This is a genomic window from Tepidisphaeraceae bacterium (genome assembly GCA_035998445.1).
Classification (GTDB): Bacteria; Planctomycetota; Phycisphaerae; order Tepidisphaerales; family Tepidisphaeraceae; genus DASYHQ01.
On sequence record DASYHQ010000005.1, the window covers coordinates 57,672 to 172,368 of the forward strand.

Genomic DNA, 114,697 nt, shown 5'->3' on the forward strand with positions numbered 1-114,697 from the left:
ACGACCAGGGCGCTTGCTGCACCGCGACCGGTTTGCTCAGGCCATTAACCTGCGCCGCGCGATTCTGCGCGCAACCGGCCATCCACAGCATCACGCTAAGCAGCAACGCGATGGCGCGCAACGGTCGAGTTGCGTTTCTGCGCGTCGCGCCTACGCTTGAACTTATGGCCACTGCACGCCTTGACGTCATCAGCATCGGCACCTTGAGCCGCAACCGGCTGTGGAATGAAACGGAAGCCGTCCGCACCGCCCACGCGACCACGACCCTGATCCGCAGTGGGAAGCGCACGATCTTAGTCGATCCCGGCCTGCCCGGCGCGGCGTTGGCGGCGCGATTGTACGAACGCACCGGCCTGAAGCCGTCGGCGATCGATACCGTCTTCCTGACCAACTTCCGCGGCGCCCACCGCGCGGGTCTGGACATCTTCGATAAGGCCAAGCTGATGATCCACGAACTGGAACAGTCCGCCGCCCGCCAGCATCTTCAGAACCTGATTAACGATGCCCCGGAGGAGGATGAAGATCGCAAGTACTTCATCGCCGAGTTGCGGCTCCTGGAGCGCCTGCAGCCCGCGCCGGACAAGCTGGCCGACAACGTCGATTTATTCCCCCTGTTCGGCTACACGCCGGGCACCACCGGCCTGCTCGTCACCACCCCCGCCACCAGCACCCTGATCGCCGGCGACGCCGTGGCGACGCTGGACCACTTCCTAGCCGGGCAGGTACTGCCCGACGCGGCCGACATCAAGGCAGCCCAGGAAGTGCTGGGCGAGGTTTATGAGATCGCCGACCTCGTTGTGCCGGGGCATGACAATTTGTTCGTGAACCCGCGCATGCAGGGGATGTGAAGTCGCGATTGCGGCTTGAGCAACGCCCGAAAGCCAGCCTGTTCAAAGTGGTGGTCGGCGGTGAGGGCGTCGGTGATCTTTAGCCGTTCCATCACCAAGAACGACGTGCAGTCCGTCAGCGACCAGTCCTTGTCTTGTCGCCGAAAGAACAAGTGCGTGGCCGCTTCGAACAGTTCCGCATCCGCAGCGATCACACGTGCCTTCCGGTTCACCGTCAACGTTTCCATCAGCCGGCGAAAAACGATCCGGTTTCGCGCCTGAGCTAAACCGTCGGCCACTTCAAGCAAGACATAATGGGTGGTCACGATCTCGACGTCGATCCGATCAGTCAGACGAGCGGCTCGCTCGTGGAACGGGTCGGCAGGATTGAGCAAAGCGAAGTAATAGAACGCGTCGGCAAAGATCATCGGGTCGCCCGTTTGGGTTGCCCGTGAAGGTAGTGGTCATGGTTGACCGACATGTCGGGCGGCAGCCCGGTCGCGGTGCCTGCCAAGCGCAGCAGGGCCTTACCGATCGGCTCGTCTGCCGTCGGCATGCTTACGACGTCGACCATCACGTCCGTCCCCTCAGGAATCGAGGGATCACCGTCGAGAACGATCTGCCCGTTAACGACTCGGCCACGATACACCATGACTCTCTCCTGGTTACCTACACTATACCAAGGTCCTTCGTCGTAAACAGGCTCTCAAAGACGTATCCCGCCCCTTCGATGTTCTCCCGCGCCCCTTCTAGTCGGTCGATGACGCCGACGATTCGGTCGATCTTCGCCCCGGCGGCTTCCAGGGTTTTGGCGGCTTCCAGGACCTGGCCGCCGGTCGTCATGATGTCCTCGACGATCACTACGAGGTCGCCAGCTTCCAAGACGCCTTCGATCTGCTTGGCGCTGCCGTAGTCCTTCTTGGCGTTGCGGACGATGACGAACGGCTTGCCCGACTCCACCGACGCCGCCGCCGCCAGCGCGACGGCGCCCAGTTCCGGGCCGGCGATGCGCGTCACCTGCGGGCCGATCCTGGCGGCGAACAGTTTGCCCAGTTCGCGCAGCACGTCCGGCTGGGTTTCGAAGCGGTACTTGTCGAGGTAGTAGTTGCTCTTTCGCCCGCTGCGGAGTGTGAACTCGCCACGGAGGAGGGCGACGTCGGAAATGCGCTGGGCCAGTTGTGCGTGGGTCATAGGGCCGCGACTATTGCCGGGCGGGGGAAAATCGTCAAATCCGACAGACGTTCAACACGGGCCTCATCGATTCGAAAAATGCCTCGCGTTTCTACTGCGACCAGCGCCGATCTAACCTATTATTCTTTCGTCGGGACAGATCTGAACAAGGAGACCATGAGAGGCAAACACCCATGATGAGCAAGTTTTACAACAATGTGAAGACGGCCCTGCTGCTGGGCATGCTGTCGGCGTTGATCCTGATGATCGGGTCGATCTGGGGAACGACCGGCGTGGTGATCGCGCTGATGTTCGCGATTATCATGAATATCGTCGGCTACTTCTTCAGCGCCAAGATCGCGCTGGCCTCGATGCAGGCGCAGGAGGTCGGGCCGGAACATGAGCTGTATCGATTAGTCGAGCCCATGGCGAAGAAGGCCGGCATGCCGATGCCGAAGGTGTACGTGGCCCCCACCTTGGCGCCCAACGCGTTTGCGACGGGTCGCAACCCGAAGAATGCGGCTGTGTGCGCGACGCAGGGCCTCCTGCAGATGCTGGACCGCAACGAGGTGGCGGGTGTGATGGCGCACGAGCTGGCGCACGTGAAGCACCGCGACATCCTGATCCAGTCGGTCGCGGCCACCATCGGCGCAGCCATCAGTTCGCTCGGCTACATGTTCATGTTCGGTGGGATGAACTCGTCGGACGACGAGGACGGTGGCATCCATCCGCTGGCGGGCCTGCTGGTGCTGTTGGTTGGTCCGCTCGCTGCCGGTCTGATTCAGGCCGCCATCAGCCGTAGCCGTGAGTTCAACGCCGACAAGGAGGGTGGCGAGCTCTGCGGTAGTCCGCTGTACCTGGCGACGGCGCTGGAGAAGATCCACTTTGGCGCCCAGCGGGTGCCGATGGACGTGAACCCGTCGTTCAACTCGATGTTCATCGCTGAGCCGCGCAACATGATGCAGTCGATGGCCAGCCTGTTCGCGACCCATCCCCCGCTCGAACAGCGGTTGATGAACCTGATTGGTCGCGAGTCGACCGGAATGTTCCGGTAATCGCGGCCAAATCCTTTGACGATTCCGCGGGCCCGAGGATAATCCTTCGGGCCCGCTTTAACGCCGGCCGTCCCTGGCCGATAAACCTACTTTACCGATTGGACGACGTTTCACGGATGAAACAGATCACCACGACCATTTTCTGTGCGGTTCTGTCGATCTCAACCGTTGTCTTCGCCGACATCGATTCCGATGTGAACGCCGTTCTGGCCGACAAGCTGCTGGCCAAGTCGACCGTTGGGGTAGAGATAGTGGCGCTCGGCGACAGCCCGGCCGACTCGCGCGTGCTGCTGCGGCGTGGCGCGGCGACGCCGCTCATTCCCGCCAGCAACCTCAAGCTCATTACGACCGCCGCCGCGGTGGAGAAGTTCGGGGCCGGCTTCCGGTTCGAAACGCGCTTCGTGAAGCACGGCCAGAACGTGATTGTGGTCGGCGATGGTGACCCCACCCTCGGCGATACCGACCTCATCAAAAAGTTCGGCCAAGGCAGCACCAGCGTCTTCACCGCTTGGGCGGCCGCGCTGAAAGATAGCGGCACGATTAGCGTGCAGGACGTGATCGTCGACGACAGCATCTTTGACGGGCAGTTCGTCCATCCCAACTGGCCCGAAGACCAGCGGCACCTGCGTTACGTCGCGGGCGTGGCGGGGTTGAACCTGAACGCCAACTGCCTGGACTTCTACCTGTCGGGCACGTCGCCCGGCGCGCGGGTGAATTACCGCATCGACCCGCCGACGCAGTACGTGCAGGTGGAGAACAACTGCATCACGCGCTCCGGCGACAGCGCGGTCAGCCTGCTGCTGGACCCGGAGACGAAGCGCCTGCTGCTGCGCGGCTACAGCCCCGGATCGACGGTCGCGGTGTCGGTGACGGTCGACGACCCGTCGCTCTACGCCGCCACGGTGTTGAAGGAACAGTTGGCGCAAGCCGGCATCACCGTCAACGGCACCGTGCGGCGAGAACATGGCGCCCGCGCCGCGCTGGCGGCCGGTTCGCCGGACTATACGGTGGTGTCGCGCTACGTGACGTCAATCGAGTACGTACTGGACCGGGCGAACAAGGACAGCGTCAACCTGTATGCCGAGGCACTCTGCAAGCGCCTCGGATTCGCCGACACCAACGCCCCCGGCTCGTGGGTGAACGGCCCGGCGGCGATGGGGAAGTTCCTGTCCAGCGTCGGCGTGCCACCTGACCAGTACACGTTCGACGATGGCTGTGGGCTATCAAAGCAGAACGCGATCAGCGCCGGCGCGATCTCGGCCGTCCTGCAGCACATGTACTTCAGCCCGAACCGCCAAGCCTTCCTGAGCAGCCTGTCAGTCGCTGGCGTCGACGGCACGCTCGACAGCCGATTCCGCGGCAGCGACCTGCGCAACCGCGTCTTCGCCAAGAGCGGCTTCGTGAACGGCGTCAGCACGCTCAGCGGCTACTTCATGGGCAAGGACGACCGCTGGTACGCGTTCTCGATCCTGATGAACGGCATCCCGAACAAGAGCAACTCGTCGATCAAGCCCCTGCAGGAACGCATCGTCAAAGCCGCCGACGACCTGACGCGGTGAGCGTGGCGTCCACACTTCTCTTCTGTAGGACAGGCATTCCTGCCTGTGTCTCTTCTGTCTGTTCTTCTCTTGGTGGGCCGGACATTCTTGTCTGCCCCGCGGCGGAGCCGCGATCAAACGCGGGGAGCCACGAAGGCGCGAAGGCACAAAGGTGGACACGAAGAACATCCGAAGAGCGTTGCGCCAGAGCGACCTTAATCGCGCAGCGCGAACGTAGAGATGGATAGCGTGTTCTTTGACAACCAAATAGCCGACGCGCGTGCGATCAACACCCAGCATGTCGACCACCCGATGGTGCACAATGGTGCAAAATGGTGCACGAAATCGCGTTTCGCATTACCCAAACCGCCGCCACGGCCGCGGTTTGCAGAACCACCTTCGCGACTTCCTCGTGCCTTCGCGCCTTCGCGTCTCTTCAATTTAAGCGAAAGCGCAATCGAGACAGAGAGGAATGTCCGTCCCACCGAAGACTGAGGACAGAAGAGAGAATACGGGGGAGAGACAGGCAGGAATGCCTGTCCTACAGAAGCACGCAGGGCACCTAGTTACTTCTCCGGCTCGGCCACGATCTCGTCTAGCGCGCGGTCAACTTCCTTTGGCTCTAGCACGCCGAGCTCTTCCAAGGCCAGCAGGGCAGCCTTCTGCTCGGCCATCTTCTTGTTGGGGCCCCAGGCGGAGGTGAACCGGCGGGTGTCGATGACGACGCCGACTTCGAAGCACTTGCTGTGGTCGGGGCCCTTCTCGTCCAGCAACTCGTACATCGGCGAGCCGCCTAGCATTTTCTGGGCGTGCTGCTGAAGCAGGGCCTTGTAGTTCTGCTGGTGGCTGTTGGAGGCGATCTCCTCCATCTTGGCGGTCATCGTGCGCAGGACGTAGGCCTTCACGACCTCGAACCCACCATCGAGGTACACCGCCGCCACGATCGACTCGTACACCGCCGCCGCCAGTGAACTGGGCATGGCCTCGCGGCTGCTGATGCCCTTGCCGATGATCAGCAGATCGGTCAGGCCCGTCTCATTGCTGACCTCGGCACAGGTCCGCCGGCTGACGACGGCGCTCTTCACCTTGGTCAGCTCGCCTTCGAGGTACTCGGGAAAGCGCAGGTAGAGCGCCTCGCAGATGATGAGGTCGAGCACCGCATCGCCGAGGAACTCCATCCGCTCGTTGCTGTTCAGGCGGTTGTCGGCGATGGACGCGTGGGTCAGGGCCTCCTTCAGCATATTGGGATTTTTGAAGGTATAGCCGAGGACCTGCTCAGCCTTTTCGCGGGTTTCGTTGGTCACGTACTACTCTCTGAAGGTAAACCGGGGTGCAACTATTGAAGAAACCTATTACCTGCCCGAAAAACTGTCAATAAAAAAGGGGTTTTGACGCGACGGGCACCCGTTGGGCTCGTGACGAATCTGCGCGGGAACGTCGCGCGCTGCTGACGACGCGTGCCGCTAAAGCGGCAAGCCCTGGAGCGCGGGTTGCGATGGGCTGGGGGCGTTCGTACCATCCAGCCCGCACGCATGGTTTCGTAAGAATCGAGTTTGCCTGATGCACCTTTCGACTTATCCCGCCTTGTCACTGCTCGTCGGCTCGCTCGTCATTCATGGCGCAACCGCTCCGCTGATGGCCGAGAGCGCCTTCGATCCCGCGCAGCACATGCGCGTCGACGAGGTGCGCCCTGGCATGAAAGGCTACGGCCTGAGCGTGTTCAGCGGGCACAAGATCGAGCGGTTCGAGCTGAACGTCATCGCGGTGCAGAAGAACTTCAACCCGAAGGAGGACGTGATCCTCATCCGCTGTCTCGGCGAGCGCCTGGAGCACAGCGGCGTCGTCGCGGGCATGAGCGGGTCGCCGATCTTCCTGACCGACGAGAACGGCGTCGACCGCATGGTCGGCGCGCTCGCCTACGGCTGGCAGCTCTCCAAAGACCCGATCGCCGGCGTGCAGCCGATCGAGTACATGCTGGAACTGCCCACGCAGCCAACCACGGCGCCGGCGGCGTCGCGAGCGAAGACCGCGAGCGGCCCGCTGCGGTGGTCGGTCGATGAAGTCATCATGCTGCCCGGCATGCAGCGGGCGCCGGTCGGCTATCCACTGCAATCGTGGAACGATTTCCGTCCCAACACCAGATTGCTGCCCGCTGTGGGCCAGTCGCGAATGGCGCCGATGGCGACGCCGCTGATGGTCGGTGGCGCTTCGGCCGGGCTGCTCGACCAGGTCGCGCCCCTGCTAAGCGCCTACGGCCTGGTGCCGTTGCAGGCCGGTGGCGCGGGCACCGCGGCGACCGCACCCGCGGACGGCGCCGCCGTCAAGATCGAACGCGGCAGCTCGCTCGCGGTGCCGCTGGCGGTAGGCGACATCGACCTCACCGCGCTCGGCACCTGCACCGAAGTCCTCGGCGAACGCGTCTACGGCTTTGGTCACCCGTTCAACAACGAAGGGCAGGTCGCCCTGCCCATGGCCAGCGGTTACGTGACGACGATCATCCCGTCGCTCGCGACCAGCTTTAAACTTGGCGGCATGACCGCGGTGGTCGGCACGCTGTCGGCCGACCAGTCGGTGGGCATTGCCGGTCAGTTGGGACCAGCCCCGAAGATGATTCCGGTCGACGTGCAGGTGAAGTACGCCGACGGCTCGACCGACCGCGCGTTCCACTTCGACATCGCCGCCCACCCACGGTTCACGCCGATCCTGGGCACGATCGTGGTGTCGTCGTCGCTCAGCGGGCAGAAGCTGCTGCCGCAGTATCACACGCTGGAGATGGACTTCGACGTTCAGTTCGAGAACGGCCAGACGGTGCACGTGGCCAACACCGCCGTCAACAGCACGCCCGCCGACCTGTTCTTCGAGCTGGGCACGCCAATGATCGCCGCCAGCGAGAACCCGTTTCAGCGCGTGCTGGTGAGCAAGATCACCGGCACGCTGACGGTAACGCCCGAGGCGCGCGACGCGCAGCTGCTGAACGTGAACGTGCCGCGCACGAAATACCTGCCCGGCGAAACGATCAAGGCGTACGTCACCTACCGCCCGTTCCGCGGGGCCGAGTCGATCATGCCGATCGAGATGCCGATTCCCGCCGACCTGCCGGATGGCGAATACTCGCTGACCGTGTCGGACTGGCAGACTTACCTGGACGAGGAGCGCACGAACGAACCGTTCCGCTTCACGACGGAGAACGTCGATCAGGTCTTCACGGTGTTGAAGGAGTTGGCCGACGTTCGCCGGAATGCGCTCTACGTGCGCCTTCAGCGACAGGCCGACGGTGTGGCGGTCGGCCGGACGGCGATGCCGAACTTGCCGTCGTCGCGCCGCCAGGTCTTCATGGATGCCGGCCGCAGCAACACGACGGCGTTCGTCAGCTCCAGCGTGAAGGTGGTGCCGGCCGACTACGTCTTCAGCGGCCAAGCGCAGTTCACCATCGAGGTCGACCGCGACGCCCGATCCGACCGCGCGACAAAACCGGCCAGCGACAAAGGCAAATCACCGGCCAAGGCGAGCACGATGCCGTCGGCGGGATTAGAAGGATGAACCGCGGGGACGCGGAGACAGAAGAGTAGGAGAAGAGCGAGGGAAGAAGATTAGGGCGCGAAGAGCGACTTCATACTGAGGTACGCCGAAGGATCTCTTTGCGGCGTAATACGGTGGAGATCCTTCGGGGTACCTCAGGATGACGATTCTCCGTTACATGAGTATGTTTCAAACCATTCTTCTCCCTCTATCTCCGCGCCCTCCGCGTCTCCGCGGTTAACCTATTCTGAGTTCACGACGAAACCCGAGGTCTTAATGCTCCGTCATGCCAGCCTGATCCTCCTGTCCATCGCCACGCTCGCCAATGGCGCCGGGCCAAAACGATGGACGCAAACCAGCGAGGCCGATTTCCGCAGCGGCACGTTCGACAATGTCGTCGCGACCAATCTCGGCGACCTGAAGCTCTCGCGCGCGACGAAGACGTTGCTGGAGCAGGACCCGCGCGTCAGCACGGTCTACGCGCTGGCGCAGCTGCCCGACGGCACGATCTACGCCGGCACCGGGCCGCAAGGAGTGCTGCTGCGCATCAGTGAAGACAAGGTCGACACCGCCGCGACGATCGAGGGCAGCATTGGCATCTTCTCGCTGGCGGTGGATGGTGAAGGTCGGCTGCTGCTGGGCACCGGTGGTGAAGCCGGGAAGGTGTTGCGCATCAACAAGGCGGGTGAAGCGCCGATCGAGGTGTTCGCGTCGCCATTGGTGAAGTACGTGTGGGCGATACAGGTCGGCGCCGACGGCACGATCTACGCTGCCACGGGGCCAAACGGGCAGCTGATCGCGATCGCGCCGGATGGCACGTCGCGCGTGCTGTTCGACAGCATCGAGAGCAACCTGCTCAGCCTCGCATACGACGGCAAGCAGACCCTGTTCGCCGGCAGCGATCCGAACGGCGTCGTGTACCGCATCGACGCGGCCAGCGGGAAGGCGTTCGTGCTGTACGACGCCAACGAGACCGAGATCAGCGCCTTGGCGCTCGACGCCGCCGGCACCCTGTACGCCGGCACGGCCCAGCCGGTTGAAGGCGCGACCGATTCAGAAGCGATCGCCGAGCAGACCGGCCGCCCCGAGGAAACGACGAGCGGCCCACCGATCGTCGCCGCCCCTGCCGGTGATCCGGCCCCGCCCGATCCCAATCCCGGCCGCCCGGAACCGGAACCGCGTCAGGACGCGCCCGACGATGCCCCCGCGGCCCCCGAAAAAGCCGAGGGCGAGGCCGACAAGGCCGCCGACGCGGACGTGGAGACCGACGCGATGAGCGAGATCGTCGGCAACACCGAACCGGCGGCCGAAGGGAACGCGATCTACCGCATCGATTCATCCGGCTTTGTCACGGAAATCTTCCGCCGATCGGCGATGGTCATGTCGCTGCTGGAAGACGACGGCACGCTGCTCGTCGGCACGGGGAGCGAGGGGTTCGTCTACCAGATTCGCCCGACGGCCGAAGAAAGCGTGGTGATCGCCAAGCTGGATCCAAAGCAGGTGATGGCAATGTTGCGCGCCAAAGACGGCCGCGTCTTCCTGGGCCTGGCCAACGCCGGTGGCATCGCCGCGATGAGCCCCGGCTTCGCCAACAGCGGCACGTACACCAGCGAGGTGTTCGACGCGTCACAGGTGAGCCAGTTCGGCGCCATCCAGATGCACGGCAACGTGCCGGCGAACGCGAAGGTGACCCTTGCGACGCGATCCGGCAATCTTCAGGACGCCAACAGCCCGCACGGTTGGTCCGATTGGTCGGCCGAGCAACCTGCCAACGCGTTCGTGAACGCTGCCACCCCGCCGGGCCGATTCTTGCAGTACCGCCTGACCTTCACCAGCACCGACGGCCAATCGACGCCGGCGGTCACCGATGTACAGGCGACGTACCAGGTGCCCAACCTGCCGCCGGCGATCAAGTCGATCACGGTTGAAACCGCCGTCGAGGAAGAAGCCGCCACCGACGACACGAAGGCCGAGCCCGCTCCGACGCGCATGCGAACGGTGGCGTGGGAAGCGACCGACGCTAACGACGACGCGATCGCCTACACCCTGGCCTACCGAACCACCGGCACCGAGCCATGGATCGTGCTGAAAGAGGACCTGAAGGAAGCCACCTTTCAATGGGACACGAAGCGTGTGGCCGACGGACGCTATGAACTCCGGGTGACCGCGACCGACGCCACCGCCAACCCCGCGGGCACCGGCAGACAGTCATCGCGGGTGAGCGACCCCGTGCTGGTCGACAACACCGCCCCCCTATTCGACGCCGCAAACGCAGCCATGGACGGGCAAAGCGTGAAGGTCGACCTGAAGGTGACGGACAAGACCGGCACGATCGCATCAATCGAATATGCGGTCGATTCGTCGCAGGACTGGCAAGCGGTGGCCGCTTCGGATAGTATCTACGATTCGCCTTCAGAGGCCGCGACGTTTTCCGTCGCGTCGCTGTCGGCGGGCCCCCACCAGATCGCGGTGCGGGCAACCGACAGTAACGGCAATCAGGGCATCGCCCACCTCCAGGTGACGATCCCCGAAAAACAGTGAGCAGCGGCCGTCGAAGAAGGCGGCGCAAGTGAAGGATCAGCCATGCATTACCCGCACCGAATCAGCAAAGTGAAGCGCGCCCGCAAGCTCGGTTTCCGCGCCCGCATGAAGACCGCCAAGGGCCGTCAGATGATCAACCGCAAGCGCCGCGTTGGTCGCGCCGTCCAGGTCGTCTAACGCCGGCCCGTCGCGGGCGCGGTTCGACCACGCGAGCGTCGGAGGCTGGCCGCTGAAGCGGCCGGTCCGGGCGTGGCGTTATCCGCATCAAGAGTGCCGCATCATGTCCTCAGAGCCAGAAGACCTCGTGGTCCGACAGCACGAGGATATCACCGTCGTGCGCATTAAGCTCGAGAACCTTTCGGGCATTATGGAGATCGACCGCATCTCCCGCGACCTCGTCCGCATGGTGGACGACGGCGGCGTCACAAAGCTCATCCTCGACTTGAAGTACACGCGGTTCTTCTCGTCGTCCGCCCTGGGCATGCTGATCCTGCTGGCCCAAAAGCTAAACGCCAAGGGCGGCAAGCTGGTCATCTCCCACCCGGAACACATCCTGCCGCTGCTGAAGGTCACGCGCATGGGCAACCTGTTCCAGATCGCGGACGATCCGAAAGCGGCCAGCAAGCTATTTTAGAACGTGGATGCACGCCGCTTCGTTTAGCCGCGGGCTTGCCCGCGATAGCTGGACAGCAAAATTCATCGCGGGCAAGCCCGCGGCTAAACGCGCGATGGTTGACGCGCGGGCGCTCTAGTGACCCCCACCATGCCCCGCATCGTGGTGCACCTCGGTCGCGGGCACAATCGTCGCCTGTTCCAGTTCGGCCTTCAGCCGTTCGACGTCGCTGCCCGTCCCCAGGTGGGCCAGAAGTTCACCGCGACCGGTCTCAAACATCCGCCGGGATACCATCGGATGCTTGTCGAACGCGTCGGTGATGGACCAGGAGCGCGTGTCGACGTAGGTGTCGTGGAAGTTCAGTCGTTCCTTCGTGATGAGCGTCACCTTCATCGGCGATCCCTCAGCCTCCGGCGACCGCACCACGTGCACCGCGGCGGCGGCGAGGGCCCAGCCGGCCAGCCAGGTGACGAACACGAAGAACTTGAACAGCTTGCGTACGGTCTTCATCGTTTCACATCACGGTTGGCGTCGTCGGCGGAGGGCTCGGACAACTCATCCTCAAGGTCGATCGTGCCCAGATCGAGGTTTTCGGTCGGGCCATCCTCGTCGGTGTCGCCGGTCAGGTCGACCTGAAGGTCAGAGTGCTCGTTGAGGTCGAGCGCGTCCGTGTCATCGACGGTGTGGGCGGCCTGCTCGGTCGGCTCGGGCGGCACAGTTGGTTCGGACAGCTCCGCCTCGATGTCGAACTCGGTTTCATCGGCGGGCAGTGCGATGTCGTCGATCACGGGCTCGTCGGCAGTGACTGCGCTCGCCGCAGCGCCGGCGGCGCCAGTCGCGGCGACGGGGCCGGCGGTGCTCGTCAGGCCCGTCGGCATCTCCGGCACCACGCGCATCGCCGGTTTCACGCGTCGGTTCGCCCCACCGGCCGGTAGGACGCTGTTGTAGAACCCGACCGCGAACAATCCCTGCTGCTGCTGATAGGGGAAGTTGATCAACTCGCAAAACTCGGCGATCAGCTTCTGCGCCGCAGGGTCCGTACGCTCGGCCGCCTGGACTGCCATGTGGTGCTTCTTGTCGCGGAAGCGGATCATCTGCACGTACCGCCCGGACGGTTCACCCGCGCCCCAATTCGACCCCGCCTGCTCGAACACCTCAAAGTCCTCGCACCCGAACCGTGCCAACGTCTGGCGGAAACGGCTCAGCAGGCGCGCGTGTTCCGAGCGCTTGTCTTTGGGCACAACGTAGCTGTTGGTCTGAAGGAGCATCATGATGGTCCGGCCAGCGAGCCGGAGCGTGTATTCTGCCAGACCGATTTAACGTCCGCAATCGCTAACCATCTATTTTAGGCGACCTTCCGAACTTCGGCACGCCCGATAATTCCACCCGTGCGCGCGCACCTAACCAACCGCGCAACGTACTAAACATGCCCCTGTCACCCATGCCCTAAAGCCCGCTATCAAAAAATACTTAGATTTGTTTGACAACTTCTGAACGCCACGCTTTAATACCTTACTAATACCTAACAGCGGTGACGCATTGTAGCCGGGTCGATGCGTTTGCCAGACAAACTAAGCCGGCAGATCAACGGAGTGATGTCATGCTTCGAGCCCGTAAACCAGAGGCGGTCGCCAAGCGACTCAAGCTGTTCATGTACGGTCCGGCCGGTGTCGGTAAGACGACGGCTGCGATCCAGTTCCCCAACTCGTACATCATCGACTGCGAGCGCGGCACCGAGAACTACGACAAGCTGATCACCGCCAGTGGGTCGGCCGTCTTCCAGACGACCGACATGCTGGAGGTCATCTCCGAAGTGAAGTCGCTGCTGACGGAAAAGCACGACTACCGCACGCTCGTGATCGACCCGATCACCACCGTCTACAACGACCTGTTGGAAAAGTGCGAGGCCAAGGTCGGCAGCGACTTCGGTCGCCATTACGGTGAGGCCAACAAGCTGATGAAGCGGCTGGCGAACCTGGTGATGGCTCTGGACATGAACGTCGTCGTCACCGCGCACGCTAAGAAGGAGTACGGCGACAACCTGCGCGTGCTCGGTCATACGTTCGACGGTTGGCGCCAACTGGACTACTGGTTCGACCTCGTCGTCGAACTGGGCAAGAAGGGTCGCGGCAAGGAGACCAAGCGCGTCGCGAAGGTCGCCAAAACGCGGATCGAGTCGTTCCCGGACGAGGACGTGTTCGAGTGGAACTACGACGCGATCAAGAAGCGCTACGACATCTCGATGCTCGAGAAGCCGGCCGAGGCGCTGCAACTGGCCGCGCCCGAGGACGTGCGCGAGATCAAGGAACTGCTGAACGTCGTGCGCCTGCCTGAGGGCACGACCGACAAGTGGCTGGCCAAGGCCGGCGTCGACGTGTGGGAAGACATGCCCGCAGAGACGCTCGCCAAGTGCATCGAGTACGTCAAGAACCGCCTGCCCAACCACGCGGCAGCGTAAGTAATGTAACAGCCTGCGTGGCGGACTCGCTTAAGCGATTTCGCCACGCAGGCCACTGAACCAATCAAATTCAATCTGGACGCGTCTCCTATTCCTCAATGCCGACGGTCTTCAACGTGATCTCCGTCGTGCCAACACTACCCGATAACGCGTCTACAGGAGGTGTATCATGGCAGGTTTCAATCGAGTGACGTTGATCGGCAACCTCACGCGTGACCCGCAGTCCAAGGCGCTCCCCAGCGGCATCACGCTGTGCGAGTTCGGCTTGGCGATCAACCGGAAATTCAAGTCGGCGGTGGGTGAGGAAAAGGACGACGTCTGCTACGTCGATTGCTCCGCGTTCGGCAAGCAGGCCGACGTGCTGCAGGAGTATTGCCGCAAGGGCAAGCAGTTGTTTATCGAAGGGCGGTTGAAGTACGACACCTGGGATGACAAGTCGGGCGGCAAGCGCAGCAAGCTGACCGTCGTCGTCGAGAACTTCCAGTTCCTCGGCGGCCGAGATGATGCGTCGCACGGCGCCGATCACGACGCCGGCGGCTCCATCGACCGCTCCACCGACCAAACCCGCGGCCCGGGTGAGCGACGTCAGTGGAAGCCGACCCAAAACCGCCTCTTCGGCCCCGGCACCCGCGAACGCAAACGCGGCCAGAACGCCGAGTCACCCGTCTCCAACGATGAGCAGTTCGCCGAGTCGGACATCCCGTTCTAACAGGTGATCCGCATCATCGCTAACGTTCCCTCGGGGACGCCCGCCATCAGGCGGGCGTCCTCTTTGCATTTCGCGCCCGCCCTGCTCGCGATGCCTTGGAGCGCTTGTTCGATCCCGCGGTCGTCACTGGCGCGAGCCGCTTCTGAACCGCCCTCCACTCATTATCAAGAATGCAGACGAAAGCCCGAATGGGCTTCGTCTCGAACGCGTCTGCGCGGCGCACCTCGTACATGGGGCGGGCGGCTGCGAAGCCGGACAGTTCGACCACGCGAAGTTCCCGCGCCCGTACCTCAAGGTCCACGCTCATGCGACCCATGATCGTGACCCCCATACCGGCGGCCACCGCACGCTTGATCGCAGCGCTGCTCTCCAGCGCAAGCGTCGGCTCGACGTGCACGCCGTGCTCCTGAAGTTGTCTGTGGATATGCCCCACGCTGCCCCGCTCGCCGCGACGCACGATCAACCCTTGTCGGCAGAACTCGACCACGCCAACCGACTTTCGGCTGCCGGCCGATGCGCGCAAATGGGTGACGCCGACGAGTCGATCGCTACCGAACGACGCCAGTTGCAACATCGGGTCCGTCGTGGTGGCGTCCGTGAAGCCGACGTCGAGGTCGGACGACTTCAACCGATCGAACAATCCCTGTGCCCGTTCCACCTCGAAAGTCACCCGAATCTGTGCAAACCGCCTGCGGAAACGCAACAGCACCGCTGGCACCAGAGTGGTGGCCATGGTTGGGGTGGCGCCGATGCGAAGCGTTCCGCGGTTGAGGCTATCGATGTCGGTGACGCATTCCTCCGCCTCGCGAACGAGGTCGAAGATCTTTGTCGTCCGCTCGAACAGCACGCGCCCTGATCGCGTGAGTTCTACGCCGCGCGGGCGACGTTCGAACAGGCGGATGCGCAGCCCCCGCTCGAGCCTTCCAATCGACCGCGTGACCGCTGGCTGGGTGACGTACAGTCGCTCGGCGGCTCGGGTCAGGCTCCCCGTTTCAGCAACTGCGTGAAAGGACTCCAGTAGACTGAGCTGCAGTGACATAACAAAAAGTTATCACAAGTGCTCGAAGTATGCATTGGTAGACGTCGGCTCGACTTGCGACAACGGCAGAACCAAACAAGGAGTCAGGAATGGCCTACGTGATTGCCCTGCCGTGCATAGGAGTGAAGGATACCGCCTGCGTTGCGGTCTGCCCGGTCGACGTGATTCATCCGCGACGGGACAAGCAGGCATTCCGCGAGGTGGAGCAGCTATTCATCGACCCGGGTCCCTGCATCCACTGCGGTATGTGCGTCGACGAATGCCCGGTCAACGCGATCTTCGCGGACTCGGATGTACCCGCTGAGTGGTCCGAATTCATCGATCGGAACGCGGCATACTTCAGAACCTGAGCGATTCCCCGGATGAAATGACCGCCTGCGGTTGCGCGGCCAGTCGCTGCCCGCGCAACCGCAGGCGAATCTGAAATCAGCCCCGCAGCGCCTGCAGTTCCGCCAACCGTTTGCCGGTCGGCGCCTTTTTCGTCTTCATCATTTCAACAAAGGCGTCGAACAGGTACGACGCATCGTGCGGCCCCGGGCTGGCTTCGGGGTGGTATTGGACGCTGAAGACGGGCAGGTCCTTGTGGCGGAAGCCTTCAACGGTACCGTCGTTCAGGTTCATGTGGGTGACGACGCCGCCGTTCTTTTCGAGTGAGGCTTGGTCGACGGCGAAGCCGTGGTTTTGGCTGGTGATTTCGACGCGGCCGGTGTCGAGGTTCTTTACCGGTTGGTTGCCACCGCGGTGGCCGAACTTCAACTTGTAGGTCTCGGCGCCAATCGCCCGGCCGAGCAGTTGGTGGCCCAGGCAGATGCCGAACGTGGGGACCGATTCCTTGATCACGCCCTTCAACGGGTTGACCGCATAATCGAGCACGGCCGGGTCGCCTGGGCCGTTGCTGACGAAGACGCCGTCCGGGTTGTGCTTCATCACGTCGGCGGCCGACGTTTCGGGCGGCAGCACGGTCACCTTGATGCCGCGCTCGCTGAAGTGGCGAAGGATGTTGCTCTTGGCGCCGCAGTCGAGCGCCACCACGTGCAGGCCGTCGCCTCGCTCGACCTTGCCCTGCGACCAGACGCCCTGGTCCTCGTCCCAGTCGTACGCCTTCTCGGGCTTCACGGCCTGCACCCAGTCGGCGCCGGCCATCTTGGCAGCGCTGCGGGCCTTGGCGACAAGCTCGGCGTCATCCAGGATCGTCGTCGACAGGATGCCACGCATCGCCCCATTCACGCGCAACCGCCGGGTGAGGGCGCGGGTGTCGATGCCCTGAATGCCGATGATGTTGTTTTCCTTCAGGTACTCGTCGAGCGACAAGCTCGCGCGGTAGTTTGAATAAACCGGCGCCAGTTCCTTGACGATAAACCCCGCGACGTGCGGCCGTTTGCTTTCGACGTCCTCGCGGTTGATGCCGTAGTTGCCGATGAGCGGGTAGGTCATCGTGACGATCTGCCCCTTGTAGGACGGGTCGGTCAGGATCTCCTGATAGCCGGTCATGGACGTGTTGAAGACGACCTCACCCTCGGTCGTGCCGTCGGCGCCGAACGCCCGGCCGGTGAATACGGTGCCATCTTCCAAGGCCAACTTCGCGATGCGGTCGGTGGTCATAGGTGGGATTATAGCGCGCATCGGACGCCGTTGAAATGACCGCAACGTGCCGCGGCGGGCGGATGGCGGCGTCTATAGCAGCGAAACGGGATCGACATCCACCGCGACCCGTTCGGCCTTGGCAAACTGGCCCTTCGTCCGCAGTTCCGCGAGCACCCTCTGCAGGCTGTCGGCCCGCGGGCTGGAGAGGACGATCTGGTTGCGAAAGTAGCCGGCGATCCGCCCGATGGCGCAGGGCATGGGGCCCTTCACCGTCACCGCATTTCCCATGGCGGCCACGGCGGCGTTCAGCTCGGCGGCGATAGCCTCGCACAAATCGGCAAGGCGGGTGGAATCCTGATCGCGAATAACGATGCGCACCATCCGGGAAAACGGTGGCAGACCCACTTCTCGCCGGCTCGACAACTCCGTCTTGGCGAACGCGACGTAGTTCTGCGCCATCGCGGCGTTGATCGTCGGGTCTTCCGGCATGAACGTCTGCAACACCACGCGCCCGGGCTTATCCCCCCGTCCGGCCCGGCCGGCGACCTGCGTGATCAGCTGAAACGTGCGCTCGGCGGCGCGGAAGTCGGGCAGCGACAGCGCCGTATCACCATTGATCACGCCGACGAGCGTGACGTTCGGATAATCCAATCCCTTGGCGATCATCTGCGTGCCCAGTAGCACCTGCACCTCGCCCCGGGCGAAGCGCGACAGCAGGGCCTCGTAGTCCTTCAGGCCGTGCATGGAATCGGAATCGACGCGCGCGAAGTTCAGCTCGGGGAACTTGCGCGCGATCTCCTCTTCCACGCGCTGGGTGCCCAAGCCGAACAGCGTCAGCTTCTTGCCGCAAACCGGGCAGACCACCGGCAGCGGGTTGACCGCCAGGCAGTAGTGGCAATGCAGTTGCCCCGTGTGCACTGCGGCCTCGGCGCGCGAGGTGTTGGCGTGCGCGCCGGCGCTGCGGTGGTACGTCATCGTCGAGTCGCAGTACTTGCACTGGATGGGGTTCGTGCAGGACGAGCAGTAGACGAAGTTCGAATACCCCCTGCGGTTCAGCAGCAGAATCGCCTGCTGGCCAGCAGCGACCGTGGTGCGCAGCAGGTGTTCCATGCGCGCACCGATGAGGTGAACGCCCCGCCGCATGCGGGCCTCCTGCTTCATGTCGATGATCTCGACGTGCGGTAGGGCCAAGCCGCGCACGCGGTTGGCGAGCGTAAGCAGGTGATAGGGCTTGTCGCCCGCTGGCTTGTGTGCCACCGGCAGCTTGCTGCCCGTGTCTTCTTCTTTGCTGTCGGTTGCGGAAGAAATCGAAGACACGGGCGGGCGAGCCGCCGGTGGCACACCGAGTTTCGTTGAATCGGCGGCGGCCAGCACGCGCTGGTATGTCTCCAGCGACGGCGTCGCGCTGCCGAGAATCACCGGCACGCCTTCCAACTGCCCGCGCTTCGTCGCGACGTCGCGGCCGTGGTAGCGCGGGGCCTGGTCCTGCTTGTACGACGGCTCGTGTTCCTCGTCGACCACGATGATGCCCAGGTTCGGTGTGGGCGCGAAGACGGCCGACCGCGCCCCCACCACCACGCTGGCGCGACCAGTGGCGATCTGCTGCCAGAACCGGTGCCGCTGCGACTGCGACAGCCCGCTGTGCAGCACCGCGACGGCAGGAAAACGTGCGGTAAATCGGCGGACGGTTTGCGGTGTGAGCGCGATCTCCGGCACCAGCACGATCGCCTGCTTCCCTTGCCGCACCGCGGCGTCGATGCAACGCAGGTAGACCTCGGTCTTGCCGCTGCCCGTTACGCCCATCAACAGGTTTACCGAGAACCCGCCGTTCGTTACGCGGGGCAGCATTTCGTCCAGCACGCGCTGCTGCTGCTCGTTCGGCGATACGATTCCTGCATCGCCGGACACCACCGATGCCTCGACCGCAAACCCTGGCAGATCGACCTCAGACGTGATCGTGATCAGCCCCATCTTGCTCAGCTTGCGCACGGTGGCGACCGTGGTTCCGGCCTCGGATGCAAGCTGTACGATCTCGATCGCCTGTCCCGGTTCCACCTGCAGCAGCCGTGCGAGCACTGCCCGGCGCTTCTTCATCTTCAGCGTTTCCAGCGTCTGCTGCAGTTGATCGCGCTCGACCGCCGGCCGAACCATCTGGCGATAGCCAAGCCCGATGCGCTTCTTCACCGCGGCCGGGATGACGCTTTCGAGCACGGTGCCGAGCGGGGTGATGTAGTAACGGCTCATCCAGCGCGCCAGCCGCATGAGCGGCGGCGCGACCAGCACGCGGTCGTCCTCGATCGCCAGCATCGGCTTCACGCGCGGGTAATCGGTCGTCGCCGAGATCCCGATCACGTACCCCGCCGTCGGTCGGTTCTTCCGCCCCAGCGGCACCTTCACGCGCTGCCCGACCTTCAAATCGGGCACCAGTTGCGGCGGTATGCCGTAGTCGAGCATCCGATCGATGCCCCGCTCCAGCGCCACGCTCGCGTACGGCCCCGGATGCGTCGGTGTCCGGTCGACGACCTTCTTCTTCGGCTCGGCCGGCACTTCGAGGTTGGGGAACAACGACTGCATCATTAACGACTTCGGCACGATGACGGAGGAAAGACGAATGCGAACCGCGGAGGCGCGGAGAAAGAGGGAGAGGATGGAGAGCGATCCGTTGCTATTGCTCCGTTCCTGCTCGCTCCGTTTACTCATCCATTTCGAAACACCGCCACCACTCGTCATCCTGAGGTACTCCGAAGGATCTCTTTCTTCCCGACCTAAATACGGGGGAGATCCTTCGGAGTACCTCAGGATGACGAAACTTCGAGTAGAAGGCACATCCGCTTCTCCCTCTGTCACCCTCCATCTCCGCGTCCTCCGCGTCTCCGCGGTTCAGTTTTCCCTCCGGACGCCACCGACGTTTAGATTGCCCGACCGGTATGGTATCGTCTTACGAGGCCAATCGACTCGATCGATTGATCACCGTTTCATGTTAGCATTTAGTTCGGATATCGAGCAAGGTAATTCCGCATGCTGTTAGTCGCCCTTCGGACACGGTTTATGATCGCGCTGGCGGCCGGTTTCTGCGCGGCGATCTGCCTGTTGGCTTCGCGCGCGTTTGGCGTGCCGCCGGTGGAAGGTTTGGACATCAGCCTGCTGAACGGCGGGCAACCGATCTTGTCGATCCTTGTGATCGCCGTGACGTTCATCGGTGGCGCGACGCTGGTGTCGCTGGCCGTCGGTCGCTGGAGCCACGAGGCGGGCCTGTTCGCCGCCGCCGTCGGGCTGGCGGTGTTCGCGGTGCGCGGCGGGTCGATCAGCACGACGCTGCGGTACTCGTCAGGCGCAGGCGTGTACATGCTGCTGGCGATCGAACTCGTGCTGATGTACGCGATGGTCGTCGCTGCGATCTGGCTCAGCCATCGATGGAGCAAAGCGGCGCCGCTCGCGCAGACCGAGGCGAACGATGAACAGCCCAGCCGAACGCATCACCTGTTCGCCGTCGGTGTGCAGGCGGTGACGATGGCGATCATCATGCTGGCTGTGGGGCAGAGCGAGTCGAAGAAGCAGGCGATGGCGACGGTCATGCTGGCGGCTTACGCAGGCTCCATCGCGGCCCACTACACCTTCCCGATTCTGCGTGGCCACTGGCTCGCCTTCGGGCCGTTGCTCGTTGGTATCGTTGGATACTTTCTCGAAGGTTCAAAGCCGACGCTGTTGCCCATCGGGCTGGTGGATCAACCGATGGCGATCGCGCTGCCGATCGAACTGGTGTCCGCCGGCATCATCGGTGGCATCCTCGGTCACTGGATGAGCCAGAAATGGGCCGACGAAGCCGCGGGTCAGACGCTGCCACCACTACCGGCGAAGATCACTACCGCACCCTGATTCGCCTGTTTGCCGCGGGGCAACCTCAACCCTACGATAATGCTATGAGCACCGCTGTTGCCCCGTCGTTGTCCGCACTGCCCGATGCCAGTGGTCACTTTGGCGACTACGGCGGCACGTATGTGCCGGAAACGCTCGTCATGGCACTGCAGGAACTGGAAGCCGAGTACAACCGTGCGCTGCAGGACCCGACGTTCCACCGCGATCTGTCGCACTACCTGAACGAGTTCGTCGGCCGGCCCAGCCGGCTGTACTTCGCCAAGCGGCTCACCGAAAAACTCGGTGGCGCCAAGATCTACCTGAAACGCGAAGACCTGAACCACACCGGCGCCCACAAGATCAACAACACGATCGGCCAAGGCCTGCTCTGCCTGCGCATGGGCAAGAAGCGCGTGATCGCTGAGACCGGCGCCGGCCAGCACGGTGTAGCCACCGCGACGGCGGCGGCGCTGTTCGGGCTGTCGTGCGACATCTACATGGGCGCTGAAGACATCCGCCGGCAGAACCTCAACGTCTTCCGAATGAAGCTGATGGGCGCCAACGTCGTTGAGGTGAACAGCGGCAGCCGCACGCTGAAGGACGCCTGCAATGAAGCGATGCGCGACTGGATGGGCAGCGTGACCGGCACGCACTACATTCTCGGCAGCGTCGCGGGCCCGCACCCGTTCCCGAAGATCGTACGCGATTTTCAAGCCGTCATCGGTAAGGAGACGCGCGAGCAGATCCTGCAGATCGAAGGCCGCCTGCCCGATGCGATCGTGGCGTGCGTGGGCGGTGGCAGCAACGCCGCCGGCATCTTCCATCCGTTCGCCGACGACAAATCGGTGAAGCTAATCGGCGTTGAAGCTGGTGGCCTCGGCTGCGCCACCGGCCAGCATGCCGCCACGCTAACCAGTGGGTCGCCCGGTGTGCTGCACGGCACGCTCAGCTACGTCCTGCAAGACGAGGACGGCCAGACCGCCGACGTCCACAGCTGCAGCGCCGGCTTGGACTACCCCGGCGTCGGCCCCGAACACGCCTACTGGAAAGACAGCGGCCGGGCGACGTACGTCTGCGAGACCGACAACGATGCGCTCGACGGCTTCCAGTTGCTAGCCCGCACGGAAGGCATTCTGGCTGCGCTGGAAACCAGCCACGCCATCTCCCACGCCGCGAAGATCGCGCCGACGATGGGGAAGGATGAGATTCTGGTGATCAACCTGTCGGGTCGTGGGGATAAGGACTGCCAGGAAATCGCCCGCCTGCTGGCGGCGCGCGAAGCAAAGTAGACTTCCGGTCCCTCTCCCGCTAGCGCCGGGAGAGGCTGGGTGAGGGTGCTTTCGAACGACGGTGTCCCCGCCATGATGGGTGAGCATCTTCTTATTGCGCCCCATGTCATCCCGATGGGAGCCGAAGGCGACCTGAGGGATCTCGAGCGACGGACGAGTCTCGGCCGTGGGAGATCCCTCAGGTCGGCAAGCCTCCCATCGGGATGACAATCGTCGGGGCCTCACGAGTTTCTCCTCGCGCGTTGGAGCCTTCCCGAATTCCCAAACAATCCTCACCCGCTGGCGGCGTCTTTCGCGTGCCATTATCATCGCCCGCCTGATCATGAAAACTGTCTCCCCTCGCATCGCTGAGACCTTCGCCACCCTGCGTAAGCAGAACCGCATCGCCCTCATGCCGTTCGTCCCGGCGGGTTACCCTGACCTCGAAACCACCGCGGCCGTGCTGCCCGCACTGGAAGCAGGCGGGGCGAATTTGATCGAGGTCGGCTTCCCGTTCTCCGATCCCATCGCCGACGGCCCCACCATTCAGGCGGCGTTCACGGCGGCGCTGCGGAACAAGCTGAAGGTCGCCGACGTGCTGCGCACCATCGCGGGCGTGCGGGACCAGGTGACCGTGCCGATCATCGCGATGATCAGCTACAGCATCGTCTTCAAGTACGGCTTGGACCGCTTCCTCACCGACGCCAAGTCCGCGGGGTTTGACGGTCTGATCGTGCCTGACCTGCCACCGCCTGAAGCCCAACGCATCTGCGACAAGATCTGGGCGGCCGGGTTGGACACTGTTCTCCTCGTCGCCCCCACCTCCGACCCCGCCCGGCGGCAGCAAATTGCTGACTTGTCGAGCGGGTTCGTCTACTATCTGTCCGTGTCCGGCATCACCGGTGAAAGGGCCACGCTACCCCCAGAATTAGCTGCGGGAGTGGCTGAAATGCGGAAAATTAGCCCCAATCCGGTGTGCGTTGGATTTGGGATCTCTAACTCAAGCCACGTCAAGCAATTACACGCCGTGGCGGATGGCGCAATCGTGGGCAGCGCGTTAGTCAAAAAGATGACCGAACGGCTATCGGACGGACCGGCCGCAATTGCTGAGGCCGCAAGGGGTTACTGCAGGCAGCTTTTGGCGTAGAGCGGCAGCGCCAGGTTAGTCGTGCCAAACATAGTTAGAAAAATCGCTTCCCCTGCTAACCGGAACCTGCAGTAGGGTGTCTAGCTTATGGAACAGGTAGCCAAGCATTTTGTGCCGGCCGAAGAGAATATGCCGGCGGTCGTGGGCCGCATTGGTCCCGACGATCCGCGTCCGACGCAGGTCGATCGCAGCAGTGAAGGTCCGACCGACGCCGCGCTCGTCGCCCGCGTTCTGAGCGGTGATCGCCCGGCGTTCGACGTGTTGATCGCTCGGTATCAACGGCAAGCCGTCGCGGTGTCGTATCGGTTGCTGGGTAATGGCCAGGACGCCTTGGACGTAACGCAGGACGCGTTCTTCAAGGCGTTCAACAGCCTGCCGACGCTGCAGAACCCGCAGGCGTTCGGTGGCTGGCTGATGCGGATCGTGTCGAACCTGTCGCTGAACTATCGTCGGGGTCGAAAGACGCGCACGAAGGCGCAATTGCCCTTGGACGACATGCTGACCGGTGAGGGCGCGACCGAGAGCACCAGCGACTGGGCCGCCAACACCGCCGACCCCGCCCGCACGCTTGCCAGCCGGGAAATGGGCGCGAAGTTGAACGAAGCGATGGCGGCGTTGCCGGAGAAACAGCGGGCGGCGCTCGTGATGTTCACGATCGAGCAGATGCCGCAGAAGGACGTCGCCGAGGCGCTCAAGTGCAGCGTGGAAGCGGTGAAGTGGCACGTGTTCCAGGGTCGTAAGAAACTGAAGGAACTGCTCAAGGATCACCTTTGATGCAGCGCCGAACGGAGAAGTGACGCAGTGGCCATCAGCAGCGATCTGGAAATCCTCATCAGCCGCTACGCCGAGGGCGACGATACGCTTACCCCCGCCGAGCGGCAGCGTGTCGAGCAGGCGCTGGACACCGACGCCGAAGCCAACGAACTGCTGGCCGGTGAACATCGCCTGACGGACCTGCTGCGCGCCGCACCGCTGCCCGACGTCAATTACGAACTGCTGGCCGCCCGCATCAGCGCAAATATCCCGCAGGCCGCGGTCCAGACCGAATCGCGGCCGGTGACGGCGTCGCGGTCGTTCTGGTCGGGCTCGAAGCTGGCGTTGGCGGCGTCGGTGTTGATCGCTGCGGGCGTCGCGATCCCGATGTTGAACAATGACGTTGAACGGGGCAACAACGCGCCGGTTCCGATCTCAACCGGTGGCGCTGAATCGAGTATGACCGCCGTCGCCCCGGTGACGATCCGAGCCGTCAACGGTGGCACGACGAGCGTCGCCGTTACGCCCGCGGACGCGCCAAACGTCGTCATCGGTCCTTCCCCCGCGGTCGCCGGTCGACCCGCGAGCGATCGCTACACCGAGGCCCCCGCAGGCAATCGCCCGGCAAAGGTCGTCATCAGCGGTGAGAATTCCCAGCCCACCAACGACAACCCCTTGGCCCCCCGGTAGCCCGGCGGACTCGCGCTCGTCTGTAGGACAGGCATTTCTGCCTGGCTCTCCCGCCGTATCCCTGGCCTCGGCTCCTCTGCTGGTACGAACTCTTCACGAATGTTTCTCCCGCCTTGTCTTCGGCCCCATGGCTTCTGGGTAAGGCAACGCGAAGAAGTGGAATTGAACCACAGAGAACACAGAGGACACCGAGAAGAGACAAAGAGAGTTTGGAGATAGGATCTGGCGTGGACACTTGGAACGCTCGTTGGGAACCCGCCATTCGCCGCTGGAGGAAGCTATAACGCTTAAACCGCTCCCACGCCGCAATCCATAACCTTCGCGTCGGTTCTCTGTCTTCCCTCTGTGCTCTCTGTGTCCTCTGTGGTTCAATGTCTTGACCAACTTCCAACAAGGCTCCACATGCTCCGCCATCTGATGCTCGTCATGTTCCTGCTCACCACCTCGATCGCTCAAGCCCAGAACAGCCCGACGAGCGCTTTGATCAACGAGGCGCTCGACCAACCCGTGAACCTGCAGTTGAATACGACGTTGCCGCAGGCGCTGAACGCAATCACCGACCAAACCGGCGTGCGCATCGAGGTCGAGCGGGCCGTGTGGGAACTGCTGCCGTGGGGCCAGCAGACGAACGTGTCGGCCAACATCAACAACATCACCCTACGGGCGGGCTTGGACAGCATCTGCCAGAAGCTCGGCTTGACGGCCGTGCTGACCGAGCGAACCGTCGAGTTGCGCCCCCTGCCGGCACTGGCGCGATTGGGCCGCCGGGCGACGCAGCAGGAATTGCAGATCCTCGACCTGCTCGCCCGTACGCCACTGCCCGAGATCGCCGGCGAGCCACGCGTCCGCAGCCTGCTGGCAGCGATCGACGAGCGGTTGGAATCGACGCGCAGCGGCTTCGCCACCGAGAACCGCGTTGGCATGGAATTGAACGACCGCCCGCTGTCGTTGCGCCGGGGGCTGTCGCTCTACGACGCGCTGGAGGCGATGAACGCCCAGACCGAGGCCACCTGGCACCCGGCCGGAAAGACGGTGGTCGTCCTGACCAAGGAAGATCAGATCCGCACGCAGCTCAGCAAGCGCGTCACCCGCAACTACGCCGACGTGCCGATCGGCCAAACGCTGACTGAGCTATCGCAATTGGCCGGCGTTGACTTTACGGTCGAACCGGGCGCGTTCCAGCGCATCGCGCCGGAATTTCGCACGGTGAAGTTGCTGCTGGACAACGCCAGCATCGAACAAGCCTTGGAACACATCAGTGGGTTCACCGGCTTGGGCTACGTCATCAACGCACGCGGCGTCTACCTCTGGGCCGCCGCCACCGGCACGCCCACCACGACGGGCCGCGATCCGGTCATCGCGCTGATCGAGGTCACCCCCGGTGTGCAGGTGCTGGTGCCGCAGTCGCAGGTACCGCCTGAGGCCCGCGAGCGCCTGCGCACACTGACACTGCAGAAGATCGAGGAACTCTCGCGCGAGCCCGCAACCACTCGTCCGACGACGGCGCCGTAGAAGACGCATCATCCTCCCAGTAAGCCTCTTCTGTAGGACAGGCATTTCTGCCTGTCTCTGCCCCGTATCCGCTCTGTAGACTTTCTCCCTTCTGTGGCGCAGTTGAAAACCAAATACAGACGTGGGAAGATCGGGGGAACAGACAGGTAGGAATGTCTGTCGTACAGAAGGTCCGACAAGCGGTTAAGGCCTGAACGCGTTCGACGCCTAATTCTTCTTGCCCAGCCGTGCCACCAACCGCCAGACGAAGTGCGGCGAGAGCGCGCGCGTCTGCGTCTTGTTGAACGCATCCACAATCTCATCGAACCGCGAGCTGTACGGCAACCGGTCGCGCCGGCCTAAGTCATCACCAAGCATCTGACGCAGCCGCTTCTGATCTTCCGGCGAGATGTCAGGCGGAATAGACTTCGACTCACCCAGCTTCGGCAGCTTGCCGGCCTTTCGCTGGTTCAGCAGGTGCCGCCAGGTTTCGGCACGCGTCGGCTTCGGATCGGCATAGCTGGCGACGTACCCGCGGTACAGCTTCTCGAACTGCGGCGTGTAGGGCAGATCGTCGGCGGTCCGGCCAATCTCCGTGTATAGCGTCACCAGCGTCTCTCGCTTCGGCGCCTGCGTCGCCTCCACGCCGCCGAACAGCCCACCACCGGCGGCCTTGGCATCTTCGATCGGCGCCGACGCGCCGGCCACCGGGCTATCGGCGGTGCGGTCGAGCAACAGCAGCACCGTGCCAAACGGGTCCTTCGCGGTCGCGCGATAGCCGCGCGACACCTGCACAGGCGGGCTGCTGAACGTCAGCTTCAGCTTCGCCCGATCTCGGTACATCGCCCGCACGTCGTCCACGCGGAAGTAGATCGCCTCGCCCGGCAGATCCGGGTCGGCGTGCAGCACCAGTTCGGCCGAGTCGTCACCCAGCGAAAAACTCGCGATCGACCTTTCCTGCTTCGCCAGTTTCATGCCCAAAACGTCACGGTAATACCGCACCGCCGACTCTAGGCCGGGCACGCGAAGGAGGATGCGGTCGACACGTTGAAGCATGGGAGGCGGAAGTGCTGAATGGCGAACGGTGATTACTGAATACGGCTTACGTTTAAGTCTTCAATCGCAAATCGGCAATCGCAAATCCTCATGCCTTCGCGACGCCTACTGGCTCGTCGCCGCTCAGTTCCGAGGCTTCAGTGACGGTCGGGGCTCGATATCCGCCGCGCAGGACGAACACGCCTGCCAGCAGGTTCCAGAAGACCTGCACGAAGCGTAGCGACATCGTCAGGATCAATGCGTCGGCAACGGTCGCCGATTGGCCGCGCATCAGCAGGTAGGCGAAGAACTCCATCACGCCCGCGCCCTGCGGCGACACCGGCAGCGCGCCCGCCAGCGTGACGACCGGCACCACCACCCAATAGTACCCCGGCTTGATCGGAAGGCCGAACGCCTCGCCCGCGGCCATGGCGGAGATGACGGTAATCGCATGCACCGGCAGGCTCATCGCCAGCACGCCCACCAGCAGGCCCGGCCGGCGGCCATACAACTGCACAACCTCGCGCACGCCCGCCAAATGCCGCTGCATCGGCAAGTGCCGCACGAGGTAGCTCAACCCCAACGCGCGGCGCAACAGCGGCACGTAGTACACGGCCAGCCCGAGGATGACCACCGTGATGATCGCCGCCGACCCGCCAGCCACCTGCAGGCACTTGCGCGTCACCGGATCGTTCCAGTCGCCGGACGACAGCGCCTTGACGCCCGCCACCGTGCCGCCCATCAGCACCAGCGCCAGCAAACCGACCACGCGATCCACCACCACCGACAGCACCGCCCGCGTGCGATGCACCGTGTGCTTTGCAGCGTAGTAGGCCTTCAACAGGTCGCCACCGGTCGAGCCGGGCATAAACGTGTTGTAGAACGCCCCGACCATGTTGATCTGGAACGCACGGGCCGCGCCGATCGGAATCTCAAGCGCGCCCAGCAACAGCTTCCAGCGAAACGATGTGATGAGGTAGTTCAGCGGGAAGATCGCGATCGCCAGCCACAGGATCGAGTGGTCGGCGTGCTTCACGACGTTGATCAGCCCCACGTCGATGAGCGGATACGAGAGCAGATCGTGACTGTAGCTGCCCACGACGCGCGACGGGCTGACCGTCCACACCTCCCCTTCCACCTTGCCGAGGAAGCGCGTCAACAGCGATCGCGGTTCGCTCACCAGAAGTGGCCATTTCGAAACGGCGACCGACCGGTCGGCCGGCACCTTCAGGCCCAGCACGTCGACCGTTCGTCGGCCGGCGCTATCGGTGATGATCTCTAAGCGATCGTACTGGCTGCGAGCAACCAGCTGGTCGCGTGGCACGACCGCAGGCATTCCGGCCGGCGCGTCGTCGGCCAACTTAAAAGTCTGGTCGTGCTCTGTGGCCGGTTCAAGCAGGTGCACCGCCACCGGGCGACCGGTCTGCGGGTCTTGAACGCGCACCTGGTCGTACAGCGAGATGTTCCGAACGACGAACCACACGCCCAGGACGGCCACGCCCCACCGCAGAACGAACTTCAGCCACTTTTTGACCGCTGGTTGCATGTTTCGGATCGGATTGTGCGAGGCCAGCCCACCGGACGCAAGGGTTGCCGCTAGCCGATAAACCCGCGCGCCTTCAGCAGGTCGAGGATCTTCGTAACGCATTCCTCAACCGGCATCTCGTGCGTTGGCAGCACCAGGTCGGCATCGGTGGGTGGCTCGTACGTCGCGCTGACGCCGGGGAACTGCGTGAGTTTGCCCTCGTCGGCCATCCTGTAGGCACCGCTGGTGTCGCGGGCCCGGCAAGCTTCCACGGGCGCTGACAGGTAGACCGAGATGAACCGATCCGGCCCGACCACTTCCTTCGCCTTGGCACGCACGGCATCGTGCGGGGCCACGAAAGCTGCGATGCAGAGCAGGCCACTGTCGTTGAGGATCTTTGCGACCTCGGACGACCGCCGAAGGTTCTCGGAACGATCGTCAGCCGTATGCCCGAGATCGCGGCTCAGCCCCTGTCGCATGTCCGGCCCGTACAACACGGTGACGAGGTGACCGGCATCGAACAGCGCCTTCTCCAGCGCGTAAGCCAGGCTGGCCTTGCCCGCAGATGGCAGGCCATAAATGAGGACGGTTGCGCCCTTCTGCTTCAGCCGCGATTCACGATCAGCGGTGCCGACCTGGCTAGAGCGCGTCTTCAATTGCCCGGCGACGGGCGTCTGGCCCCATAAGTCACCGCCGCGCGATTCGCTGCGCTCCAGGATCATGCCCGCGCCAACGGTGCCGTTGGTCAGGCGGTCGATGATGATAAAGCTGCCAGTGCCGGCGTTGATCTTGTACGCGTCGTACGCGATCGGCTGGCTAAGGCTCAGCAACACGTGCCCCACCTCGTTCATCGCCAGTTGCGTCGCCGGGCGGCGTTCAAGCGTGTTCACGTCGATCGCGGCCCGCATCTCGGCGATCTCGCCCGTCACCGTGCGCGTCGTCTGCTTAAAGTTGTACGTGCGACCCGGCACGAACGGCTTCTCGCTCATCCAGACCACCGTCGCCTCGATCTGTGCCGAAACGTGCGGCGGCGCAGTGGGATGCACCAACATGTCCCCCCGGCTGACGTCGATCTCATCTTCCAACGTAAGCGTGACCGACTGCGGGCTGAACGCCTCTTCCAACTCCCCATCGTACGTGACGATCGACCTCACCTTGCTGCGCCTGCCCGACGGCAGCGCGACGACCTCGTCCCCCTTGCGCACGATGCCCGACGCCACCATGCCGCTGAACCCGCGGAAGTTCAGGTTCGGCCGCAACACGTGCTGCACCGGGAAGCGCATCTCAGCCAGGTTGCGGTCCGACGCGATGTGCACCGTCTCCAGGTGCTGCAACAGCGACGGCCCGTAGTACCAGGGCATGCGCTCGCTCTTCTCGACGACGTTGTCGCCCGCCAGCGCCGACATCGGGATGAACCGCACGTCGGGGATGCCCAGCTTCACGACGAATCCGGTGTACTCCTCCATGATCTCGTCGAACCGCGATTGCGAGAACCCGACCAAATCCATCTTGTTGATCGCCACGATGACGTGCTTGATGCCCAGCAACGACACGATGAATGAGTGCCGCCGGGTCTGCGACTGCACGCCGTGCCGCGCGTCGATCAGGATGATCGCCAAGTGACACGTGCTGGCCCCCGTCGCCATGTTGCGCGTGTACTGCTCGTGCCCCGGCGTGTCGGCGATAATGAACTTGCGCTTGTCGGTACTGAAGTACCGGTACGCCACGTCGATCGTGATCCCCTGCTCGCGCTCGGCCTTTAAGCCATCCGTCAGCAGCGCAAGGTCGACCTCGCCCGCGCCGGTGGTGCCATGCTTGGCACTATCCCGTCGCACTGCCGCCAGTTGGTCGTCGTAAATGCCCTTCGTGTCGTGCAGCAACCGCCCGATGAGCGTGCTCTTGCCATCATCCACGCTGCCGCACGTCAGAAAGCGCAGCAGTTCCTTCCGCTGATGGCGGGCGAGGTAGGTGTTGATGTCTTCGACGGCTTCAGTCTGAGTCATAATTGCTCGCAATGCCCGAATTAATCAATCTAACCGCGGAGGCGCGGAGGACGTGGAGAGAGAGAAGAAAAATCACTGACATCATTCGCTATCCGGCGCTACCGAACGCCTGATGATTTCATCCTCTGCCATTTGCCTGAACAGCTTCCAACCACGGCGGGCCTTGTTGGGCAGCCCTTGCGTCTCTTCCTGAGCTCGACAACGCACAACCTCGCGCTCCAACTCCTTCAGAGACATTCGTTGAAGCTCCGCGAGACGCTTGGCAGCTGCACGGTCGACGAAGGACATGATCGCTCTGCTCCCTCTGTCTCCGCGTCCTCCGCGTCTTTGCGGTGAAGCCTTCTATTAAAAATACCCCTCGCGCTTCTTCTGCTCCATCGACCCCGCTTCATCGTGGTCGATCAGCCGCCCCTGCCGTTCGCTGCGGCGTTCCAGCAGCGTTTCCTGGATGATGTCCGCAACCGTCGTCGCCGTCGATTCGATAGCGCCAGTCAGCGGATAGTCCCCCAGCGTGCGGAAGCGCACCACCCGCATCACGGGTCGCTCGCCCGGCTCCAGCCGCATGCGGTCGTCATCCACCACGATCCACTGTCCGCCGCGGTCGACGCAGGGGCGTTCCTTCGCGAAGTACAACGGTGGCAGCGGGATCGATTCCGCGCGGATGTACTCCCACACGTCCAGCTCCGTCCAATTGCTCAGCGGAAAGACGCGGATGCTTTCACCCGCACCTAGCCGGCCGTTGTACAAATTCCACAACTCTGGCCGCTGGTTCTTCGGGTCCCACTGCATCGCCCGATCGCGGAACGAGTAGACGCGCTCCTTCGCCCGCGCCTTTTCCTCATCTCTTCTAGCCCCACCAAACGCCGCGTCGTGCTTGCCCTTCTTCAGGGCCTGCACGAGCGCCTGCGTCTGCATGTGCGCGCTATATTGCGGCGTGGCGTAGTCGAACGGGTTCACCCCCGTCGCCAGCGCTTCTTCGTTCGTGTAGACCGACAGCGGCAAATCGCAATCGCGACAATACTGATCCCGAAACTCCAGCAGTTCCCGAAAGTCCCACGTCGTCGCGATGTGCAACAGCGGAAACGGCACGCGCCCGGGATAAAACGCCTTGCGCGCCAGATGCGTCAGACAGGCCGAGTCCTTCCCGCCCGAGTACAGCAACACCGGGTTCTGAAACTCCGCCGCCACCTCGCGAATGATGTGGATGCTCTCGGCCTCAAGCTGCTTCAGGTGCGTTAGCGTATAGCTGGTCATCGCGTGCTCTGCCGTGCCCTTTCCCAAGTATGGGGGAAAAGGGGCAGATTATGGAATAACGCGCGCGGTCGCAAGCGATTCGACCCCAAACCGCGCGGCGACCAAAGAAGCGTGTGAACGCCGAGACGCCGAGAACGCCAAGACCGGAGAGAAGAGGAAGATCAGGAATCTGCTTTGCCTGCGCGCCTCTTGCTTTGGCGTCCGCTGTGGCACCAACAATCCGGTCTGTGATTCAGGGCGATCTCCCCCCGCCTTCTCCACCTTATCAATCGAACGCGAAAGCGAGAAAGCGCGAAGAAAGCCGCGAAGGCGCTGCGAAGCCCCTTCCTCCACTTGGGATCGGGTTATTGGTCATTTGCTTGGCATTGGGGCTTGGTCATTCGATCCCCTCTTCCCCTCAAGCCGCCGGCAAGATCGCCTGCTGCGCGTTGGATGCCACCATCACCCGCCCACCCGAGTTCTCTCCATCCCCAACAATCCCCCGCGTCACGTCGTACTTCGCCCGCCCGATCAACGGCGTCGTAATGATATGCTCCAACCACCGATCCCTCAGCTCCCGCGCCGCTGCCACCATCTGCGGGTCCGCCTTCGCCTTCACCCGCGGCTTCGCCTCGCGCGTGGGCTTTTCCACGCGTACCCTCGAAAGACAGCCGACCTCGGGGGACGAGGGGGTCGTTCCCGAGGTCGGCGTGTTGGGCTGCGATTAGCAGAGGGGCGGGTGCGTTAGGCGTCGATGGGCGTGCTGGAGAAGCGGCCGTCGTCGCCGGAGCCGAGGACGATCGAGACGTCGCGCAGCGTGCGGTTCTGCAGGATGAGGCTGGCGGCGCCGCCGACGACGCCGTTGCTGCGGAGGGCGCCGGAGACGATGTCGATCTCGTACAACTGGGTGATCGGGCTGCCGCCGATCGTCAGCGCCGCGTAGCCGACGTTGAAGCCGTCGGCGCGGGTGAGGACGTCGAGGCCCGAGATCGCGCCGGCCTCCAGCGGGCCGTCGGACGTGCGGAGCTGGCCCTCGGTCGTCAGCGTGCCGGCGTTGGCCGGCACCTGTTCGACGAGCGTGTTGGCATCGGTGTCCAGGTCGTACAGCGCGGTGCCGGTCCTGGGGTCGGCGTCGTTGTTGATGTACGCGGCGGCGGTCACGCGCGGGTTGCGGCCGGCGGCGGAGTCGGTCGGGCCGTACACCAGTGGACCGTCGATGATCGTCAGACCGGTGTCGACGTTGATGCGGTAGTTCTCGTCGCGCCCGTTCACCAGGCGCAGGCGGTCGACGGTGGGATTGAAGTTCACGCCGCTCTCGGAGAAGCGAACGTTGAGATTCTCGCCATCGTCGCGCTGGCCGTTGGCGTTCGTGTCGGTGTACAGCGCGGCGACGACGGTCGCGGCGCCGGTGGACGCGTCGAGCGTGATGATGCGGCTCTCCGAGGTCACCCCGTAGAGCGTGCCGATGCGGTTGACACCGTCGGCGGCGTTGAGATCGCTGGGGCGGTAGTCGATGCCGACGACAAGCTCGCCGGCGCGCAGGCCGGTGATCGCGCTGTCGGAGAAGATGACGCTTGGATTGGCGGCGTCGAAGCGGATCAGGCGGTTGTCGGTCTGCAGGCCAACGGCGAGGGCGCTGGCGGCATCGCGCGGGCCATCAAGGTCGCCCGAGCCGGGCCGAATCGTCAAGGCGCGCAGCGAGCGGGGGTCGGCGGAACCGCCGATGATGCCGTTGCTGCGCATGGCGCCGTTGGTGAGGTCGACCTCGTAGAGGCTGCTGTTGGGGCTGCTGCCGATGGTGATCGAGGCGTAGCCGACGTTGAAGCCATCGGCAAGCGTGAGGACGTCGAAGCCCGACCGGAAGCCCGATTCGACGGGGCCGGCTGCGGTGCGCAGCGCGCCGACCGTCTTCAGCCGACCGGCGTTGGCGGGGTTCTGCTCGACGAGCGTGTTGGCGTCGGTGTCCAGGCCGTACAGCACCGTGCCGGTCGCGGGGTTGGCATCGCTGTTGATGTAGGCCGAGCCCGTCACGCGCGGATTGCGACCGGCGGCGACGTCCATGGGGTCGTACGCCAGCGTGCCATCGATGATCGTCAAACCGGTGTCGACGTTGATGCGGTAGTTCTCGTCGCGCCCGTTCACCAGGCGCAGGCGATCGACGGTGGGGTTGAAGTCCAGGCCGCTCTCGGAGAAGCGGATGTTGAGGTTCTCACCATCGTCGCGCTGGCCGTTGCCGTTGGTATCGGTGAACAGCGTGGAGACGACGGTGGCGGCGCCGGTGGACGGATTCAGCGTGACGACGCGACTCTGGGAGGTGACGCCGTAAATCTGGCCAACACGGTTGACGCCGTCGGACGGGTTTAGGTCGCTTGGCCGGTGGTCGATGCCGAGGAGCGACTCGCCGGCGCGCAGGCCGGTGATCGCACGGTCGGAGAGGATGACGCCGGGGTTGTCCACGTCGAACTGAATTACGCGGTCGTTCGTCTGCAGGCCGACGGCGGCGGCGCTGAGCAGTTGGCGTCCCTCGAGCGATTCAGCAACGACAGCGCTGCGGGCGCCGTTGCGTATTTTCGATGACTTCCGGGCCATAACGTCCTCCTTCAGATTCAGCGGCTCGCGCCCTCAGGCAGAGTCCAACACAAACGCGTCGGACGATCGCTCTACCGTCGCGTAGCGACGAACGCACCGTGGACCGTATACCCTACGCCTCGCTTTGTCGGATAGATGTGAAAACCGAAGGAAAAAGTGAGACGCACGATGTTAGTGCAATGGTCGCGGCCCGTGCGGGGCTTGTCGATCCGGTTGGCGGCGCTACACTTGGGGCATGTTTACAGGCATTGTTGAGAAGACCGCACGCGTGATGGCGATGACGCCTGGGCCGAAGTTTGTACGGCTGGTGATTCCCGACGACTACCACGACGTCGCCCATGGCGAGAGCATCGCGGTCAACGGGGTCTGCCTGACCGTCGCCGAGCTGGCGAAGGGAGAGCTGCACTTCGACGTGATCGCCGAGACGCTGGACAAGACGAACCTGGGGTTGCTCAAGACGGGCGACAGCGTACATGTCGAGCGGTCGCTGCGCGTGGGGGATCGGATCAGCGGGCACTTCGTGCAGGGGCACGTCGACGGGCCGGCGAAGCTGGTGGAGATGACGGACGCGGCCGACGAGACGCGGCTTCGCTTGCAGGTGTCGCCGGCGCTGTCGCCGTTCATCGCGCCCAAGGGATCGGTGACGCTGGATGGCGTAAGCCTGACGGTGGCAGCGGTGGACGGGGAACACTTCGAGGTGGCGCTGATCCCCACGACGGTGCAGATGACGAATTTGCTGCAGCACGATGTGGGTTGGCCGTTCAATTTCGAAGCGGATATTATTGGGAAGACGGTGGTGGCGTATTTGATGAGGACGGCGGGTCGTTAATGACCAATGACCCAACCAGAATGAACAAACACCAATGACCAATGAAGCCGGCGCGAGGCCGTTTGGACATTGGTGATTGGAATTTGATTGGTCATTCGGATTTGGTCATTTGTCATTCGAAATCACCCTCACCTGGCCTCTCCCGGCGTATGCGGGCGAGGGACCGGAGTAGGAAAACGATCGTCCTGATTCATTCGGCAATCGACATTCGAAATTCGGCATTTCCCCATGAGTTCCTACCGTCCCACCATCGCGATCACCATGGGAGAGCCGGCGGGCATTGGGCCTGAGGTGGTGGTGAAGGCGCTGGCCGACCCGGTGCTGCGGCACCGCGCGCGGTACATCATCTACGGGATGAATGAACTGCTGAGCTACGCGGCCGACCTGGCAGAATTCGACGTCTTCTGGTGGCGCGACCAGTTCAACGGGCGGCTGCGCAGTTATCCGCACGATGTCGTCGTAGTCGATTACGACATGTACAGCCTGCTTGGCAGCGCCGTGCGCAGCCCCAGCAAGATGGGCGGCGAGGCGAGCATGCGCTTCTGCGTCGACGCGATCGAGGCGGCCCAGAAGAAGCTGGTGGACGCCGTGGTGACGGCCCCCATTGCCAAGGAAAGCTGGAAGCTGGCGGGGTACGGCTTCCCTGGCCATACGGAACTGTTTGCGACGAAGACGAACGCCCGCCACTACGCGATGATGTTCGCGGGCGGGCCGCTGAAGGTGATTCTGGCGACGGTGCACATCCCGCTCAACAGCCTGTGGGGCCGGCTGAACATTGGCGCGGTCTTCCACCCGATCGAATTGGTGCACAAGACGCTGATCGAGTGGTTCGACATCGAAAAGCCCCGCATCGCGGTGGCGGGCGTGAACCCGCACGCGAGCGAAAACGGGCAGTTTGGGGACGAGGAGGAACGCATCATCTCCCCCGCCATCGCCATGGCCCGCGAGCAGGGAATTGACGCGACGGGCCCCTATTCGCCCGACACGGTCTTCTTAGCGGCGCGTGATGGAAAGTTCGATGCGGTCGTGGCGATGTACCACGACCAGGGATTGATCCCCGTGAAGCTGTTAGCGTTCGACCAGGCGGTGAACCTGACGGTGGGCCTGCCAATCATCCGCACCAGCCCCGATCACGGCACCGCCTTCGACATCGTCGGCCGCAACCGCGCCAACCCCGGCAGCATGCGGGCCGCGATTGAACTGGCGATCGATTTGTCGATCAAACGCCACAACCGCGACGCATTGCAGCGCGAGCACGAACGGCAGCATCCAAGAGAAGAATCGTAAACCGGCCCCCTCTTCTGTAGGACAGGCATTCCTGCCTGTCTCTCCCTGTGGGACGGACATTCTTGTCTGTCTCTCCCCCCGTATTCTCGCTTCTGTGGCACAGGCATTCCTGCCTGTGTCTCTTCTGTCTTTTGTCTTTCGTATTTTGTCTTTCAGTGTGGGGCGGACATTCTTGTCTGCCACGCGGCGCTCGCCGCGATTGCGAAGCGGCAGAGACGCGAAGGCGCGAAGGACACGAAGGACGTTGCGCCGGATCCACCTCAACTGCGCAGCGCGTCCGTAGAGATGGATAGCGTGCTCTTTGACAATCGAATAGCCGACGTGCGTGACATCTGGGATCCCCATTCCCATCACCCGATGGCGCAATATGGTGCACAATGGTGCACGGATTCGTGTTTTGCCTTACCCAAACCGCCGTCCAGATACGGGTTCGCGTTACGTTCTCCGTCTCCTTCGCGTCCGCCTTCGCGACTTCGCGTCTCTTTTGGATTTGTGGAAGCGCAACGCATGCAAAGCAAAGAGAGACAGGAAAGAACGTCCGTCCCATCAGAAGATCAAAAGAAAGAAGAGACACAGGCAAGAATGCCTGTGCCACAGAAGAGAGAATACGGGGGGAGAGACAGGCAGGAATGCCTGTCCTACAGAAGAGGGGCGACGGCTCGGGTTAAGCCTGCGTCTCGACCGGGAAGCCCGCCTGCCGCGCCTTGCGGGCGGCAATGAACGATCGCACGCACAGCACGATGTAGACGAGCAGGACGACCGCCATGATCGCCTGTGCCCGAACGGCACCCGGGCGGGCGGGCTCGGTGCCGCCCATCCAGGCGAACGCCTTGAATAAGCCCGGGGCGGCCCCCAGGAAGCCGAGCAGCGCAATCGTGACGGCGGCGTGCATCACGTGCTTGTTCAGCTGGGGTTTGGCAGCGGCGATGGCACCAAGGATCAGCAGGATGACGCCGACGACGGATGGAATGAACGCCGTCAGGCTTTTGACGTCGCTTAAGGCGTAGCCGCCAGCGCCGAGCAGGATTAGTAGAACGCCGAACGCGATCGTGATTTTCGCCATAATTGTTCTCCGTCAGTTGAAGGCGGAGACAGTCTAGGCGCGGCGGTGACCGGGCACAACCGGCTGAAGGACTGGAAGCGGGTTGTTATTGGAGGGGTGCCACCGGCGGATTGCCCGCCCGTGCCTTTGATCTATCGAGAGGAAAATACGGGCGGGCAAGCCGACGGTGGCGCACAGGTTTCGACGGGGAAATCAGCCGGCCTTGCGATACCGCGCGTTGCGTTGCTGGGCCATCGGCTCGCGCATCAGCTGCACGGAGCGCTCGATGATGGCCTGCGTGTCGCGGTCCAGCAGTCGTTCCAAATCGGGTGAAAGTCCCAGTTCGGTCAGGACGGCTGAGGGGACGATGTCGATCTCCATGTCGGCGCAGTAGACGTGGCTGTACTTCACGAGCTGGTTGGCCACGTGCACGATGCTGACCGCGCGGAACATCTCCGACGGCATCGCCAGCACCGCGCTGTCGCCGGCGGGCATGTGGTGCAGGCGGATGGCCTCGACGAGGTCGCCGGGCAGTTCCCACTTGGCGGCGAGGAAGCCACCGATGAACGCATGATCGGCGCCGAAGAGCCGGCGTTCGCGCGCCAGGAAGCTTTCGTCGCCGTCGTGCTTGTCCCAGATCTGGCCGACGATCTGCGGGAACGTGCTGTTGATCGCGAGCTTGCCGATGTCGTGCAGCAGCCCGATCGTGCCCGCCAGCCACGGGTCGACACCGCCCACGCGCTTGGCGAGGTGTTCGGACGTCTGCGCGACGGCCATGGAGTGGAGCCAGAGTTTTTCCGGGTGATAGCCCTTCGTGCGCTTCGCATCGGCGGATGCAATGCCCATCATCGGCCCAAGCTTCAGCCGGACGACCAGGGCCTTCACGGTGGAGAAGCCCAGGTAAGCAACGGCCTCTTCGAGCGACAGGATCTCCCGCCGAAGCCCGAACGCGGCCGAGTTGACCATGCGGAGGATGCTGGCGACCAAAATCGGTTCGGTGCCAACGATGCTCGCCACGCTGCGGGCGGTCGAGCCCATGCTGTTCAGCTCGCGCAGGATGTTGTGGACGGCACGTGGTAACGGCGGGATCTTTTCGAGGCCCGACACCACCTCGTCCAGCAACTGCGACTTCTGAAGTTCGTTGACGTCGGCGGGACGGATCTTGGCGCCTTCGGGCGGGGCCGCAAAGAGCGCGGGTGTGACGGCCGGACTGGTCAGGTCTGTTCCGACGCGTTCGTCCCACTGCGCGTCCACCTGCGCGAAGGAGTCGTCGGCCGCCTTGCGATTGCTGCGCCAGATGACCGCAACGGTGCCGCTGAGCAGAAGGGTGGCTGCGATAAGTACGATCCAAGCCGCCATGCGCGTCTCTCCGTCTCGGCCCGCGGAAATAGGGAAAGGGCTACCGGTTGTTATCGGATGGAGCGGCGCAAAAAGTTCAGTCTGGGTAAGTTGGGGGATGAGAAAGACCACGCGACCCGCCACTGGCGAGACGGTTTGCCTGCCGTAGGGGCGACGCAAATGTCGCCTATACGTGACCTACCCCTGCCGGCGGCCGTGCAGGTCGTTGGGACCACCGCCCGCGCGGGCGAGCGACGCCCAGTCCGTCAGCTCGACGGCCGCCACGATGTCGGATGGCAACGATGGGTCGATCGTCGCGTCAGGCACCACCGCCAGCAGCGGGGCTTTCGTCCAGCGCTCGATCTGGCGCAGGTTGGTCTCCTCGGCCACGCCCGCGCGGTCTACTGGGTAGCGATTGATGACCACCCCCGCCACCGGCACTCCGGCGCTGCGCAGGGCGACCACGGTGAGAACGCTGTGGTTGATCGTGCCCAGCCCCGGCCGGGCGACGACGACCGCGGGGGCGTTCAGCCAGCGGGCGGCGTCGAGCATGAGGTGCTGCCCATCGATCGGCACCATAATGCCACCGGCCCCTTCGACGATCAGGATGTCGCAGTCGCGCGACATCAGGTCGATCGACCGCTGGACCGCGTCCCAATCCACCGGCTCGCCCGCCCGCTCGGCCGCCACGTTCGGTGACAACGGCTCGGCGTAACGGTTGGGACAGATCACCTCCAACGGATAGGCCACGTCGCCACAGTGGGCGAGGAACTCCGCATCCTCCGACACCAGGCCCTCGCGCCGCTGTACGCAGCCACTGGCGACGGGCTTGAGCGCCCCCACCCGCGCGCCTCGCCGCCGAAACCAGTCGGCGATCGCACCGGCGACTACCGTCTTGCCGACGTCCGTATCAGTGCCGGTGATGAAGAGCGTGGGGATGGTGGGTGGCCGGATCATCATTATTCGCGAGATTCTACGCCTTCACCGTGGCATGGGCGTCTCGCCCATGCTTGTTGTAAGGCCGAGCGATCTCGTTTGTGGGTAAATGCACGGTCAGCGCCGCACAGCACTAAAAAATACTCTGTTCCACTCCGTACGCATGGGCGAGACGCCCATGCCACGGCCGGAGCGGGCGGCCGCTAGAGACTAGAAACCTCTGTCGCGATCGCATCAATGATTCGTTCTAAGTCCCCCACGGGCATCGCCAGTGGTGGCATCATCACGAGCGTGTCGGCAAGCGGCCGAATGATGATCCCGTGCTTGCGGATGGCTTGGCAGACCGCCGCCCCGACGCGCCGCTTGCTGTCGAAGGGTTGCTTCGTCTCGCGGTCGGCAACGAGTTCGATGCCGACCATCAGCCCCTTCTGCCGAAGGTCACCCACGTGCTTCAGCGGGCGAACCTGTTGATCCAACGCGCCCGCGAGCCACGCGGCCTTCTGCCGTACGCTCGCCAGCAAATCGTTTTTCTCGAAAAGGTCGAGTGACGCCAACGCCGCGGCGCAGGCGAGCGGGTTGCCGGTGTACGTGTGACCGTGGAAGAACGTGCGCCCGTCCCACGGTTCACCGAGGAACGCGTCGAAGATCCGCTGGGTCGCGAACGTTGCCGCCAGTGGCAGGTAGCCGCCGGTGATTCCCTTGGCGACGCACATTAAATCGGGTGACACGCCTTCATGTTCACACGCGAACATGCGGCCGGTGCGCCCGAATCCCACTGCCACCTCGTCGGCCACCAGCAGCACGTCGTACCTGTCGCACAGCTCTCGCACGCCGCGCAGGAAGCCGGGCGGATGGACGATCATTCCCGCGGCGCCCTGCACAATCGGTTCAATGCAGACCGCGGCCAGCCGTTGGTGGTTCTGCTCGAGGATGCGCTTCAGACACGCCAGGCACTGCGTCTTCACGTCCGAACTTGGCGAACAACCTACGCGGTCGCACGTGTCGTTGTTACAGCCGCACGTGGCGGCAAAACGGTACTCGAAGGGTGTCGGCGCGTAATGCACCTTAAACAGCATCGGAAAGTACGGCCGATGAAACGCCGTCGTCCGGCCGATGCTCATGGCCCCCACCGTATCGCCGTGATACGCCTCGGTGAACCCGACAAACTCGCACTTCTCCGGCCGACCGACGTTGTACCAGTACTGGGCCGCCAGCTTGAACGCGACCTCCGTCGCGGTCGCGCCCGCGTCGCTGTAGAACACCTTCGTCAACCCCCGCGGCACGATCTTCATTAACCGCTCGGCCAACAAAATCGCCGGCTCGCTGGCCAGCCCGAGCATGGTCGTGTGCGCCACCTTGTCCAGCTGCGCCCGCACCGCGGCGTCGATCTCCGGCACTCGGTGGCCGTGTACGTTGCACCACAAGCTACTGACACCGTCGAGATAGCGGTTGCCGTCCGAATCGATCAGGTGCATGCCCTCGGCTTCGGTGATGACGAGCGGTTGGTCCTCCATCCACAGCTTCATATGCGTGAACGGGTGCCAGATGTGCCTGCGGTCCAGGTCGCGCAGCGCTTCGGTTGAAAGATCGGAAGACGTCGTTGTCATGGCGGCCCCACTGTATCGCTAAGCACCGCACGTGGCACGTGCCGCTGCCACACCGCCCCACGATCCGGATGACCGACCTGATCCATAGCCGTAGCAGCCTCAGGAAAAAGTGGAGGCTGTTGTTTGGCGGATAGACGCGCCGAGCGGCTTTCACCACGCTACAATGTGGGCGATGAACCAGTTGGAAGAACTCAGTCCGTTAGAGCGAATGATTCGCCAGCAGCTCATGGATCGCGGCATCCGCGACCCGCGGGTGTTGGACGCAATGCGTGCCGTGCCGCGCGATCAGTTCATGCCGCGTGAGCTGCGCGAGAAGGCTTACGCCGACGGCGCCGCGCCGATCGGTCACGGCCAGACGATCAGCCAGCCGTACATCGTCGCGCTCATGTCGCAGCGGTTGGACGTGCAGGCGAACCACCGCGTGCTTGAGATCGGTACCGGCACCGGTTACCAGACGGCAGTGCTGGCGCAGCTGGCGAAAGAGGTCTACACGATCGAGCGCATCAAGCCGTTGCTCGACGAGGCATTCGAACGGCTGCTGTCGCGCGGCTACAAGAACGTCCACTTCCGCCACGCCGACGGCACGCTCGGCTGGCCGGGCATCGGCACGTTCGACCGCATCCTGATCACCGCCGGCGCGCCCACGTTGCCCGAGAAGATGCTGCGCGACCAGCTCGCCGATGGTGGCCTCGCATTGCTGCCCATCGGCCCGATGGAAAGCCAGATGCTGACCGAGGTCCAACGCTACGGCGACCGCTTGGAAACCGTCGACGTCTGCCCGGTTAGGTTTGTCAAACTGATCGGCACCGAAGGCTGGAGCGAAACAGAAGGTGGGTGAGCACAAGCGCCGCCTGCCTCCCCCCAAATTGTCATCGCAAAGGGAGCCTAAGGCGACCTGAGGGATCTCGATCGACCGGACGGCGCTTGCCTTGGGAGATCCCTGAGGTCGACAAGCCTCCCGTCGGGATGACACTCCGAGTGAGCTTGCAGTTTGCTCTGGAGCATCCGCTTCGGCCATCATACTGTCGGAATGTCTGCCGCCCCCATCACCACCCTTGAAGGTATCGGCCCCAACCGCGCCAAGGCGTTCGCGGAACTGGGCGTGAACACGCTCGATGAGTTGCTGAACTACTTCCCGCGCGACTACCGCTCCGAGTCCGCCGAGCGGCGGATCGCGGATTTGATCGAGGACGAAACCCAACCCGCGCGCGGGGAAGTGGTAGCGGTCGATTATCTCGCCGGGGGTCGCCGCCCGCGGTTCGAAGCGACGCTGGACGACGGCAGTGGCAAGATGGGGATGGTCTTCTTCAACGGCGCCTACTTGCGAAACAAGATCCGCCCGGGCATGCACCTGCGCGTGAAGGGGCGGGTCAAGTTCTTCCGCAACCTGCCGCAGATGAGCAACCCCACGTGGGAGCCCATCGCCACCGATGCTGCGACCATCGAAGAGGCGGCGTTCATTGCCGTCTACCCCGCCAGCAGCAAGCTGACCAGCGACGCGATCGCACGCACCGTCGCGGCCAACATCGATCGGCTCACGCACGACGTGAACGAGTGGTTTGCGCCGGACCTGCTGCGCAAGCGCAACCTCATCGGCCGGCGCGAGGCGTACCGCCTCATTCACACGCCGACCAACGAACGCGAGGCCAAGGCCGCCCGGCGGCGCCTGATGTACGACGAGCTGATGCTGATGCAGCTTGGCCTGGGCCTGGGCAAGCGCCTTCGGGATGGCAGACTGACCGCGCCGGTCATGCGGCTCGACAAGCTGCTCGACGAGCGCATCCGCGGTCGCTTCGGATTCGATCTCACAAACGCCCAGCAGAACGCCGTCTGGGAGATCATGAAGGACCTGCAAAGCGGCCGGCCGATGAACCGCTTGTTGCAGGGTGACGTGGGCAGCGGCAAGACGGTCGTGGCGCTCTACGCGATGCTCGTCGGCGTCGCCAACAAGCTGCAGTCGGCCATTCTGGCGCCCACGGAAGTGCTGGCGGAACAGCACTTCCTCACGCTGCGCCGGGCGATGACGGGGTCGACCGTGAACGTCGGCCTCTACACGTCGCGCACGAAGCGCAACAGCAAATCGCAGATGCTGCGCGATTTGGCCGACGGCAAGGTTCACCTGGCGGTCGGCACGCAGGCGTTGATTCAAGAGGACATCCGGTTTGCCAATCTGGGCCTTGTCGTGGTGGATGAACAACACCGCCTCGGCGTGCGCCAACGGGCGGTGCTGAAAGACAAAGGGCTGTCGCCGCACTACCTGGTGATGACCGCCACGCCCATTCCGCGCACGCTGGCGCTGTCGTACTTCGCCGACTTCGACGTCAGCGTGATCGACGAGCTGCCCCCCGGCCGTGTACCGATCAAGACGCGCTGGGTGACGCCGAAGCAATCGCACGTGGCGTACGATCTGATTCAGCGCGAGGTGGCCGCCGGTCGGCAGGCCTACATCGTGCTGCCGCAGATCGAGGACAGCGGCGCTGACGAGGCGAAGTCCGTCATCAAGGAATTCCAACGGCTCTCCACCGGCCCGCTGGCGGGCCTACGACTGGCGCAATTGCACGGCCAGATGAACGCCGACGAGAAGCACACCGTCATGAGCGCCTTCCGCGACGGCACGATCGACGTGCTGGTGGCGACCACGGTGATCGAGGTCGGCGTGGACGTGCCCAACGCCACCGTCATGCTCATCGACAACACCGAGCGCTTCGGCCTGTCGCAGTTGCATCAGCTGCGCGGCCGGGTCGGGCGCGGCACGCACGCGTCTTTCTGCGTGTTGCTGTCGGAGGCGTCCAGCGAGTCGGCGAAGGAGCGCATCACGGCCATGTGCGACACGTCCGACGGCTTCGAGATCGCCGAGCGCGACTTGCACCTGCGCGGCCCGGGCGAATTCTTCGGCACGCGGCAGCACGGTTTGCCCGAGTTCAAACTGGCCGACATCACCAGCGAGTTGGAACTGCTGCACGTGGCCAAGGACGATGCCCTGGAATTGCTCGCGGATGACCCGAAGCTCTCCACCCGTCCGCACGCCGCGCTGCGCGATGCGCTGGCCGTGCAGTTCGGCGAGACGCTGCGCCTAGCGCAGGTTGGCTAGTCGCCATTGCTTTCAAATCCTGGCGCGTCTATCCGCCCTGCCGTGCCGTCCCTATAATCGCGCGTTATGGAAACGCAGACGCTTCGCCTCGGCCACAGCCCCGATCCCGACGACGCCTTCATGTTCTACGGCTTAGCCAAGGACCTGCTGCCCTCCGGCAAGTGGCGCTTCGAGCATGTGCTGCAGGACATCCAGACGCTGAACCAACGCGCCATGCAGGGCGAGCTGGAGATCACCGCCATCAGCATCCATGCCTACCCGTACGTGGCCCACAAGTACGCCCTGACCAGTTGCGGCAGCAGCATGGGCGACAAGTACGGCCCGATGATCGTCACGCGCCAGCCGATGGGCATCGACGATTTGCGCGGCAAGACGATCGCGATTCCCGGTGAAATGACGACCGCCTTCCTCACGCTACAGTTGCTGCTCGGCAAGGGATCGAAAGGCAAATTGGACGACGCCGGCGCCGCCGCCGGAATGGCCGCCGCGCCCGCGGATCTGCCCAACCGCGCCCACAACCCCGAAGCGTCGCCCGCGTTCTACTACGAGGTCGTCCACTTCGACCAGATCCCCGCCTACGTGCGCGACGGCAAGGCCGACGCCGGCCTGCTCATCCACGAGGGCCAGCTGACGTTCGCCAACGAGGGCCTGCACCTCGTGGTCGACCTTGGCTCCTGGTGGCACGACAAGACCGGCCTCCCCCTGCCCCTCGGCGGCAACTGCATCCGCCGCGATCTGGGCCAGGAGGCCATGCAGGAGGTGACGAACATCCTGAAAAAAAGCATCCAGTACAGCCTCGACCACCGCGCCGAGGCGGTCGAGTACGCCCTGCAGTTCGGGCGCGACTTAAACCGCGAGTTGGCCGACAAGTTCGTCGGCATGTACGTCAACGATTGGACGCTAGACTACGGTCCGCGCGGCCGCGCGGCGATCACGCGCTTGCTGAGTGAAGGGGCCAAGGCGGGCATCGTGCCGGACGTCGGCGAGATCGACTACGTGATGGCCCGATGACGCGCGGTGCGACTCGCACGGTTGGTGGGTGACACCGCCATCACGCGCATAGCTGTGTGCAAGCCTGCGCCGAACGCCAAATGCGCCGCCAACACATAAGCGTGCCGTCTTAACGGTGTCCGCTGCGGGGGATCGCCGAAGCCGATCAGCGGCATGGCGATCTCATCGCCCATCAACCAGACGGCGGTGCCGAAGAGCGTGCCGTGGCCGGACTGTACGAGCGGTCGCATGCGGGTCGTCGACAGCGCGCCGTAGACCATCCCGGCCGCGGCGCCGAAGGCGAAGTGGAACACGGTGCCCAAGGGGCGGCGCGTGTGGGTTGGCAACCGAGAACCCGTGACGATTTGCCCCAATTTGTCGGCGGCCCGCTCGCTTTCGGCGCGTTCGTGATGATGCGAGCGCGGTTCCCCCTGTGGCCACTGCCCTTTGCCCACGCCCGCGTTGGCCAACCGCCTGCGGGCCTCGTGTTTATCGGCCGGCTTCTGCGCCATCGCCAACGCCGCCCGCGACCAGCTGGCCATGAACGCCACCATCACCGCAGTGCCCACTAATCCACCGACCGCGCCCGTGAAGGCCGCCCGGGATGTGCTCGTTTCACCGATGGTAATTCGCTGGATTCGCATCAACATCCAATATTACCGGCCCCCAGTGCGGTCGTCGGCTGTGAAAATCGTCCGCACGGCGGCAATCGTGCCGAGCGCGACCACTGGGATCGACCTTATCGCCGATAAGTTCCGCTTTACCGCCCTGTCCGTCCACTTCACGTCTCCTAAACAGTTGGTTTCGCCCGCGCCGCCGTGTCGGGCCGACATGTACCGACACGACACGGGACCGGAAACGTGTCGATACGACTCTCCCCGACACGCCGGAGAAAGAAATTCGTGTCGATACGCCGTTCCCCGACACGTCAACAAAGAGAAAGAGTGTCGGTACGCCGCTCCCCGACACGACGGCGCCGTGAAAGAGTGTCGGTACGCCGCTCCCCGACACGTCAGCGCGGAGAAAGCGTGTCGATACGCCGCTCCCCGACACGTTTTCTTCGAGATCGTGTTGAATATTATCGGCGGCGACTGAACGTCTTGCTCGCCCGATCGCTTCGTACGGCAGGATTAGCACACGCACGGCGGCGCCGTCCAGATGTTCGTCCTTGGAACCGTGCTACCTCAGAGGGTGTTCATTAATACGGTCGCGTTCGCCTTCACCGTGGCCTGGGCGTCTCGCTTATGCGTGTGTCAGGTCAGCTGATCTGGTTGGTTTTCGAGGCGCGATCGGCGCAACAAGCCCAAACAATCGCTTTCGTTCCAATCCGGCGGCATGGGCGAGACGCCCATGCCACGTCCGCAGCGCACCCATCGGACTTAATAAACACGTTCTCAGGCAGCGAGTCATCCCGAGGGGAGCGGTATCCGCTTGAAGGACCTCAAATGACCGACGACGGTCCTCGACCGTAACGATCCCTCGGGTCGCTGCCGCTCCCGCTCGGGATGACACAGTTGCGCCGAGACGCGACACCTGAAGTTGAACCGCCCTAACGAAAACTTCCATCTCGAGCGGAACGCGCGTCTCCGTAGCGTGGCACGGGTTTTCAACCCGTGTTTCCTTCTTGGGGAACACGGGTTGAAAACCCGTGCCACGAAATGCCACCGCTACGATGTTTTGCAATCCGCTCGAAGCGGAGACAACGCCGATGACGCCGAGACGGCGAAGTCAGGAACGAAGCAACGGGATAGCGGACGGTGGGCGTTTCGTTTCCTGGCGCTTTTGGCGATTCCGTTTGCTCGTCGGACGTTCGTAACACGTTTTAGGTTCGGTCTGAGAAAGTTCTTCGTGTTCTCAGACAGAACCTAGTGAACCACGCGTTCGCCCTTCGGATCGCGGGTCATCAGTTCGGTGAGCGCAGCGATCACGTCCTTGTCTTCGAACAGCACCGAGTAAAGCGTTTCGGTGATCGGCATCTCCACGTTGTACTGCCGCGCGAGCATGCGGACCGACTTGGTCGTGGGCACGCCCTCGGCGACGCTGTCCATCTTCGCCAGCACGTCGGCGAGCTTGCGGCCCTTGCCGATCTGTTCGCCCACGGTGCGGTTGCGGCCCTCGGGGCTTACGCAGGTGGTGATGAGGTCGCCCAGGCCGGCCAGGCCGCCGAAGGTTTCCTCGCGGGCGCCCATGGCCACGCCGAGGCGGGTGATTTCAACCAAGCCGCGCGTCACCAGCGCGGCCTTGGCGTTGTTGCCCGCTGCCAGGCCGTCCAGAATGCCCGCGGCGATCGCGATCACGTTCTTCGTCGCGCCGGCCAATTCCACGCCGACCACGTCGCTGTTGGTGTAGACGCGGAACCACTGCGTCGCGAAGGCATTCTGCACGCGCTGCGCGACGCCGAGATCGTCGCACGCCGCCACCGCGGTGGCCGGCAGGTACTTGGCGATCTCACCGGCGATGTTCGGGCCCGACAGCGCGACCAGCGAACGCTTCGCGGGCGTAGCCGATTCACCCAATGCGTCGGCGATGATCTGCGTGGGGCGCAGCAGCGTTTCGTTCTCGATGCCCTTGGCGACGCTGACGACGGGCATGCCCGCCGGCACGTGTGGCCGCAGGCGGCGCCAGACGCCCCCCATGTACTGCGTGGGGATGGCCGACAGGATCATGGTGGCGCCGTTGAACGCGTCGGCATCGTTGGCGGTCAACCGCACGTTCGCCGGCACGCTCACGCCCGGCAACAGCCGGCGGTTCTCGCGGTCCTGCATGAGGCGCTCGATCGATTCCTCGAACGCCCCCCACATCGTCACCGAGTGCCCGCCCTGCGTAAGCAGGATCGAGCAAACCGTCGCCATCGCGCCATCGCCGAGAATCGTTACGTGTTCCGCCATCGTGGTGCGAGTTTTACAGGAGCGGCGCGCTTCTGTCACATCGGTGAGTCCCGTCGTCGTCGCGTAACGGTGGCGGATCGATTACGTTACCCCCGTGAGCAACGAACGCATCAACGTCGTCGTCGTCGGTTACGGATTTGCCGGCCGATCGTTTCACACGTACCTCGTCGGCCTCGAACCGCGGTTGCGCCTGCATGGCGTCTGCGCGCGCGATGCTGAGAAACGCGCTAAAGCGGCCACCGAGCGAGGTTGCAAGACCTACGAGACCGTTGAGGCGGTGCTGGCAGACCCGCAGGTCGATCTGGTGGTATTAGCGACGCCGCACGACACGCACGCGCCGCTGGCGATCGCGGCGCTACAGGCGGGCAAGCATGTGGTGACGGACAAGGTGATGTGCCTGAACAGCGTCGAGTGCAACGCGATGATTAGCGCTGCCGACCAGGCGGGGAAGCTGCTAACCGTGTTTCACAACCGGCGGTGGGATGGCGATTTCCTGACCGTGCAGAAACTGATGGCCGATGGGCAGATGGGCGACGTTCGCTGGATCGAAATGTCGTGGCAACGTTACGGGGTTTGGGGTGGCTGGCGGGCGACGCTGGAGAAAGGGGGTGGCCGTACGTACGACCTGGGCGCACACATGCTCGATCAGGCGCTGCTGCTGTTCCCTGAGGAAGTCGAATCGGTCTACACGCGCATGCATCGCGACTGGCCCAGCGCACCCACTGAGAGCCACGCCACGATCACCCTCGTTTTCGCGGGCGGGCGCACGATCGTGATCGACGTCGGCAGCATGACCCGCTGGGCCAAGCCGCGATTCCACCTGGTGGGGCCTGACGCGACCTTCATAAAGTACGGTGAGGACCCGCAGGAACCGGCCATGGTCGCCGGCGACATCGACACGGCCCGCGAGCCGGAGGCGAACTTCGGCAAGCTGTATACGGGCCAGACCAAGACCGGCCACGGCGCCACGCCCGTTCCCACGCTGCCCGGTCGATGGCGCAGCTTCTACGAGAACGTCGCCGACGCGCTGGTAGACAACGGCCAACTGACCGTCACGCTGCCGCAGATGCGCCGCCTGATGAACGTAGTCGATGCGGTGTTCGAATCGGCGAGGACCGGCGCGGCGGTGCAGTTGAAGCAGAAATAGGACGCTTCGGCCACGAATAGGCACAAACATTCACGAATGAGAGACAAAGCGACCGGCCTTTTCTTCTATTCGTGACCCTTCGTGGGCGATCCCTATTCTACTTTTTCGCTTCTTCCCCAAACGCCTTGGCGATCTGATCGCTGTACTTCTTGGCCAGATCGAGGTTTTCCTGCGGGATGCCCTGCTTCATCTGATCCAGGATTTCCTTGTTCATCGCCTCCATCGGCGCCAGGTCGGCCAGGGACTGCTCGTGGCGGGCGATCTCGGCCTTGGTGCTTTCGATATCGCGCTCGTGGCGTTCCTTCAGCGCCGCCTGCTCGTCTTCATCTAAAACCAGCGTAGGATCGGCGACCTGCTTCCCAAGCTTCTCGGCCTTCGTGCGAGCCGTGGCGGCGGCCTGCTTGGCCTCGGCCTCACGGTCGCGTGATTCCTTCGCGCGCTCGCGGCTGGTTTCCATCTGCGCCTTCTGCTCGTCGATGTACGACGCGCGATCCTCGGCGGCCACGTCGGCCGGTGGGTTCTTCATTTGCCGCTCGTACGTCGCGGCCTCGGTGTCGTAATCCTTGGCTTCGGCGCTGGCGCGCTCGGCCTGCTCGTCGTACCCCTTCACTTCCTCCTGCGCGTTGTTCTGCTGGTTCTTCAGATCGTCGACCACGCTCTGCCGCTCATCGTCCGCCACGGCACGCCGGCCGGACTTCAGCGCGGCCTCCTGCTCCGCCAACTTCTGTTTCGCCGCAGCAATCCGGTCGGCGATCTGCTGCTTCTGCTTGTTCAGATCTTCCGAGGCCGACGTGAGCATGCCCTGCACGATCCAGCTTTGCGTCGCCTGCTCATGCACCCACGTCCACTCATCCTCGGTCAGGTTGTGCTTGGCCAGGATTTCGTTCCACTTGTCGCCCGTCTGCGAAGCGATCGCCATCGCTCCGAGCCCGGAGGCGTTCTCCAGCCGCTTGCCCGCCGTGGTCCACAGTTCGCGCAGGTCCTGCATTGTGGCGACGTAGCTCTGCATCTGCTTTTCGCTCAGCTTCTTGTCGTCCGGTGGGCTCCACTGGGCAAGCGACACCGATGCCGACAGGAACAACGTCATTGCGACCGTTGCGCTCGCACGCTTCAACTTCGTCTTAAACATCTTGAATCCAACTCCTTAAACCGATTTGTTTCACCGCCGCGATCGGGGTGCGGTAATAAGATACCGAACCGGACTGAAGGTTAGCAAAATGCGTGAGTTTCAAAGTTGCAATGCCGTCCGGGTATAGCCGTGACCTTGCCTGTGTATCGCCCTGCGCCAATAATCTGTCTTGGCAAGGAAGGTTTTCGGTATGTCGTGGATTGAAAACAGGTTCGAAGAAGGCGTGATCGTCACCAGCTTGGATTTCTTTATCAACTGGGGCCGCAAGAACTCGCTGTGGCCGATGACGTTCGGGTTGGCGTGCTGCGCGATTGAAATGATGGCGGTTGGGGCGTCGCGCTTCGACCTGGACCGTTTCGGCGCCGGGGCGTTCCGCGCCACGCCACGGCAGGCGGACCTGATGATCGTCAGCGGCACGGTGAACTACAAGATGGCCAGCCGTGTGCAGCGGCTGTACAACCAGATGGCGGATCCCAAGTATGTCATCGCGATGGGCGCCTGCACGGTGGGTGGTGGGCCGTACTTCAAGTATGGGTACAACGTGGTGAAAGGCGTGGACTTGGTGATCCCGGTGGACGTCTACGTGCCCGGATGCCCGCCGCGCCCCGAAGCGTTGATGGAGGGGATCATGCGGCTTCAGGATAAGATCGCGCGGAAGTCGATCGCGGCCCATCGCGCGCCGCAGGCCGCGCCGGAAGAACGGAACGTGCCGCAAATTCCGGCGCTTGTCAGCACGTAAACATTGCGATGCGGATGGCCGTTGTCGTGGCGGCAAATTGACACGCCTGCCGGTGCGCGTATGCGATCGGTCCGCAATTTCTCTATCGCCAATCGTGCGCGCAGTCGCTACAGGTCCACTGCCGCGTGAGGAACGGGATCGGGAAGCCCAGCAGCAAGATGGATAGCGCGGCCGAGCGGCGCGTCATGAAACGCCGGCGCACGTTCGAAGAACCGCACGCGGGGCATTGCGGGACGTTGGGTGCGTAATCGAGCTGCCCGTCGCCAGCGGCGTCGTCGACTTCATCATCAACATCATCGCGTGCGATCAGCTTCGAGCGCGCGGGCGTCGTCCGTAGAAAGGCGATGGCCTGCTCCGCGTCGCGCGCGTCGACTACAAGGCTGAAACGCTCGAAGAAATCAGCCGCGTCGCCGACGGGTGCGTCGGCTCGCACGTGAACCTGGATGCCGCGTCCTTCCAATGCGGTCGCGGCGAGTTGTGCCTCGCCGCCATCCTGGAACATCGCGATGGGCGTCGGTTGCGGTTCAGAACTGTACGGCAGCACGTCGGCGCCCCCGGCCAGTGGGCCCGGCCGCTCGAGCGCCTGTCGCGCACGGTCCGAATCCGCGGCCGGCACCTGAACCTTGATGCCGCCGACCGCGTTGGCGTACAGCCACTGAGTCGCGACGAGGTTCTCGTCGAGCAGCAAGCAGTCGATCCCCTCCGATTCCAGTTTGATGCGGGCCATCTGCGCGTCGGTGGGTTCCCAGAACGTCGCGACCGTAACCCAATCTCGGTCATCACCGAAATGGTCGTCCTCATCCTCCGTCGGTGGTTCGTCCGGCGGCGATGGCACCGAAGCACGCGCAGGACGGTCAACGGGATCGGCGAAAGCCAGCGGCATCGCTAGATGCTACTGCCAAACGACACAAGGCGGTACCTGCGAATGGCAGGCACCGCCTTGGATCTCTGATCGAAACTGGCCGCGACCGGACGACGAGCGGTTACCGCTCGTCCTGGTAGGCGTAGTAGGTTTTGATGTTTCGGCCGTAGTACCCGCCGCCTTGAGCGCGAACGGCGTTCAGGATCACGCCCAAGTGCTCCGCCTTCAGTTGGCGAAGGGTATCGCGCATTCGCAACAGCAATCCGCGGCTGTTGCTACGGGCCCGTGCGACCGTAACGACACCGTCGACACGCGGGGCGAGCGCGATCGCCTCCGACACGACCATGATCGACCCGCTGTCAAAGATCACGTGGTCGTACTCTTCGAGCGTGCGCTCGATGAAGTCGACGAGCAGCTGGCTTTCGAGCATTTCGGTCGCGTTGCCGGGCTTGCCGCCACTGGTCAGCACCGACAGGTTCGGCACCGCGGTCGGGCGCACGCATTCGTCGAATGCGTTGATGTCCTGCAGAACGTCCGTGAAGCCACGAGCGTTGTCCACCTCGAAGATCTTGTGCAGTGACGGCCGGCGGAAGTCGGCGTCGACGATCAGGATGCGCCGGCCGTTGAGCGCAAGACCCGCGGCCAGGTTGCACGCAACTACGGTCTTGCCGTCGTTGGGGCCAGGGCTCGTGATCAGCAGGCTCCGCGTTGTGTCGAGCGACGCCGCGTACTGCAGCCGCGTTCGCACCTGGCGCAACTGGTCGGCCATCATGCTGGTCGGGGCATCGAAGATGACCAGCGGCAGGCGCGAGCCGGCGGCCTGCGGGTCGTCGTCCTCGTGCGGGATCATGCCCAGGAAGTTCAGCTGACCAATGCGGTGGATGTCGCGCGGCGAGCGGACGGTGGTGTCCGACACCTCACGCAGGAACGCGATGCCCGCCGACAACAGCAGACCGATCGCCACCGCGGCGGCAAGCGTCAGCTTCAGCTTGGGGAACGACGGCAGGTCGGGCGTTTCCGGGGGCTGCGCCCACGTCACCTTGGCGGTGTCCTGCGGGTTGGCGGTGACGCTCATCAGTTCGAGCGTGTCGTCGACTTCCTTCTTCTGGTCGCGCAGGAACTTCTCCTCGTCCTGTGCGTTCAGGTAAACCGACAGCGAATTGTTCAACACGCCCAATTCCTGCTTCATCTTGTCGATCTCGTCCGACAGCGTCTTGGCCGACTGTTGATTGGCGGAAAGCTCAGACTGCAACTGTTCGAACGCGGCAACCATCGACTTGTTCAGCTTCTGAGACCGCAACAATTCCAGCTTATCGCGCAGCGCCGTGATGCTGGCCTGCTGAGCGATCGTGCGGGGGTTGTTGGCCGTAGCGGGGTCGACCGGCTGCATCTCCGCCATGTTTAGCGAGCGCTCTAGATCCTGAAGAACGGGGTCGCGATCGATCTCCAGCTGGATCGACGCCGGCACTTCACCGCGGTCGTTCTGCTGCTTCATCGTGCCGAGCTTCGCCTGCAGCAGTTGGCCCTCCATGTTCAGCTCCAGCAGCTGCTGGACCCGGGCCGACATGTTCATTTCCTTCACGCTCAGACGACCGGGCGCGCCCATGCCCTCGATGTTCAGCTGAATCTGCTTCTCGCGCAGCTCGCGCGACAGTTCGTTCAGCCGGCGGTCGTACTGTGACTTGAGGCTGTTCAGCACGGCGCGGCGCTTGGACGTGTCGTCCTGCGACACACGCTGTTGGTTGCGCAGGTGCTGGTCGATCACGTCGCGCACGATGTCGGACGTGTCCTTCGGCTCCGAGTACGACATCGACACCGCGATCAACTTCGACTCGACGATCGGCGAGATCCGCAGCTCATCGGCGAGGTCGCTCTTGGCCCTCTGCACCTGGCCGTCGTACTGCGCGAACCACTTGGTCTTCTTGATCTGCGCTTCGGGGTTCTGGAAGACCTGGCTCAGCAGCGACTCGTGGCGCAACAGCTGAATCTGGCCCTTCTGCTCGTAGGCGATCGTGTTCAGGTCGATGTTCTGCGCCGTGCTTGTTAGCGGGTTGTTCAGCACCGCCGGCTGCACCTGAATGAGGCCGGTCGACGTGTACTTCTTGTGGTACGTGTCCAGGTAACGGTTGGCGAAGTAGCCTCCGATGACCGAGAGGACCATGATGGGGATCGTGATCCAAAGGTTGGCGCGGAAGATGCGCCAGAGGTCGGCCGGTGTAATCACCGGTGCGGGTGGCTGCATCATGGGGGGCATGCCACCGGGCGTGCCCGGCATCGTAATCGCGTTGGGGTTTGGGCGCGGCATGCGCGAGGGCGTGGTTTGCGGCAACGTCGTCATTCGCTAGCTCCTGGCGGACGCCACGGTGGGCGTCCCGATTTCAATCTACTAATAGGAGTCGGCCGTTCGGCGCGAGCGCCCTTCCCTAAATCGTCGTACCATCCGTACGACCGGTTAAGCAAACGCGGCTTATCGGACGCAGTACCCGAAAGTTTATCAGGTTCGCCCGCTCAATTCGCCCCGGTGGCACCTACCGGGCCGTCTTTCGCACGCATCATTTCCTTGGCCCGGGCCAGCGAGCTCTCGATGCGAGCCTTCAGCGCCGGGTCGACCGATTGCTTCTTGCTTGCGGCGGCCTCGTAGGCCTCTATCGCCAGCGTCAACTGCCGTTCGGCCTCTTCGGGATACGGGGTGCCCATGCGCAGGTAGCCCTCACCCAGATGATAGTGCGCTTCCATGAACGGGGCACGGTTCACGACTTGCCGCAGCAGGTCGATCCCCTCGTCCACCTTACCCGACAACACGAGGATCCAGCCCTGCGTATCGTAGACCATGGGGTCGAACCGCCCCGCCCGGCGCAGCTGTTCGTAAGCACGGCTGCTGTAACCGAGCGCTCGCTCGGGTTGCGGTGGCGTGACCGACTCGGCGAGCAGGCAGGCGATGTTGTTCAACGCCGCCATGTCATCCGGGGTCTTCTGAAGCAGCTTGTCGTAAGCCTCCTGTGCCTTGTTCGGCTCGGTCGGTTGGGCCGACAGGTAGAACGCGCCGGCGAAGCGCAGCAACTGGATCTGCTCTGGATTGGAGGCACCGTCATACTGCGCCATTGCCGACTCGAGCGTCGTGCGGGCATTGGCGTAGTCCTTCTGGTTCAAATACAGCGACGCGGCCAACAGCTTCCAGCGCACGCCTTGATCCAGGCGCGGCTGCAGTTGCTCCATTGCCTCGATGACGCCGATCTGATCGGCCCAGGTGGTGATGACGGCGCTGGCGGCCTCGTCGCTCTTGGCGGCGTCGGCGGAACGCAGCGCGGCGGTGAGGTCGGCGACCGCGCCGGCGCGGTCGTTCAACGCCTTCTTCGCGATGGCCTTGTACTGGTGCGCCCACCACACGTCGGCGGTCGCCAGCACCTTGTCGGCCTCGGCAATCGCGGCCTTCTGGTTGCGACCGCGAATGAGCAGGTTGATGTAAGCGCTCGTCAGGTTCGCGTTGTTTGGCGCCGCGGCGAGCGCTGATTTCATCCGGCTGGCGGCCTTGTCGAAATCGCCTCGGGCGGCATAGGCGTTCGCCTCGGCGTTGAGCCACTCCGGATCGGCCTGCAACGGCGCCAGGGTGCTCGCCTCTCGCAGCAGCCCGTCGACCTCCTGTGTCATGTTGCTGCTGACGTACAGGTCCAGCAACCGAAGGCGCAGCGGCTTGTTCGATGGCGTCAGGTGCACGCCACCGCTCAACACGCGGATCGCCTGGCTCGAATCGTTACGCATGCGGTAAGCGTCCGCCAGCGCCACGCGAACGTCGACGTTCCGCGGGGCGGCATCGCTGACGGCAGACAGATCGTTGATCGCCGCATCTGGGTCGGGGCTGGGCTGCCGCATGCGAACGAGCCCGCGCACGTAGAGCGCCATCTGGTTCTTCGCGTCGCGCTTCAACACGGTCTCAACCTGCTTCAGCGCGTCGTCGTACCGCGATTGGTCCAGGTAGGTGCTGGCGAGCAGCGCCTGCATCTCGACGGAGTCCGGCTCAAGCGTGAGCGAGGCCTTCACGGCCTCCTCGGCCTCCTTGAACCGACCGGCGGCCGAGAGGATGTTGATGAGCTGACGGCGCACCTGTTCGTTCGGGTCGCTCGCCGGCAGCAGTTCGATCGCGCCGTTCACCTTGCCACGATTGGCCAGGAATGCCGCGGCCCGCTGCCGCACTTCGACGGCGTTGTTGCTGCGCTTCAGCGCGACGTTGTGCGCATCCTCGGCCTCGTCCAGCCGGTTGGTGCGCGCGTACAGCTCGGCCAGCATCAGCTGCGGGTCGGCCTTGTCCTTCCACTCTTCACGGGCGGCGAACGCGTTGAGCACCTTCTCGGCGGTAGCGACGTCGTTCATCGACATCGCCACGTCCGCCTTCAGCGCCACCAGCGACCGCTCGGCCGGCCACTTGGCGACTGCCTTGGTCAGTAGCTCGCTGGCCTTGGCCAGGTTGGCCTCGCTCTCCTTCTTCCCATCGACGCGCGACGCATTGAACTGCGCCGCCCGCACGTACGCGCCGGCCAGCGACTGCCAGTTTGCCATCGTCTCCGGGTCGTCCTTCAGGATCTGCTCGCGCGCCGGCAGCACCGTCAATGGATTGCCGTAGTTCTGCTGATGCGCCAGCTCCGCCTCGCGAACGGCAGCATCATTGGGGAAAGTCCGGCGAGCCCGCGCAATGTAGCGCTCGGCTTCGTCGGGCTTGGAGACCTGGTAATAGCAGTCGATCAGGCCCTTGAACGCGTCCAGATTGTTGTTCTGTCGTTCTAGCGCGCGGGTGTATTTGTCGATCGCCTGCGCGTGCTTGCCGGCGGCCTGCTGCGCTTGGCCGTGGCAGATCCAGCTCTGCGCGAAGTTCGGCATCTTCGTCGTCAGTTCGAGCCCGATCGACTCGGCCTCGGCGACCTTGCCCTGCGCCATCGCCAGACGGAAGCGGTAGACGAGCCCGTCGGCCGAGTCGCGATTGGCCTTCACGAGCGTCGGCACTTCCTTGGCGGCCTCGTCGAACTTACGCTGCGAGAGCAGGATCTGGAACTTGATGTCGGCGACGTCGGGGCTGCCCGGCTTTGCCTGCTCGGCCTCAGCGAGGTGTTTGAGGGACTGGTCGAGGTTGCCCTGGCTGCGCTCCAGTTCAGCCAGCTGTAGCGCACGCGTGTAGGGGTCCGTGACCTGATTCGCCCGCTCGGTGGCGCGCTTGATCACCTCTTCGCGCGACTCGCCACTCAGGCGCAACTTCAGCATCTGCAGGACCTGGTTTTCAGGTTCCGTCGCCAAGCCAGCTTCAACCGCGGCGATCGCCTTGTCCTTCTGATCGGTAGCGCCGTAGAGCTGCGCGAGGTTCACCGCGACGTCGACGTCGCCGGGGAAGGCCTTGGCGGCGGCTTCGAGCACGGTGATCGCCTGCGCGCGGTCGCCCAGCGCCAGCGCGGCCTGCGCCTTGGCGCGGTGGTCTTCGCGCGTCGTCTGCGGCATCTTCGCGAACAGCGCCAGCGCCTGGTCGCGCTTGCCCTGGAGCAGGTGGACCTGGAAGCGCATCCGGGCCAGTTCCGGCGCATCGGGCGCCATGCGCTCCAGCACGTCCAGCTGCGCGCTTGCCTCTTCGGCCTGTTGGTCGGCCAGATAGAGCTGGGCGAGTTGCAGGCGGGCAGGCCCGAAGTCCACGATCTGCAGGAACGTCGCCTTGGCCTCACCGGTCTGCTTCAGCGCGCTGTAGGCACGGCCGAGTTGGAAGAGCAGGTCGTAGTCCTTGTTGCCCGAGGCGGGATTCACGAGGCTCAGGGCCCGGTTCAGCGTAGCAACAGCTTCGACGTACTGCCCCTGCAGGACCTGGAACTTGCCCTTCGTGCGTAGCACGCGAAAGTCCTCACCGTTCTTCTCGGCGAGCGCGGCCAGGCTGGCGTCGATCTCGCTCTTCAGGCGGGCGCGCTCCTTGGCGTCGGTCGTCTCGCCGAACGCCATCACGCGCAGGTTCGCCGCGGTGAGGTCCATGTGATTGCGTACCCCGCGCGCCGCCACGCGATCGAAGACCGAGGCGTTGGGGTCGGGTGGCAGCGGCGCGGTCAGCAGCTTGATCGCCTCCTCACGCTTTGCGGGGTCGGCACTAAGCAGTCCAACCAGTGCCAGTTTCGGTTCGTGCTCGTAAGGCACCTGTGCAATCAGCTCACGCAACACCTGTTCAGTGCCAGCCTTGTCATTCTCACGCTGGAGCTGACCGGCCCAGGCCATCCGAGTTTCCGTGTAAAGCGGGTCGGTCGGCTTGAGGTCGTTCTGCGCTTCGGCCAGCAGCGTCTTGGTGAGCGCGCTGTACTTGGTCGACAGTTGCGGGTCAGCCTCGAGCTGGTCGATGACCGCGTAACCCTGCGCCGCGCGCAGCGCCATGGCCGCGTTGTCCTCCTGTCCCTTGATCGACTTGTCCAGGTACGTTGCCAGTGCGTCGAGCTCTTTGCGGGCCGCGGTGGAACGTTCCTCGTCGGAGCGGTTGACGCGCAGCGCATCGCGGGCGCGTTGGCTATAGGCGGCCACCACCCATTGAACGGGATCGGCGTCGGTGGGGTTCTTCTCGGTGGTGGCGATCAGCGCGGCGATCGATACGTCGATATCGGTGCCGTCGATCGGTACGCCGCCCATCCACAAGCGGATCTCGCTCGATTCCTTCGCGACGATTGCGGCGTGATCGTTCGGCTCGATCGCGAGGATCTTCCGCGCCACGTCGGACGTCGCGCGAAGCGCACCAGGGTTCGCCTCGGTGGTGATCTCGGCCTTGTACGAATCCATCAGGCGGCGCAACGCGGGCAGGTATCGGGCGTCGATTTCCAGCGAGGCCTGATAATAGCCACGGCTCTTACCGATCAGCTCGCGCGGGTCGCTCTCCTTCGCTGCCAGCTGCTCGTGTACCTCGCCCAGCAGCACCGGGATCTCAGGGTTCCGCTGCGACAGGTAATATGCCCGGCCCAGCGCGCGCGACGCCTCGTCCCAGTTCTGCTCGGCCATCAGGGTGCGGCCCTGCTGCGTGAACTTCTCGGGGTTGTTGCGCAGCTTCTTCACGACCATGGCGGTCGTGAACGCGCCCACGCTGCCCACCACGACGATGATGGTCAGGATGACAAGGAATCGGGTATTAACTCGGCGTGCCATTTGGTCCTTGTGTCCTTGGTGTTACTAGTTGCTGCTGGCCTGGGCATGCGCCACTTCGACGTTCGCGCTAACGCCGTTGATCGCCGCGGTCTGCTGCTGCCCCTGCTTCATCAGCTCAGGGTAGTTCGGCAGGCGACGCTCGACCTCGGGAAGCGCGACGGTCAGGAAGTCCTTCATGAGCTCGATCGACGCATCGCGGTCGTCCATCGTGGTCATCACTTCGACCTTCGCGAAGTAGGTCTCGCGCTGTGACAGGTTCTGCATGTGAAAGCGCACCCGCATCGGGTGGCTTTCGTAGTTCCCCTGTGTCTGGAAAAAATACGCGACATTACGGCGGAATAGGCGCTTGCCCGACTGATCTTCGAAATCGATGAACCGCACGGGCAGCTTCGCGCCGTTCAGGTAAGGGCTGGGCACGTCCCACAGTTGATCGCTCGGATTGACCGGACGGTAGCCGTCAGCGACGTAGCAGACGTCGGGCACGTGCGGCACGGTGTCAACCAGACCGGTGTAGTAGGTGACGGCGATGTTGATCACCGCTTCGGGGCGCAGGCGCTGAAGCTGGTCCAGCAGGTACCGCCGCTGCATCGCCGACTTGTCCTGAAACGCTGCCAGTTCGGCTTCGGTCACCTTTCGAGTGTCGACATAGTCGCGGAAGACGTATTGCTTGGTCCCAAGGTTCTCTTCGAGGTCATGCGGCAAGGGCGCATCCAGCGACACCATCTGCCAAGGCCCGATACGCGCGGCCAACCCGTCTTGCGGGTCATTCAAATCGGCCTTGAGCGGGATCGCGACCTTCTTGAAGTGCAGCTGAAACATCTGCGTCGCCGCGTTCAGCCCAATGGCGGCCACGCTCATCACGACGACGGCGACGATGAAGTGCGCGCCCCACCGCTTGCCGCCCGGTTGCGTCGGTTCGGCTGACGGGGCGTCGTGGTCTAATTCGGTTGCTTTGTTCATTTGCCCTCCGCCGCACTGGTAACGGTCTGCCGATCCTGCTGCGCCGGTCGCGCCACATTCGCCGCAGATGCGGTGCGGCCAATCGCCTGGGTGCGGGCGCTCACGACCTTCTTGCGGTTCGCATCTTTGTCCGCTTCTTCGATGAAGAGGTTATCCAGCAACCAGCCGACGCCCATGATGAGGAAGAACGCCGGGGCAAGCATCAGCATGCCGACAAACTGGTGGGCGAAGCCTTCGGACATCTCGCGGCTCCACAGATCCAGGAACCCCTGACCCGCGATGCGTACGACGTTGCAAAATACCGCGATCGGCACCGCTGACAGTGTGATCACGATCTTCTGCCACAGCGGGCGTCCGGACAGGAACCCGACCGCAGCCGCGACCGAGACGAACGTCATGAGCGACCGAAGTCCCGCACACGCCTCGGCAACGTTCAACGTGCGAACGGGGTCACCTAGGCCAAACCCACCGATGAAGATCTTCGTCGCACCGTTGTCGTACGCGTTCACCCCCGCCACCTGCAGCGTGAAGACCGCCACCCGCGCCGCGGCCAACTGGAGTGGCCAGGCGATATGGGCATACAGCAGGTTCGACCACGGGATCGCACACGCCAGGAACGCGATCGGGAACCACGCAATCTTCATCACGCCCCAACCGCAGATAAGCGCCACGACACCGAACAGCGTTACGACGATGCCGAAGTCGCTGATGAAGTCGTTCTTGGCGGGCCAGATGCCGTATTCCCAGATCGCCAGTCCCAGGAACAGAAACACGAGCCCGAACCACGACGGCTTCGACCGCGCGGTCAGCAACTGTGTCCGATTCGTGTAAAGGTAATATAAACCGATCAGCGGAACCGCGATCGCGTGTCCCCAGTTGGGCTCCCCAAAGAACGGATTGGTCTTTAGCCACAACCGGCGGAAGTTGGGCCAGAACGCCATCACGAACAAGATCGCGATAATCCCAGTCTTGATCCAGAACGTGGTGTTGAAGCCTTCCTGGCGCGGGACCGCGGCGTCGCGTCTTGGCGACAGTTCGGCCGACGATGATGTTGCAAGTCCGCTCAGAAGCCCTCCTCCAGTCCGAAACAGGTCTGCCCTCGCTAGACAGCCGCAGTGCCCGGTCCATCGACCCGGTTCTACCGCAAACAGCGTGAAGTGCGCGTGCCCTCAACGACAACAGGTGCAGCCTGACCCCGATATAATCATGGGGAAAAGCAGCACCCGTTGCACTAAAAATTGTTACGTTCCGCCCGACCCAATGTTCGAGGGACGGCGCCGATCAGCCGTCGTTTAATTATCCAACGTCTGACGTTCGTCGGCGTAGTTCCGGTCATAGAGGAAGCCAAACCCGTAAGTTACGCGGAACCCACCTCGGATCGCCGCAAGAAACGGGGCCAGAAAATTCGTACCGACCTGAACCACGTCGTTGGGCTTCAGGAAGATGTCCGGTTGAGCGCCTTCCCAGATCTTGGCCAAGTCCACACGGACGAAGATTTCCTTGTCTTTCCCGATCCGGCGGATCAGATCCGTCCGTTGGGGAATGGCCAATTGATCGAGCATGCCGGCCGACACGACCGCCTGCTTAAGGGTGATGTCGCGGCCGGTCAGGCTGTAGACACCAACCCGGTTCACGTGCCCACCCATGTAGTACTCGCCGACCACCGGCTGCGGGACGATGATCATGTCCTGCGGCTTAATGACGATGTTGTACTTCAGCTCGCCGTTGCGCAGCTGCGGAATCGGGATCCGGATAACCCGAGTATCGGACACTCCGGGGGCCTCATTGAATTCAAAAGCCGGTTCCGTCGTGGCAGCGGCGACGGCAGGCTGGGTTGTTTCGGGAAGCTCAGGGGCGGCATCGATATCACCGCCGGGGATGAGGACCGGCTTACCGTCGATCGTGATGTACCGGCCACCGGTTTCCGTTTCGGGCAGCGTCGCGGGTTGGTTGGAGACGCTCTCGTCGGTCGTCTGCAGGTAGACGGCCCGGAGCGCGAGCCGATCGGTGCCGGCGTCGACCTTCGGTTCCAGCGCGTCGGGCGCAGGACCGGTCGCCGGCGCGGGCTGCACGGTCGGTGGCGCCGTCTCGGCGGCGTCGACCGACTTCTGTCGAATGATGTACAGGTACTCAATGGTCGGCGCGGTCGTATCGCGGGCCAGCACCAGTGCGTCCAGCACGCGGAACTCGGACTGGATGATCGCGTACTGCCCGGGCTGCTGCACTGCGCCCAAGATGCTGAACGCCCGGCCGCGTGCCTCGGCGACCGTGACGGACACTTGGGCGTTCGTGATCAGCGCCGCGGCGCGGTAGGCTTCGACCACGGCCGCTTCCAGCTCGGCCTCGGTCATGCCCAGCGCCCGGATCTGCCCGATGTACGGCAGGCTCGCGTTGCCGCTCTCGCTCACCCGCACCGAACGCACCGTATCCACACCGGCGGCCTGCAGGTCGGAGATCGAGATGTTCACCAGGTCGCCGCGGTCCAGGCGGTAGTCGACCCGATTGGCGATCAAGTCTTCTGGTGTCGGGTCGCCTGCGTTCAGGAACTCGTCGTTGGCCTCTTCCACGCCAGTGTCGAGCGAGGTGAGGATCGGCATCGTCAGGGGCGTGCGCTCCATCCGACCGAGCTCTGAAGGGTCGATGAACGACTTCACCTCGCAGCCCACGCCCATGGCGAGCAACGCCGCGGCGGCGGCGGATTGCAGGGAATACTTCGCGACCAGTCCGTTGGATTTCGAAAGACGGGGCAGACGCAAGACGCGCTCCTTTCAACCGGCCGGGACATCCGAAGCCCCGGCCACCCGAACCCCTCGCGCGACGTGCGCCGCCGGGTGATTCGTACTATCTGATTATCACACCTGGACCCATTCGCCCGCCGGCCGCGCCACACGCACCGCGAACCACCCTTGGGAGGGGCCGCGGTACTTTACGATGCCAATCGGGTATTGCAACACGATGCCCGGACCCGAACGGGGGCCGATTACCGCGCGCCAAATGACGTCCTTTCGGTTTATCGGCCCATTCGCCCGATATATCACAGACAAATTCCGACTATGCTCCCACCGTCCAGATTTGACAGGTTTTCGGACCTTGGAATGGACCGTTGACGAGCCGTCAGGAAAGCGCAAGTCCCGTCGAAACTCGAGGAGCGAGCGTTCAGATCGGGTTCGGGTACCGACTTGCGAGGGGTTGGACCAGTTCCAGTTCGTTGCCGTCGGGGTCTTTGAAGAACGCCAACCGCACCGCCGGGTTGATTTCGGGGAAGAGCTTGGGCTCGATGTGGAACGCGATGCCCTTGCCGGTCAGCTCAGCGTAGGCTGCGTCGATGTCCGGAACTTCGAATGCGAAATGGACCCAACCCTGCCGGGCGCGGTCCATCGGCTCCAGACGTTCGATGATCTCGATGGTCGTCGGGCCGGCATCGACGAAGATGATGTTGCGCCCCGAGAACGAGCCCACCTGCTTCAGGCCGAGCGTCTCGATGTAGAATTTGCAGGTCTGTTCGAAATTGGGCGTGCACAGCGCGACGTGATGCGTACCGGTGATCTTCATTGTGATGCGTTGCTCCTTGTGTCCGAGATAGAATCCCCGCTCCGCCACCTGAAATCAACCGCTGGAGTGTAAGGAGGCGCCCAGTAGTTGCCTATCTTGCTTCGCGGCTTCCTTCGCGCCATCGCGTCTTCGCGCTCTTCCCGAGTCCCAAAAACGAAAGTGGCCGACGCGGACAACGCGTCGGCCATCTCGATTTTCGACTGAAGACGAACAGCGGATCAGACTACCAGGCAAAGTGGGCGAACGCCTTGTTGGCGTCGGCCATGCGGTGGGTCTGCTCGCGGGTGTTGATGGCCTTGCCTTCCTTCTTGTAGGCGGCCATCAGCTCGTCGGCGAGGCGGTCGCTCATCGGGCGGCCACCCTGGTCACGGCAGGCACCGATGATCCAGCGGAACGCCAGCGACTGCTGACGACGGCGGTTCACCTGCATGGGCACCTGGTAGTTGGCACCACCGACGCGCTTGCTGCGCACCTCGACGTAGGGCTTCACGTTGTTGATCGCGCCCTCGAAGATCTCGAGCGGCGGGACTTCCTTCATCTTCTTCGTCACCTGTTCCATCGCATCGTAGAAGATCTTCTGCGCGACGGTCTTCTTGCCGTCCCACATGATGCAGTTGATGAACTTGCTGACGAGCTTGCTGTTAAAGCGGGAATCCGGCTTCAGGATTTCCTCGCTCGCGGTGAACTTTTTATAGGCCATTTTAGATCATTTGCGATTTGCGATTTGCGATATGCGATTGAAGAGCAGCGAACGTTCGTCTGCATTTCAATCGCAAATCGCAAATCGCAAATCGGCAATTCCTTAAACTATCGTAACAACCACCAAATACCGACCGCCATCGCGCCGAGGATGAAGATCCCCATGAAGATGACGTTGCCGTAACCGGACTTTACCTCGTTCACATCCCCCGCCAAGAGGATGAACGTAGTAAGCATCTTTCGTACCCCTTACTTGCCGCGCTTCGCGCCGTACTTGCTACGGCTGCGCTTGCGACCGTCGACGCCCAGCGCGTCGAGCGTGCCGCGGACGATATGGTAACGCACACCGGGCAGGTCGCGCACGCGACCGCCGCGAACCAGCACGATGCTGTGTTCCTGCAGGTTGTGCTCTTCACCGGGAATGTACGCGGTGACTTCCTTGCCGTTGGACAACCGAACGCGGGCGATCTTGCGGAGCGCCGAGTTGGGCTTCTTGGGCGTCATGGTCTTCACCTGAAGGCACACGCCACGCTTCTGCGGCGATGCTTCGAGGTCCTTGACCTTATTGTTACGCGGGAGGGCCCGCCGGGGATTCTTGATGAGCTGGTTAATCGTCGGCATTTCGTTCCTTCAACTCGGTCTTGCCATGCATAGCAAGGGTCCGGAAAATCGAGTCGAACAGTATATAGGCGCATCACCTGCATCGCAAGGGGTGTGCTTTGCAGAATCGAGTGACACCAGATCAGGGGCATCCCCTCCTTCACGGGCCAGCCACTGAAGCGGCTAGCATTTTCGCTGCTCACGTCATTTTAAGCTCCTTATCCGACGGCGGCCCGACCCAGTCACGCTTCCCGCATATGAAAACTTCGGATCGTGTTCTGCTGAAAATCCGGGTACGCCGCCACATCGAGTTCCGCCAGATCGAGGCCGTCGAACTCGTCCGCCTCGCGTACCCGCAAGCGCGTTAATCGCTTCAGCAGCGTGAAGACCACCCAACCCACCGCCGCTGCCCAGATTGCGATCACGATGATCGCGAGCCCGGCTAGCCCGACCATCTTCAGCCGCGCGACCGCGTCGCTTGGGTAGAACAGCCCGGTGGCAATCATGCCAATAATGCCACCGACACCGAAGATCGTCACCCCGGCCGGCGGGTCATCCAGGCGATATTGCGTATCGATCGTCACGGCGCAGTGCGGGACCACCAGTCCCGCGATCAGCCCCACCAGCACGTGGTGGAAGCCGGGCGCGGTGCCCAGCACCGTCACCGCCACCGCGGCCCCTAGCACGCCGGTGAGCACGAGGCCGATGTCCGGCCGACCGAACTTTACCTGCGTCGCGACCGTCGCCGCCACCCCACCGGCCGCGACCGCGAACAGTCCCAGGTCAGGCCGCATCGTCCGCACGCTGTAGAACGCCACCAATCCGATCAAAGCCAACACACTACCCACGACGGCCAGCGGCAGGTTGTGGCCAGGGATCAAACTCGTCGAACCGTCGCGATGGTATTTATTCAACCGCGGCCCGATCGCCCAAATCCCCATCGCGGTAAACGCCGCGCCGGCGATGGGGAACGGATCGACGCCCACCAAGCCAAGGTTGGCTAGCCAGCCGTTGGTCATCCATCGCAACGGCAACGGGACCACGACCGCCCCCAGCGCCACCGCCGCCCACATGCTCGGCCAGAACCCGCAGCGCTCGCTCAGGCCACCGGCCAAGAATCCACTTGCCAGGACGACGCTCGCGAGCGCCACCGCCTGCGGCGCGCCGCCAAACATCGCGTGAACGTTGAAGCCGACGTAGTCGTTTGGTCCGATCGCAATCGCAGCGCCCACGAGCCAGAACGCCAGACCGGCGAAGCACAGGTCCAGCAGCGCACGCCCCGCGGTGGCGGCGGCATGCTTTGAGCGCGTTAAGCCGACGGTGTAGGCCAGCAGCCCGAGCCGCGCCAGCAGCGCCATCACCAGCAGTAACGCTGACACGATCGTGCCTATGTTGATTGCGTCTTTATCCACGGCCACCTTTCTACCGCGCAGCCCGGTCGGTCGCGAGATGCGGGACTTTGCTTATACTTCGTAGCATGATCCGCCGCGATGAAACCGACGGTTACCTGCTGATCACACAGAACGACCACGCGAAGCTCTCCGGGCAACTGGCGGCGTGCGTCGGCAACGAACGGTTCGGCGCCTTGATCGACAACGCCGCTGCGGTGCGCGGCATTACGCTTCACGACTGCGGCTGGCCGGTTCACGATGAAGCCCCGACGATCAACCCGAAGGGGCAACCGACCGACGTATTCGAGTCGCCGCACGACGTCGCGCTGCGCGTCTGGACGGAAAGCGCAGCCCGCGCGACCGCCGAAGGTCCGTATCCCGGCCTGCTGGTCAGCCTGCACGTGCTGCATCTGTCGCTACTGGCCGACGCGCGGAAGCAGGACGTTCACGAGCGGTTCGCGGTGAACAAGTTCCAGCACGCCGAGGTCGAACGGCAGGAGACGCTCCGCCAATCGCTCGGCCTGCGCATCGACCGGCCCCTAATGCACGGCCTGGCCGACCCGCACGCCGATCCGTTGGAGGATGCGCTGCGATATCACTTCCGCTGGCTGCAGACGCTCGACCAGATCAGCCTGGCCCTCTGCTGCACCGCCCCACCCATCTCGCGCACGACCGAGTTACATCCACACGCGGGTGACGATGCGGTCAAGCTATCGCTTGAATGCACTGGCGAGCGTGCGCTGCGCATCGATCCGTGGCCGTTCGACAGGCCGTCGATCGACTTGCAGATCACCGGCCGGCTCGTTCCGCGCGTGCATTACGACGATGCCGCGCAACTGCGGACGGCATACGCGACGGCGGCAGAACGGTCGCTGCACATGCGGCTGCACGGTGGGTAGAATCGCCACATGGTCATCCGCCCCGCCACTGCCGCCGACGTCAACTTCGTCAACGACATCGACGCCACGCTGGAGGCCGCGCATTACCTGCACGTCGACCGGGCGGGTGAAGGCCTCGGTCGCAGCTGGCGATTGGAACCGCGCCCGCTGCGCGAGCGGGCGATTCGATCATATCCACTGAGCGAGGACGCCGCGTTCACGCTGAAGCAAGTCGCCAGTGGCGCCGACGACGGCCTGGCGCTGGTGGCCGAGCACAACGAGCAGCTGGTCGCGCTAATGCTGGCCCAGCCGGATGTCGCCCGTCAGACGCTGCGCCTGATCGACCTGCGCGTCGACTACGACTTCCGCCGACAGGGCCTCGCGACGGCGATGTTGTTCTCGGCCATCAGCCACGCACGGGAAACGCAATTGCGTGCCGTGGCGACCGAGACGCTGACCGACAACCAGCCGGCCGCCGCGATGCTGGTCAAGAGCGGTTTCGAACTGGCGGGCATCGACGACCACCGCAACTCGAACCACGACTTAGTCAAGGAAACCGTGACGCTGTTCTGGTACGCCGCCATGGATTGAGCAATCGCGTTGTACAGGATCTCGCCTACGCCAACGCCTCCTCAAGCGCTTCGGGCTGACCTGGCTCGGCCGTCCTGCGGTCGGGCATGCGAAGGTAGATCGACGCCACCCACGAGGACTCTTGTCCATCTCTATTGCGCTCCTGAAGCGGCGAAAGCGAACGCGAAGCTCGCGAATGGGAGACGCGAAGGACCGCGAAGAAGGCGACGGAGCCTGGCGGCGGCGGTCTGGGTAAGGCGATTCGCGAATCCGTGCACCATTTTGCACCATTGTGCAACATCGGGTGAATGAGACTGGGCAGCTCATGTCCACGGCGTCGGCTATTCAGTTGTCAAAGAACACGCTATCCATCTCTACGCCCGCGCTGCGCGAATGACGTGGAAAGGGCGCAACACCCTTTGGATTTCTTCGCGGCTTGCTTCGTGGCTTCGCGCCTTCGCGTTCTCTTCGTTCATCGGGAGAAGCGGAGAAGAGAGACAGACAAGAAGGTCCGTCCCACAGAATGCACAGACAGAATACGGAGGGAGAGCCGGGGGGAGAGACAGGCAGGAATGCCTGTCCTACAGAAGATGGTTCACGGTGCGAGCGAGCGACGCGGGGGCTACCACGTCACGCGGGCGCGGAGCTCGGCGATGCGGGCTTCGATGGCGGTGGCGAGGTCGTCGAGGCGCTTGAGGATCTTGTCGGTCTCGGCGGTCGGCAGCACGCCGTCGGCCTTTAGTTCGCTGAACTCCACGTGCGCCTTGCGGGCGGCCGAGAGGGCCATCGTGTTGCAGACGATGTTGCCGCAGATCGCGTCGTCGTCGTAACCAATGCCATGCCCGGCGGCGATCTTGGCGCTGGGCGTCAGCGCGTGCTCGCACGCCACCGCGATCCGGTCGTCGTTCACGTCGTTGAACGGCGTCAGCGTCTTGATCACCAGTGACGCCAGCGTGCGGCCCCACCGGTAAGCTGGAATCGCATTCAACGACCGGCGGTCGGCCTCCACCTCGGCCAGCAGTTCCGGATCGTTCGGATCGATCTCGTCCAGGCCAACTTCGTCGCTAGCCCCCTCGCAGTCGGCGGCGTAGCCTGGGCCGCGCTCGTCGCTCGCGCTGCCGTCCGACCAACCCATCTCGCGCGCGATCTTCAGGTCGCGGTGCGGGTCGTCCAGCAGCGTCTCGAACAGCTCGGCATACCGCGCAGCGCGCAAGTCGCTCTCGCGCAAAAACCCGCGCCAGCGATTTTCGTCCCACGGGCGGTCGTCCTCGCGTTGCAGATCGGATTGGCGCTTCTGGGGCATGCGTTGCTTTCCCGTTTGGTGGACCTTCGCTGAACGGCCGCTCGAGCATCTTAACCGGCACGTTCCGGACAGTCGTCGAACGCTGAACAACACGTCCTCAACCCGCGCCCGTTCGTTCGAAGACGACCGAAAAAGACTGGCCTCTGAGGTGGCCAGCCCGCTGCGCGTGCTGAACGGCTCAGGCGCCGGTTGCGACGGGCGCGGTTGCCAAGGCAAGGCGTTTGCCGAACAGAGTCATGTTCTTCGCTTCGACAATCTCGACATCGACCAATTCACCCTTGGTCGTCAGTTCAGCATCGAACACTACGATCTGATCGCCACCGGTTCTACCCACCATCTGAGTCATTTGACGCGATTGGGCCGGCGAACGGCTCGCCCAACCCAACTCGACGTTCGATTTGGGATAAACGGCCTGTTTGCTCACCAGTTTGCTCTCGCCCTCCACCAGCACCTGCACGGTCCGGCCAACCATCTCGGCATTCACCGCGGCGCTCACCTCCCCTTGGGCGGCCAGCAGCTCGGTATTTCTACGCCGCTTCACGTCGTCGGGAATGTCGTCGGCAAAGCGGTCGATCGCGATGGTGCCAGGCCGCGGGCTGTACTTGAAGATAAAGCTGTTCTTGAAGCGCGCCCAACGCAGCAGGTCGACCGTTTGAACGAATTCTTCCTCGGTTTCGGTCGGGAAACCCACGATGAAATCGCTTGCAAGGCAGATGTCGGGCATGAACCCGCGGGCGCGCTCCACGAACTCGCGATACTGGCCGACGGTGTAACCGCGGTTCATCATCTTCAGGACGCGGTCGCTGCCGTGCTGGGCCGGCACGTGCAGGTAGCGGCAGATGCGCTCGCAGTCGCGCATCGCCTGCAGCGCCTCATCGGTGAAGTCGCGCGGGAAGCTCGTCACAAACCGCAATCGCGGCAGATGCGGCACGGCCTCATGGATCATGTACAGCAACTGCCCGAACGTCGTCGTCCGGCCATCGCCATGTTTGAAGTGGTAGTGGTTGATCGTCTGCCCGAGCAGTGTCACCTCGCGCACGCCCACGTCGGCCAGCCGCTTCACTTCATCAATGATATTCTGTGGCGGACGGTGGACTTCCGGCCCACGCGTATAGGGGACGACGCAGTACGTGCAGAACTTGTTGCAGCCACGCGTGATGCGGACGTAAGCCTGACGCACGTCGTCTTCCGATGAGATGCTGCGCGACAGATCGAGCAGCTCAAGATTGTCCTCGGCCGCTTCCAGCGTCGACGACCGGCGCACATTAGCGCCCATCAGCGCCACCTGCTTGTCAGCCGGGCCGCTTGCTTCCGATTCAACCGAGTTCGTCACGACCGCGTTGTGGACCAGGTTTACGAGCTTATCCAGTTCGCCGGGACCGCAGAGCAAATCGACGTGCGGGAACCGCTCGAACAGCCGTGTGCCATCACGCTCGGCCATGCAGCCGATGACGCCGATGACCGTATCGGGCTTGGCCGCCTTGCGTTCCTTCAGCTCGCCTAAGCGGCTCCAGACCTTCTGCTCGGCATGCTCGCGCACGCTGCAGGTGTTGTAGAGGATGACGTCGGCGTCGTCGCGCGACTCGGTCGATACGTATCCCTGTCCGCGCAGCTGCCCCAGGACGAGCTCGCTGTCGAGCACGTTCATCTGGCAACCGAAGGTCTCCATGTACAGCTTCTTTGGCATTTCGCGTGACAGTGTAGCCGATTTCGGGGTGCGGTTCGACAGAATCGCAGGGAAGAACGGTGACCCGAACGTATGGCAGCCGTTGGAACGGCATTGCAGTCGGCACAACCGAATCGTAGAACCATGGCGATGTCGCCAACTGACCGTGTCGTCCTGTTCCTGATCGATGGCCTGCGCGGCGACGCGCTCGGCAAGGTTCACACGCCCCACCTCGATCGCCTGATCGCCCGCGGCGCCAGCACGACCGCGGCCCGGTCGCTCATGCCCAACTGCACGCTGCCGTGCCACACGTCGATCTTCTTCGGTGTGCCACCCGAACGGCACGGCATCGTCACTAACACGTTCACGCCATTCGTTCGACCGGTGCGCGGGTTGATCGAGACGATCACCACGGCCGGAGGCGCGTGCGCGATGTTTCACAACTGGGAGCAGTTGCGCGATCTGTCGCCTCCCGGCCACCTCAAGACGAGCATATTCCACCAGTTGCCGCAGGGCGACCTGTCGGCGGGCGACCGGGCGGTCGCGCAGTCGGCGACCGATTGGCTGGGGAGCAACAGCTGGAACTTCGCGTTCATCTACTTGGGCGCGACGGATGAAGTCGGCCATCGCCATGGCTGGATGAGCGACGAATACCTGGTCGCCTTCGCGATCGCCGACCAATGCATCGGTCAGGTGCTGCCGAGCCTTGGCGAGCAGACGACAGTCATCGTCACCGCCGACCATGGTGGACATGCCCGCACGCACGGCACCGACTGCGATGAGGACATGCTCATCCCCTTCATCATTTCCGGTCCAAATGTGCCCGCAGGCGCGACGGTGAACACCCCCTTCGATCTAGTCGACTTCGCCCCCAGCATCGTTCGTGCGCTCGGCGTTACCCCCGACGCCAACTGGACAGGCCAGCCCGCAACCTATCGCTCGGCAGATACTTAGAATGGCCCCGGCGGCAAGCGGACGCTACAATTCCCCTCGGCACTCACGGGGAGACGCTTTGCTCGCAAAGGTACATGGCTTCATCCTGATCGGCATCGACCACCACCTGTGCGAGGTCGAGGTCGACGTCAGCCAGCGCGGCCTGCAACGCAGCGCCATCGTCGGCCTTGCCCAGACCGCCGTGAAGGAAAGCGCCGAACGCGTGCACCGCGCGATCGTCAACAGCGGCTTCCCCTTCCCCGACCACGCCATCCTGATCAACCTCGCGCCGGCGGATGTGAAGAAGGAAGGCCCCGCGCTCGATCTACCGATGGCGATCGGCCTGCTGCGCGCCGGCAAGAGCATTCAGACCGACGTGCACAAGGAATACCTGATTGCCGGCGAGCTGGCCTTGGACGGCCGAGTTCGCAAGATCAAAGGCGGCCTGTCGATGGCGATGCTGGCTCGCGAGAAGAAGTTCCGCGGCGTCATCCTGCCGGCCGAGAACTGTCGCGAGGCCGCGGTGGTGGACGGCGTCGAGGTCATCCCCGTCCGCACGCTCGCCGACGCCGTCAGCTTCCTGAACGAACTGCTGCTGATCGAACCCTACGAGCTGAACGGCCAGCCGTATCTGGCATCGCAGATCTCCTCCCCGCTGGACTTCGCCGACGTGCGCGGGCAGGAGGCGGTGAAGCGAGCCATCACCGTCGCATCCGCCGGCCACCACAATCTCCTGATGGTTGGGCCGCCTGGAACTGGCAAAACGATGCTCGCCCAGCGCGTCCCCGGTATTCTTCCGCCCCTCACGCGGCAGGAATCGCTGGAGACCACACGTATCTACTCGGCCATGGGCCTGCTGCCGAACGATGTCGCGCTGCTCGACGAGCGCCCCGTGCGCACGCCCCACCACAGCGCGACCGCCCAGGCCCTGATCGGTGGCGGCACGATCCCCCGGCCGGGTGAAGTGTCGATGGCGCATCACGGCATCCTGTTCCTCGACGAGCTACCCGAGTTCCAACGCTACGTGCTCGAAATGCTCCGCCAGCCGTTAGAAGGTGGCGAGGTGACGATCGCCCGCGTGCACGGCAGCATCAAGTTCCCCGCCCGCTTCATGCTCGTGGCCGCCATGAACCCCACCGCCAGTGGATACAAGCCCGACGACACCAAGGCCCGCGACAAGTACCTCGCGCGACTGTCGGGCCCACTGCTGGACCGCATCGACATCCACGTCGAAGTGCCAGCCGTCCCGTATCGTGAATTGACCGGCAAAGCGACCGGCACCACGTCTGCCCAGATGCGTCAGCAGGTCGAACAGGCCCGGGCGCTTCAGGCGCGCCGATTCGACGATGGCGTGCCCAACGCCCGCCTCGACAGCAAGCGCCTGAACAGTGTCGCGGCACTATCCGATTCCTGTCTATTATTGATGAAACAGGCGATGGACGAACTGGGCCTGAGTGCCCGTGCGTACGACAAGGTACGCCGGGTGTCGCGAACGATCGCCGACCTCGAAGGCTCGGAAGCGATCGCGGAGCATCACCTGGCCGAGGCAATTCAGTATCGGTTGCTGGACAGAAAGTTTTGAGCATGCCGGCGCAGGCGACGCCGCATTCGCTCAGAAAAACCGGATTGAGAAGGCTGGATTTTCCCCTCGCCTCGCATCTCGGACCGTCTGCGTGTAAGTTGATTCAACACACGGCAAACCGTACAATGTCCTAACAGATAATGTGAAGGAAATCTGCGTCGGTTGCCGATGACGGAAAGGCGCAGGAGCCGTTACCGGACGTGCCCCCGGCACGCACCATGTCGGCCTTGCCACTTCAGTGGCGGGGTCTTATCGAGGGTTCAGATCCAGCGCCTGCTCCTGCATTGACGCAACGAAGCGTCTTGCTCGGGTCGTAGTTTGATGGACGGTTGAGGAGACACGGATGGCCGCTAAGCGAGTAGGACAGGACGATCAGGATACCGACCTCTTCGGTGGTGACGGCGCCGTGCTCGCCAAGGGTGGTGGTTCAAATGGTAACGGAACCGGCAATGGCTTCGCCGCCCCGCCTGGTGGGGGTGAGGACGGCGCCAGTCTGCAGGACCTCGCGCAAACGCGCTACCTGAATTATGCCCTCTCCGTCATCACCAGCCGTGCCCTGCCCGACGTGCGCGACGGCATGAAGCCCGTCCACCGCCGAATCATTTACACGATGTGGCAGAACGGCCTGCGGGCCGACGTGAAGCATCGCAAGTGCGCTACCGTCGTCGGCGACGTGATGGGCCGGTATCACCCGCACGGGGACTCATCGATCTACGAAGCCCTCGTCCGCATGGCCCAGCCGTTTCAGATGCGCGCGACGCTCGTCGACGGCAGCGGCAACTTCGGCTCGCTCGACGGTGATCCCGCCGCCGCCATGCGCTATACGGAATGCCGCCTTACCCCGATCGCCGCCGAGACGATCTCCGAGATCGGCCAGGGCACCGTCCACTTTCGCCCGAACTACGATGGCACGCGCGAAGAGCCTGTCGTCCTGCCCAGCCGTATGCCCAACCTGCTGGTGAACGGCAGTACCGGCATCGCCGTCGGCATGGCGACCAACATCCCGCCGCACAATTTGGGCGAGGTCTGCAACGCGCTGCTCAAGCTGCTGGACGATCCCGAGATCCAGGAATACCGCCTCGTCGGCAACGACGCCGTGCGCGGGCCCGACTTCCCCACCGGCGCGCAGGTCCTCAACACGAAGCAGGAACTGCTTGAGCTGTACAAGACCGGCCAAGGCGCCGTCCGCATGCGCGGCACCTGGGAGATGGGCACCGCAACCCGCGCCGCCCAAATCGTCTTCATCACCAGCATTCCCTACGGCGTCAACAAAGCCGAACTGGTCGAAGCGATCGCGCAGGTCGTCATCAACCGGAAGATGCCGCTCATCATCGACGTGCGCGACGTCAGCACCGACGACGTGCGCATCGAACTGCAACTGAAGAAGGACGCCGAGGCCGACAAGGTCATGGCCTACCTCTTCAAGCACACGCTGCTGCAGACGAACTTCAACGTCAACCTGACCTGCCTCATCCCGACCGAAAACCCCGACGTCTGTCGCCCCGAGCGCCTCGGCTTAAAGGCGATCCTCTGGCACTTCCTGCACTTCCGCCTGGAAGTCGTCACCAAGCGCCTCACGCACGAGCTGGCGCAGCTGCTGAAGCGCATCCACACGCTCGAAGGCTTCGCGTTCGCGTTCGACATCCTGGACGACCTCATCAAGATCATCCGCGCCAGCGACGGCAAGGCCGACGCCGCCGCGAAGATCTTGAAGAAGTACGGCGTCGCCCCGCACGGCCCGCGCACGCCGAAGGATGACGGCCTCGATCCCGATCAGGTCGACGACATCCTCGAACTGAAGCTCTATCGCCTGGCCCGCCTGGAAATCAATTTGATCCGCGAGGAGCTGGCCGAGCGCAACAAGCGCGCCAAGGAAATCCGCCGCCTGCTGGCCGAGGAATCCGGCGCCGGCCGCTGGGCGATCGTGCGCAGCGAGATCGAGGAGCTGGCCCGCACCTACGGCAAGGAAGCGAAGAACAAGCGTCGCACGCTCATCGAGGCCGCCGAGAACGAGGTCGAATACTCCGCCGAGGATTTCATCGTCGCCGAGGACAACCACATCCTCGTCACCGCCGACGGCTGGGTGAAGCGCCAGAAGGAGATCAACCCCGAGACCACGCGCCTACGCGAGGGCGACCGCATCCTCGCCCTCGTCGCCGGCAGCACGCGCGCCACCGCGGTCTTCTTCAGCAACTTCGGCACCGCCTACAGCGCGCGCATCATCGACATCCCCGCCACCACCGGCTACGGCGAACCGATCCAGAAGCTGTTCAAATTAAAGGATGGCGAAAAGATCATCGCCGCGATTTCGACCGACGACCGCGTCCTGCCCACCAAGGCCACCGCGATCGACGAGAAGAAACCTGACGCCGCCCCCAAGCTGCACGGCCTGGCCATCACCAGCGACGGCTACGCCCTCCGCTTCGGTCTCGACGCCTTCCGCGACGTCTCCACCAAGTCCGGCCGCCGCTTCGCCCGCCCGGTCGAAGGCGCGCAGGTCACGTTCGCCAACGTCATCACCGGTAAGGAAACCGTCATCGCCGCCAGCCAGGTCCGCCGCGTGATGGTCTGCCGCGCCGACGAGATCAACTTCCTCTCCGGCGCCGGCAAGGGCGTGCTCCTGATCAAACTCGAAAAGGGCGACCGCCTCCTAGCCGCCATCACCGCCACCGACGACCGCGACACGCTCACCGTCAAAACCAGCATGGGCGGCGAGCAACGCCTCAACACCGGCCGCTACAAAATCACCGGCCGCGGTGGCAAGGGCCACGAGTTTGTCAGCCGTGGGCAGATCGTGGAAGTGATGCACGAACCCATCGCCGCCCCACAGGCGCTGTGATCGAAAGACCGCACCTCAGGCAGCCGTGGAGGAACGCTTCCAGTCTAGTGGAACATCGACCGCGGCCCAGAACGATGCGTCGGCGAAGTCCGGATCGGCCTTCAACCGCTCGATGTCCTCGCTTGGCTCCGGCAGTTCGACCCCGTCGTCGAGCATCCCTTCGAGGTGCAGCTGGATCGCTTCCTTGGCCATGCGCAGCGCCTCCCCAGGCGTATCGCCGGCCGTGATGCAACCAGGCAGGTCCGGCACGGAAACGCCGTAGCTGCTTTCGGGATCTTTATGAATCGCGACGAGAAAAGTCATAAGCGCTCCCAACCGGCCTGCTTCATGATACTGCGCAGCGTGCCGATCGTCAGGTCTTTTTTGGGATGCACCACGGTGACGCGACGCCCCGCCTTGGCCGGATGAACAAACTGATGGTGACTACCCGAGATGCGGGCCAGCACCCACCCTTCTCGCTCAAGCCGCTGAATCACGCGCCGGCTTTCCATGACGTCGAAGTCTAACGACGGCCGCGCTCCACGCAATCACGCCGCGAGCATCTTGCTCGGCTCGACCATCTCGCCCCGCCCCTCAATCGCCCGCGTTACATCGTACTTCCCACCCACCGCCGGCTCGTACTGTCCGCTGTTCACCTGCTCCAGCCACCGGTCGCGCAGCTCCCTCGCCGCCGTCGCCAGCTGCGGGTCGCACACGCGCTTCACCTTTGTCGCCTTCGGCTTGGCCGCCTTCGTCGGCTGGTGCTCCGGCAACGGCTCGCCCTGCTTTGGAATGTCGAACATCAACCCGTTCCGCTTCACCGGCACCGGCGGCTCCATGACGTTCGCCCTCTTCGACCGTGACGAGCCGGACGCGTCAGCGACGCATTTCTTCCGATTCACCTGTCCGGTCGCTAGCGCTCGCGGCTCGTTGGCCTCCGGATACACCATCGGCTTCGCGTCGCTCCAATGCGTGCCCGGCGGAATCGGCAACACCACCCGATCCTCGCGAATGCTCCCGCCGTTCGTCTTGCTCGGAAACCACCACGGCGTCGTCGCATCGCCTTGCCGTATCCGCTTCTGCCAGAAGATATGCACCCGCGCCTTCTTCTCACTACCCGCCCGAAACGCCAACGGCACGAACCCCATGCTCTCCCAGAACCGGTTCGCCTCGATATCCTGCGCGCACCAGCAGCAATACAGCTTGCACCCGTACGCGCTCCGCTCAAACTGCGCCTTCAACAACGCCGCCGCCACAAACGACCGCCGGTATTCCTTCGCCACGTTGATCTGATAGATGATCCCCACGTCGTCATGCTTGAAGTACTGGTCGCACCCGATCAGATAGCCGACGCGCGTCCCCGTCACCAACGAGCCGGACGCGTGAGCGACGGACTCCGATGCACCGGACGCGTGAGCGACGGACTCCGATGCACCGGACGCGTGAGCGACGGGTTCCGATGCACCGGTGCGGGCCCTGCGAATTGCCAGAGCGACGGATCGGTCGGGTAGTCTTCACCCACATAGGTGTAGACCAGGGCCGATACGATTCCCGACAACCTCGAGGTCTTCTCGCCGGTCACGCTGTCGTGAATGCTCACGACGACCGTGCGGTTCGACGCCGACACGAACCCGACCATGGGCCGCTGCGTCGGCCGACCGTGCCGCGTGTTCGGCTTGCGGGCCCGAATGTTCAGGTCGAGCTTGAGCGCCTCCGACACACTCGGCCGAACGGCAATGGCCATGCCCAGGTTGTACGCGAAGTCTCTGGCCAAATTTCGGGCCTGATTCTTCACGAACACCAGGGACTGGCTCCGGGTCGTCGGGTCGCAGGCCAGCAGGGCCGACTCGTAGCTGGCGACAAGCGTCGCCAGATCGGCTGCCTCTGCTACCGTGACCTCGTACGATCCGGTCGATGCGCTGATTTTCCCGCTGTAGCTCTTCAAAGCCGCCAGCAGGTCCCCATCGCGCGTGGGGAAGGTGAGCGTCATCTGCATGACACCTCCTATGCTAAAGCTTACGGGCTCTCGCCTCCCGGCCCCTCGCCGGCCCACCGACCCGTGTTACCCTCATATTCGGAACACCCGATCGACCGCTTTACCAGAATTAGCGCAAAAATCGGAATGACCACCAAACGTAGAACCAAATCACATGGAACGCCGCTCCGCACCCATCTTTCGCAGTTTCGACGATCGATCGACAAACGCCCCGCCTCAGACACGCCTGGCCACACAACATCCTGAGAGGACGTCCATCATGGCGGCGACCGCGCCGGCCGTGGCATGGGCATCCTGCCCATGGCGTCGCTGCGCCGACGCGTCGGGACGGTACGCCATCCGAATCAGCCATCGCGCCAGCGAAGGAACGACCCAACGGTCCGAAGAGCAGATCGCTTGCGCTCGTTAGAGCAGGGGACACTTTCGCGCAGCGAGTGCCCTCTGGGTGCCACGGTTTGGTACTCCAAGCCGTGCCTGCCGCAGGCCCGAGACACGGCTTGCAGTACCAAACCGTGGCACCCGAACGCTACGGCAAGGTGCGCCCTGCTCTAGCTCGAACAGCGTACCGCCCGACACCGCGCCCAGCCGCGGCCCTCAGCCCCGCCATCGCCACCATTACCGGCCGCGCCGCCCTGTCCCCCCGCAGCCACCCCACCCCGCGCCCCACCACAGGGGCCACGTCGGCTCACCGGCGAACGTCCGAATAACCCTTTTAATTTCAGATTGCGCCGCGTAATTTGAGATTATGGCTCTCAATTTCAAATTACGACCTTCGATTTCAAATTGCGCCGCTCAATTTGAAATTGGAGCTCTCAATTTCAAATTGCGCCGCATAATTTGAAATTGCGCCTCTCAATTTCAAATTACGACCCTCAATTTGAAATTCAGACCTTCAATTTGAAATTGAAGCCCTCAATTTGAAATTAAACCCCAGAATTCCAAATAAAAGCGCCATCGCTCGCCCGCCGCGCCGCGAATCAGAATGACAACGATGGGTGCCAAGTTTCGCACCCAAACCTTGTCCGATCACGCCCCAAAGCCACAGGTTGGCGTACCAACCCGTGCCACCCGCCAATTGGTCCGCAGGAGCACCAGCGGACCCTACAGGACTTGCCATCCGCCGACTAATCCCGGTACGCCATAACGCGGTCGTACTGTCCCACCTTGCGGAACTCGGTGATCAAATGAGTGACCCACTTCTCCGTGTAAACGTAATCTGTGTGGGCATCATCGTAGTGACAATATTGCGCATTAGTTTTCCGCGGGTCTGCCGCCCCTTTTGGCGGGCGAATCTTGTAGAACTTCCACGCCCGGACGTGATGCGAGCTTGGTGTGAACTTGACAGCATCACCCTGTGACTTCCGCAAATCCGCCTCCACAAGCGTGCATACTTGTTTAGCCTTCAACCTGCCCGCGTTCGCGACCTGAATTACCTGAGATTTGATTAACGCAGCGACTGCGTCACGTCTTGGTTTATCCTCTGGCGCCGACGGATCGACTTTGACGAACTCCACCGCCAAGTCCGCGCTCGATTCGTGATTCGCAGTCTTGGGAATTAAGAACACTCGATAAGAGAAATGCTGATTCGTCAGGACCTCATGAGTCAAGGTCGATCGAAAGCGGTCAACGTAATCTACAATGTCACTCTGAAGGGACTCCCGAAGCGAGCGCATTGACCTTATCTGCGCATCGTCGCGCAGGTGAGAGAACTGGAGGGCCAACGAGAGCGAGTTAACGAGCGACGACGAGCAGCCGAAGACTTGTCGAAGGATATCTTCGAAATTGAATAGAAGCGCTTGGCATTCCCCGAAGACAAAGTCGTCAAGCTCCGGCAAACACCGATGCTCGATTTTGTTACGTAGGCCTATGAAAAACTCAAGGTTCTTCACTATCGCCGCGTCGGTTCCTCCGAAGAACTTGTTCACACATGTCGTCAGTTCCCACGCTTTCCTGTCCCCATCAATCTCCTTAAACTTCTTGCCGTCTTCGTCTTTGTAAAAGAACTGGACACCCAGCTTGGCAAAAATTGCGTGCATTAAAGCTGTCCATGCGATGACCATCAGGACGACGAAGTTCGCTGTCTTGAACTTTACTAAGGGCTTATTGTATATCTCGACGGCCAGCAACGCCGATTCTTGCGCTTTGTTAAGTTGCGACCGCCACTCCTCACCACGGGCCTTCTTCGCGATGGTATCGATTGAAAGCCAGAACTCCGATTGTGTAATTTCTACCCCAAAGATCTTCTTGTAATCGGTATAGCGCGACTCGAATTCCTGCGAGTACGGTAGGCTGTTTCTTGCCGGTAATCGGTCGCCGAGCCAGCGACCAATATACACGATCTGCGCCAATGACATTTCCGGTGGGATGAGCGTCGATGTTCGTCCGCCGAAACCACCGCGCTTTGCAACGTTAAAGATGCGCTGCATTAACTCGAACTTCGTACACTGAACGCCCTTAACAGCGCATTTTTGGTATAGGCGGTCAAATTCCGTTGTGTAGGGGAGCTTATCGCGGGGAAACTCCGTTTCCTTTAGCAGTTCAGTTGCCAGCCGGGTGAGTGCATCCAATTCGTCCGCCCTTTTGTCGAAGCATTGTATGTCGGCTGGTACCCCGGAGGCTTTATAAGGTCCGAGAGTATTCCGGCAAACCGATCCACCGTTCAGACGAGAATTTTTCCCATAAGTAGCAGTAGACCCGACGTGAACTTAGAAATGGAATGCCGGATGAACGGCCCCGTTAGCTGACGAGATACTCACCGAAGAAATCCGCGTACTGACCGACTTTGATAGATCCATTGCCACATGCAAGTCGGAAACCGCTCGAGCGGCACACGCCAAGAATGCTTGGCGGTCCTCCAGCGTATTTCCGGGCACCCGATCGGCACGTTCTGAAGACATCGCGGCCGCGACCATTCCGTCAAAATATGCATCAGCCCAATAGCCTGTATTCACTATTCCGTTCGCGATCGGATACTCATCCGTCGAAATATTGAATGCTGCGGGCTGTCGCATTTGGCGCAGTCTGAAGCTTCGAATTTCTGGCTCCCAATGATAAGGGTCTTCAGAATTTCCGATCTGGAATGCAAACGGCAACCATACGCCTTCGACAAGCTTACAGCCAGCGACATCTATCATCGCGGGCCCATTAGGTCTCCGATATTCGCCGTTTAACCTCTCAACCAGCCCATCAAGCAAAATCTCAACTCGGTCGACTTCGGAAGTCTCGCGAATGAAGCCGCGGAGGATGAACTCTATCGCGACAGGCATATATGGCGGGTCGCGATACGGTAGCGCCCCCGCCCCCCACGTGGCTAACGCGCAATGACATCCGTAATGTGCAAACACTTTCGTCGCCCCATTCAATATACGAACGAAGTCACCGTAGCGTTCTGTCAGTGCGTCGTCTGCGGCCATCACCACACCGTAGGGGGTGACGTTCGTAAGAATCAGCGTCATGCCTCTCCTTCGGGGGTTCCTTTTCGCTCTACAGCGTCAGCAATTCCAATGGCGACCGCCTTAAGGGTCTCCTCAATCTTGGCTGCTGCCGCAGTACCAAGTTTGCCTTCGAGGCTATACCCTTCCATCAGCGGGACAAGCATCTCGCTCATCCCGACGATTCTGCCAGTCCGCGTTAAGATCGTGAATCGAAGGATTTGTCCGGCCGATTTTCGACCTCGCTCAATCTTCAACGTGCGACCATTAGGCAGCGGTACTTTCTCGGGGTTATCCATTGTTACAAGGTAGCCCGTAGCCATTAGTCCGGCAACCGAAATCATTGGCACAACACGACGCGACTCGCCCGCCGTCATCCCGCCATTTGTTAACCGATATCCCTACCTCCTACTGAAATCCCCCCACGTCGCATGGGCCATGGTGAGGGCGACGAGGGCGGCGGTTTCGGCGCGGAGGATGCGGCCGCCGAGGCGCCAAGCTTGGGCGATTGTGGCGAGGCGGGCGCGTTCGGCGTCGGAGAAGTGGCCTTGGGGGACGGCGGACGGGGCACTTGGCGGTGGGAAGGGTGGGGGCGGCACGGCCTGCGATCACGCGATTTGATTTTTCAGGGCAGCAGGTTACATCTGGGGTGGCGAGGACGGGGGCCGGCGCGTTGCTTCCCCTCCCCTGCGATTCCAATGAAGATCCTGATTTACACGCCCTATTTTTACCCCAGCTTCGGTGGTATCGAAACCGTTGTAAGCATCCTCGCGCACCAGTTCGTCAAACGGGGGCACGAGGTGAAGCTCGTCTCCGAGACTCCCTCGGACCAACCGCTGAACTTCCCGTTCGAGGTGCACTGCCGGCCCGACCGGAGAACGATGGTTGGCCTGGTGCGGTGGTGCGACTTCTATTTCCTGAACAGCCTGCACCCGCGCGGCGTGTGGCCCCTGCTCCTGATTCGTCGACCGTCGGCGGTCACCCACCACAGTTGGCGCCGGACCGGCTTGGCCAACCGAGTGAAGCAGTTGCAGACTCGCCTGCTGTTCAACGTTTCGATCAGCCGGTACATGGCATCGCAGATCCCGACGAAATCCTATCTCATCCCCAATCCCTACCGTAGCGACCTGTTCAGGAACGATCCGGCCATCCAACCGACCAAGGAACTGGTCTACTTGGGACGCTTGTCGGAGGAGAAGGGCGCCGACCTGCTGATCGAGGCGCTGGCGATCCTGAAGAAGAGAGGGCTGACGCCCAAGTTGACCATGATCGGCGCGGGCCCCGAGCAGCAGGCCCTTGGGGATCTGACTTGCGAGCTGTCGCTGAGCGAGCAAGTTGAGTTTGTGGGAAAGAAGATGGACGAAGAGTTGGTGCGCCTGCTCAATCAACACGAGATCATGGTGGTGCCCACCCGTGTGCGCGAAGCCTTCGGTGTGGTGGCGTTGGAAGGGATCGCCTGTGGCTGCGTGGTGGTCGGGTCGGAATCGGGCGGATTGAAAGAGGCCATGGGCCCGTGCGGCGTCACGTTTCCGAACGAAGACGTGGCGAAGCTGGCCGACACGTTGCAGGGTCTGCTCACGGATCGTTCGCAGATCGAGGCGCTCCGCCGTCAGGCCCCTGCCCATCTGCACAACTACGACCAGTCGACCATTGCCGAAGCCTACCTCGCCACGTTTCAGAAACTGATCGGCCGGGAATCGTTCCGGGAGTCGGATTTCATCGATGCCGGCATGGCCGTTTCTACTTCCTAACCTGTGGCCGCTCCGTTGGCCGCAGTGCGACACGGAAGGGCTTGCAGGGGTTCCACCGGACGCTAGATAAATTGCGTCGACCTGAAATCCCCCCACGTCGCGTGGGCCATGGTGAGGGCGACGAGGGCGGCGGTTTCGGCTCTTAGGATGCGGCCGCCGAGGCGCCAGCCTTGGGCGGTGGTGGCGAGGCGGGCGCGTTCGGCGTCGGAGAAGCCGCCTTCGGGGCCGATGAAGAGGACGAGGCGCCCGGGCGGGTTGGCGGGCGCGGGCAGCGGGTCGGTGCGGTCGTCGAGGTAGAGTTTGAGATCGGTGGCGGCGAGCAGGGGTGAGGTGAGGAACGTGTCGAGGCTGGTGATCGGGAGCAGGTGAGGCAGCGACGAGCGGCGGCACTGGCGGGCGGCGCGGGCGATGTGGCCGGCCCAGGCGTGGGGTTGCTCGGCTCGCAGGCCGGCGGGTGGGACGGAATGATCGGTAAGCAGCGGGACGATCCGGCGGGCGCCCAGTTCGGTGGCCTTCTGCATCACGACGTGCATCCGCTGGCGAGCGAGGATGGCGCAGGCGAGGATGATGTCGATCGACGGCTCGGGCGAGGCGGGCATCTGCTCGTACGGGATGGCGGCGCCGCCGGCGTCGTCGTAGGCGGTGAGGCTGGCGCGGAAGTAGGTGTGGGTGGCGTCGCGCAGGGTGAAGGCTTCGCTGGCGTTGATCTCGCGTAGGCGCAGCCGCTTGGCGAGGCCGCGGTCGAAGCGGAAGGGTTGGTCGAGCGTGAGCGTGGTGGCGGTCGCCAGCGGCTCGTCACCGGGGGCGGCGAAGCGGTCGACTTCGGACAAGGCTTTGGCGGCGCGGGCGGCCGTCGTGGCGATGGCGACGTTTCGCGGGACGGCGAAGCGTTCGAGGTCGGTTTGTTTCGGTGCGGGGCGGTCTTGAGGGGGCATGGGGGGAGTTTAACGCGGGACAGTCGGAGAGACAGAAAGAATGCTAGCGTGGCGATCAGGTTAAGAGGGGCATCCTGCCGTCTACTTGGCGCGATAGCCGAATCCGACAGCCCAAAGGATTACTGCCGCCACGATCATCGCGCCTCCCGCTATGTGATGCTTCCCCGCGATCGATCCGCCACCGCAAAACACTACGAATGCTACGGCTTGTAGGAATACCGGATACCACGCCCGCGTCAGTGATGGCTTGCGATTCATGGCGTTGCCTCTAGTGCGTAGGGTGGGGTTCATCCCCACCGTTTTGATTTCGTTGCGAATTGGTGGGGATGAACCCCACCCTACTCGCCCGGCCGATACCAGCTCACAGTTTGGCGGTGAACTCGTCTACCGTTAGCCCCATATCGTAGATGATGCCGCGCAGGGTGCCGGGTTTGAGGTCTTTGGTGCCGTGCATGGGGATGACGATGCGGCGGCCGTCGGACGAACGATAGTAGACGGCGTGGCTGCCGCGCTGGCGATCGAAGGTGAAACCGATCGACTCGGCGACGCGGACGACCTCGCGTGCGCGGATGGCGGGGATCTTCGGCATTTTGGCGCTGGATCAGGCGATGGCGACGTCGAGCGGTTTGATCAGGATGTCTTCCACCGGCAGCGGCTCGCCGTGCGCTTGCAGGCTTTCGAGGTAGACGACCATGGCCTCGCGGATGTTGGCGGTGGCGTCGTCGAGGGTGTCGCCCTCCGAATGGCAGCCGGGCAAGGCGGGACAGGACGCGTGATAGCCGCCGTCGGGTTGGGCGTCGAAGATGACGGTGTATCGCATGGCTTAAGAGTATAGCCGAGGGGGTATGTTGGCCGTAAGGGATGGGCCGTCACGGGTGCCACGGGCGGTACGCCGCCCGTGCGGTTTCGGACACTCGGAACCGTCACTTCGCGTCGGTGTGCCGCATTTCTTCGCTGCCTTCGTACACCGCGAGTTCTTCGTGCAGTCGGGCGATCATTTTTCGGACGCCGGCCTTTGTGAGGCCTTTGGAGCCGGCGGGATGGGAGGCTTGCAGCGTTTGCAGGCGTGCGGTGAGGTCGCGGAGTTCTTCCTGGGCTTTCTCGTATTCAGTGGGGGTTGCGATCATAGGTGGATCTCCACGAGGCCTTTGCGGCGGCCATCGGGTTCGCGGGTGCGGGTGAAGAATTCGAACCAGTCGTTCCAGTCAGCTTCGTCCTCGGCGGCGAAAAGTTCCTCGGGGCTGCGGGTGAGGAGCATCTGTTCCAATTCTAACGCGGCATCGAGGTCGCGCAACACCTGCGAATGAAAATCGGTCGGCAGAAGGATGACGGCGTCAATATCGTTGGGATTGGGCTTGGCGGTGACGAAGCTACCGTCGATCAGGAAACGCCGGGCGTTAACGTGTCTGGCCAGGTCGAGCCAACGGCGCAGGCGCAGGACGAGACGACGACGGCGCGGGGTGACCGAGCCGAACCGGAAAGTGACTTCGGCTTCATCGGCACGGTGCAGGCCTTCGGGCAGGTAACCGTCGGGACGGAACGGGGGAATCATCCAAGGGAATTCTACTGCGGGTCTGCCGTCCGAGCGACAATAGCCGATGGGAGGCAGTGGCCCGATCTCGTTGACCGCGCCGCTCCTCATCCGTACAATATCCTAACTCCACCCAAACGGTCGGCTTGTCCGATAACAAAGGTACGCGGCCGCGTTTTGGGTGGCTGTGGGTGTTCGTGGGATCGATTGACAGACTCAGCCGTTGGGAAGACATGACCGCAACTGCAACGTACAACGCCAGCAGCATTCAGGTTCTTGAGGGTCTCGAACCGGTGCGCAAGCGGCCGGGGATGTACATCGGCGGCACCGGGGCGGCGGGGTTGCATCATCTCGTCTGGGAGATTTTTGATAACAGCGTCGACGAGGCGATGAATGGGCATGCGGACGAGATCACCGTCACGCTGCACAAGGACGGCAGTTCGGTCACCGTCAGCGACAATGGCCGGGGGATTCCGGTCGATCCGCACCCGACGCACAAGAAGCCGGCGCTGGAGATCATCCTCTGCACGCTGCACGCGGGTGGTAAGTTCGATAACGGCGGGCAGGGCAACTACAAGACCAGCGGCGGGCTGCACGGCGTGGGCGCGTCGGTCGTGAACGCGCTCAGCACGAAACTCGTGGCCACCGTTCGCCGCGATGGCGCGGAATGGCAGATGGAGTTCAGCCAGGGCAAGCCGCAGGGCAAGATTAAGAAGCTGGGGGCGGCGCGCGGCACGGGCACGTCGATCTTCTTCCATCCTGATTCGCAGATCTTCCCGCGCACCGAATTCAACCCTGAAACGATCCGCGAGCGCCTGGAGATCAGCAGCTACATCCACAAGGGGCTGAAGGTCACGTGGATTGATGAAGTGAACGGCAAGAAGGAGGTCTTCCATCATGAGGAAGGCATTCTCGCGTTCATGAAGAAGATTCTGGTCGAGAAGAACGCGAAGCCGGTGCATGAACAGCCGTTCGTTTACGACAAGAGCAACGGCATTCGCATCGAGATGTGCTTCAGCTGGACCGAGCACACCGAAGAACTGCTGAAAAGCTACGTGAACGGCATCACCACCAGCAGCGGCGGCACGCACGAGAACGGCCTGCGGGCCGGGGTGAGCAAGGCGATCCGCAATTACATCGAGACGCACAACCTGACGCCGCGCGGCGTTACGCTGGCGGTGGAGGACATCCGCGAGGGCGTGATCGGCGTGCTCAGCATCTTCATCGAAGAGCCGCAGTTTCAGGGGCAGACGAAGGACCGGCTGAACAACCCCGAGGTGCAGGGGCAGGTGGATGCGGCCGTGCGACCGGCGCTGGAACATTGGTTGAACAACAACCGGAGCGTGGCGGAGACGATCGTCAACCGGATCATCATCGCGGCGCGTGCGCGCGAAGCCAGCCGGGCCGCCAGCGCGAGCATTAGTCGTAAGACGGCGACGCAGGGGCGACTGAGTTTGCCGGGTAAATTGGCCGACTGCAGCAGCAACAACCGGGCCGAGACGGAGTTGTTCATTGTCGAAGGCGACAGCGCCGGCGGCAGCGCCAAGCAGGGCCGGGATAGAAATAAGCAGGCCATTTTGCCACTGCGCGGCAAGGTGCTGAACACGGAGGGCCAGTCGCTCGGCAAGGTGCTGGAGAACAAGGAAATCGCCGACCTCGTGACGGCCCTGGGCTGCGGCGCTGGGGCGGATTGCGATCCGAACAAGCTGCGCTACCAGCGCCTCGTGCTCTTGGCCGACGCCGACAGCGACGGGCACCACATCACGACGCTGCTGCTGACGTTCATCTTTCGCCACATGCGCCCGTTGATCGACGCAGGGCGGGTCTACCTCGCCCTGCCGCCGCTCTACCGCATCGACATCGGCAAGGAAACTTTCTGGGCCGCCGACGAGGCCGACAAGGCCCGCATCCTCAAGCAGCACGTCAAGGGCAACGCCAAGCCGGAAATTACCCGCTTCAAGGGCCTGGGCGAGATGATGCCCAAGGTGCTGTGGGAGACGACCCTGAACCCCAAGACCCGCCGGCTGCTGCGCGTGGAGATCGCCGACGCGCTGGCGACCGATCGCGTGATCAACGAACTGATGGGCAAGGACGCGTCCGCCCGTTTCCGGTTTATCATGGACCGTGCGGAAGAGGCGGATGAGTTGGACGTGTAGCGGGTCGGCGGGCCTGCTGGCCACGCGAGCATTGCATTAGAATATTCGAATGCCAATCAGTTCGTCATTCATGTCCGACGGATACTGGGTCACCCCACCGCTCATATCTGATCGTGAACTCGGCGATCTCCGCATCGCTGCAGACCGTCTGTTCGCGGCAGCGGGCGGCGCAAAGGCCGGGCTGAGAGATCCGGTTTCACAGGAGCCGCTGTTCAGCCAACTTGCGAAATGTGAATCCGTAGTGGGCCTGGTCGAGCCGATCATTGGCCGCGGTCCGTTCGTCGTCCGATCAGTTCTGTTCGACAAGACGCCCGAGGCAAACTGGGACGTCGTCTGGCACCAGGACGTGACCATTACGGTGAAGGAACGGGCGGACGTTGAGGGTTATGGGCCATGGTCGACCAAAGCCGGCCAGCCAAACGTGCAACCGCCGGCGGCCGTGTTGGAAGGCATGGTCACCGTTCGCCTGCATCTCGATGACTGCGGGGAGACGAACGGTCCACTGCTGGTGGTGCCGGGGTCGCACCGCAGCGGCATCATCGACGTGCGGACGCTGGACACAGCGGGCTGCGACGAGCGGGCAGTACGGTGTTGCGCCGAAGCCGGCGCGGCACTGGTAATGCGGCCGCTCCTGCTGCATGCGTCGCGCAAGTCGCAGGTAGCCAGTCATCGGCGGGTGCTGCATTTAGATTTCGCCGCCACCGCGTTGCCGGAACCGCTCCGCTGGACGACAAATACGGCTCCAGACAACTCATCGCAATTGGCGACGGCCCACCCCGCGCCGTCAGCCCCAAGGTCAGCCCCATGACTACAGACCCATAACAAGGTCCGCCGCGCTCACGTCCGAATAATATAACCTGCCATATCGTTCCCCATTTGCTGTTTCACCCCACCGCGCCGGTCAGACTCACGGATTTTCGCGACGATAAGATGCATCTCATCGCCACGAAGATGCATCTTCTTCCAAATGAGATGCATCTTTCCCACACTATGATGCATCTTCGCCTGAAGACCATGCATCGTCTCCCCGCGAACATGCATCTTTTCGCCGAGAAGATGCATCTCGACCCCACAAACATGCATCTTTTTCCAGAAAAGATGCATCTACGTCGCGCGCCCATGCATCTTCCCCACGAGCACATGCATCTTTCCCACAACAAGGTTCACTTTTTCTGAGAAAAGATGCATTGTCGCTCCGCGAAGATGCATCTCATCGCCGCGAACATGCATCTTTTTCCAGAACAGATGCATCTCCTCGCCACGAAGATGCATCTTCTTCCAAATGAGATGCATCTCCCCGACGCGCGCATGCATCTTCCCCACGACGAAATGCATCTTTACAACGCGTCCCGCGATCGCGCCCCGCCCTACCCGTCACCCTGTCCGCCAGTGGAGCCGTTCACCTCCGATGCCGCCCTTTCGCCCGCCTCATCGACGTCGTCTGAAGGCGTGGGAATGGGGCTGGGCCGATGGCGACTACGCGTATCTCGTGACGACCGGTCGCGAGATCGCCAGCGCGTACGACCTGCATGCGGATGAGGATCGCTTCGTCTCGATCGAGACGGCGGCGCTGACACGTGAGACGGTCCGTCCGCTAGAGCGTGTTATGCACTTTCCAGCTCAGAAACTGGCTTGGGTGCCACGGTTTGGAAATCTAAGCCGTGCCGGTACACGCTAACGCGGCTTGGAATACCGAACCGTGGCACCCAGCGTCGTCACGCCTGCGTTACTGACCCCGAAAGTGCCTAACACGCTCTAGGCTCCGACGGATCGCTTCGTCCCCAGCGAGCAGCACGCAGAGATCCTTCGGAGCATCTCGCCAACGACGCGGTTTTGCCAAGCGACACAGGCACGACTTACTTGGACTTCGTCGCGTCCTGCTGGGTGGCGTCGGGGGACGAGTCCGGGGCAGGCGTGACGACGGTTCGGCGTTGGGTTTCAACTTCCTTCACGACCGCGCCGTCCTGGGTTTCGCGGACCCGCTCGCGGGTGCGGGTGGCAACCTTGCCGTCCTCGGAGACGGTGGTGCCCTGATCACGGGTGACGACCTCGCCGCTCTCGCAACCGACCGTTGCCAGAACGGGGGCTACCAGGATGGCGGTTGCGAGGAGGCTGTTGAACTTGCGCTGCATAATGAACTCCTTTTCTAAAAGTACGTTAGCGATCCGCAAAACGAGGGCCAACGTTGGGTTCGCCAATCGATCGATGCTTACGGTCATACCTGAAGACCACAAACCTGTGACAGAATGAACCGCGTCGCGTCCGGCTGTCGTGGTCGGCAGGACTTTCGCCGATCACACGACCGCGTCAGCGTCGGGTTGCACTTGCACAACATTTGCAGGCATGGGGTGCTGCAAAGGATGGTCTCATGGCGAACGCAATCCTGATCATTCAGCCGTACTGGTCGGCGGGCACGTGGGTGTTCGATGATCCCGCGACCGGACTCGTGCGCGAGCCGTTCGTGTGCGGCATCCCTGAGATGATCGACCGCATCGTCGCCGCCGCGGGCATCGCCAACGCCCGCACGGGCTTTCGGCTGCTGTTCAGCGAGAAGCCCTTCCCGGGCCATCAGGCCGCCTTTGCCCGCTCCCGGACCGAGCATGGCGGCACCTGGTATCGCGATGAAGGCACCGGCGCTGAAGGATGGCTCTGCCCTGCATTATTCAAATACTTCGATGCGGCTCCGCAGAACCTGTACGCACGTGCAGAACCGATCAACGATTGAGCTGGCGCAGACCGGGTGCCCGGCCGACTTGCCGCATGGTTCACAAGGCCAACGACGGTGCTGCCGGGGCAGATAGTCGCGTTGCGGAAGTTCGGACGGCATTGGTGCCGACGATTCCCCCTCCCGCTACTTCAAACGCCCTTTTGACACCCCTCCGCCCTGCCGGTATCGTGCCCCGCTCGATTTTTCTTAAAGGAAACGACGATGGCTGAGCCGCTCAAGATGGTGTACGAAAAAGACGCCCCGATCGATGCCCTGAAGGGCAAGACCGTGGCAATCATTGGTTTTGGCAGCCAGGGCCACGCCCATGGGCTGAACCTGCGTGAGAGCGGCGTAAAGGTGATCGTCGCCAACCGCCGCGATTCGGCTAATGGTCGCCTGGCGATCGAGAACGGCTTTGAGCCCGTCAGCGTCGCCGACGCCACCAAGCAGGCTGACCTGATCATCATCACCCTGCCCGACGAGGTGCAGCCGGAGGTGTGGAACGCCAGCATCGCGCCCAACCTGAAGCCCACGACCGCCATCGGTGTGACGCACGGCTTCAACGTGCACTTTAAGACGATCGTGCCGCCGACGCAGAACGACGTGCTGCTGGTGGCCCCCAAGGGCCCCGGGCACCTCGTGCGGTCGGAGTTCGTGAAGGGTGGCGGCGTGCCCTGCCTGCTGGCCATCCACCAGGACGCCACCGGCAACGCCCGCAAGATCGGCCTCGCCTGGGCGCGCGGCATCGGTGGCGCCCGCAGCGGCATCATCGAGACGACGTTCAAGGATGAGTGCGAGACCGACCTGTTCGGCGAACAAGCCGTGCTGTGCGGCGGCCTGTCGGCCCTCATCAAGGCGGGCTTTGAAACGCTGACCGAAGCTGGCTACCCGCCGGAGATGGCCTACTTCGAGTGCATGCACGAGGTGAAGCTGATCGTCGACCTGATGTACGTCGGCGGCCTCGACTACATGCGTTACAGCATCAGCAACACCGCCGAATGGGGCGATCTGGTCACCGGCCCGCGCATCATCACCGAAGAGACGAAGAAGGAGATGCGCAAGGTGCTGGCCGAGATTCAGGACGGCACGTTCGCCAGGAACTTCCGCGCCGAATACGAAGGCGGCATGAAGAACTTCAAGCGCCTCTACGAAGCCGACAACAATCACCCGGTTGAAGTCACCGGCCGCAAGCTGCGCGCCATGATGCCCTGGCTGAACGCCAAGACGCCCCCGACGGCGTAAGGCCGGCCGGGCTGCTGCGACACAACGAACGAAGGGCGACCGAGTATCGGTCGCCCTTCTTGTTTTGGGATAACGATCTCATCCACTGCAGCAGGCTGCGCTACCGCACCGGTTCACTCGCGATCTGTTCACGGGCGGCCGCGATGCGATCGGCGGCGCTGGACTTGGGACTGAGCGCCGCGGCTTCGTCGAGCCACGCGATCGCCTGCTCTGAATTGCCGTTGCTGTAGGTCACCTGTGCCTTGAAGGCCATCAGCAACTGCCGCTGTTCGACGCTGGGATCGACGTCGGCGATCAGGCGGTCGAGCCGTTCGATGACCTGCGGAAATCGGGCCGCGTCCAGCATGGGGTAGATTTCGTTCTGCACGACCCGGTCGATCGCGCCTTGTGCGAGCAGCGGCTGGTACTTCTCCTTCAGGTGCAGGTCGTTCGTCGGATCGAGCGAGACGATCTCGGTCATCGTCGGCGCGTACCAGCCGGCGGCGAATGACGAGGAAGTCTCGAGGCCGCGGTGGAGGTGGCGCGCGCGATCGGCGCCGTCCGACTGTCGGGCGGTCGCGAACGCTTCGTCGCGGGTTAGCTTCTTCTGATGCAGGTCGCGCACTAGCGCGACCATCACGGCGGCGTCGCCGGTAGGGATGATGACCTGCCCGTACGGCACGCCGTGCGAATCCAGCGCGACAACCGCTGGCAAGCTGGTGATGCCCAGCCGCTCGGCCCACACGGTGTACTTTGGATCGACTGGCGCCTCATCCTCTTTGCCCGCGGGGAAATCGGCCCGAACCAGTGTGAAGTTGCGAGTAGAGGTGCTGGTGAACTGCTCGCTCAGCATCGTGGGTGCGACGACGTCCGACGCCGCGTTCCAGCCGCTGCCTGAGAACCAGATGAGCGTGTCCTTCCCCGCGCTCGCCGCCTGCTGCATCCCCTGCCCGATGCTGGCCGTCCACGCGGCCGCGCCAGTGGAGTGCGACGTGACTACCACGTTGTCGGCGGCCGATACGGGCGTTCCCATGACCGCAACGCTCGCGACAGCGATAGCCATCGCGCCGGCTATGCGAACGATTCGACTTACTGCTTTCATGTTCACCACTCCAGTTTACCTGACCCGTCATCCTGAGGTACTCCGAAGGATCTCTTCTTTCCCGAAGCGAATACGGGGGGAGATCCTTCGGAGTACCTCAGGATGACGATGGGGCGTCTGTTTCAGAACCTAAGGAAAAACTTATGTGCTACACCGACAGATACTTCGCGATCTTCGCCTCGTTCACCTGCGCCCGCAGGTCTTCATGAACGATCTTGCCGGTCTCCACCACCAGCAATCGGTCGGCCACCTCAAGCGTGAAGCTCAGCACCTGTTCCGACACGATGATCGTGACGTCGCGCATCTTCTTGATCTCGTTCAGCGCCCGGGCGATGTCCTTGATGATCGACGGCTGGATGCCCTCGGTCGGTTCGTCCAGCAATAGCACTTTAGGATTGCTGACCAGCGCCCGCGCGATAGCCAGCTGTTGCTGCTGGCCACCCGACAGGTTGCCGCCGCGGCGTTTGCGCATGTCTTTCAGCACGGGGAACAGGTCGTAAATGTAGTCGGGGATGCGCTTCGGCCGAACCGTTTCTAGTCCGGCCTTGATGTTGTCCTCGACCGTCATCAGCGAGAAGATCTGCCGGCCCTGCGGCACGAAGGCTAGGCCGTGCTTCACACGTTTCCAGCTGTCCATCTTCCCCACCTCGCGACCGTCGAGTTCGATGGAGCCGGAACGGCTCTTCAGCACGCCGATGACCGACTTCATCAGCGTGGTCTTGCCCATGCCGTTGCGCCCCATGATCGCGAGCGTCTCGCCCTTCTTCACGCCGAACGACATGTTGTGGATGATCTCGCTCTGGCCGTAGGCGACGTTCAGGTCTTTCACTTCCAGCATCTGCGATGCTCCGTTTGCGGTTTCCGTAGGGGCAGGCCTCCGTGCCTGCCCTTCTTCGTTCTCAGGCACGCTCGAAGAGGGCAGGCACGGAGGCCTGCCCCTACGGAAACGCTAATGTCCCAAGTAAACCTCGATCACCTTCTCGTTGTTCTGCACCTCATCCATGCTGCCCTCGGCCAGCAGCTTGCCCTGGTGCATCACGGTGACCTTGTGGGCGATCTCGCGAACGAAGTTCATGTCGTGCTCGATCACCAGCACCACGCGGCCGCTGCAGATGCGCCGCAGCAGCTCGGCGGTCTGCTGACGCTCGCGGACGCTCATGCCGGCGACGGGTTCGTCCAGCATTACCAGTTCCGGGTCGGCGATCAGCAGCATGCCGATCTCCAGCCACTGCTTCTGCCCGTGGCTCAGCAGTTCGCCGCGCGTGTGCAGCATGTCGGCGAGGTATATTTCCCGCGCGACCTCTTCCACGCGGTTCTTGATCTCGGCGGTGCGGGCGAAGAAGAGCGAGCCCATCACCGTGCGGCCGGTGGGGTGCGACAGCTCGAGGTTCTCGAAGACCGTCAGCTTCGGGTAGATCGACGGCGTCTGGAACTTCCGGCTGACGCCCATCTTCACGATGTTCTGCTCGGCCTTGCCCAGCAATTCCTGGTTCTTGAACATCACGCTGCCCCCCGTGGCGCGGGTCTTGCCGCAGATGAGATCCAGGAGCGTCGTCTTCCCGGCGCCGTTGGGGCCGATGACGACGCGCACCTCGTGCTGTTCAACGTAGAACGTGAGATCGTCGACCGCTTTGAAGCCGTCGAACGAGACGGTGAGGTGCTCGATGCCGAGCGCGTAGCTGCTTCGGTTGCCCATGTGTTAGTTCCCGGTAGTGTTGACGGTGTTGGGGACGATGGCCGGCGCGGTGCTATCGAAGCCGCTGGCGACGGCCTTCGGTCGGCGGCTGCCGAGCTTCTTGAACAGCGGCGCGACGTAGTCGTCGTAAATGCCGGCCAGCCCGTTGGGGAAGTACCGCGTGACGACGATGAACACGCCGCCCATCAGAAAGTACCACATCGCCGGGTACTGTTCAGAAAACCACGTGCGCCCGAACTGCACCACCAGCGCACCGTAAACGGCGCCGATCAGCGACATGCGCCCCCCGACCGCGCAGAAGATGACCATGTAGATCGACGGTTCGATCGTCACCAGCTTCGGCGACATGAAGCCGACGTTCATCACGAACAGCCCCCCACCGAGCGCCGAGATGATGGCCGCCACCACGAACGCGAAGCGCTTGATGTTGGCGGCGTCGTAGCCGCTGAACCGCACGCGATCCTCTTCGTCCCGCAGCGCCACCAGCAGGCGCCCCAGCTTGCTGTTCAAAATGCCACGGCAGACCAGGATGCACGCCAGCAGCAGAACGCTCGTGGTGAAGTACAGCGTGTACTGGGCGGACGTGGTGCGGATGTCCCACCCCCACATCGTGCGCAGATCGGTGATGCCGTTGATGCCGCCCGTCCACCCCTGGCGGGTGACGAAGAGCATCTCCATGATCCACGCCAGCGCCTGCGTGATGATCGCGAAGTACACGCCCGCCACGCGGCGCTTGAAGATCGCGGTGCCCAGCAGGTAGGCCAGCACCGACGGCACGACGAACATCAGGATGATCGAGACCGGCAGGCTCTTGAAGCCGTACCAGAACCAGGGCAGCTCGGTAATCTGGTTCCAGTCCATGAAGTCGGGCAGGCCGAGGGTCGTCAGCGCCTTCATCTGATCACTGGTCGCCTCCAACGCGATGTTGCGGGCCGCTTCGAGCTTCAGGAAGGCGGCGATGCAGTAACCGCCCAGCCCCCAGAAGACGCCCTGGCCGAGGCTGAGGATGCCGCCGTGCCCCCAGCAGACGACCAGCCCGATGGCGACGAACGCGTAACTGAGGTACTTGGCCATCAGGTTCAGGCGGAAGACGTCGAGCGCCATCGGGAAGACCACCAGCAGCAGCGCCGCCAGGATGCCGAGGCCGATCGCGCCGCTCTTGCCACCGAGGAACACGTTGTAGAACTTGCTCATAACCCTTTACCTCCGGTTTCCCATGCCAGCGGAGAATCAGCGGCGAACCTTCTGGGCGAACAGGCCCTGCGGGCGCATCATCAGGATGACGATGACCGCCAGCAGCACGAAGACCTTCGCCAGCACACCGGTCAGGAAGAACTCGAGGATCGACTGCGCCTGCCCGATCGCGAAGGCCGAGATCAGCGTGCCGATCAGGCTGCCCGCCCCACCGAAGACCACGACGATGAACGTGTCGACGATGTACGCGCTGCCGGCCGTCGGTGAGACGGACCCGATCGTCGTGAAGCCCGCCCCGGCGATGCCCGCGATGCCGCAGCCCAGGGCGAAGGTCACACGGTCGGTGCGCTTCGTGTTGATGCCGACGGCGCCCGCCATCGCGCGGTTCATCGTGGTCGCCCGCACGCGCAGGCCCCAGCGCGAGCGGTACAGCAGCAGGTAGACCAACAGCAGCATGCCGATCGACATGCCGAGCATCAGCAGGCCGTTCAGCGGGATGTCGATCTGCTCGGTCGGCGCCCACGAGCCCATGAGCCAGTCCGGCAGCGTCGCCGACGTCTCGCGGGCGCCGAAGAGCTGGCGGAAGCATTCCTGCATCACCATGCTCACGCCCCACGTCGCCAGCAGCGTGTCGAGCGGGCGGTTGTAGAGGTGGCGGATCAGCGAGAACTCAACCAGGTAGCCGACGATGAACGCCGCGACGAACGCGCCCACCACCGCCAGTGGGAAGTAGTACGGCATGAAGTCGGGGAACGATTCCATGACGAACGTCGACATGATCGCCGTCACGTACGCGCCGAGCGTCAGGAACTCACCGTGGGCCATGTTGATGACGCGCATCTGGCCGAAGATGATCGCCAGCCCCAGCGACATCAGCAGGAAGACCGAGAAGAGGCTCAGCCCCGCGAACCCCTGCATGAGGAAGATCGCCTTGTACTCATCCCAGCTCGTCTGCGCGAGCATTGGGAGCATCATGTGCATCATCGCGAACTCCGGGTTGGGATTGCCGAATGCCGATTGCCAAATGTCGAGTGAAAAGCGAGCGCCCAAGCATTGCCTTTCATTCGGCAATCGGCATTCGGCATTCGGCAATCCCGCCTGCCCCCTCTCCCGGCGCGTGCCGGGAGAGGGCAGCGGCGGTCACGGCTTACTGATACCCCTTCGGGAACGGGTTCGGCTCGATCAGGTCGGCCGACTCGGCGATCAGCTTGAACTGACCGTCCGCCTGCATCTCACCAATGCGGGCCTTCGACCACAGGTGATGGTTCTCGTGGATGCGCACGTACCCCTCGGGCGCTTCCTTGAACTCCACCCCGGTCGACGCGGCGGCGATCTTGTCGACGTCGAAGCTGCCGGCCTTCTCGACCGTCAACTTCCACAGCCACGGCCCCAGGTACGCGGCCTGCGTCACGTCGCCGATGACCGCGTCCTTGCCCCATCGGGCCTTGAAGGCCTCGACGAACTTCTTGTTGTTCTCGTTGTCCAGGCTTTGGAAGTACTTCATGCAGGCGTAGAAGCCCTTCACGTTCTCGCCACCGATGCCGAGAATCTCGTCCTCGGTCGTCGAGATCGTCAGCAGGATCTGGTTCTTCCTGGCCAGCGACTCACCGGTGATGCCTGCGGCCTTCAGCTGCTTGTACCAGCTGACGTTCGAGCCACCGACGACGATCGAGTAGATGCAGTCGGGCTTGGCCAGCTTCACCTTGTTGATCAGCGAGCCGAAGTTCGTGTGGCCGAGCGGGTAGTATTCCTCGCCCACCACCTTGCACCCCTGCAGGAAACGCTCGATGTGGATGCGGGCGATCTTGTTGCTGGTGCGCGGCCAGATGTAGTCCGAGCCGATCAGGAAGAACGTCTTGGAACCCTTCTCCTTGTGGGCCCAATCCAAGCCGTAAATGATCTGCTGCGTGGCCTCCTGACCGGTGTAGATCACGTTCTTCGAGGCCTCCAGGCCCTCGTAGAACGTGGGGTAGTACAGCATGCCGTTCTCCTTCTCGAAGATCGGCAGCACGGCCTTGCGGCTGGCGCTGGTCCAGCAACCGAAGACGGTCGCGACCTTGTCGTTGATCAGCAGCTTCTTGGCCTTCTCGGCGAACGTCGGCCAGTCGCTGGCGCCGTCCTCCTGAATGATCTTGATCTGCCGGCCCAGCACGCCACCCGCGGCGTTGATCTGCTCGATCGCCAGTTGCTCGGCCCAGACCGACCCGGTCTCGCTGATCGCCATCGTGCCGGTGGTCGAGTGCAGCTGACCGACGGTCACTTCCGTATCGGTGATCGCCAGACCGGTGGTGTTCACCTCGGCGGTCGGCATCATCTGGGCCGTGGCCGACATCGGCGCGATCGCCAACGTCGCCGCGAGCACGGCCTTTCCGTAGTGGTTGGTCGCCCAGCGGGCGACGCAGTCTTTGAGTGCGGACGTAAAACGCATGCGGATCTCCCTAAGAAGGAATGGAACGAGAAGAACGTTTCTACCGATTACATTTGAAACGACGGCGTCGGGAAGACTTCGTCGAAACTGCACACGATCAATGCCCGTCAGCGTGCGGTAACAAGTGGTGCCCGCAGGTCCCATCACAAACGCCGTACCAGCATCGATAGCCGTCCCGCGATCGGGCGATTTGCAAAGTCGTCGCCGTCGCGCCGTTGCGCCAAATCGACCGATTTCTCGCGGCGATGCAGACGATCTTCGTGCGTCGCCTGGCGATGCGACGATCGATGGTTGCTGCCCCGCGCGCGCGATCCCAACATCACGACGTAAACGAACAACGCTTAAGCAGAACCTACGGCACCGCTTATTCTGTGCGCGGGGTCGCCCTGCTCCTGAGCAACCACGCAACGGCACGCGACGAAACGAGATCGCTGCATGCGTGCGCACCGAACGCACGGCGGCACGCGGCGCGTCGGTGGTTTCTCATCACATATAGCCATCGCCACGCGTCCGCCCCTCGCGTCGCCGTTAGCGGCACGCGCGCCGCTGCGCTCACCCATCGTGTTCAATCACGGCTGCTCAGCTCGCGGCACTGGCTTTGCAATGTTGCGCCTCGCTGGTCCGTGACCGGTGCGTTGTCGGGAAGCACGCGCTCGTCCTCACCACGGTCAACAACCCGTGTGGCCGCTATGGGCAGTGGCGCCGTTGTCGTGCGAACCTCCAAACCGTTGAAAGGCGATTCATGAAGACACTGATCAAGATCGATGTCAGCACCCCACCCGAGAAGCAGGACGTCCTGCACAACCGCTGGCATCCAGACATCCCGATCGTCGAATGGGTGAACCCCGGCGACGAGTTCCGCATCGAGTGCGTCGACTGGACCGGTGGGCAGATCAAGGACGACGACTCGGCGACCGACATCAAGGTCGTCGACCTCTCCAAGGTCCACTACCTCACCGGGCCGGTCGGTGTGCGTGGGGCTGAGCCGGGCGACCTGCTCGTCGTCGACCTGCTGGACGTCGGCGTGCTGCCGGACTCGCAGTGGGGCTTCACCGGCATCTTCGACAAGAAGAACGGCGGCGGCTTCCTCGACGAGCACTACCCCGACGCGCGCAAGGCCTGCTGGAACTTCAGCGGCATCTACGCCAACTCGCGCCACATCCCGAAGGTGGAGTTCGCCGGCATCATGCACCCGGGCCTCATCGGTTGCCTGCCGTCGCACGCCGAGTTGGCCAAGTGGAACAAGCGCGAGAAGGAACTGTACGACACGAACCCCACGCGCGTGCCCGCGCTCGCCACGCTCCCCTACGCCGAGACCGCCCACATGGGCCGCCTGCAAGGCGACGCCCGGAAGAAGGCGGCGCTCGAAGGCGCCCGCACCGTGCCGCCGCGCGAGCATGGCGGCAACTGCGACATCAAGAACCTCACGCGCGGCTCGAAGGTCTACTTCCCCGTCTATCAGTCCGGCGGTGGCCTGTCGATGGGCGACCTCCACTTCTCGCAAGGCGACGGTGAGATCACCTTCTGCGGCGCCATCGAGATGGCCGGCTATCTCGACCTTCGCGTAAACGTCATCAAGGGAGGCATGGCCAAGTACGGCATCCTCAACCCCATCTTTGAACTGAGCTCGCTACAGCCAAGCTATTCGAACTATCTGGTGTTCGAGGGCATCTCCGTCGACGAGAAGGGCAAGCAGTACTACCTGGACCCGCACGTCGCCTACCGCCAGGCTTGCCTGAACGCCATCAACTACCTGAAGAAGTTCGGCTACACCGGCGAACAGGTCTACGCGATCCTGGGCACGGCACCGGTCGAGGGCCGCATCAGCGGCATCGTCGACATTCCCAATGCGTGCGCGACGTTGGCGATCCCCACGGAGATCTTCAAGTTCGACGTCAGACCGAACGCCGAGGGGCCGATCAAGATGCTGGACGGTTCGGTCGACCTGGCGAAGGCGGATTAATCTCTGTCGCAATCGACGGCACTCTCGTCATCCTGAGGTACTGTGAAGGATCTCTTCTCTTGTACTTGAGACGAAGGAGATCGCTCGGCGTACCTCAGGATGACGGAACCGTCATGTACCAACGCGTGCGATGCACGAGAACGTCGATATTCGTGTTGTTCCCGGAGTTTTCTTATGCCCCTGTACGAGTACGAATGCGAATCCTGCGGCTGCTTCGAACTGTTCCGCCCCATCAGTCAGGCAAGCCGGTCGGCAACGTGCCCGGCGTGCGAAGAATCAGCGGCCCGTGTATGGACGGCGCCGGCGGTGCGATCGATGTCGCCGTTGGGTCGGCAGGCGGCCGAGCGGAACGAGAAGAGCAGCCATTCACCGCACGTTTGTAGGACGGGGTGCGGTTGCAATGGTCGCAAGAAGAAGCCGGCCACCAGCACCGCGGTGCTGGAGAAGACGGGTCGCCAGCAACGGCAGGTTTACAAAGGTGCTCGACCGTGGGTGATCGAGCACTAGAACGCTTCACGTTTAGCCGCTAGCTTGCTCGCGAGTGAATACGGGTTGTATTGCGAGCAAGCACGCGGCTAAACGGCGCAAACCAATTCCCTTCGGCACTTCTTCCGTCGCCGCGGAAGAGGCGGCCTCCCACCTCTACGGTTACGTTGCGCTTATCGCATCGAGATGCGCAACAAGTCGCGCGGCCGCCTCCGATCCCTGTCTGACGCAGTCCGGCACGCCAACCCCGCGATAGGCACAACCCGCCAAGGCCACGCCGTTCGGAAGTCCGGCTTCGGCGGCGGCGACGCGGTCGAGGTGGCCGAGTTCGTATTGCGGGTAACCGTCCGGCCAGCGGTAGACACGGGTGAACTCCGGCGCCGCCCGCACGCCGAGCGAGCCCGCAAGTTCTTCGCGGGCCATGGTGATGATTGCATCGTCCGGCTGTGTCAGCATCGGCCGGGTGTTGGGGCCACCGAAGAAGACGCGGATGAGCGCATGCGTCTGCGGCGCTCGGCCGATCCACTTCGAACTGGACCACATCATGCCGTCTATTCGTCGGCCTTCGTTGCGTGGGATGACGACGCCGTACCCATCCAGCGCGTGCGGCACGTCCTCCCGGCGGTACGCGAGGTACGCCGTGCCGATGCCGGAATGGCCAAACGCCTTCAGCACGTCCGCCGCTTCCGGTGCGACGCTCGCCAGCACCTTCGCCGCGACCGCTGCGGGCGTGGCGATGATCACACCGTCGCATTCGATCGGCTCACCATTCACGATGCGCACGCGGTAACCGCCCGATGATCGTTCGATCGCTTCAACGGCGGTGTTCACTCGCACCACGCCGTTCAACCGCGATGCGAGGGCGTCGACCAACTCCTGCGTGCCGTTCGGAAACGAGAAGAACGGCGGATCGGTTGACGCTGTTGCGCTGTCGGCCTGCTTGGCGCGCACGGCGCGAATTAAGCTCCCGTGTTCGCGCTCCATCGCGGGGAACTGCGGGAAGGTGGCTTGGATGCTTTGCCGTTCGGGGTCGCCATTGAACACGCCGGCGAGCATGGGGGCCGCGACCTTGTCGAGCATCTCTTGGCCAAGCCGTCTGCGGATGAAGTTTGCGAGCGTTTCATCGGCGGTAGCCGTGCGCCGCGGGATGGTCAGATCCATCGCGGCCCGCAGCTTGCCCCACGGTGTGAAGAGCGGCGACCGCAGGAAGGGTCCCCACCGGCTCGGCACCAGCAGCGACAGCCCAGCGGGCAACGGCACGGGCTTTCCGTGATGCAGAACGTACGTCCCGACCGCCCGCTTCGTCACGCCCAGCACGCGGTCGGCCAAGCCCAGTTCTTTCGCCAGCGCCAGCGCCCACGGCTTGCGCGTGAGCATCGCGTCAGCGCCCATTTCCATCACGAAGCCGTCATGCTGTTCGGTCAGCAGCTTCCCACCCAATCGGGCGGATGCTTCCAGCAGCGTGTATTCGACGCCCGCGTTCTGCAGTCGCCATGCCGCCGTCAGACCTGTAATGCCACCGCCGATGATGACGACCCGGCGAGCGTTAGCGGGCGGTGTGTTCATGGACGAACTCCACCAGCCGACGGACGTTGTCCACCGGTGTGCCGGGCAGGATACCGTGACCCAGGTTGAAGATGTGCCCCGGCCGGCCGGCGACCTGATCGAGGATGATGCGTGCACGCGATTTCAGCTCGTCCCACGGCGCAAAGAGCGCGATGGGGTCGAGGTTGCCCTGCACCGCCCGATCGTGCCCGATGCGCTGCCACGCGACGTTCAGGTCGATCGCCCAATCCACGCCAATCACGTCGCCGCCGGCATCGCGAATGTGCTCCAGCAGGCCGTTGGTGCCAACGCCGAAGTGAATCACCGGCACGCCGCCTTCGCGCGCCTTGGCGATCGCGCGCTGGCTATACGGCATCACGTGCGTGCGATAGTCGTCGGGCGACAGGCAACCCACCCACGAATCGAACATTTGCAGCGCTTGCGCCCCCGCCCGCGCCTGGGCCAGCAGGTACTCGCCGATCACGTCGGCCAGTTTGCCCATCAGCTCGTGCCACGCTGTAGGGTCGGCCATCATCATGCTCTTGGCGAGCTTGTAGTTCTTGCTGCCCTTGCCCTCGATCGCGTACGCCGCCAGCGTGAAGGGCGCACCACTGAAGCCGATCAGCGGAATGCCGCGCGGCTGCAGTTCCTTCGTCACCAGCCCGATCGCCTTCAGCACGTACGGCAGGCTTTCCTCAGGGGTGGTCACGCGCAGGCGCTTCACGTCATCGGCACTGCGCAGTGGGTTGAAGATCTGCGGGCCCTCGCCGTCCACGAAATCCAGGTTCAGCCCCATGCCTTCCAGCACCGGCAGGATGTCGGAGAAGATGATGGCCGCGTCGAGCGAGAACGCGTCGATCGGCTGCATCGTCACTTCCAGCACCAGCTCAGGCGTGCGGATGACGTCGAGCATCGAATGCTTGGCGCGGATCGCCCGATACTCCGGCATGTACCGGCCGGCCTGGCGCATGAGCCAGACAGGTGTCGCATCGGTCGGCAAGCGACGACAGGCGCGAAGGAAACGGCTAGTGGGTTCGGGAGCGGTCATGGGTTCGGTCATCCTGCGGAAGCTAGCCTTTCGCTACGGCTGGCAGTATCGCAGCGGCGCCGCGAGCACGGGCATCACGGGCAGCGGTGGCACCCAGGTCGCGCGCATCGTTGAGCGATGCGACGTGCCCCTCGACGACGACGTCGACCTGCGTGGACGCATCGACGGCCGTTACACGGCCAAGCAGTCGCATCAAGCCGTTGTCGATCGTCGCATGGGCCGCCACGGGAACCGCGCACCCGCCACCGAAGCTGGCGAGCAGTGCGCGCTCGGCGGTCACGCACAGTTCAGACGTCGCGTCGTTCAACGGAGCCAACAGCGCAAGCGAATCGGTCTCGTCTCGACACTGAATGCCCAACGCCGCCTGCCCGGGGGCGGGCAGCAGTTGGATGATGGGGAGGCGCTCGGCGATCACGCTTTGCATGTTCAAGCGATCCAGGCCAGCGCAGGCGAGCAGGATCGCGTCGTACTCGCGCAGTTCCAGCGTCTTACGCACGCGCGTGTCGACGTTGCCACGGACGTCGCGCACCTGCAGGTCGGGCCGCAGGCGGCGCAGTTGTGCGATCCGGCGGAGGCTGCTCGTGCCGACGATGGCGCCGTGGGGCAACTGCGACAGTGGAACGTGGCCGTGGCTTACCAGCGCGTCGCGCGCATCGGCACGAGGCGGCACGGCACCGATCACGAGGCCCTTTGGGTTCTCTGTGGGCAGGTCCTTCAGGCTGTGGACTGCCACGTCGATTCGTCCATCGCGGAGCGCGGCCTCAAGTTCTTCGGTAAAGACACCCTTGCCGCCGATCAGGGGCAACGGCTTGTCCAGCACGCGGTCGCCTTGCGTGCTGATGACGACGATCTCGACGTGCAAGCCCGGCGACGCGGCACGCAGCAGGCCAGCGACGTGGTCTGCCTGCCACCGCGCCAGCGCGGAACCGCGCGTGCCGATGCGGACGACGGATCGGCTACTCATGATGCTCGCACTTGGAATGGAGGCACTTCGGAAGGTCGCACGATGCGGGCAGGTCGAACATCTCGCAGACCAGCGGCGCGATCTGCGGGCCGCTGGTCGAGCGCAGCGCCACGGTCGGCCCGTGCAGCACCTTCGATGCAATGCGATGCGCCATCTGTTCGAACGCCGCCCGCGTTTGATCGTCCAAGTTCGGCATCTGCGACAGCGTGCGTTCGAGTTCCGATCCAACGACCGATTCCACCTTCTGCCGCAGGCTGGCGATGACCGGTGACAGGTGGGCAGAACGCAGCTGTTCAAGCAGGCGTTCCATCTCGTCGGCCAGCAAAGTCTCGACGGCGGCCACTTCGCGCTGACGGTGGATGCGGTGTTGCTCGACGACCTGCTGCAGATCGTCCACGTCGAACAGTTCCACGCCGACGATGGAGGTCACGTCACGATCGATGTTGCGCGGCATGCCGAGGTCGATCAGCGTCACACCCTCAGTACCGTGGCGCTCGCTGAGCAGCATGCGGTTGATGATCGGCGTGGCCGACGACGTGGCGGCGATCACGACGTCGCTGGTCGCCAGCGCATCCCGCAGGTTGTTCCACGCGACCGCGCGCAGGCCGTGCTCGGTCGCCAGCAGTTGGGCTCGGTTGGGCGTGCGGTTGACGATGCGGATGTCGCCGCCGTCGTGGCAGCGAAGGGCCGACAGCGCCAGTCGTGCCATCTCACCAGCGCCAACGATCAGGATGCGCGCCTTGTCGAACGTCGGCCGCGATGCCTTGGCGAGCATGACGCCGGCGTGGCTGATCGACAGCGTGTGCCGGCCGATGCCCGTCTCGGTGCGGGCCCGCTTGCCGGCACACACCGCGCCGTTGAACACGCGCGACAGCACCGGGCCGGCGGTTCCGGCATTTTGGCTGCGTTCGAAGGCGTCGGCGACCTGTCCTAGAATTTGCGATTCACCCAGCACGAGCGATTCGAGCCCCGCAGCGACGCGCATCAGGTGCAGCGCGGCGTCCTGCCCGCCCGCGACGTACAGGTGCGGCCGCAGGGCGTCGATCGTCAGCCCGCATCGCGCGGCGAAATGGGTGATCACGGCTTCAGCCCCGGCGGTGCCACCGGTGCCGTAGACCTCGATGCGGTTGCAGGTGAACAGCACCGCCGCCTCGGGCAGGCCCAGGGCACGCAGGCCGATCAATAGCAGTTCGACCTGTTCCGTAAAGAACCGCTCGCGCAGGCCGACCTCGGCGGTGTGGTGGTTCAGGCCGACGAGGAAAAGGCCAGCAAGGCCGGTGGCGTGGGGCGCGGCAATGGTGGCCTCACCGTGGGGATGACCAGCGTTGATGGGCGCCGTCACCGGCGTAATGCCCGCTGCCGCGGGTTGGCCGTGCAGAAAGGGGCATGCGCCGGCGGTGCTGGCGATCTCGTTCTTTGGTAGCTGGAAGGCGCACATCGTCTTTGCGTTGTCCTCGTCTCGTCGCTCGGCCTGCGTCGTGTGGGTCGAGTTCCGTTTTGCGCTTCGATCCTTCGTACTTCAGTCGCACAAGGCACTTGCCACCGAAGCGGCAAGCCTGATCCTCAGGCGCGAACCACTATACAGCAGTTGGCCGGGCACACATCATGACTTGGGCCGCGTGCGCCAAGGAACGGGCGATCTCCATCGGTCATCCGCTCGACGATCAGCTCGCGAATCATCGCCACGAATCGCGGATGCGTGCCGACCGTTTTGGCGCGCACCAAGGTCATGCCGAGCTCGGCCGCGAGGTCTTTGGCCTCGGTGTCCAGATCGTACAGGACTTCCATGTGATCGGAAACGAACCCGACCGGTGAGATCACCACATCGCGCACGCCGCGCTCGTGCAGCGAGCGCAGATGGTCGAGGATGTCCGGTTCCAGCCAGGGCTGCGTCGGTGGGCCACTGCGGCTCTGGTAAACGAGCTGCCAGTTACCCGTACCGACCTCGCCGGCGATCAGGCCGCAGGTATCGGTGAGCTGCGCCTCGTACATGCTGCCCTTGGCCATCGCCATCGGAATGCTATGGGCGGTGAAGGCGATGTGGGCAGCCGCATGGCGGTCGGTGGGGATCTCGTTTAGCGCCTCACGGACCAGTTCGGCGTTCGTTTCGACGAATCCCGGATGGTTGTAGAACTTGCGCAGCAGGCTGACCTGTGGCACGCCTTCACCGACCTCTTCCTGGGCCTTGGCGATGTTCTCACGGTACTGGCGGCAGCCGGAGTACGAACTGTACGCCGAAGTGAAGAACGCCAGCGCATGGCGGATGCCGTCCTGCTTCATCTGCCGGAGCGTGTCGGGCAACATGGGGTGCCAGTTGCGGTTGCCCCAGTAGATCGGCAGGCTGATGTCGTTGGCATCCAGTTCCTGTCGAAGCGCCGCGATCAGCGCGCGATTCTGACCGTTCAGCGGACTCACGCCGCCGAACTGCTCGTAGTGATGCGACACTTCGATCATGCGCTCGCGCGGCACGTTGCGGCCGCGCAGCACGTTCTCCAGGAACGGCATCACGTCGTCCATGCCTTCGGGACCACCGAAGGAGACGATCAGGATCGCATCGTAGTCAGACGTCATACCTCAACCTTAGGCGTTTAGCCGCGGGCTTGCCCGCGATTGATTTCAAAAGAAGCGCGAGCAATCTCGCGGCTAAACGGGTCAGCGCGTGGATACGGGAACTGGGACAGTCGTCGGTTCAGGGGTGCCAACGTGGATCGTCCCGTCGCGTACCTCAACTTGGTAGGCAACCACCGGCGCGGTCGCGATGCCGTCGACGACCTTGCCGGTCTTCAGGTCAAACTTCGCGTAGTGCCACGGGCAGGTGACGCTGCAGTCGCTCGCGTCCACCGCACCCTCGCTCAGTGGGCCGCGGGCGTGCGAACAGCGGTTGTTGATGGCGTAAAAACTGCCGGCGACGTTGAACACTGAGACCGGCTGGCCAGCGAGGTAAACGACCTTCGTTGCCCCCTCCGCCAGTTCGGTCGCGGGGCACACCACCGTCCATTCCACCTCGGTCGTCTTGCTCTTCGGTCGGGCGATCTTGGGACCGCCGAGCGCGTCGAGCGCCTCTTCCAGTCCCATGTTGATGCACGAGTACAGCGGCGTGTCGCGTAGCGTGTAAAGGCTGGCATCCGTCTCGCGCAGGTCCTGCACCAGATCGAGAAAGTCAGCGGGCTCGTCGGTCTCGAAGCCCAGCACGAACTCCTGGTCGTCCAAGCCGAACGAATAGGTGGTGTTCAGCTTCACCGACGCGTACTTGCGCCCCACGCGGATGTGCTCATCCATCATCCGCTGTCGCTCTTCCATCGGCGACTTGTACCACTGGCGGGTCTTCAGGAACGGGTAGACGAACAGGTACTTCGCCTCGCTCGGCGAGATGATCAGGCGTTCCTCGTCCTCGCCGGGGATCTCCTTGATCTCGTAGATCGACCGCTTCGTCTGCGACAGGTACGAGATGACCATCGTCAGATAGCTGCCCATCGGCGTGGCCTGGATGGCGGTGGCGAGCTCCTGGAACGGTTCGATGCTCTCGGCGATCTGCCAGAGCAGCAGTTCGACGTCGGCGCGGGTGCCCATCAAGCTGTATGGCCGAAGCAGCATCCGGCGGTTGAAGCGCTCGATCGTGCTGTACAACTCGCGCTTCTGCTCGGCCTGCACGTCGCCCGGCAAGCGCCGCCAGGCGGGGTCGATCCTGTAGAACGCAAAGCGAACGTACTGCCGTTTCGTCGGCTTCGCCGGCGCTCCGGTCGGTGGCCCGCCAGTGGGTGGCCCCCCGGGGCGACCGGGATATCCTCGGTTGGTTGCGCTGCTCATGTCAGACGAATAATAGTGGAGTCGCCCAGTCCCACAAAGTGGCGAAACTATTGAAAGACGTTTGGGTTGCGTGTCCTTCTCCTAAGACACCGTGTGATTCAGCATGCATGGCAACACTTTTTCCAATCGCTCTTGCAAGTGAGATTCATTCTCATATGATGCCGCCGCATTAGGTGTGCGCCGTGGCGCTGCGCCTGACCTCGCACCGGTCAATCCAGCGACCGCGCTTTGCGAGGCTACCGAACCTGCTGGGGAAGGACGCATCGCCGTGGGATTGAATCGCTCCGTCACTCGTCGTGAACCGACCGCCGGCTTCACGCTGGTCGAACTGCTCGTGGTCATCGGCATCATCGCGCTGCTGATCGGCATCTTGATGCCCAGCCTCAGCCGAGCCCGCGACTCGGCGACATCGCTGAAGAACCTGAGCAACCTGCGGCAGTTGGGCGTAGGCCTGGAGTTCTACAAGAACGAGAACAAGGGCTGGTACCCGCCGGCCAGCACGGAGATCATCCCAAAGCTGCGATGGGCCGACTCGATCTACCCTTACATGCAGACGCAGGCGGTCTACGTGAGTCCGTGGCTCGACGACACAGACATGGCCCGCATGAAGGCACCTTGGGCGCACACGGTTGATCCGATTACCGGGTTCAACCTGCCGACCACGGAATTCTTCGGTGGGTATGGGTACAACTACCACTACCTTGGCAACGGGCGCACGTTGGGCGGCACGGTTCGCCCGTACTACGCTAATGCGAAGTCGGTGAAGGCGTCTGCCCAGACCGTCGCGCTCGCGGATACGAACGGTACGAAGAACGGGGGTGCGGTGTGGACGAGCGCCGGCGTGTACGCGATCGATCCACCGTTAATGTCGATGAACCTCGGCTCGGGTGGGAGCCGCCGGACGGACGCGACGACCGGTCCCGGCAACTACGGTTACTCGGGTGGCAACGACGGTGACGCCACCCGCCGCGCCACGCCCGCGCAGCGAAACTACCGCAACTCGAAGGTCGCCGTCGTCTTCTGCGACGGGCACGCCGAAGCGATGACGCTCAAGGAGATGGACGACTACGACAAGGACGGCACCCCCGACAACGGTTACTGGAACGGCCGGGCCGATCCCAGTGTGCGCTAAGCGTCACCTATTGAAAATCGGCGGGCCCCGCGACACAGTGCGGGGCGCGCTTTCTTCGTTTTAATTAAGGCACCCCTCATCATGCTCAAACGAATCGCTTCCGCGTTGCTCGTCGTCGGCGCAATGACCTCCGCGGCCTTTGCCCAGGACCCCAAGGACCTGGTCTTCATCTTCCAGAAGCAAAAGGACCCGGCCAAGATCCAATCTGATGCCGACAAAGTCGCGGCCTTCGTAAGCAAGGAAGTCGGCCTGCCGGTGAAGGCAGTTGTCCCGGGCGATTACTCGGCGTCCGTTCAGGCGCTGGTGAGCAAGAACGCCGACTTCGCGTACGTCAGCTCGTTGCCCTTCCTGCTCGCCCGCCGCGATGGTGGCGCGACGCTGTTGCTGGCCGAGGTGCGCAAGGGGGCCGACGGCGTCGAGCGGACGAACTACAACTCGATCATCGTCGTGCCGAAGGACAGCCCACTGAAATCGGTCTCCGACCTCGTGAAGAACGCCAAGGATCTGCGCATGGTCTTCACCAGCCCCACCAGCACCAGCGGTTACATCATGGCGTACTCGCGCCTGGTGAACGAGGGGCTGCTCAAGCCGCGGCAGGACCCGCGCGAGGTGTTCGAGAGCGTAGCCTTCGGTGGTGGCTATACGCAGGCGCTCGAACAACTGCTGGCCGACCGCGGTGACGTGGCGGCCGTCAGTGATTATGTGCTGGAAGGGCCGCGCGTCGACGCCTACCTGAAGCCCGAGCAGCGCGAGCAACTTCGCATCCTCACCCGCACGTCCGGCGTGCCGACCCACCTGATCGCCGCCCGCGCGGGCCTCAGCGACGAGCTGAAGAACAAGGTAAAGGCCGCGCTGCTGAAGCTCGGCCAGGAACAGCCCGAGGTGCTGGCCGACGTGTACGGCGCGACCAAGTTCGCCGAGGTGAACGAGGACGAGCACGTCGGCAAGGTGATCGAGGCGATCGACCACGTCGGCTTGGCGATCGAAGGACTGGCGAAGTAAGTTGGCCTGTCAGTCATCGTGAGGTACTCCGAAGGATCTCCCCCCGCGTATTGGTACGTAGGACGGAAGAGATCCTTTGGAGTACCTCAGGATGACGATCACTTCCTCACCGGCACTGGCGGAGAGGGACCAGACGCAACATCCCATGACCATCGCCAACCACATCCGGCCCCACTTGGAACCGCCACCCGCGCGGCCCGCGAATGTTGCGCCGATGGCGGTCGTGCTGGATAACGTGCAGGTCGTCTACGCCGGCGGCATAGCCGCGCTGCGCGGCGTTACGCTCCACGTCGCGCGTGGCGAGCACATCTCCGTCCTTGGCGCATCGGGCAGTGGCAAGACCACGCTCATGGGCCTGCTGTCCCGTCGCGTCACCGCGACGCACGGCAACGTGCGCGTGGATGGCCAGGTCGCAACGATCCACCAAGACCTGCGTTTAGTGAAACAGCGGACCGCACTGCAGAACGTGCTGCATGGCTGCATGGGCCGGCACAACCTGCTGCGCACGCTGGTGCGCTTCCCCGCTGCCGAGCGGAAGCGGGCGACCGAGCTGCTGCGGCGCGTGGGACTGTCGCATCGATTGAACTCACCCGTCGGCCGGCTGAGCGGTGGTGAACAGCAGCGCGTCGCGATCGCGCGTGCGCTCATGCAGGACCCCGCGATCCTCGTGGCCGACGAACCGGTGGCGTCGCTCGATAACGCCAACGCGCGTTCGATCATGCGACTGCTGAGCGACCTACAGAAGGAACACGGCATCACGCTCGTCACGGTGCTGCACGACTGCACGCTCGCCGAGACGTTCGCCGACCGCATTATCGGCATCGAGGCGGGCAGGATCGTGCACGACGACGTCGCGTGCGACGGTCAACTGGAGGCGCGCGACAACGTAACTTCTGGGTTGCGCGGTTTTCGCCGGTTTGAGGCCTGCCGTGCATGCGAGTCGTTCGACTCGCTGTCTCCCCTGATCGCCGATGCCAAACCCACTGTCGTAAGCCGCGCCACACCGTGGCTCTGGGCGATCGCGGCGGTCATCACGCTGGCGGCATACGCGTGGGCAATCGCGGGGCTGGAGATGGGTGGCCGGGCGGCGCAGGGGTGGCTTGAGAACGTGACGGCGTTCGCGGGGCGCATGCTGCCCAAGTCGTGGGCGCAGTTCAGGCAGATCGACTGGTGGACGCTCTGGTCCGCGATGGTCGCCACGCTGCAGATGACGCTCGTCGGCACGACGCTGGCGGTGCTGATCTCCTGGCCACTTGCGGCGCTTGCGGCCCGCAACGTCGGGCCGGGCTGGTTGCGACCGATCACCCGCTTCGGCTTAAACGCGATCCGTAGCGTGCCGTCGATCCTCTGGGCGCTGCTGTTCGTCGCCGCCGTCGGCCTGGGGGCGTTCGCCGGTGTGCTGGCGCTGGTCGCTTATTCCATCGGCTACCTGACGAAGTTCTACTACGAAGCGTTCGAGGCGGTCGACCCCGGCGCCCCGGACGCGCTGAAGGAGATCGGCGCTGGTGGCCTGCAGCGCTTTCTGCACGCCGTCTGGCCCGCCGGCCGGGCCGCGGTGCTGTCGAGCAGTTTGTTCATGCTCGAGTACAACGTGCGAGCCGCCAGCGTGTTGGGCATCGTGGGCGCAGGTGGCATCGGCTACGAGCTGAAGCTGCACGTCGACTACGGCAACTTCCACGTCGTCGGCGCGATCCTGCTGATGTTGGTCGCGCTCGTGCTCGTGCTGGATGCAATCTCCAGCCGGCTCCGGGCAAAGTTGATGGCGTAGGGGAAGTGCCGTTGACCAACGGCAGGCTGTCGTTAATTGGTCATCGGTGCTTGAACATTCACTGATGGGAAGGCCGCGCATTTCGTAATCCTGAGCGGGTGTTAAAGAACAGTGCCGCGTCCGCTCCGACCCTGGCATGGACGCCAGAGCCCATGCGTGTCGTGGGGCCGGAAGATTCGATTTTGCGCCTGCGGCTTGGTCAGCGCAGCGCCCGCAAATGACATTTCCCGTTCCAGTCCACAGGCATGGGCTCTGGCGTCCATGCCACGTGAAAGGCAAACGCGAGCATGTTCCTTAACACCCTCTGAGGTACGCCGAAGGATCTCCCCCCGTATTCAAGCGTGGAACGGAAGAGATCCTTCGGAGTACCTCAGGATGACGAGTTACGCCGTTTACGTCAGTTCATTCGGGTTTGGTCATTGGTCATTCCTGAACCTCCCGCGGGACCAGAAGCGCCTCCCGTGCTATAACCCCCCTCCTATGTCTGAACGCACCGATGGACCCCTGGGCGACAGCCCGGCGATCCAGGCCCCGAAAGGGGCGCTATTTTCGATATTTCTCATTGTCCTGGTCGATTTTCTCGGCTTTGGGCTGATCATTCCGTTGTTGCCATTCTACGTGCCAGATTACGCCGAGAACCCGATGAAGGTCGCGCTGATCTTCTCGATCTACTCGGTCTGCCAGTTCGTCGGTGCGCCGATTTTGGGTTCGCTGTCCGACCGCTATGGCCGTCGACCGGTATTGATCTTTTCGCAGATCGGTAGCGCCGCGGGGTACGTGCTGCTGGGCGTGGCGTCGATGCCGGGATGGTTCGACCCGCAGACGCGGCTGATGCTGGTCTACCTGTCGCGCGTGATCGACGGCTTCACCGGTGGCAACGTCGCGACCGCGCAGGCCTACATCTCCGACGTCACCACATCGGAAAACCGCGCCAAAGGCATGGGCATGCTCGGGGCGGCGTTCGGGATCGGCTTTTGCCTTGGGCCCTTCCTCGGTGGCGTGCTGGGGGCATACAACGTCAGCTGGCCCGCCTACGCCGCCGCCCTGCTGGCAACGCTGGCGGCGGTCACCACGTTCTTCAAGCTGCCCGAATCGCACACCAACCGCTCGACCACGGCTCGCTCGCAACATTGGCTGAGCCCCAAGCGCGTCCTGCCCGTGTTGAAGAAGCCAATCGTCGGCCAACTGCTGTTGATCGCGTTCGTCTCGATGGCGGCGTTCGTGATCATGGAAGCGACCGTCGGCCTGTTCCTGGCCAAGATCTGGGAGATAGAGGACCAGAAGACCGCTGCCCGCTTGACCGGGTGGTTCTTCGGATACGTCGGCCTGATCATCGTGATCGTGCAAGGCGGCCTGATCGGTCGGTTGACGACGCGCTTCGGTGAGTGGCGGCTGGCGATCGCCGGTGCGCTGTTCGTCGCGGTTGGGATGGGGTTCTACATCAGCGCCGGTTGGTGGCCGACGATCTTGATGATCGCGCTCGCCGGCGCCACCAATGCGATCGGCCGCAGCTTACAGGGGCCGACGCTGTCGTCGCTCATCAGCAAGTACAGCGACCCGCGGGAACAGGGCGTGGTCTTCGGTTTGTACCACGGCCTGTCGAGCATGGCCCGCGTAATCGGCCCCTTATTGGCAGGCCTGACCTACCCCTACCTGCACAACACCGGCCAATACTGGACGGCCGGCTTCATCGTGCTGATCGTCGCAGCCTGGACGGTTATCGTCCGCGCCCAAGCCCACGCGCCGGCAGGCGACACGATCAACAACCAATCCGTCGCCCAAGCCGCGGTGGCGGAGATCGAGTGAGGTGAAGTTCGTTTTGAAACAGCTCACGCGTTTCCCGTCAGAACCTCCACTGTCATCGTGAGAGGGTGTTCAATATCACTGCCGAGACCGCCTTTACCGTGGCATGGGCGTCTCGCCCATGCGTGCAGTTGTGGCGAGCGGCTTCATTTGTTGGTGCCGGCGCGTCCGAAGCAAGTGGCATAAATAGCGCCTTCTGCCCTGCTGACATGCATGGGCGAGACGCCCATGCCACGGTCGGAACGAGCGCCGCCGTGTTATTTTATTAGCTATGAGGTACTCCGAAGGATCTCTTCCGTGTGCGCGTAGGTCGGCAGAGAACGCGAAGGTGCGAAGGCAGACGCGAAGATTGGCGAAGGGTGTTGCGCGATTCTTCTTCAACCGCGCACCGGGAGCGTAGAAGTGGATA

General features: G+C 63.3%; 103 protein-coding genes (1 of these 103 running past the window's edge). 40 read left to right on the forward strand and 63 right to left on the reverse strand.

The annotated features are described in order from the left end of the window. On the reverse strand, positions 1-121 hold the start of the coding sequence (locus tag VGN72_00440) for a hypothetical protein (protein HEV7297803.1). 845 nt of this gene lie to the left of the window's left edge; the window shows 121 of its 966 coding nt (coding positions 1-121); the start codon lies at positions 119-121; the stop codon falls past the left edge of the window. Between the two features lie 43 nt (positions 122-164). On the opposite strand from VGN72_00440, the gene VGN72_00445 reads away from it, so the two are divergent. Beyond that, positions 165-848, forward strand: a complete 684-nt coding sequence (locus tag VGN72_00445) for an MBL fold metallo-hydrolase (protein HEV7297804.1) — start codon at positions 165-167, stop codon at positions 846-848. On the opposite strand, the gene VGN72_00450 is transcribed toward VGN72_00445, so the two are convergent. Genes VGN72_00450 through pyrE form a run of 3 tightly spaced genes read right to left on the reverse strand, consistent with a single transcriptional unit; the run spans position 776 to position 2,018 of the window. Then, a complete protein-coding gene (locus VGN72_00450) occupies positions 776-1,255 on the reverse strand; it encodes a PIN domain-containing protein (GenBank protein HEV7297805.1) in 480 nt (159 codons plus the stop codon). The genes VGN72_00445 and VGN72_00450 overlap by 73 nt on opposite strands. Further along, positions 1,252-1,479, reverse strand: a complete 228-nt coding sequence (locus tag VGN72_00455; GenBank protein ID HEV7297806.1) for a hypothetical protein — start codon at positions 1,477-1,479, stop codon at positions 1,252-1,254. The genes VGN72_00450 and VGN72_00455 overlap by 4 nt, the downstream gene beginning before the upstream one ends. A gap of 17 nt (positions 1,480-1,496) precedes the next feature. Further along, on the reverse strand, positions 1,497-2,018 hold the full coding sequence (pyrE, locus tag VGN72_00460; protein ID HEV7297807.1) for an orotate phosphoribosyltransferase: 522 nt from the start codon (positions 2,016-2,018) through the stop codon (positions 1,497-1,499). 173 nt (positions 2,019-2,191) lie between these two features. On the opposite strand from pyrE, the gene VGN72_00465 reads away from it, so the two are divergent. Further along, positions 2,192-3,052, forward strand: coding sequence for a M48 family metalloprotease (locus tag VGN72_00465; protein HEV7297808.1), 861 nt, complete (start codon positions 2,192-2,194; stop codon positions 3,050-3,052). A gap of 116 nt (positions 3,053-3,168) precedes the next feature. Next, complete coding sequence (gene dacB / locus VGN72_00470; GenBank protein ID HEV7297809.1) at positions 3,169-4,611, forward strand: D-alanyl-D-alanine carboxypeptidase/D-alanyl-D-alanine-endopeptidase; 1,443 nt, start codon at positions 3,169-3,171, stop codon at positions 4,609-4,611. A gap of 545 nt (positions 4,612-5,156) precedes the next feature. On the opposite strand, the gene rnc is transcribed toward dacB, so the two are convergent. After that, on the reverse strand, positions 5,157-5,894 hold the full coding sequence (gene rnc, locus VGN72_00475; GenBank protein HEV7297810.1) for a ribonuclease III: 738 nt from the start codon (positions 5,892-5,894) through the stop codon (positions 5,157-5,159). A 256-nt stretch (positions 5,895-6,150) separates the two neighbouring features. Here rnc and VGN72_00480 point away from each other — a divergent pair, with 256 nt between their 5' ends. From VGN72_00480 to VGN72_00495, 4 genes are all read left to right on the forward strand, one after another. Continuing rightward, positions 6,151-8,130: a hypothetical protein gene (locus VGN72_00480; GenBank protein ID HEV7297811.1), complete on the forward strand. Its 1,980-nt coding sequence runs from the start codon at positions 6,151-6,153 to the stop codon at positions 8,128-8,130. Positions 8,131-8,385: 255 nt separating this feature from the next. After that, positions 8,386-10,650, forward strand: coding sequence for a hypothetical protein (locus VGN72_00485; GenBank protein HEV7297812.1), 2,265 nt, complete (start codon positions 8,386-8,388; stop codon positions 10,648-10,650). A gap of 42 nt (positions 10,651-10,692) precedes the next feature. Next, entirely contained in the window at positions 10,693-10,827 is a 135-nt protein-coding gene (gene rpmH / locus VGN72_00490; GenBank protein ID HEV7297813.1) for a 50S ribosomal protein L34, read from the forward strand. 103 nt (positions 10,828-10,930) lie between these two features. Next, positions 10,931-11,284 carry an STAS domain-containing protein gene (locus tag VGN72_00495; protein HEV7297814.1) on the forward strand — a complete coding sequence of 118 codons (354 nt, stop codon included), beginning with the start codon at positions 10,931-10,933 and terminating at the stop codon, positions 11,282-11,284. 114 nt (positions 11,285-11,398) lie between these two features. On the opposite strand, the gene VGN72_00500 is transcribed toward VGN72_00495, so the two are convergent. Next, positions 11,399-11,773, reverse strand: coding sequence for a hypothetical protein (locus VGN72_00500; GenBank protein ID HEV7297815.1), 375 nt, complete (start codon positions 11,771-11,773; stop codon positions 11,399-11,401). Then, positions 11,770-12,534 carry a hypothetical protein gene (locus VGN72_00505; GenBank protein HEV7297816.1) on the reverse strand — a complete coding sequence of 255 codons (765 nt, stop codon included), beginning with the start codon at positions 12,532-12,534 and terminating at the stop codon, positions 11,770-11,772. Before VGN72_00505 ends, VGN72_00500 begins: the two co-directional genes overlap by 4 nt. A 329-nt stretch (positions 12,535-12,863) precedes the next feature. On the opposite strand from VGN72_00505, the gene VGN72_00510 reads away from it, so the two are divergent. Both VGN72_00510 and ssb read left to right on the forward strand, forming a co-directional pair. After that, entirely contained in the window at positions 12,864-13,721 is an 858-nt protein-coding gene (locus VGN72_00510) for an ATP-binding protein (GenBank protein HEV7297817.1), read from the forward strand. A 169-nt stretch (positions 13,722-13,890) separates the two neighbouring features. Beyond that, complete coding sequence (gene ssb, locus VGN72_00515) at positions 13,891-14,430, forward strand: single-stranded DNA-binding protein (protein ID HEV7297818.1); 540 nt, start codon at positions 13,891-13,893, stop codon at positions 14,428-14,430. A 46-nt stretch (positions 14,431-14,476) separates the two neighbouring features. Here ssb and VGN72_00520 read toward each other — a convergent pair whose 3' ends face one another. Further along, a complete protein-coding gene (locus VGN72_00520; protein ID HEV7297819.1) occupies positions 14,477-15,469 on the reverse strand; it encodes a LysR family transcriptional regulator in 993 nt (330 codons plus the stop codon). Between the two features lie 89 nt (positions 15,470-15,558). On the opposite strand from VGN72_00520, the gene VGN72_00525 reads away from it, so the two are divergent. Then, positions 15,559-15,819, forward strand: a complete 261-nt coding sequence (locus tag VGN72_00525; protein ID HEV7297820.1) for a 4Fe-4S binding protein — start codon at positions 15,559-15,561, stop codon at positions 15,817-15,819. A 76-nt stretch (positions 15,820-15,895) separates the two neighbouring features. On the opposite strand, the gene carA is transcribed toward VGN72_00525, so the two are convergent. Both carA and priA read right to left on the reverse strand, forming a co-directional pair. Further along, on the reverse strand, positions 15,896-17,071 hold the full coding sequence (gene carA / locus VGN72_00530; GenBank protein ID HEV7297821.1) for a glutamine-hydrolyzing carbamoyl-phosphate synthase small subunit: 1,176 nt from the start codon (positions 17,069-17,071) through the stop codon (positions 15,896-15,898). 72 nt (positions 17,072-17,143) lie between these two features. After that, positions 17,144-19,630, reverse strand: a complete 2,487-nt coding sequence (gene priA, locus VGN72_00535; protein ID HEV7297822.1) for a primosomal protein N' — start codon at positions 19,628-19,630, stop codon at positions 17,144-17,146. Positions 19,631-20,071: 441 nt separating this feature from the next. Between priA and VGN72_00540 the strand changes: the two genes are divergently transcribed. From VGN72_00540 to VGN72_00565, 6 genes are all read left to right on the forward strand, one after another. Beyond that, complete coding sequence (locus VGN72_00540; GenBank protein ID HEV7297823.1) at positions 20,072-20,929, forward strand: hypothetical protein; 858 nt, start codon at positions 20,072-20,074, stop codon at positions 20,927-20,929. Positions 20,930-20,973: 44 nt separating this feature from the next. Further along, positions 20,974-22,197, forward strand: coding sequence for a tryptophan synthase subunit beta (gene trpB, locus VGN72_00545; protein ID HEV7297824.1), 1,224 nt, complete (start codon positions 20,974-20,976; stop codon positions 22,195-22,197). Positions 22,198-22,363: 166 nt separating this feature from the next. After that, positions 22,364-23,323, forward strand: a complete 960-nt coding sequence (trpA, locus tag VGN72_00550; GenBank protein HEV7297825.1) for a tryptophan synthase subunit alpha — start codon at positions 22,364-22,366, stop codon at positions 23,321-23,323. Positions 23,324-23,410: 87 nt separating this feature from the next. Next, positions 23,411-24,097: an RNA polymerase sigma factor gene (locus VGN72_00555; GenBank protein HEV7297826.1), complete on the forward strand. Its 687-nt coding sequence runs from the start codon at positions 23,411-23,413 to the stop codon at positions 24,095-24,097. 27 nt (positions 24,098-24,124) lie between these two features. Beyond that, entirely contained in the window at positions 24,125-24,766 is a 642-nt protein-coding gene (locus tag VGN72_00560) for a hypothetical protein (GenBank protein ID HEV7297827.1), read from the forward strand. Positions 24,767-25,168: 402 nt separating this feature from the next. Then, positions 25,169-26,278, forward strand: a complete 1,110-nt coding sequence (locus tag VGN72_00565; protein ID HEV7297828.1) for a hypothetical protein — start codon at positions 25,169-25,171, stop codon at positions 26,276-26,278. A gap of 207 nt (positions 26,279-26,485) precedes the next feature. Here the strand turns inward: VGN72_00565 and VGN72_00570 are convergent, their stop codons facing one another. The 7 genes from VGN72_00570 to VGN72_00600 form a co-directional block, all read right to left on the reverse strand. Then, the gene (locus VGN72_00570) at positions 26,486-27,313 is read right to left on the reverse strand and encodes a VOC family protein (protein HEV7297829.1); all 828 of its coding nucleotides are present in this window, start codon (positions 27,311-27,313) and stop codon (positions 26,486-26,488) included. 88 nt (positions 27,314-27,401) lie between these two features. Next, a complete protein-coding gene (locus VGN72_00575) occupies positions 27,402-28,838 on the reverse strand; it encodes a lysylphosphatidylglycerol synthase transmembrane domain-containing protein (GenBank protein ID HEV7297830.1) in 1,437 nt (478 codons plus the stop codon). Positions 28,839-28,888: 50 nt separating this feature from the next. Next, positions 28,889-30,820 (reverse strand): sulfate adenylyltransferase subunit CysN, encoded by a 1,932-nt coding sequence (cysN, locus tag VGN72_00580; GenBank protein HEV7297831.1) that lies wholly within the window; start codon positions 30,818-30,820, stop codon positions 28,889-28,891. Between the two features lie 81 nt (positions 30,821-30,901). Beyond that, entirely contained in the window at positions 30,902-31,108 is a 207-nt protein-coding gene (locus tag VGN72_00585) for a hypothetical protein (GenBank protein HEV7297832.1), read from the reverse strand. A gap of 57 nt (positions 31,109-31,165) precedes the next feature. Then, positions 31,166-32,074: a sulfate adenylyltransferase subunit CysD gene (gene cysD, locus VGN72_00590; GenBank protein ID HEV7297833.1), complete on the reverse strand. Its 909-nt coding sequence runs from the start codon at positions 32,072-32,074 to the stop codon at positions 31,166-31,168. A 397-nt stretch (positions 32,075-32,471) separates the two neighbouring features. After that, positions 32,472-32,705 (reverse strand): hypothetical protein, encoded by a 234-nt coding sequence (locus VGN72_00595; GenBank protein ID HEV7297834.1) that lies wholly within the window; start codon positions 32,703-32,705, stop codon positions 32,472-32,474. A 92-nt stretch (positions 32,706-32,797) separates the two neighbouring features. Then, positions 32,798-34,642, reverse strand: a complete 1,845-nt coding sequence (locus tag VGN72_00600; GenBank protein ID HEV7297835.1) for a DUF4394 domain-containing protein — start codon at positions 34,640-34,642, stop codon at positions 32,798-32,800. Positions 34,643-34,877: 235 nt separating this feature from the next. On the opposite strand from VGN72_00600, the gene VGN72_00605 reads away from it, so the two are divergent. Beyond that, positions 34,878-35,471: a riboflavin synthase gene (locus tag VGN72_00605; protein HEV7297836.1), complete on the forward strand. Its 594-nt coding sequence runs from the start codon at positions 34,878-34,880 to the stop codon at positions 35,469-35,471. 228 nt (positions 35,472-35,699) lie between these two features. Beyond that, on the forward strand, positions 35,700-36,758 hold the full coding sequence (pdxA, locus tag VGN72_00610) for a 4-hydroxythreonine-4-phosphate dehydrogenase PdxA (GenBank protein ID HEV7297837.1): 1,059 nt from the start codon (positions 35,700-35,702) through the stop codon (positions 36,756-36,758). A 664-nt stretch (positions 36,759-37,422) separates the two neighbouring features. Here the strand turns inward: pdxA and VGN72_00615 are convergent. The 4 genes from VGN72_00615 to bioA all read right to left on the reverse strand — a co-directional run bounded on the left by VGN72_00615 (position 37,423) and on the right by bioA (position 41,681). After that, a complete protein-coding gene (locus VGN72_00615; GenBank protein HEV7297838.1) occupies positions 37,423-37,821 on the reverse strand; it encodes a hypothetical protein in 399 nt (132 codons plus the stop codon). Between the two features lie 192 nt (positions 37,822-38,013). Continuing rightward, positions 38,014-39,159 carry an HDOD domain-containing protein gene (locus VGN72_00620; protein ID HEV7297839.1) on the reverse strand — a complete coding sequence of 382 codons (1,146 nt, stop codon included), beginning with the start codon at positions 39,157-39,159 and terminating at the stop codon, positions 38,014-38,016. Positions 39,160-39,336: 177 nt separating this feature from the next. Further along, the gene (bioD, locus tag VGN72_00625; GenBank protein ID HEV7297840.1) at positions 39,337-40,098 is read right to left on the reverse strand and encodes a dethiobiotin synthase; all 762 of its coding nucleotides are present in this window, start codon (positions 40,096-40,098) and stop codon (positions 39,337-39,339) included. Between the two features lie 179 nt (positions 40,099-40,277). After that, positions 40,278-41,681, reverse strand: coding sequence for an adenosylmethionine--8-amino-7-oxononanoate transaminase (gene bioA / locus VGN72_00630; GenBank protein HEV7297841.1), 1,404 nt, complete (start codon positions 41,679-41,681; stop codon positions 40,278-40,280). A gap of 172 nt (positions 41,682-41,853) precedes the next feature. On the opposite strand from bioA, the gene VGN72_00635 reads away from it, so the two are divergent. The 3 genes from VGN72_00635 (at position 41,854) to VGN72_00645 (ending at position 45,783) form a co-directional block, all read left to right on the forward strand. Further along, on the forward strand, positions 41,854-42,519 hold the full coding sequence (locus VGN72_00635; protein ID HEV7297842.1) for a protein-L-isoaspartate(D-aspartate) O-methyltransferase: 666 nt from the start codon (positions 41,854-41,856) through the stop codon (positions 42,517-42,519). 192 nt (positions 42,520-42,711) lie between these two features. Next, a complete protein-coding gene (gene recG / locus VGN72_00640; GenBank protein HEV7297843.1) occupies positions 42,712-44,772 on the forward strand; it encodes an ATP-dependent DNA helicase RecG in 2,061 nt (686 codons plus the stop codon). A gap of 66 nt (positions 44,773-44,838) precedes the next feature. Then, positions 44,839-45,783: an MqnA/MqnD/SBP family protein gene (locus tag VGN72_00645; GenBank protein ID HEV7297844.1), complete on the forward strand. Its 945-nt coding sequence runs from the start codon at positions 44,839-44,841 to the stop codon at positions 45,781-45,783. Here the strand turns inward: VGN72_00645 and VGN72_00650 are convergent. Together VGN72_00650 and VGN72_00655 are read right to left on the reverse strand one after the other, a co-directional pair. Further along, positions 45,765-46,406, reverse strand: a complete 642-nt coding sequence (locus VGN72_00650; GenBank protein ID HEV7297845.1) for a DUF1440 domain-containing protein — start codon at positions 46,404-46,406, stop codon at positions 45,765-45,767. The genes VGN72_00645 and VGN72_00650 overlap by 19 nt on opposite strands. A gap of 1,221 nt (positions 46,407-47,627) precedes the next feature. Beyond that, positions 47,628-48,650, reverse strand: a complete 1,023-nt coding sequence (locus VGN72_00655) for an NAD(P)H-dependent glycerol-3-phosphate dehydrogenase (protein ID HEV7297846.1) — start codon at positions 48,648-48,650, stop codon at positions 47,628-47,630. 94 nt (positions 48,651-48,744) lie between these two features. Between VGN72_00655 and VGN72_00660 the strand changes: the two genes are divergently transcribed. Beyond that, complete coding sequence (locus VGN72_00660) at positions 48,745-49,797, forward strand: Gfo/Idh/MocA family oxidoreductase (protein ID HEV7297847.1); 1,053 nt, start codon at positions 48,745-48,747, stop codon at positions 49,795-49,797. A 97-nt stretch (positions 49,798-49,894) separates the two neighbouring features. Here the strand turns inward: VGN72_00660 and VGN72_00665 are convergent, their stop codons facing one another. Then, positions 49,895-50,926 (reverse strand): hypothetical protein, encoded by a 1,032-nt coding sequence (locus VGN72_00665; GenBank protein ID HEV7297848.1) that lies wholly within the window; start codon positions 50,924-50,926, stop codon positions 49,895-49,897. A gap of 190 nt (positions 50,927-51,116) precedes the next feature. Here VGN72_00665 and VGN72_00670 point away from each other — a divergent pair, with 190 nt between their 5' ends. Next, positions 51,117-51,665, forward strand: coding sequence for an NADH-quinone oxidoreductase subunit B family protein (locus VGN72_00670; protein ID HEV7297849.1), 549 nt, complete (start codon positions 51,117-51,119; stop codon positions 51,663-51,665). Between the two features lie 82 nt (positions 51,666-51,747). On the opposite strand, the gene VGN72_00675 is transcribed toward VGN72_00670, so the two are convergent. From VGN72_00675 to VGN72_00725, 11 genes are all read right to left on the reverse strand, one after another. After that, positions 51,748-52,392 carry a hypothetical protein gene (locus VGN72_00675; protein HEV7297850.1) on the reverse strand — a complete coding sequence of 215 codons (645 nt, stop codon included), beginning with the start codon at positions 52,390-52,392 and terminating at the stop codon, positions 51,748-51,750. A gap of 256 nt (positions 52,393-52,648) precedes the next feature. Next, a complete protein-coding gene (locus VGN72_00680) occupies positions 52,649-54,865 on the reverse strand; it encodes a polysaccharide biosynthesis tyrosine autokinase (protein HEV7297851.1) in 2,217 nt (738 codons plus the stop codon). Between the two features lie 170 nt (positions 54,866-55,035). Further along, a complete protein-coding gene (locus VGN72_00685) occupies positions 55,036-59,670 on the reverse strand; it encodes a tetratricopeptide repeat protein (protein HEV7297852.1) in 4,635 nt (1,544 codons plus the stop codon). A gap of 24 nt (positions 59,671-59,694) precedes the next feature. Beyond that, positions 59,695-60,630 carry a hypothetical protein gene (locus VGN72_00690; GenBank protein HEV7297853.1) on the reverse strand — a complete coding sequence of 312 codons (936 nt, stop codon included), beginning with the start codon at positions 60,628-60,630 and terminating at the stop codon, positions 59,695-59,697. Then, positions 60,627-61,571 (reverse strand): exosortase/archaeosortase family protein, encoded by a 945-nt coding sequence (locus VGN72_00695; protein ID HEV7297854.1) that lies wholly within the window; start codon positions 61,569-61,571, stop codon positions 60,627-60,629. Before VGN72_00695 ends, VGN72_00690 begins: the two co-directional genes overlap by 4 nt. Positions 61,572-61,922: 351 nt before the next feature. Continuing rightward, positions 61,923-63,386, reverse strand: a complete 1,464-nt coding sequence (locus VGN72_00700; GenBank protein ID HEV7297855.1) for a polysaccharide biosynthesis/export family protein — start codon at positions 63,384-63,386, stop codon at positions 61,923-61,925. A gap of 400 nt (positions 63,387-63,786) precedes the next feature. Then, positions 63,787-64,182 carry a VOC family protein gene (locus VGN72_00705; protein ID HEV7297856.1) on the reverse strand — a complete coding sequence of 132 codons (396 nt, stop codon included), beginning with the start codon at positions 64,180-64,182 and terminating at the stop codon, positions 63,787-63,789. A gap of 223 nt (positions 64,183-64,405) precedes the next feature. Further along, complete coding sequence (rpsG, locus tag VGN72_00710) at positions 64,406-64,882, reverse strand: 30S ribosomal protein S7 (protein HEV7297857.1); 477 nt, start codon at positions 64,880-64,882, stop codon at positions 64,406-64,408. A 107-nt stretch (positions 64,883-64,989) separates the two neighbouring features. Next, positions 64,990-65,118, reverse strand: coding sequence for a hypothetical protein (locus VGN72_00715; protein HEV7297858.1), 129 nt, complete (start codon positions 65,116-65,118; stop codon positions 64,990-64,992). A gap of 12 nt (positions 65,119-65,130) precedes the next feature. Further along, positions 65,131-65,502, reverse strand: coding sequence for a 30S ribosomal protein S12 (rpsL, locus tag VGN72_00720; protein HEV7297859.1), 372 nt, complete (start codon positions 65,500-65,502; stop codon positions 65,131-65,133). A 221-nt stretch (positions 65,503-65,723) separates the two neighbouring features. Further along, positions 65,724-66,893 (reverse strand): hypothetical protein, encoded by a 1,170-nt coding sequence (locus VGN72_00725; GenBank protein HEV7297860.1) that lies wholly within the window; start codon positions 66,891-66,893, stop codon positions 65,724-65,726. Between the two features lie 65 nt (positions 66,894-66,958). Here VGN72_00725 and VGN72_00730 point away from each other — a divergent pair, with 65 nt between their 5' ends. Next, a complete protein-coding gene (locus tag VGN72_00730; protein HEV7297861.1) occupies positions 66,959-67,771 on the forward strand; it encodes a DUF3891 family protein in 813 nt (270 codons plus the stop codon). A gap of 9 nt (positions 67,772-67,780) precedes the next feature. Beyond that, positions 67,781-68,341, forward strand: coding sequence for a GNAT family N-acetyltransferase (locus VGN72_00735; protein HEV7297862.1), 561 nt, complete (start codon positions 67,781-67,783; stop codon positions 68,339-68,341). A 601-nt stretch (positions 68,342-68,942) separates the two neighbouring features. Here the strand turns inward: VGN72_00735 and VGN72_00740 are convergent. Next, positions 68,943-69,623 (reverse strand): hypothetical protein, encoded by a 681-nt coding sequence (locus VGN72_00740; protein HEV7297863.1) that lies wholly within the window; start codon positions 69,621-69,623, stop codon positions 68,943-68,945. Positions 69,624-69,801: 178 nt separating this feature from the next. Next, entirely contained in the window at positions 69,802-71,310 is a 1,509-nt protein-coding gene (miaB, locus tag VGN72_00745; protein ID HEV7297864.1) for a tRNA (N6-isopentenyl adenosine(37)-C2)-methylthiotransferase MiaB, read from the reverse strand. Between the two features lie 123 nt (positions 71,311-71,433). Between miaB and VGN72_00750 the strand changes: the two genes are divergently transcribed. From VGN72_00750 to VGN72_00760, 3 genes are all read left to right on the forward strand, one after another. Next, the gene (locus VGN72_00750) at positions 71,434-72,243 is read left to right on the forward strand and encodes an alkaline phosphatase family protein (protein ID HEV7297865.1); all 810 of its coding nucleotides are present in this window, start codon (positions 71,434-71,436) and stop codon (positions 72,241-72,243) included. Between the two features lie 58 nt (positions 72,244-72,301). Continuing rightward, positions 72,302-73,804: a YifB family Mg chelatase-like AAA ATPase gene (locus VGN72_00755; protein HEV7297866.1), complete on the forward strand. Its 1,503-nt coding sequence runs from the start codon at positions 72,302-72,304 to the stop codon at positions 73,802-73,804. A 343-nt stretch (positions 73,805-74,147) separates the two neighbouring features. Next, positions 74,148-76,643, forward strand: coding sequence for a DNA topoisomerase (ATP-hydrolyzing) (locus tag VGN72_00760; GenBank protein ID HEV7297867.1), 2,496 nt, complete (start codon positions 74,148-74,150; stop codon positions 76,641-76,643). 15 nt (positions 76,644-76,658) lie between these two features. Here the strand turns inward: VGN72_00760 and VGN72_00765 are convergent, their stop codons facing one another. The 7 genes from VGN72_00765 to VGN72_00795 form a co-directional block, all read right to left on the reverse strand. Beyond that, on the reverse strand, positions 76,659-76,946 hold the full coding sequence (locus tag VGN72_00765) for a type II toxin-antitoxin system HicB family antitoxin (GenBank protein HEV7297868.1): 288 nt from the start codon (positions 76,944-76,946) through the stop codon (positions 76,659-76,661). Further along, positions 76,943-77,134, reverse strand: a complete 192-nt coding sequence (locus VGN72_00770) for a type II toxin-antitoxin system HicA family toxin (protein ID HEV7297869.1) — start codon at positions 77,132-77,134, stop codon at positions 76,943-76,945. The genes VGN72_00765 and VGN72_00770 overlap by 4 nt, the downstream gene beginning before the upstream one ends. Before the next feature lie 36 nt (positions 77,135-77,170). Further along, complete coding sequence (locus VGN72_00775) at positions 77,171-77,989, reverse strand: GNAT family N-acetyltransferase (GenBank protein ID HEV7297870.1); 819 nt, start codon at positions 77,987-77,989, stop codon at positions 77,171-77,173. Continuing rightward, a complete protein-coding gene (locus VGN72_00780) occupies positions 77,986-78,618 on the reverse strand; it encodes a hypothetical protein (GenBank protein ID HEV7297871.1) in 633 nt (210 codons plus the stop codon). The genes VGN72_00775 and VGN72_00780 overlap by 4 nt, the downstream gene beginning before the upstream one ends. 1,124 nt (positions 78,619-79,742) lie before the next feature. Then, positions 79,743-81,185, reverse strand: a complete 1,443-nt coding sequence (locus VGN72_00785; protein ID HEV7297872.1) for a DUF3644 domain-containing protein — start codon at positions 81,183-81,185, stop codon at positions 79,743-79,745. A 138-nt stretch (positions 81,186-81,323) separates the two neighbouring features. Beyond that, on the reverse strand, positions 81,324-82,073 hold the full coding sequence (locus VGN72_00790; protein HEV7297873.1) for a hypothetical protein: 750 nt from the start codon (positions 82,071-82,073) through the stop codon (positions 81,324-81,326). Next, a complete protein-coding gene (locus VGN72_00795) occupies positions 82,070-82,348 on the reverse strand; it encodes a hypothetical protein (protein ID HEV7297874.1) in 279 nt (92 codons plus the stop codon). Before VGN72_00795 ends, VGN72_00790 begins: the two co-directional genes overlap by 4 nt. A 132-nt stretch (positions 82,349-82,480) precedes the next feature. Between VGN72_00795 and VGN72_00800 the strand changes: the two genes are divergently transcribed. Further along, positions 82,481-83,800: a glycosyltransferase family 4 protein gene (locus tag VGN72_00800; protein HEV7297875.1), complete on the forward strand. Its 1,320-nt coding sequence runs from the start codon at positions 82,481-82,483 to the stop codon at positions 83,798-83,800. Between the two features lie 62 nt (positions 83,801-83,862). Here the strand turns inward: VGN72_00800 and VGN72_00805 are convergent, their stop codons facing one another. The 5 genes from VGN72_00805 to VGN72_00825 all read right to left on the reverse strand — a co-directional run bounded on the left by VGN72_00805 (position 83,863) and on the right by VGN72_00825 (position 86,287). Further along, positions 83,863-84,735, reverse strand: a complete 873-nt coding sequence (locus tag VGN72_00805) for an RsmE family RNA methyltransferase (protein ID HEV7297876.1) — start codon at positions 84,733-84,735, stop codon at positions 83,863-83,865. 361 nt (positions 84,736-85,096) lie between these two features. Beyond that, positions 85,097-85,324 (reverse strand): type II toxin-antitoxin system HicA family toxin, encoded by a 228-nt coding sequence (locus tag VGN72_00810; GenBank protein HEV7297877.1) that lies wholly within the window; start codon positions 85,322-85,324, stop codon positions 85,097-85,099. 12 nt (positions 85,325-85,336) lie between these two features. Next, positions 85,337-85,555, reverse strand: a complete 219-nt coding sequence (locus VGN72_00815; protein HEV7297878.1) for a type II toxin-antitoxin system HicB family antitoxin — start codon at positions 85,553-85,555, stop codon at positions 85,337-85,339. A 103-nt stretch (positions 85,556-85,658) separates the two neighbouring features. Further along, positions 85,659-85,862: a hypothetical protein gene (locus VGN72_00820; protein HEV7297879.1), complete on the reverse strand. Its 204-nt coding sequence runs from the start codon at positions 85,860-85,862 to the stop codon at positions 85,659-85,661. Further along, on the reverse strand, positions 85,859-86,287 hold the full coding sequence (locus VGN72_00825; GenBank protein ID HEV7297880.1) for a hypothetical protein: 429 nt from the start codon (positions 86,285-86,287) through the stop codon (positions 85,859-85,861). Before VGN72_00825 ends, VGN72_00820 begins: the two co-directional genes overlap by 4 nt. Before the next feature lie 212 nt (positions 86,288-86,499). Between VGN72_00825 and VGN72_00830 the strand changes: the two genes are divergently transcribed. Together VGN72_00830 and VGN72_00835 are read left to right on the forward strand one after the other, a co-directional pair. Further along, positions 86,500-88,422: a DNA topoisomerase IV subunit B gene (locus VGN72_00830; GenBank protein HEV7297881.1), complete on the forward strand. Its 1,923-nt coding sequence runs from the start codon at positions 86,500-86,502 to the stop codon at positions 88,420-88,422. A 49-nt stretch (positions 88,423-88,471) separates the two neighbouring features. Further along, positions 88,472-89,230 (forward strand): phytanoyl-CoA dioxygenase family protein, encoded by a 759-nt coding sequence (locus VGN72_00835; GenBank protein HEV7297882.1) that lies wholly within the window; start codon positions 88,472-88,474, stop codon positions 89,228-89,230. Positions 89,231-89,526: 296 nt separating this feature from the next. Here VGN72_00835 and VGN72_00840 read toward each other — a convergent pair whose 3' ends face one another. Next, positions 89,527-89,757 (reverse strand): hypothetical protein, encoded by a 231-nt coding sequence (locus VGN72_00840; protein HEV7297883.1) that lies wholly within the window; start codon positions 89,755-89,757, stop codon positions 89,527-89,529. Between the two features lie 73 nt (positions 89,758-89,830). Between VGN72_00840 and VGN72_00845 the strand changes: the two genes are divergently transcribed. Beyond that, positions 89,831-90,100, forward strand: coding sequence for a hypothetical protein (locus VGN72_00845; protein ID HEV7297884.1), 270 nt, complete (start codon positions 89,831-89,833; stop codon positions 90,098-90,100). 178 nt (positions 90,101-90,278) lie between these two features. On the opposite strand, the gene VGN72_00850 is transcribed toward VGN72_00845, so the two are convergent. Further along, positions 90,279-90,554: a hypothetical protein gene (locus tag VGN72_00850; GenBank protein ID HEV7297885.1), complete on the reverse strand. Its 276-nt coding sequence runs from the start codon at positions 90,552-90,554 to the stop codon at positions 90,279-90,281. Positions 90,555-90,790: 236 nt separating this feature from the next. Between VGN72_00850 and VGN72_00855 the strand changes: the two genes are divergently transcribed. Beyond that, positions 90,791-91,147 (forward strand): DUF6717 family protein, encoded by a 357-nt coding sequence (locus tag VGN72_00855; protein ID HEV7297886.1) that lies wholly within the window; start codon positions 90,791-90,793, stop codon positions 91,145-91,147. Positions 91,148-91,351: 204 nt separating this feature from the next. Next, entirely contained in the window at positions 91,352-92,371 is a 1,020-nt protein-coding gene (gene ilvC / locus VGN72_00860) for a ketol-acid reductoisomerase (GenBank protein ID HEV7297887.1), read from the forward strand. A gap of 100 nt (positions 92,372-92,471) precedes the next feature. Here the strand turns inward: ilvC and VGN72_00865 are convergent, their stop codons facing one another. The 6 genes from VGN72_00865 to urtA form a co-directional block, all read right to left on the reverse strand. Further along, positions 92,472-93,452 (reverse strand): hypothetical protein, encoded by a 981-nt coding sequence (locus VGN72_00865; GenBank protein HEV7297888.1) that lies wholly within the window; start codon positions 93,450-93,452, stop codon positions 92,472-92,474. A gap of 148 nt (positions 93,453-93,600) precedes the next feature. After that, entirely contained in the window at positions 93,601-94,290 is a 690-nt protein-coding gene (gene urtE / locus VGN72_00870; GenBank protein ID HEV7297889.1) for an urea ABC transporter ATP-binding subunit UrtE, read from the reverse strand. Positions 94,291-94,401: 111 nt separating this feature from the next. Continuing rightward, positions 94,402-95,148, reverse strand: a complete 747-nt coding sequence (urtD, locus tag VGN72_00875; protein HEV7297890.1) for an urea ABC transporter ATP-binding protein UrtD — start codon at positions 95,146-95,148, stop codon at positions 94,402-94,404. Between the two features lie 3 nt (positions 95,149-95,151). Beyond that, positions 95,152-96,342, reverse strand: coding sequence for an urea ABC transporter permease subunit UrtC (gene urtC / locus VGN72_00880; protein HEV7297891.1), 1,191 nt, complete (start codon positions 96,340-96,342; stop codon positions 95,152-95,154). A gap of 36 nt (positions 96,343-96,378) precedes the next feature. Continuing rightward, the gene (urtB, locus tag VGN72_00885) at positions 96,379-97,326 is read right to left on the reverse strand and encodes an urea ABC transporter permease subunit UrtB (GenBank protein ID HEV7297892.1); all 948 of its coding nucleotides are present in this window, start codon (positions 97,324-97,326) and stop codon (positions 96,379-96,381) included. 163 nt (positions 97,327-97,489) lie between these two features. Then, positions 97,490-98,770 carry an urea ABC transporter substrate-binding protein gene (gene urtA / locus VGN72_00890; protein HEV7297893.1) on the reverse strand — a complete coding sequence of 427 codons (1,281 nt, stop codon included), beginning with the start codon at positions 98,768-98,770 and terminating at the stop codon, positions 97,490-97,492. A gap of 742 nt (positions 98,771-99,512) precedes the next feature. Between urtA and fmdA the strand changes: the two genes are divergently transcribed. Both fmdA and VGN72_00900 read left to right on the forward strand, forming a co-directional pair. After that, positions 99,513-100,733 carry a formamidase gene (fmdA, locus tag VGN72_00895; GenBank protein ID HEV7297894.1) on the forward strand — a complete coding sequence of 407 codons (1,221 nt, stop codon included), beginning with the start codon at positions 99,513-99,515 and terminating at the stop codon, positions 100,731-100,733. A gap of 174 nt (positions 100,734-100,907) precedes the next feature. Beyond that, positions 100,908-101,240, forward strand: a complete 333-nt coding sequence (locus tag VGN72_00900) for a zinc ribbon domain-containing protein (GenBank protein HEV7297895.1) — start codon at positions 100,908-100,910, stop codon at positions 101,238-101,240. A gap of 141 nt (positions 101,241-101,381) precedes the next feature. Here VGN72_00900 and hemG read toward each other — a convergent pair whose 3' ends face one another. The 6 genes from hemG to VGN72_00930 all read right to left on the reverse strand — a co-directional run bounded on the left by hemG (position 101,382) and on the right by VGN72_00930 (position 108,583). Continuing rightward, a complete protein-coding gene (hemG, locus tag VGN72_00905) occupies positions 101,382-102,785 on the reverse strand; it encodes a protoporphyrinogen oxidase (GenBank protein ID HEV7297896.1) in 1,404 nt (467 codons plus the stop codon). Further along, entirely contained in the window at positions 102,766-103,812 is a 1,047-nt protein-coding gene (gene hemE / locus VGN72_00910) for a uroporphyrinogen decarboxylase (GenBank protein ID HEV7297897.1), read from the reverse strand. Before hemE ends, hemG begins: the two co-directional genes overlap by 20 nt. Before the next feature lie 22 nt (positions 103,813-103,834). Further along, complete coding sequence (gene hemC, locus VGN72_00915) at positions 103,835-104,776, reverse strand: hydroxymethylbilane synthase (GenBank protein ID HEV7297898.1); 942 nt, start codon at positions 104,774-104,776, stop codon at positions 103,835-103,837. Beyond that, positions 104,769-106,214, reverse strand: coding sequence for a glutamyl-tRNA reductase (hemA, locus tag VGN72_00920; GenBank protein ID HEV7297899.1), 1,446 nt, complete (start codon positions 106,212-106,214; stop codon positions 104,769-104,771). The genes hemC and hemA overlap by 8 nt, the downstream gene beginning before the upstream one ends. A 125-nt stretch (positions 106,215-106,339) precedes the next feature. Then, positions 106,340-107,347, reverse strand: coding sequence for a ferrochelatase (locus VGN72_00925; GenBank protein ID HEV7297900.1), 1,008 nt, complete (start codon positions 107,345-107,347; stop codon positions 106,340-106,342). An 81-nt stretch (positions 107,348-107,428) separates the two neighbouring features. Continuing rightward, on the reverse strand, positions 107,429-108,583 hold the full coding sequence (locus VGN72_00930) for a chlorite dismutase family protein (protein HEV7297901.1): 1,155 nt from the start codon (positions 108,581-108,583) through the stop codon (positions 107,429-107,431). Between the two features lie 268 nt (positions 108,584-108,851). Between VGN72_00930 and VGN72_00935 the strand changes: the two genes are divergently transcribed. The 4 genes from VGN72_00935 to VGN72_00950 all read left to right on the forward strand — a co-directional run bounded on the left by VGN72_00935 (position 108,852) and on the right by VGN72_00950 (position 114,291). Then, on the forward strand, positions 108,852-109,715 hold the full coding sequence (locus VGN72_00935; protein ID HEV7297902.1) for a prepilin-type N-terminal cleavage/methylation domain-containing protein: 864 nt from the start codon (positions 108,852-108,854) through the stop codon (positions 109,713-109,715). 81 nt (positions 109,716-109,796) lie between these two features. Next, positions 109,797-110,717, forward strand: a complete 921-nt coding sequence (gene phnD, locus VGN72_00940) for a phosphate/phosphite/phosphonate ABC transporter substrate-binding protein (GenBank protein ID HEV7297903.1) — start codon at positions 109,797-109,799, stop codon at positions 110,715-110,717. Positions 110,718-110,808: 91 nt separating this feature from the next. Further along, complete coding sequence (gene phnE, locus VGN72_00945; GenBank protein HEV7297904.1) at positions 110,809-112,485, forward strand: phosphonate ABC transporter, permease protein PhnE; 1,677 nt, start codon at positions 110,809-110,811, stop codon at positions 112,483-112,485. Between the two features lie 480 nt (positions 112,486-112,965). After that, positions 112,966-114,291 (forward strand): MFS transporter, encoded by a 1,326-nt coding sequence (locus VGN72_00950; protein ID HEV7297905.1) that lies wholly within the window; start codon positions 112,966-112,968, stop codon positions 114,289-114,291. Positions 114,292-114,697: the final 406 nt, after the last annotated feature.

What these genes read in the sequence shown, in the direction of transcription:
- VGN72_00445 (HEV7297804.1), top strand. Translation starts at nt 165, where the DNA reads ATGGCCACTGCACGCCTTGACGTCATCAGCATCGGCACCTTGAGCCGC.
- VGN72_00450 (HEV7297805.1), bottom strand. Translation starts at nt 1,255, where the DNA reads ATGATCTTTGCCGACGCGTTCTATTACTTCGCTTTGCTCAATCCTGCC.
- VGN72_00455 (HEV7297806.1), bottom strand. Translation starts at nt 1,479, where the DNA reads ATGGTGTATCGTGGCCGAGTCGTTAACGGGCAGATCGTTCTCGACGGT.
- pyrE (HEV7297807.1), bottom strand. Translation starts at nt 2,018, where the DNA reads ATGACCCACGCACAACTGGCCCAGCGCATTTCCGACGTCGCCCTCCTC.
- VGN72_00465 (HEV7297808.1), top strand. Translation starts at nt 2,192, where the DNA reads ATGATGAGCAAGTTTTACAACAATGTGAAGACGGCCCTGCTGCTGGGC.
- dacB (HEV7297809.1), top strand. Translation starts at nt 3,169, where the DNA reads ATGAAACAGATCACCACGACCATTTTCTGTGCGGTTCTGTCGATCTCA.
- VGN72_00480 (HEV7297811.1), top strand. Translation starts at nt 6,151, where the DNA reads ATGCACCTTTCGACTTATCCCGCCTTGTCACTGCTCGTCGGCTCGCTC.
- VGN72_00485 (HEV7297812.1), top strand. Translation starts at nt 8,386, where the DNA reads ATGCTCCGTCATGCCAGCCTGATCCTCCTGTCCATCGCCACGCTCGCC.
- rpmH (HEV7297813.1), top strand. Translation starts at nt 10,693, where the DNA reads ATGCATTACCCGCACCGAATCAGCAAAGTGAAGCGCGCCCGCAAGCTC.
- VGN72_00495 (HEV7297814.1), top strand. Translation starts at nt 10,931, where the DNA reads ATGTCCTCAGAGCCAGAAGACCTCGTGGTCCGACAGCACGAGGATATC.
- VGN72_00500 (HEV7297815.1), bottom strand. Translation starts at nt 11,773, where the DNA reads ATGAAGACCGTACGCAAGCTGTTCAAGTTCTTCGTGTTCGTCACCTGG.
- VGN72_00505 (HEV7297816.1), bottom strand. Translation starts at nt 12,534, where the DNA reads ATGATGCTCCTTCAGACCAACAGCTACGTTGTGCCCAAAGACAAGCGC.
- VGN72_00510 (HEV7297817.1), top strand. Translation starts at nt 12,864, where the DNA reads ATGCTTCGAGCCCGTAAACCAGAGGCGGTCGCCAAGCGACTCAAGCTG.
- ssb (HEV7297818.1), top strand. Translation starts at nt 13,891, where the DNA reads ATGGCAGGTTTCAATCGAGTGACGTTGATCGGCAACCTCACGCGTGAC.
- VGN72_00520 (HEV7297819.1), bottom strand. Translation starts at nt 15,469, where the DNA reads ATGTCACTGCAGCTCAGTCTACTGGAGTCCTTTCACGCAGTTGCTGAA.
- VGN72_00525 (HEV7297820.1), top strand. Translation starts at nt 15,559, where the DNA reads ATGGCCTACGTGATTGCCCTGCCGTGCATAGGAGTGAAGGATACCGCC.
- carA (HEV7297821.1), bottom strand. Translation starts at nt 17,071, where the DNA reads ATGACCACCGACCGCATCGCGAAGTTGGCCTTGGAAGATGGCACCGTA.
- priA (HEV7297822.1), bottom strand. Translation starts at nt 19,630, where the DNA reads ATGATGCAGTCGTTGTTCCCCAACCTCGAAGTGCCGGCCGAGCCGAAG.
- VGN72_00540 (HEV7297823.1), top strand. Translation starts at nt 20,072, where the DNA reads ATGCTGTTAGTCGCCCTTCGGACACGGTTTATGATCGCGCTGGCGGCC.
- trpB (HEV7297824.1), top strand. Translation starts at nt 20,974, where the DNA reads ATGAGCACCGCTGTTGCCCCGTCGTTGTCCGCACTGCCCGATGCCAGT.
- VGN72_00555 (HEV7297826.1), top strand. Translation starts at nt 23,411, where the DNA reads ATGGAACAGGTAGCCAAGCATTTTGTGCCGGCCGAAGAGAATATGCCG.
- VGN72_00565 (HEV7297828.1), top strand. Translation starts at nt 25,169, where the DNA reads ATGCTCCGCCATCTGATGCTCGTCATGTTCCTGCTCACCACCTCGATC.
- VGN72_00570 (HEV7297829.1), bottom strand. Translation starts at nt 27,313, where the DNA reads ATGCTTCAACGTGTCGACCGCATCCTCCTTCGCGTGCCCGGCCTAGAG.
- VGN72_00575 (HEV7297830.1), bottom strand. Translation starts at nt 28,838, where the DNA reads ATGCAACCAGCGGTCAAAAAGTGGCTGAAGTTCGTTCTGCGGTGGGGC.
- cysN (HEV7297831.1), bottom strand. Translation starts at nt 30,820, where the DNA reads ATGACTCAGACTGAAGCCGTCGAAGACATCAACACCTACCTCGCCCGC.
- VGN72_00585 (HEV7297832.1), bottom strand. Translation starts at nt 31,108, where the DNA reads ATGTCCTTCGTCGACCGTGCAGCTGCCAAGCGTCTCGCGGAGCTTCAA.
- cysD (HEV7297833.1), bottom strand. Translation starts at nt 32,074, where the DNA reads ATGACCAGCTATACGCTAACGCACCTGAAGCAGCTTGAGGCCGAGAGC.
- VGN72_00600 (HEV7297835.1), bottom strand. Translation starts at nt 34,642, where the DNA reads ATGGCCCGGAAGTCATCGAAAATACGCAACGGCGCCCGCAGCGCTGTC.
- VGN72_00605 (HEV7297836.1), top strand. Translation starts at nt 34,878, where the DNA reads ATGTTTACAGGCATTGTTGAGAAGACCGCACGCGTGATGGCGATGACG.
- pdxA (HEV7297837.1), top strand. Translation starts at nt 35,700, where the DNA reads ATGAGTTCCTACCGTCCCACCATCGCGATCACCATGGGAGAGCCGGCG.
- VGN72_00615 (HEV7297838.1), bottom strand. Translation starts at nt 37,821, where the DNA reads ATGGCGAAAATCACGATCGCGTTCGGCGTTCTACTAATCCTGCTCGGC.
- VGN72_00620 (HEV7297839.1), bottom strand. Translation starts at nt 39,159, where the DNA reads ATGGCGGCTTGGATCGTACTTATCGCAGCCACCCTTCTGCTCAGCGGC.
- bioD (HEV7297840.1), bottom strand. Translation starts at nt 40,098, where the DNA reads ATGATGATCCGGCCACCCACCATCCCCACGCTCTTCATCACCGGCACT.
- bioA (HEV7297841.1), bottom strand. Translation starts at nt 41,681, where the DNA reads ATGACAACGACGTCTTCCGATCTTTCAACCGAAGCGCTGCGCGACCTG.
- VGN72_00635 (HEV7297842.1), top strand. Translation starts at nt 41,854, where the DNA reads ATGAACCAGTTGGAAGAACTCAGTCCGTTAGAGCGAATGATTCGCCAG.
- recG (HEV7297843.1), top strand. Translation starts at nt 42,712, where the DNA reads ATGTCTGCCGCCCCCATCACCACCCTTGAAGGTATCGGCCCCAACCGC.
- VGN72_00645 (HEV7297844.1), top strand. Translation starts at nt 44,839, where the DNA reads ATGGAAACGCAGACGCTTCGCCTCGGCCACAGCCCCGATCCCGACGAC.
- VGN72_00650 (HEV7297845.1), bottom strand. Translation starts at nt 46,406, where the DNA reads ATGCGAATCCAGCGAATTACCATCGGTGAAACGAGCACATCCCGGGCG.
- VGN72_00655 (HEV7297846.1), bottom strand. Translation starts at nt 48,650, where the DNA reads ATGGCGGAACACGTAACGATTCTCGGCGATGGCGCGATGGCGACGGTT.
- VGN72_00665 (HEV7297848.1), bottom strand. Translation starts at nt 50,926, where the DNA reads ATGTTTAAGACGAAGTTGAAGCGTGCGAGCGCAACGGTCGCAATGACG.
- VGN72_00670 (HEV7297849.1), top strand. Translation starts at nt 51,117, where the DNA reads ATGTCGTGGATTGAAAACAGGTTCGAAGAAGGCGTGATCGTCACCAGC.
- VGN72_00675 (HEV7297850.1), bottom strand. Translation starts at nt 52,392, where the DNA reads ATGGCCCGCATCAAACTGGAATCGGAGGGGATCGACTGCTTGCTGCTC.
- VGN72_00680 (HEV7297851.1), bottom strand. Translation starts at nt 54,865, where the DNA reads ATGACGACGTTGCCGCAAACCACGCCCTCGCGCATGCCGCGCCCAAAC.
- VGN72_00685 (HEV7297852.1), bottom strand. Translation starts at nt 59,670, where the DNA reads ATGGCACGCCGAGTTAATACCCGATTCCTTGTCATCCTGACCATCATC.
- VGN72_00690 (HEV7297853.1), bottom strand. Translation starts at nt 60,630, where the DNA reads ATGAACAAAGCAACCGAATTAGACCACGACGCCCCGTCAGCCGAACCG.
- VGN72_00695 (HEV7297854.1), bottom strand. Translation starts at nt 61,571, where the DNA reads ATGGCGTTCTGGCCCAACTTCCGCCGGTTGTGGCTAAAGACCAATCCG.
- VGN72_00705 (HEV7297856.1), bottom strand. Translation starts at nt 64,182, where the DNA reads ATGAAGATCACCGGTACGCATCACGTCGCGCTGTGCACGCCCAATTTC.
- rpsG (HEV7297857.1), bottom strand. Translation starts at nt 64,882, where the DNA reads ATGGCCTATAAAAAGTTCACCGCGAGCGAGGAAATCCTGAAGCCGGAT.
- VGN72_00715 (HEV7297858.1), bottom strand. Translation starts at nt 65,118, where the DNA reads ATGCTTACTACGTTCATCCTCTTGGCGGGGGATGTGAACGAGGTAAAG.
- rpsL (HEV7297859.1), bottom strand. Translation starts at nt 65,502, where the DNA reads ATGCCGACGATTAACCAGCTCATCAAGAATCCCCGGCGGGCCCTCCCG.
- VGN72_00730 (HEV7297861.1), top strand. Translation starts at nt 66,959, where the DNA reads ATGATCCGCCGCGATGAAACCGACGGTTACCTGCTGATCACACAGAAC.
- VGN72_00735 (HEV7297862.1), top strand. Translation starts at nt 67,781, where the DNA reads ATGGTCATCCGCCCCGCCACTGCCGCCGACGTCAACTTCGTCAACGAC.
- VGN72_00740 (HEV7297863.1), bottom strand. Translation starts at nt 69,623, where the DNA reads ATGCCCCAGAAGCGCCAATCCGATCTGCAACGCGAGGACGACCGCCCG.
- miaB (HEV7297864.1), bottom strand. Translation starts at nt 71,310, where the DNA reads ATGCCAAAGAAGCTGTACATGGAGACCTTCGGTTGCCAGATGAACGTG.
- VGN72_00750 (HEV7297865.1), top strand. Translation starts at nt 71,434, where the DNA reads ATGGCGATGTCGCCAACTGACCGTGTCGTCCTGTTCCTGATCGATGGC.
- VGN72_00760 (HEV7297867.1), top strand. Translation starts at nt 74,148, where the DNA reads ATGGCCGCTAAGCGAGTAGGACAGGACGATCAGGATACCGACCTCTTC.
- VGN72_00765 (HEV7297868.1), bottom strand. Translation starts at nt 76,946, where the DNA reads ATGACTTTTCTCGTCGCGATTCATAAAGATCCCGAAAGCAGCTACGGC.
- VGN72_00770 (HEV7297869.1), bottom strand. Translation starts at nt 77,134, where the DNA reads ATGGAAAGCCGGCGCGTGATTCAGCGGCTTGAGCGAGAAGGGTGGGTG.
- VGN72_00780 (HEV7297871.1), bottom strand. Translation starts at nt 78,618, where the DNA reads ATGCAGATGACGCTCACCTTCCCCACGCGCGATGGGGACCTGCTGGCG.
- VGN72_00790 (HEV7297873.1), bottom strand. Translation starts at nt 82,073, where the DNA reads ATGACGCTGATTCTTACGAACGTCACCCCCTACGGTGTGGTGATGGCC.
- VGN72_00795 (HEV7297874.1), bottom strand. Translation starts at nt 82,348, where the DNA reads ATGGATAACCCCGAGAAAGTACCGCTGCCTAATGGTCGCACGTTGAAG.
- VGN72_00800 (HEV7297875.1), top strand. Translation starts at nt 82,481, where the DNA reads ATGGGCCATGGTGAGGGCGACGAGGGCGGCGGTTTCGGCGCGGAGGAT.
- VGN72_00805 (HEV7297876.1), bottom strand. Translation starts at nt 84,735, where the DNA reads ATGCCCCCTCAAGACCGCCCCGCACCGAAACAAACCGACCTCGAACGC.
- VGN72_00810 (HEV7297877.1), bottom strand. Translation starts at nt 85,324, where the DNA reads ATGCCGAAGATCCCCGCCATCCGCGCACGCGAGGTCGTCCGCGTCGCC.
- VGN72_00815 (HEV7297878.1), bottom strand. Translation starts at nt 85,555, where the DNA reads ATGCGATACACCGTCATCTTCGACGCCCAACCCGACGGCGGCTATCAC.
- VGN72_00820 (HEV7297879.1), bottom strand. Translation starts at nt 85,862, where the DNA reads ATGATCGCAACCCCCACTGAATACGAGAAAGCCCAGGAAGAACTCCGC.
- VGN72_00825 (HEV7297880.1), bottom strand. Translation starts at nt 86,287, where the DNA reads ATGATTCCCCCGTTCCGTCCCGACGGTTACCTGCCCGAAGGCCTGCAC.
- VGN72_00830 (HEV7297881.1), top strand. Translation starts at nt 86,500, where the DNA reads ATGACCGCAACTGCAACGTACAACGCCAGCAGCATTCAGGTTCTTGAG.
- VGN72_00835 (HEV7297882.1), top strand. Translation starts at nt 88,472, where the DNA reads ATGCCAATCAGTTCGTCATTCATGTCCGACGGATACTGGGTCACCCCA.
- VGN72_00840 (HEV7297883.1), bottom strand. Translation starts at nt 89,757, where the DNA reads ATGCATTTCGTCGTGGGGAAGATGCATGCGCGCGTCGGGGAGATGCAT.
- VGN72_00845 (HEV7297884.1), top strand. Translation starts at nt 89,831, where the DNA reads ATGCCGCCCTTTCGCCCGCCTCATCGACGTCGTCTGAAGGCGTGGGAA.
- VGN72_00850 (HEV7297885.1), bottom strand. Translation starts at nt 90,554, where the DNA reads ATGCAGCGCAAGTTCAACAGCCTCCTCGCAACCGCCATCCTGGTAGCC.
- VGN72_00855 (HEV7297886.1), top strand. Translation starts at nt 90,791, where the DNA reads ATGGCGAACGCAATCCTGATCATTCAGCCGTACTGGTCGGCGGGCACG.
- ilvC (HEV7297887.1), top strand. Translation starts at nt 91,352, where the DNA reads ATGGCTGAGCCGCTCAAGATGGTGTACGAAAAAGACGCCCCGATCGAT.
- VGN72_00865 (HEV7297888.1), bottom strand. Translation starts at nt 93,452, where the DNA reads ATGAAAGCAGTAAGTCGAATCGTTCGCATAGCCGGCGCGATGGCTATC.
- urtE (HEV7297889.1), bottom strand. Translation starts at nt 94,290, where the DNA reads ATGCTGGAAGTGAAAGACCTGAACGTCGCCTACGGCCAGAGCGAGATC.
- urtD (HEV7297890.1), bottom strand. Translation starts at nt 95,148, where the DNA reads ATGGGCAACCGAAGCAGCTACGCGCTCGGCATCGAGCACCTCACCGTC.
- urtC (HEV7297891.1), bottom strand. Translation starts at nt 96,342, where the DNA reads ATGAGCAAGTTCTACAACGTGTTCCTCGGTGGCAAGAGCGGCGCGATC.
- urtB (HEV7297892.1), bottom strand. Translation starts at nt 97,326, where the DNA reads ATGATGCACATGATGCTCCCAATGCTCGCGCAGACGAGCTGGGATGAG.
- urtA (HEV7297893.1), bottom strand. Translation starts at nt 98,770, where the DNA reads ATGCGTTTTACGTCCGCACTCAAAGACTGCGTCGCCCGCTGGGCGACC.
- fmdA (HEV7297894.1), top strand. Translation starts at nt 99,513, where the DNA reads ATGAAGACACTGATCAAGATCGATGTCAGCACCCCACCCGAGAAGCAG.
- VGN72_00900 (HEV7297895.1), top strand. Translation starts at nt 100,908, where the DNA reads ATGCCCCTGTACGAGTACGAATGCGAATCCTGCGGCTGCTTCGAACTG.
- hemG (HEV7297896.1), bottom strand. Translation starts at nt 102,785, where the DNA reads ATGAACACACCGCCCGCTAACGCTCGCCGGGTCGTCATCATCGGCGGT.
- hemE (HEV7297897.1), bottom strand. Translation starts at nt 103,812, where the DNA reads ATGACCGCTCCCGAACCCACTAGCCGTTTCCTTCGCGCCTGTCGTCGC.
- hemC (HEV7297898.1), bottom strand. Translation starts at nt 104,776, where the DNA reads ATGAGTAGCCGATCCGTCGTCCGCATCGGCACGCGCGGTTCCGCGCTG.
- hemA (HEV7297899.1), bottom strand. Translation starts at nt 106,214, where the DNA reads ATGTGCGCCTTCCAGCTACCAAAGAACGAGATCGCCAGCACCGCCGGC.
- VGN72_00925 (HEV7297900.1), bottom strand. Translation starts at nt 107,347, where the DNA reads ATGACGTCTGACTACGATGCGATCCTGATCGTCTCCTTCGGTGGTCCC.
- VGN72_00930 (HEV7297901.1), bottom strand. Translation starts at nt 108,583, where the DNA reads ATGAGCAGCGCAACCAACCGAGGATATCCCGGTCGCCCCGGGGGGCCA.
- phnD (HEV7297903.1), top strand. Translation starts at nt 109,797, where the DNA reads ATGCTCAAACGAATCGCTTCCGCGTTGCTCGTCGTCGGCGCAATGACC.
- phnE (HEV7297904.1), top strand. Translation starts at nt 110,809, where the DNA reads ATGACGATCACTTCCTCACCGGCACTGGCGGAGAGGGACCAGACGCAA.
- VGN72_00950 (HEV7297905.1), top strand. Translation starts at nt 112,966, where the DNA reads ATGTCTGAACGCACCGATGGACCCCTGGGCGACAGCCCGGCGATCCAG.